The 85,281-nt window shown below is 71.9% G+C and carries 68 protein-coding genes, 2 tRNA genes and 1 pseudogene (1 of these 71 cut by a window edge); 28 read left to right on the top strand and 43 right to left on the bottom strand.

The window, feature by feature from the left end; all coding sequences use genetic code 11:
• Positions 1-194: 194 nt before the first annotated feature.
• Genes ACZ592_RS08065 through ACZ592_RS08055 form a run of 3 tightly spaced genes read left to right on the top strand, consistent with a single transcriptional unit; the run spans position 195 to position 3,048 of the window.
• Complete coding sequence (locus ACZ592_RS08065) at positions 195-971, top strand: ABC transporter ATP-binding protein (protein ID WP_471580639.1); 777 nt, start codon at positions 195-197, stop codon at positions 969-971.
• Positions 968-1,858 carry an ABC transporter permease gene (locus tag ACZ592_RS08060; RefSeq protein ID WP_471580638.1) on the top strand — a complete coding sequence of 297 codons (891 nt, stop codon included), beginning with the start codon at positions 968-970 and terminating at the stop codon, positions 1,856-1,858. Before ACZ592_RS08065 ends, ACZ592_RS08060 begins: the two co-directional genes overlap by 4 nt.
• Positions 1,859-1,896: 38 nt before the next feature.
• The gene (locus ACZ592_RS08055) at positions 1,897-3,048 is read left to right on the top strand and encodes an ABC transporter substrate-binding protein (RefSeq protein ID WP_471580747.1); all 1,152 of its coding nucleotides are present in this window, start codon (positions 1,897-1,899) and stop codon (positions 3,046-3,048) included.
• A gap of 71 nt (positions 3,049-3,119) precedes the next feature.
• Here the strand turns inward: ACZ592_RS08055 and ACZ592_RS08050 are convergent.
• From ACZ592_RS08050 to ACZ592_RS08035, 4 genes are all read right to left on the bottom strand, one after another.
• Positions 3,120-3,193 (bottom strand) — tRNA-Met (locus ACZ592_RS08050).
• A gap of 184 nt (positions 3,194-3,377) precedes the next feature.
• Positions 3,378-5,207, bottom strand: a complete 1,830-nt coding sequence (locus tag ACZ592_RS08045; protein ID WP_471580637.1) for a tetratricopeptide repeat protein — start codon at positions 5,205-5,207, stop codon at positions 3,378-3,380.
• A 226-nt stretch (positions 5,208-5,433) separates the two neighbouring features.
• A tRNA-Met gene (locus ACZ592_RS08040) sits at positions 5,434-5,507 on the bottom strand.
• Positions 5,508-5,557: 50 nt separating this feature from the next.
• Positions 5,558-8,533 carry a UPF0182 family membrane protein gene (locus ACZ592_RS08035; RefSeq protein ID WP_471580746.1) on the bottom strand — a complete coding sequence of 992 codons (2,976 nt, stop codon included), beginning with the start codon at positions 8,531-8,533 and terminating at the stop codon, positions 5,558-5,560.
• A 148-nt stretch (positions 8,534-8,681) separates the two neighbouring features.
• Between ACZ592_RS08035 and ACZ592_RS08030 the strand changes: the two genes are divergently transcribed.
• Positions 8,682-9,221: a PPA1309 family protein gene (locus ACZ592_RS08030; RefSeq protein ID WP_471580636.1), complete on the top strand. Its 540-nt coding sequence runs from the start codon at positions 8,682-8,684 to the stop codon at positions 9,219-9,221.
• A 74-nt stretch (positions 9,222-9,295) separates the two neighbouring features.
• On the opposite strand, the gene ACZ592_RS08025 is transcribed toward ACZ592_RS08030, so the two are convergent.
• The 4 genes from ACZ592_RS08025 to ACZ592_RS08010 all read right to left on the bottom strand — a co-directional run bounded on the left by ACZ592_RS08025 (position 9,296) and on the right by ACZ592_RS08010 (position 12,645).
• The gene (locus ACZ592_RS08025) at positions 9,296-10,387 is read right to left on the bottom strand and encodes a YlbL family protein (RefSeq protein ID WP_471580635.1); all 1,092 of its coding nucleotides are present in this window, start codon (positions 10,385-10,387) and stop codon (positions 9,296-9,298) included.
• A gap of 98 nt (positions 10,388-10,485) precedes the next feature.
• Positions 10,486-10,770 carry a hypothetical protein gene (locus ACZ592_RS08020; protein ID WP_471580634.1) on the bottom strand — a complete coding sequence of 95 codons (285 nt, stop codon included), beginning with the start codon at positions 10,768-10,770 and terminating at the stop codon, positions 10,486-10,488.
• 163 nt (positions 10,771-10,933) lie between these two features.
• Positions 10,934-11,398 carry a molybdenum cofactor biosynthesis protein MoaE gene (locus ACZ592_RS08015; protein ID WP_471580633.1) on the bottom strand — a complete coding sequence of 155 codons (465 nt, stop codon included), beginning with the start codon at positions 11,396-11,398 and terminating at the stop codon, positions 10,934-10,936.
• 134 nt (positions 11,399-11,532) lie between these two features.
• Positions 11,533-12,645: an SDR family oxidoreductase gene (locus tag ACZ592_RS08010; protein WP_471580632.1), complete on the bottom strand. Its 1,113-nt coding sequence runs from the start codon at positions 12,643-12,645 to the stop codon at positions 11,533-11,535.
• Between the two features lie 188 nt (positions 12,646-12,833).
• Between ACZ592_RS08010 and ACZ592_RS08005 the strand changes: the two genes are divergently transcribed.
• Together ACZ592_RS08005 and ACZ592_RS08000 are read left to right on the top strand one after the other, a co-directional pair.
• Positions 12,834-14,315, top strand: coding sequence for a zinc-dependent metalloprotease (locus ACZ592_RS08005; protein WP_471580631.1), 1,482 nt, complete (start codon positions 12,834-12,836; stop codon positions 14,313-14,315).
• A complete protein-coding gene (locus tag ACZ592_RS08000) occupies positions 14,312-14,836 on the top strand; it encodes an NUDIX hydrolase (RefSeq protein WP_471580630.1) in 525 nt (174 codons plus the stop codon). The genes ACZ592_RS08005 and ACZ592_RS08000 overlap by 4 nt, the downstream gene beginning before the upstream one ends.
• Before the next feature lie 89 nt (positions 14,837-14,925).
• Here ACZ592_RS08000 and ACZ592_RS07995 read toward each other — a convergent pair whose 3' ends face one another.
• The 4 genes from ACZ592_RS07995 to ACZ592_RS07980 all read right to left on the bottom strand — a co-directional run bounded on the left by ACZ592_RS07995 (position 14,926) and on the right by ACZ592_RS07980 (position 18,822).
• The gene (locus ACZ592_RS07995; RefSeq protein WP_471580629.1) at positions 14,926-15,681 is read right to left on the bottom strand and encodes an AIM24 family protein; all 756 of its coding nucleotides are present in this window, start codon (positions 15,679-15,681) and stop codon (positions 14,926-14,928) included.
• 16 nt (positions 15,682-15,697) lie between these two features.
• Positions 15,698-16,378: an AIM24 family protein gene (locus ACZ592_RS07990; RefSeq protein WP_471580628.1), complete on the bottom strand. Its 681-nt coding sequence runs from the start codon at positions 16,376-16,378 to the stop codon at positions 15,698-15,700.
• An 11-nt stretch (positions 16,379-16,389) separates the two neighbouring features.
• Positions 16,390-18,081: a TerD family protein gene (locus ACZ592_RS07985; protein ID WP_471580627.1), complete on the bottom strand. Its 1,692-nt coding sequence runs from the start codon at positions 18,079-18,081 to the stop codon at positions 16,390-16,392.
• Between the two features lie 117 nt (positions 18,082-18,198).
• Positions 18,199-18,822: a M48 metallopeptidase family protein gene (locus ACZ592_RS07980; protein WP_471580626.1), complete on the bottom strand. Its 624-nt coding sequence runs from the start codon at positions 18,820-18,822 to the stop codon at positions 18,199-18,201.
• 201 nt (positions 18,823-19,023) lie between these two features.
• Here ACZ592_RS07980 and ACZ592_RS07975 point away from each other — a divergent pair, with 201 nt between their 5' ends.
• Positions 19,024-20,157: a TOMM precursor leader peptide-binding protein gene (locus tag ACZ592_RS07975; RefSeq protein ID WP_471580625.1), complete on the top strand. Its 1,134-nt coding sequence runs from the start codon at positions 19,024-19,026 to the stop codon at positions 20,155-20,157.
• Positions 20,158-20,198: 41 nt separating this feature from the next.
• A complete protein-coding gene (locus ACZ592_RS07970; RefSeq protein ID WP_471580624.1) occupies positions 20,199-21,605 on the top strand; it encodes an ABC1 kinase family protein in 1,407 nt (468 codons plus the stop codon).
• Between the two features lie 12 nt (positions 21,606-21,617).
• On the opposite strand, the gene ACZ592_RS07965 is transcribed toward ACZ592_RS07970, so the two are convergent.
• The 5 genes from ACZ592_RS07965 to ACZ592_RS07945 all read right to left on the bottom strand — a co-directional run bounded on the left by ACZ592_RS07965 (position 21,618) and on the right by ACZ592_RS07945 (position 25,497).
• Entirely contained in the window at positions 21,618-21,809 is a 192-nt protein-coding gene (locus ACZ592_RS07965; RefSeq protein ID WP_471580623.1) for a hypothetical protein, read from the bottom strand.
• A 118-nt stretch (positions 21,810-21,927) separates the two neighbouring features.
• Complete coding sequence (locus ACZ592_RS07960; protein WP_471580622.1) at positions 21,928-22,251, bottom strand: hypothetical protein; 324 nt, start codon at positions 22,249-22,251, stop codon at positions 21,928-21,930.
• Complete coding sequence (locus tag ACZ592_RS07955) at positions 22,248-22,616, bottom strand: WhiB family transcriptional regulator (RefSeq protein WP_361180671.1); 369 nt, start codon at positions 22,614-22,616, stop codon at positions 22,248-22,250. Before ACZ592_RS07955 ends, ACZ592_RS07960 begins: the two co-directional genes overlap by 4 nt.
• A gap of 169 nt (positions 22,617-22,785) precedes the next feature.
• The gene (locus tag ACZ592_RS07950; protein ID WP_471580621.1) at positions 22,786-23,127 is read right to left on the bottom strand and encodes a hypothetical protein; all 342 of its coding nucleotides are present in this window, start codon (positions 23,125-23,127) and stop codon (positions 22,786-22,788) included.
• A gap of 162 nt (positions 23,128-23,289) precedes the next feature.
• The gene (locus ACZ592_RS07945) at positions 23,290-25,497 is read right to left on the bottom strand and encodes an ATP-dependent DNA helicase UvrD2 (RefSeq protein WP_471580620.1); all 2,208 of its coding nucleotides are present in this window, start codon (positions 25,495-25,497) and stop codon (positions 23,290-23,292) included.
• A gap of 151 nt (positions 25,498-25,648) precedes the next feature.
• Between ACZ592_RS07945 and ACZ592_RS07940 the strand changes: the two genes are divergently transcribed.
• Positions 25,649-25,903, top strand: a complete 255-nt coding sequence (locus ACZ592_RS07940; RefSeq protein ID WP_471580619.1) for a mycoredoxin — start codon at positions 25,649-25,651, stop codon at positions 25,901-25,903.
• Positions 25,904-26,011: 108 nt separating this feature from the next.
• On the opposite strand, the gene nudC is transcribed toward ACZ592_RS07940, so the two are convergent.
• The 6 genes from nudC to ACZ592_RS07910 all read right to left on the bottom strand — a co-directional run bounded on the left by nudC (position 26,012) and on the right by ACZ592_RS07910 (position 37,508).
• A complete protein-coding gene (gene nudC / locus ACZ592_RS07935; RefSeq protein ID WP_471580618.1) occupies positions 26,012-26,959 on the bottom strand; it encodes an NAD(+) diphosphatase in 948 nt (315 codons plus the stop codon).
• Positions 26,960-27,049: 90 nt separating this feature from the next.
• On the bottom strand, positions 27,050-28,453 hold the full coding sequence (locus ACZ592_RS07930; protein ID WP_471580617.1) for a dipeptidase: 1,404 nt from the start codon (positions 28,451-28,453) through the stop codon (positions 27,050-27,052).
• Between the two features lie 10 nt (positions 28,454-28,463).
• Positions 28,464-32,186 carry a UvrD-helicase domain-containing protein gene (locus ACZ592_RS07925; protein WP_471580616.1) on the bottom strand — a complete coding sequence of 1,241 codons (3,723 nt, stop codon included), beginning with the start codon at positions 32,184-32,186 and terminating at the stop codon, positions 28,464-28,466.
• An 84-nt stretch (positions 32,187-32,270) separates the two neighbouring features.
• Positions 32,271-32,966 carry a hypothetical protein gene (locus ACZ592_RS07920; RefSeq protein WP_471580615.1) on the bottom strand — a complete coding sequence of 232 codons (696 nt, stop codon included), beginning with the start codon at positions 32,964-32,966 and terminating at the stop codon, positions 32,271-32,273.
• A gap of 136 nt (positions 32,967-33,102) precedes the next feature.
• The gene (locus ACZ592_RS07915; RefSeq protein WP_471580614.1) at positions 33,103-36,771 is read right to left on the bottom strand and encodes an ATP-dependent helicase; all 3,669 of its coding nucleotides are present in this window, start codon (positions 36,769-36,771) and stop codon (positions 33,103-33,105) included.
• Between the two features lie 299 nt (positions 36,772-37,070).
• The gene (locus tag ACZ592_RS07910; RefSeq protein WP_471580613.1) at positions 37,071-37,508 is read right to left on the bottom strand and encodes an MGMT family protein; all 438 of its coding nucleotides are present in this window, start codon (positions 37,506-37,508) and stop codon (positions 37,071-37,073) included.
• Between the two features lie 212 nt (positions 37,509-37,720).
• On the opposite strand from ACZ592_RS07910, the gene ACZ592_RS07905 reads away from it, so the two are divergent.
• The gene (locus ACZ592_RS07905) at positions 37,721-40,564 is read left to right on the top strand and encodes a lysylphosphatidylglycerol synthase transmembrane domain-containing protein (RefSeq protein ID WP_471580612.1); all 2,844 of its coding nucleotides are present in this window, start codon (positions 37,721-37,723) and stop codon (positions 40,562-40,564) included.
• Between the two features lie 88 nt (positions 40,565-40,652).
• Here ACZ592_RS07905 and ACZ592_RS07900 read toward each other — a convergent pair whose 3' ends face one another.
• Positions 40,653-41,420, bottom strand: a complete 768-nt coding sequence (locus tag ACZ592_RS07900; protein ID WP_471580611.1) for a YwiC-like family protein — start codon at positions 41,418-41,420, stop codon at positions 40,653-40,655.
• Between the two features lie 193 nt (positions 41,421-41,613).
• On the opposite strand from ACZ592_RS07900, the gene ACZ592_RS07895 reads away from it, so the two are divergent.
• From ACZ592_RS07895 to ACZ592_RS07860, 8 genes are all read left to right on the top strand, one after another.
• Positions 41,614-45,315 carry a nitrate reductase subunit alpha gene (locus ACZ592_RS07895; protein WP_471580610.1) on the top strand — a complete coding sequence of 1,234 codons (3,702 nt, stop codon included), beginning with the start codon at positions 41,614-41,616 and terminating at the stop codon, positions 45,313-45,315.
• Positions 45,316-45,317: 2 nt separating this feature from the next.
• A complete protein-coding gene (gene narH, locus ACZ592_RS07890; RefSeq protein WP_471580609.1) occupies positions 45,318-46,853 on the top strand; it encodes a nitrate reductase subunit beta in 1,536 nt (511 codons plus the stop codon).
• Positions 46,850-47,503 carry a nitrate reductase molybdenum cofactor assembly chaperone gene (gene narJ / locus ACZ592_RS07885; protein WP_471580608.1) on the top strand — a complete coding sequence of 218 codons (654 nt, stop codon included), beginning with the start codon at positions 46,850-46,852 and terminating at the stop codon, positions 47,501-47,503. Before narH ends, narJ begins: the two co-directional genes overlap by 4 nt.
• Positions 47,503-48,225: a respiratory nitrate reductase subunit gamma gene (narI, locus tag ACZ592_RS07880; RefSeq protein WP_471580607.1), complete on the top strand. Its 723-nt coding sequence runs from the start codon at positions 47,503-47,505 to the stop codon at positions 48,223-48,225. The genes narJ and narI overlap by 1 nt, the downstream gene beginning before the upstream one ends.
• Positions 48,222-49,442 carry a TIGR04053 family radical SAM/SPASM domain-containing protein gene (locus ACZ592_RS07875; RefSeq protein ID WP_471580606.1) on the top strand — a complete coding sequence of 407 codons (1,221 nt, stop codon included), beginning with the start codon at positions 48,222-48,224 and terminating at the stop codon, positions 49,440-49,442. Before narI ends, ACZ592_RS07875 begins: the two co-directional genes overlap by 4 nt.
• On the top strand, positions 49,439-50,857 hold the full coding sequence (gene hemG, locus ACZ592_RS07870) for a protoporphyrinogen oxidase (protein ID WP_471580605.1): 1,419 nt from the start codon (positions 49,439-49,441) through the stop codon (positions 50,855-50,857). Before ACZ592_RS07875 ends, hemG begins: the two co-directional genes overlap by 4 nt.
• A gap of 58 nt (positions 50,858-50,915) precedes the next feature.
• Positions 50,916-52,472 carry an alpha/beta hydrolase gene (locus ACZ592_RS07865; protein ID WP_471580604.1) on the top strand — a complete coding sequence of 519 codons (1,557 nt, stop codon included), beginning with the start codon at positions 50,916-50,918 and terminating at the stop codon, positions 52,470-52,472.
• An 80-nt stretch (positions 52,473-52,552) separates the two neighbouring features.
• Positions 52,553-54,121, top strand: a complete 1,569-nt coding sequence (locus ACZ592_RS07860) for an alpha/beta hydrolase (RefSeq protein ID WP_471580603.1) — start codon at positions 52,553-52,555, stop codon at positions 54,119-54,121.
• A 121-nt stretch (positions 54,122-54,242) separates the two neighbouring features.
• Here ACZ592_RS07860 and moeZ read toward each other — a convergent pair whose 3' ends face one another.
• The 12 genes from moeZ to ACZ592_RS07800 all read right to left on the bottom strand — a co-directional run bounded on the left by moeZ (position 54,243) and on the right by ACZ592_RS07800 (position 69,335).
• Positions 54,243-55,421, bottom strand: a complete 1,179-nt coding sequence (moeZ, locus tag ACZ592_RS07855) for an adenylyltransferase/sulfurtransferase MoeZ (RefSeq protein ID WP_471580602.1) — start codon at positions 55,419-55,421, stop codon at positions 54,243-54,245.
• Positions 55,422-55,484: 63 nt separating this feature from the next.
• The gene (locus ACZ592_RS07850; RefSeq protein WP_471580601.1) at positions 55,485-56,234 is read right to left on the bottom strand and encodes a spherulation-specific family 4 protein; all 750 of its coding nucleotides are present in this window, start codon (positions 56,232-56,234) and stop codon (positions 55,485-55,487) included.
• Positions 56,222-57,178 carry an NAD-dependent epimerase/dehydratase family protein gene (locus ACZ592_RS07845; RefSeq protein WP_471580600.1) on the bottom strand — a complete coding sequence of 319 codons (957 nt, stop codon included), beginning with the start codon at positions 57,176-57,178 and terminating at the stop codon, positions 56,222-56,224. The genes ACZ592_RS07850 and ACZ592_RS07845 overlap by 13 nt, the downstream gene beginning before the upstream one ends.
• A gap of 151 nt (positions 57,179-57,329) precedes the next feature.
• Entirely contained in the window at positions 57,330-58,937 is a 1,608-nt protein-coding gene (locus ACZ592_RS07840; RefSeq protein WP_471580599.1) for a hypothetical protein, read from the bottom strand.
• Positions 58,934-60,841 (bottom strand): DUF3492 domain-containing protein, encoded by a 1,908-nt coding sequence (locus ACZ592_RS07835; RefSeq protein ID WP_471580598.1) that lies wholly within the window; start codon positions 60,839-60,841, stop codon positions 58,934-58,936. Before ACZ592_RS07835 ends, ACZ592_RS07840 begins: the two co-directional genes overlap by 4 nt.
• 301 nt (positions 60,842-61,142) lie before the next feature.
• Positions 61,143-62,759 (bottom strand): dipeptide ABC transporter ATP-binding protein, encoded by a 1,617-nt coding sequence (locus tag ACZ592_RS07830; RefSeq protein ID WP_471580597.1) that lies wholly within the window; start codon positions 62,757-62,759, stop codon positions 61,143-61,145.
• The gene (locus tag ACZ592_RS07825; protein ID WP_471580596.1) at positions 62,756-63,745 is read right to left on the bottom strand and encodes an ABC transporter permease; all 990 of its coding nucleotides are present in this window, start codon (positions 63,743-63,745) and stop codon (positions 62,756-62,758) included. The genes ACZ592_RS07830 and ACZ592_RS07825 overlap by 4 nt, the downstream gene beginning before the upstream one ends.
• The gene (locus ACZ592_RS07820) at positions 63,742-64,668 is read right to left on the bottom strand and encodes an ABC transporter permease (protein ID WP_471580595.1); all 927 of its coding nucleotides are present in this window, start codon (positions 64,666-64,668) and stop codon (positions 63,742-63,744) included. The genes ACZ592_RS07825 and ACZ592_RS07820 overlap by 4 nt, the downstream gene beginning before the upstream one ends.
• A 2-nt stretch (positions 64,669-64,670) precedes the next feature.
• Positions 64,671-66,395, bottom strand: a complete 1,725-nt coding sequence (locus tag ACZ592_RS07815; RefSeq protein ID WP_471580594.1) for an ABC transporter substrate-binding protein — start codon at positions 66,393-66,395, stop codon at positions 64,671-64,673.
• A 234-nt stretch (positions 66,396-66,629) separates the two neighbouring features.
• Positions 66,630-66,722 (bottom strand): Ms4533A family Cys-rich leader peptide, encoded by a 93-nt coding sequence (locus ACZ592_RS07810; RefSeq protein ID WP_324964634.1) that lies wholly within the window; start codon positions 66,720-66,722, stop codon positions 66,630-66,632.
• 67 nt (positions 66,723-66,789) lie between these two features.
• Positions 66,790-68,325 (bottom strand): DUF3152 domain-containing protein, encoded by a 1,536-nt coding sequence (locus ACZ592_RS07805; protein WP_471580593.1) that lies wholly within the window; start codon positions 68,323-68,325, stop codon positions 66,790-66,792.
• 8 nt (positions 68,326-68,333) lie between these two features.
• Entirely contained in the window at positions 68,334-69,335 is a 1,002-nt protein-coding gene (locus tag ACZ592_RS07800; RefSeq protein WP_471580592.1) for an alpha/beta fold hydrolase, read from the bottom strand.
• A 201-nt stretch (positions 69,336-69,536) separates the two neighbouring features.
• Here ACZ592_RS07800 and ACZ592_RS07795 point away from each other — a divergent pair, with 201 nt between their 5' ends.
• The 4 genes from ACZ592_RS07795 to ACZ592_RS07780 all read left to right on the top strand — a co-directional run bounded on the left by ACZ592_RS07795 (position 69,537) and on the right by ACZ592_RS07780 (position 71,431).
• Positions 69,537-69,758 (top strand): hypothetical protein, encoded by a 222-nt coding sequence (locus ACZ592_RS07795; RefSeq protein WP_471580591.1) that lies wholly within the window; start codon positions 69,537-69,539, stop codon positions 69,756-69,758.
• Positions 69,759-69,955: 197 nt separating this feature from the next.
• Positions 69,956-70,597, top strand: coding sequence for a TetR/AcrR family transcriptional regulator (locus ACZ592_RS07790; protein WP_471580590.1), 642 nt, complete (start codon positions 69,956-69,958; stop codon positions 70,595-70,597).
• 139 nt (positions 70,598-70,736) lie between these two features.
• The gene (locus ACZ592_RS07785) at positions 70,737-70,964 is read left to right on the top strand and encodes a DUF3107 domain-containing protein (RefSeq protein WP_358590202.1); all 228 of its coding nucleotides are present in this window, start codon (positions 70,737-70,739) and stop codon (positions 70,962-70,964) included.
• Between the two features lie 197 nt (positions 70,965-71,161).
• Positions 71,162-71,431 (top strand): hypothetical protein, encoded by a 270-nt coding sequence (locus tag ACZ592_RS07780; RefSeq protein ID WP_471580589.1) that lies wholly within the window; start codon positions 71,162-71,164, stop codon positions 71,429-71,431.
• A gap of 80 nt (positions 71,432-71,511) precedes the next feature.
• Here the strand turns inward: ACZ592_RS07780 and ACZ592_RS07775 are convergent, their stop codons facing one another.
• Entirely contained in the window at positions 71,512-72,258 is a 747-nt protein-coding gene (locus tag ACZ592_RS07775; protein ID WP_471580745.1) for a ferritin-like fold-containing protein, read from the bottom strand.
• A 138-nt stretch (positions 72,259-72,396) separates the two neighbouring features.
• Here ACZ592_RS07775 and ACZ592_RS07770 point away from each other — a divergent pair.
• Both ACZ592_RS07770 and ACZ592_RS07765 read left to right on the top strand, forming a co-directional pair.
• Positions 72,397-74,936, top strand: a pseudogene (locus tag ACZ592_RS07770) (DEAD/DEAH box helicase).
• A 678-nt stretch (positions 74,937-75,614) separates the two neighbouring features.
• On the top strand, positions 75,615-76,493 hold the full coding sequence (locus ACZ592_RS07765; RefSeq protein WP_471580588.1) for an alpha/beta fold hydrolase: 879 nt from the start codon (positions 75,615-75,617) through the stop codon (positions 76,491-76,493).
• 133 nt (positions 76,494-76,626) lie between these two features.
• Here the strand turns inward: ACZ592_RS07765 and ACZ592_RS07760 are convergent, their stop codons facing one another.
• Positions 76,627-77,577 (bottom strand): NYN domain-containing protein, encoded by a 951-nt coding sequence (locus ACZ592_RS07760; RefSeq protein WP_471580587.1) that lies wholly within the window; start codon positions 77,575-77,577, stop codon positions 76,627-76,629.
• A 182-nt stretch (positions 77,578-77,759) separates the two neighbouring features.
• Here ACZ592_RS07760 and ACZ592_RS07755 point away from each other — a divergent pair, with 182 nt between their 5' ends.
• A complete protein-coding gene (locus ACZ592_RS07755; RefSeq protein WP_165283191.1) occupies positions 77,760-77,912 on the top strand; it encodes a hypothetical protein in 153 nt (50 codons plus the stop codon).
• Between the two features lie 79 nt (positions 77,913-77,991).
• On the opposite strand, the gene ACZ592_RS07750 is transcribed toward ACZ592_RS07755, so the two are convergent.
• From ACZ592_RS07750 to ACZ592_RS07740, 3 genes are all read right to left on the bottom strand, one after another.
• Positions 77,992-78,597, bottom strand: a complete 606-nt coding sequence (locus tag ACZ592_RS07750) for a MarC family protein (RefSeq protein ID WP_471580586.1) — start codon at positions 78,595-78,597, stop codon at positions 77,992-77,994.
• 132 nt (positions 78,598-78,729) lie between these two features.
• Complete coding sequence (locus ACZ592_RS07745; protein WP_471580585.1) at positions 78,730-79,605, bottom strand: PHP domain-containing protein; 876 nt, start codon at positions 79,603-79,605, stop codon at positions 78,730-78,732.
• A gap of 122 nt (positions 79,606-79,727) precedes the next feature.
• Positions 79,728-80,369, bottom strand: coding sequence for a DUF6758 family protein (locus ACZ592_RS07740; protein ID WP_471580584.1), 642 nt, complete (start codon positions 80,367-80,369; stop codon positions 79,728-79,730).
• Positions 80,370-80,530: 161 nt separating this feature from the next.
• On the opposite strand from ACZ592_RS07740, the gene ACZ592_RS07735 reads away from it, so the two are divergent.
• The gene (locus ACZ592_RS07735) at positions 80,531-81,784 is read left to right on the top strand and encodes an MFS transporter (RefSeq protein WP_471580583.1); all 1,254 of its coding nucleotides are present in this window, start codon (positions 80,531-80,533) and stop codon (positions 81,782-81,784) included.
• Between the two features lie 18 nt (positions 81,785-81,802).
• Here the strand turns inward: ACZ592_RS07735 and ACZ592_RS07730 are convergent, their stop codons facing one another.
• Positions 81,803-82,387: a suppressor of fused domain protein gene (locus ACZ592_RS07730; protein ID WP_471580582.1), complete on the bottom strand. Its 585-nt coding sequence runs from the start codon at positions 82,385-82,387 to the stop codon at positions 81,803-81,805.
• A 499-nt stretch (positions 82,388-82,886) separates the two neighbouring features.
• On the opposite strand from ACZ592_RS07730, the gene ACZ592_RS07725 reads away from it, so the two are divergent.
• Positions 82,887-84,023 carry a magnesium and cobalt transport protein CorA gene (locus tag ACZ592_RS07725; RefSeq protein ID WP_471580581.1) on the top strand — a complete coding sequence of 379 codons (1,137 nt, stop codon included), beginning with the start codon at positions 82,887-82,889 and terminating at the stop codon, positions 84,021-84,023.
• 52 nt (positions 84,024-84,075) lie between these two features.
• On the top strand, positions 84,076-84,588 hold the full coding sequence (locus tag ACZ592_RS07720) for a hypothetical protein (protein WP_471580580.1): 513 nt from the start codon (positions 84,076-84,078) through the stop codon (positions 84,586-84,588).
• Positions 84,589-84,788: 200 nt separating this feature from the next.
• Here the strand turns inward: ACZ592_RS07720 and ACZ592_RS07715 are convergent, their stop codons facing one another.
• Positions 84,789-85,281 carry the 3' portion of a hypothetical protein gene (locus ACZ592_RS07715; RefSeq protein ID WP_471580579.1) on the bottom strand. The gene runs 278 nt beyond the window's last position, so only the last 493 of its 771 coding nucleotides appear in the window; its start codon lies beyond the right edge, outside the window; it ends in the stop codon at positions 84,789-84,791.

Here is an 85,281-nt window from a genome sequence, read left to right as displayed (position 1 = left end):
ACACTCATCACTCTCGTTCTCCTTTCGTCCCGCGCCTCCACCCCCCCCCCCCTTCCCCCCCCCCCCCCCCCCCCCCGCTGCGCGGACCACCGGCGACGGCGCATCCCGGCCACGGCGGACCCCTTCCAAGATCTGACGGGGCGTCATATTCTCTGCGGCGCCCGACACCGCCCCGCCCTCCGCGAGGAGTAGCCGTGGAAGATCCGCACCCCAAACTCCTAGCCCGCGCAGTGACCAGAACCTTCGGCCGCGCCGCCAAGGCGGTGCACGCCCTCGGCCCCGTCGACCTGGAGATCGCCCCCGGCGAGTTCACCTGCGTCGTCGGCCCCTCCGGCTGCGGGAAGTCGACGCTCCTGCGCATCGCCGCGGGCCTGCTGCGCCCGAGCGCCGGCGAGCTGAGCATCCGTACCGCCGCACAGCGCCCCGTCGCGATGATCTTCCAGGACTACGGCATCTACGACTGGAAGACCGTCCTGGCCAACGTCAGGTTCGGTCTGGACATCCAGCGCGTCCCCCGGAAGGAGGCCGACGCCCGCGCCCGGGACTGGCTGGCCCGCATGGGGCTCGCCGACTTCGCCGACGCCTACCCCGCCGCCCTCTCCGGCGGCATGCGCCAGCGCGTCGCGATCGCCCGCGCGCTGGCCGTGGAGCCCGAGATCCTGCTGATGGACGAGCCCTTCGCGGCCCTCGACGCCCAGCTCCGCACCATCCTGCAGGACGAACTCCTCGCGCTGACCCAGACCACCCGCACCACGACCCTGTTCATCACGCACAGCCTCGAAGAGGCGATCGTCCTCGGCGACCGCGTCCTGGTGATGTCGGCCCGACCCGGCCGCGTCATCGCCGAGCGCCGCCCGCCGTTCCCGCGCCCGCGCAGCGGCGAGGTCCGCGGCACGCCCGAATTCACCGCGCTGAAGAGCGAGTTGTGGGACCTGCTGCGCGTCGAGGTGGGCACGGAGGCCGCGGCATGACCATCACCGCGAAAAAGAGCCCCGCCAACCCGGCCGACCCGGCCCCGCCCGAGGACGTCCTGGTCAGAAGGCCGGGCCCGCAGGAACTGCACCCCGTCCGCACCCACCGACGCCGCCGCGCCCTGGAACTCTCGCTCGCCGTCGGCGTGCCGGTCGCCCTGGTCCTCCTCTGGCAACTGGCCGCCGTCCAGGGCTGGATCGACGACCGGGTCTACCCCGCGCCGCAGACCATCCTGGAGGACGGCTGGCACCGCGCCGCCGACGGCGAGCTGTGGCCCGACGTGTGGGCCACCCTGAAGCGGGTGCTCGCCGGGTACGCGATCGGCACGGTCGCCGGGTACGCGCTCGGCCTGCTCATGGGCTCCCTCTCCGTCGTACGCGCCGCGCTGGAACCCACCCTCGACGCGCTCTACGTCGTCCCCAAGCTGGCGCTGCTGCCGGTCTTCCTCAACATGTTCGGCCTCGGCGAGGGCCCGCAGATCGCGCTTGTCGCCGCCACCGTCTTCTTCTTCGTCTGGATCTCCACGATGGCGGCGGTCCTCGCCGTCCCGTCCGGACACCGCGACGCCGGCCAGGTCTTCGGCGCCTCGCCCTGGCAGATGTTCCGCCACGTCCTGCTGCCCGCCTCACTGCCCGCCGTCCTGGTCGGCGCGCGGATCGCCGCGGGCGTCGCGGTCCTGGTGATCGTCGCGTCGGAGCAGATCGCGGCGGCGGACGGCCTCGGTCATCTCATCTTCGACTCGCGCGCCCTCTTCCAGAACGACGTGATGTTCGTCGGCATCGTCTGTGTCGCCGTGCTCGGCGTCGTCTTCTCCGAACTGGTGCGGATCGCGGGCCGGTTGCTCACTCCGTGGGCCCCGCGCGACCGCGGCCGAAGCCAGTCATGACCACACCTTCCGTACGCGGCTCACTGTCCGGAGGCACCATGCGCATCCGCACCACCGCACTCTCGCTGCTCGTGGCGGGCTCCCTGCTCGCCGCCGCGGGCTGCGCGAAGAACGACGACGACCAGGACGGGGCCGCGCCCGCGAAACCGCGCACCGTCACCCCGGTCTCCGGCTGCGGCAAAGGCAGTTGGACCGACCCCGCCGACCTGGACCCCGACCGCGCCCCGGCCCGCTGCGCCCCGCGCACCCCCGCCCCCGATCCGCTGCCGAAGGAGCGCAGGCTGACCATCGCGACCGGCACCCTGAGCGCCGAGTACGTCGCTCCGCTCCACATGGCCGTGGAGAAGGGCGAGTTCAAGAAGGAGGGCCTCAACGTCGACCTGAAGGTACTGCCCACCCCCGACGCGCTCCCCCTGCTCGCCCAGGGCGACATCGACGCCCAGTGGGCGGCGCCGGAAGCCGCCGTGATGAACGGCATCGCCGGCGGGTTCGACATCCGGTGGACGGCCGGCAACTTCTCCCCGGGGCCCGGCTCCAAGAGCGGCCTGTGGGTGCGGCTGAAGAAGGGCGAGAGCGCGGCGCACGTCCCGATGGCGGGCCGCAAGCTCGGCACGATGATCGGCAAGGGGTCCGTCATCGCGTACCCCATGAACAAGGCCCTGAAGAAGCACGGCGGCGGCCTCGACGAGATCCGGTTCCAGCAGCTGGGCTCGGCGGACGTCCTCACCGCGCTCCAGAACGGCGGCACCGACTCGGCCTGGCTGCTCGATCCGGTCTGGCGCAAGGTCGACGGCGACGAGCGGTACGCGTTCCTGGGCGGCCAGCCCTCGGCGGAGCCCCTGGGCGGCCTCCTGTTCGGCCCGAACCTGCTCAAGAAGGACCCGGACGCGGGCGTCGCGCTGCTGCGCGCGTACATCCGGACGGTGAACACGTACTTCGCGGGCGACTACAAGGCCGACAAGGCCTTCGCGGCGGACCTCGCCAAGCTGCTCAAGACGGACGAGAAGGTCCTGCTCTCCACGCCGTCGCTCCGCATGGACTGGGAGATCCGCGCGGGCACGACGGACCGGCTGCAGGCGGCGTACCGCGCGGCGGGCGTCTCGGAGGGCGACAAGATCCCGGAGGCGAAGGCGGTGGACCGCGCGCTGTACGAGGAGGCCGTGGGGCACAAGCCGACGGGGCGCCAGTAGCCAGGCGCCGGCGCACCGTGGGCACATGCCGAAGGCCCGGATCCCATGAGGATCCGGGCCTTCGGTTTCAGTAGCGGGGACAGGATTTGAACCTGCGACCTCTGGGTTATGAGCCCAGCGAGCTACCGAGCTGCTCCACCCCGCGTCGGTAAACACGACTCTACGTCAACGCTACGACCAGCGCAAATCCGTTCCGCGGGGCTCTACGGCGGGCAGTTTCGCGGACTGTCGGCGAGGCGGTTCCGCGGGGCCGGGCGCCCGCCCGTGCGCCCGCGCGGTGGAACCTCTCCTGCGCGGGGGCGGACCTTCCCCTTGCCCGCCCCCGCGCGTCATGCGGAGAGTTCCTGCCGCAGGGCCTCGCGCAGGCGCCCGGCCCGCTCGGAGACCTCCGCGGGGCCGAGGTCGACCGCCCGCGAGGCCCACCGCTGGCCCTGCGCCAGCTGCCCGTGCCGGGCGTAGAGCAGGGCGAGCCGCAGCGCCGCCCGCCCGTGCCCCGCGTCGGCGGCCCGCGTCCACCACAGCGCGGCCTCCGGCTCGCTGCCCTCGCGGGCCAGGAGCAGCCCGAGGTTGAACGCGCCGTTGCGGCTGCCGGCCTCCGCGGCCTTGCGGTACCACCGTGCGGCCTCGACGACGTCGCCCCGGCCCGCGGCCAGCATGCCGACGCGGACCTGGGCCCTGCGGTGGCCCAGCTCGGCGGCGCGCTCGTACCACTCCTCGCACTCGGTCTTCTCGGCGGCGGACTCCCCGAGCGCCGGCGAGCCGGCCGGGGGGCGGCGCGCGTCGAGCACCGTGCCGAGCCGGTAGGCGGCCTCGGCGCTGCCGCCGCCCGCGGCACACCGCAGGTGCCGCTCGGCGTCCTGGTCGTCGCCCTGGCGCAGCCGCGCGGTGCCGACCTGGAGCGCGGCGTCGGTGTGGCCCGCGGCGGCCGCGCGCTCGTACCACCGCAGCGCGGAGGTGTCGTCGTCCCGGCTCGCGTAGAGGATCCCGAGGTTGAACGCGGCGTCGACGCTGCCCGCCTCCGCCGCCTTGGAGAACCACGGCTCGGCCCCCGCCGCGTCACCGCCCTGGAGCAGCAGCACGGCGAGCGCGTTGGCCGCCTCGCGGTGTCCGGCGTACGCGGCACGGCGGTACCACTGGTCGGCCTGCGCGGTGCGGCCCTGCTCGGCGCAGAGCAGGCCGAGGTTGTACGCGCCGTTCACGTCGCCCGCGTCCATGGCGGCGCGGTACCAGCGCTCCGCGGTCTGCGTCTCGCCCCGCTCGGCGTGGAGCGCGCCCAGCGCGTTCGCGGCGTTCCCGTCGCCGTCCTGGGCGGCCTTGAGCCACCAGACGGCGGCGCTCTCCTCGTCGCCCGCGTCCCGGAGCAGGAACCCCAGGGCGCAGGCCGCACGGGACTCGCCGTCCTTGGCGGAGTTGAGGTACCAGCGGCCGGCCTCTTTCAGCTCGCCGCGGCGCTCCAGGATCGCGCCGAGGTGCAGCGCGGCACGGCGGTGCCCGCGGGCGGCCGCCTGGCGGTACCACTGCTCGGCCTCGTCGGCGGGCGTGCGCGCGTCGTCGTCCGCCCGCTCGGCCCGCTCCCCGCGCGCGGAGCGCTCGGGGTACTCGTCGTCGGCCCGTCGGTCGAGCGCGCGGGCCAGGCGGTACGCGGCCTCGCGGTGGCCCCGCTCGGCGGCGGTCCGCATCCAGCGTTCGGCGCCGACGTCGCCGCGGTGCTCCAGGAGGTCGGCGAGCGCGTACGCCCCGAGGGTGTGGCCCTGCTCGGCGGCCTGGCGCAGCCAGTACTCGGCGGCGGGCTCGTCGCCGCGCTCGCGGTGGTGCCGGCCGAGCGCGTGCGCGGCCGGCGCGGAACCGGCCACGGCGGCGACCCGCCACCAGCCGGCCGCCTCGTCGGCGTATCCGCGCTGGTGGAGCAGGACACCGAGGTTGTTGGCGGCGGCGCGGTCGCCCTCGGCGGTCGCCGCGCGCAGCAGAGATTCGGCACCGTCGAGATCACCGCGGCGCAGCAGGAGACTTCCCAGAACACTCATCGCGTCCACGTCGCCGGCCTCGGCGGCCAGTCGATGACGCATCTCCTCGGCGGCCGCCCCGGGATCCTCCCGGTCGGCCGGCTGCACAAACCGCCCTGTCTCCAACAGAGTTGCCTTGTCCCCCATAACGTCCATCGTCGCACCACCTGCAACCTGGGTACACCTGGTATACCGCAGCCAGTGAGGTCACTTCAGCGTTTTGTCGACATGCCCACAGAGAGATAAGTCAAACACAGTTTTCCCAACTCTCCCCCGACCGAGCACCGTTCGCATTTCTTGGCATAGGACACCCGCACACGACAGGCACCGGCACACACGACGAAGGCCCGGATCCGTAAGGATCCGGGCCTTCACCTTGCAGTAGCGGGGACAGGATTTGAACCTGCGACCTCTGGGTTATGAGCCCAGCGAGCTACCGAGCTGCTCCACCCCGCGCCGTTGTGATCAAACCGTACCACGGCGCGGAGGTGGTGCTCGACCACCCGCTAGCCGGTGCTCCCCGCTCCGGCGTCGCCTTCCTTGTCCGCTTCCTTGTCCGTGGACTCCTTCTTGTCCGCGGCCTTGTCAGCGCTCTTGTCGGCGTTCTTGTCGGTGCCCTTGCTGCTCTTCTCGGCCGCCTTCGCCGAGGCCTCCTCGGCCCGCTCCAGAGCCGTCTGGAGGCGGTCCTGGGCCTCGCCGTACGCCTTCCAGTCGCCGTCCTTCATGGCCTTCTCGCCGTCCTCGAACGCCTCCTGGGCGTCGTCGAGCGCGGCCTGGACCGTCGGGTCGTTCGTCTTGGGCGGCTTGGTCGGCTCGTCCCCGTCACCCGGTGGCTTGGTGGTGCCCTCGGCGTTGAAGACCTGGTTGAGGCCGTCACTGAGGGAGTCCGCGAAGGCGGTCTCCGTGCCGTACGACACCGCGACCTTCTTCAGGAGGGGATACGCCGACTTGCGTCCCTGTACGTAGACGGGTTCGACGTACAGGAAGCCGTCGTCCAGTGGCACGGTCAGCAGATTGCCGTAGAGGACGTCGGAGTCGGCGCCCTTCATGTCCCGGACGAAGTTGCCGACCTCCGTCATGGAGTTCAGCTTGTTCTGCACCTGTTCGGGTCCGTCGACGTCGCCCTGGACTCTGAGCAGCTGCATCTGGCCGTAGTTCTTGCTTCTGGCGTCGGCGTCGACCGTCATGAACGCCCGTAGGTTGGGTCGCTCGCTGGGGGTGAACGTCGTCGTCAGGGAGAACTGCTGCTGCGTCTGGCCCGGCGACTTCATGGACAGGTAGTACGGCGGGACCGCGCTGTCGTCCTTCTTCGTCGGGTCGTTCGGCACCTGCCAGGCGTCACTCGCGTTGTAGAACTGGCCCGGGTCGGTGACGTGGTACTTGGTGAGCAGTTCGCGCTGGACCTTGAACATGTCCTGCGGATAGCGCAGGTGGTCCATCAGCTTCGGCGGGATCTCGCTCTTGTCCTTGACGGTGCCCGGGAACGCCTTCTTCCAGGTCTTCAGGACCGGGTCCTTCTCGTCCCAGGTGTAGAGCTTGACGTCACCGGTGTACGCGTCGACGGTCGCCTTCACCGAGTTCCGGATGTAGTTGACCTGGTTCTGCTGGGCGATCACCGTGCGCTGGCTGTCGGCCTGCGACAGCGAGTCGGCGGTGGTGTCGCCGAGCGTGGTCCGCGAGGCGTACGGATAGCCGTTGCTCGTCGTGTAGGCGTCGACGACCCACTGGATGCGGCCGTCGACCACCGTCGGATAGACGTCTCCGTCGATGGTCAGCCAGGGGGCCACCGCTTCGACGCGCTCCTTGGGCGTGCGGTTGTACAGGATCCGCGACCCGTCGCCGATGGCGCCGGAGTAGAGGATCTGCGGCTCTCCGAAGGACACCGCGTACGCGGCGCGGTTGATCGGGTTGGAGAGGTTGACGCCGCTGTCGCCCTTGTAGCTGTACGTCTTCTGTCCGCCGCCGTTCTCCTCGTAGTCGAGCTCCTTCTGGGGCCCGCCCACGATCGAGTACTGCGAGGTCTTCTCGCCGTAGTAGATCCGCTGCTCGTACTCACCGAACTCGCCGCTGGTGGGCAGGCCGGACTCGGTGAACGCCGGGGCGCCCTTGGAGCCGGGCTTCGTCTCCGTGCCCTTGGCGGCGACCATGCCGTACCCGTGGGTGTAGGCGAAGTGGTCGTTGATCCAGTTCCGCTTGTCGAGCTTGTTCACGTTCAGCTCGCGCAGGCCGACGATGGTGTCCTGGCCGTTGTAGCGGTCCACGTCCAGCGTCCTGGGGAACTGGTAGTAGCTGCGCTCCTGCTCCAGCTGCTGGAAGGTCGGCGAGACGATGTTCGGATCGTTCAGGCGGTAGTTGGCCGCCGTGTCCGCGTCCTCGCGCTTCTTCTTGGGGTCCTCCTCGACCTTGCCCGCGCCCTTGTACTCCTCGGGCTTCACGCCGTTGATGCCGTAGGCGTCGCGGGTGGCCTCGATGTTCTTCTCGATGTACGGCGCTTCCTTGGCCTGCTCGTTCGGCTGGACCTGGAACTTCTGGACGATCGCGGGGTAGAGCCCGCCGATGAGGATCGCCGAGAGCACCATCAGGCCGAAGCCGATCACGGGCAGCTGCCAGGTGCGCCGCCAGAGCGTCGCGAAGAAGAGGATCGCGCAGATGACGGCGATGCAGAACAGGATCGTCTTCGCCGGCAGGTACGCGTTCGCGTCGACGTACTTCAGGCCGGTCCAGTTGTCCGTCGCCTTGAAGTCACTGGACTTCACCGCCAGGCCGTACCGGTCGAGCCAGTACGCGATGGCCTTGAGCGACACGAAGACGCCGAGCAGCACCGAGAGGTGGCCGGTGGCCGCGGCGGTCGCGCGCGCGCCCGGGCTGGTGATCCGCAGCCCGCCGTACAGGTAGTGCGTCAGGGCGGCGGCGACCAGGGAGAGCACCGTCGCCGCGAAGCCGAAGCCGAGCAGGAAGCGGTACCAGGGCAGGTCGAACGCGAAGAAGGACACGTCCATGTGGAACTGGGGGTCCTTCTGGCCGAAGGACACGCCGTTGACCCACAGGAGCCAGGTGCGCCACTGCCCCGCGGCGGACGCTCCGGCGATCAGCCCCACCAGGGCGGTGATCCCGATGAGCAGCCACTTCTTGTACGGGGCGATGCCCATGCGGTACCGGTCGAGGCTCTGCTGCTCCATCGACATGGCGCTCAGCGGCGGGCGCAGCCGGTGCGCCAGCCAGATGTTCACGCCGACGGCGACGGCCATGAGCAGGCCGAAGACGAAGAACAGGCCGATCTTGGTCCACAGGGTGGTCGTGAAGACCGATGAGTACTTGACAGAGCGGTACCACAACCAGTCCGTCCAGAACCCGGAGAACATGACGAAGGCCATGGCCAGTACGGCGAGGACCCCCAGTGTCATGAGCAGGGTCCGGACGCGCCGGGAGGGTCGGCCCACTCTGATCCGTGGCCCCGTCGGGCCTCCGCCGCGGTCCGGCATCTGGAAAGCCAAGGTGCGCACCTCGAAGTTCGCTGTTGATTCTCTGTTGGTCCGTCAGGCCCCCGAGATCGCGGACCCACACCTATGCAACTTACCTACGCTTTACTCGGTTCCCGTTTCTCGGGACTAACGAGGCAGGATTGTGACCATGTCCAACACTCCCATGGCAGCGAGCCCCCTCACTCGGGCGGTGCTCGAGATCGACGAGTACGTCTCCGGCCTCGGCTGGGACCGGCCCGCCCGCCTCTTCGCGCTGGTCGACACGGCGCGACTGCGTACCCAAGAACCCGGCCTCGCCTCCCAGCTCGGCCTCGACGACGGCGTGGAGCACGCCGGCCTGACCCCCATCGAGCAGGAGGAGATTCCCGCCGACAAGCCGCTGGACGAGTTCCTCGGCACCATCGCCTGGCCGGACGCGGTGGCGGGCTGCGCCCTCACGGTGGAGCGCCTGATGCTGCCGCCGTCCGCGGAGACGTCCGTCCCGGAGGGGCTCGGCGAGGCGCAGCTGGCGAAGTGGGTGGCCGAGCACCCGGACCGCCAGGAGGTCCGCATGACGGTGGCGGTGCTCCGTGACGGCGCCCGCGACTCCGCGCTGCGGCTGCGCGAGAAGGACTCGCCGACCGAGGTCCTCACCGGCTCGGACCTGGTGCCGGGTCTGGCGGAGGCGCTGGCGGCGACGTTCGCGTAGCGGTACGTCCGTGTTCGTTCTGTGCGCGGGTGGGGCTCCCCCACCCGCGCACAGCTGTCTCGCGGGTGGGGCCGTCAGCCCGTGGTGCACTTCGGCAGGTCGGCGGTGTCGCCCTTGCGGAGCTTCTTCAGGGACTTCACGGCGTCGGCGATGGTGTCCACCTTGACCAGGGTGAGGCCGTCGGGGATGTCGCGGGCGGCGGCCGCGCAGTTGTCCTTCGGCGTGAGGAAGTACTCGGCGCCCTTGTCGCGCGCGCCGACCGTCTTCATCTCGATGCCGCCGATCGGGCCGACCTTGCCGTTGTCCTTGATGGTGCCGGTGCCGGCCACGAACTTGCCGCCGGTGAGGTCGTCCGGGGTCAGCTTGTCGACGATGCCGAGGGCGAACATCAGGCCGGCGCTGGGGCCGCCCACGTCGGCCAGCTTGATGTCGATCGTGAACGGGAAGGTGTGGTCGGTGCCCGCCTCGATGCCGACGACCGCGCGGCCCGGGTACTTCTCCGACTCCTTCGTCGTCATCTTGATGTCCTCGGTCTCGGTCGCTTCCTTGCCCGCCTTCTCGGCGGCGGCCGCGGCCTTGACCGGGACGATCGTGAACGTGACGGGATCGCCGGGCTTGCGCTCGGTGACGAGCTTGGAGACGTCGGCCATCTCCTTGACGGGCTTGCCGTCCACCTTGCGGATGACGTCGCCCGCGTGCAGCTTGCCCTCGGCCGGGTCGCCCTTGGAGACGGTCGAGACGATGACCTGGGACTCCACCGGGAGCTTCAGCTGCCGCAGCGCCGCGACCTTGGCGCTCTCCTGGGACTCGCTGAACTCCTCGGCGTTCTCCTGGGAGGACTGCTGCTCGGTCTTGCCGTCCGGGTAGAGCGTGTCGTGCGGCACCACGATGTTGTCGTGCGCCAGCCACCCGTAGACAGCCTCCGCGATGTTCATGTTGTAGTCCGCGCTGGTGACCCTGACCGTCGTCATGTTGAGGTTGCCGGTCGTCGGGTACGTCTTGTGCCCGGAGATCTGCAGCACCGGTTCGCCGTCGTGGTCGCCGAGGGTGTTCACCGTGGGGCCGGGGGACATCTCGGAGTACGGCACTTTGATGAGCACTCCGGCGCAGAGCAGCGCGATCAGCATCAGGGTGGAGGCGAGCATCGTCGCGGTGCGGCGTGGCATGGAACGACAGTACGGGACCTGCCTGTGAGAGCACCCCTGGGGCCGGTCCGTACGGGGAACTCCCGAGGTGCGGCCCGCACGGCGGGTGCGGGCGGGGGCTACGTCCTGGTGGGCGACTTCTCCATCGCGCCGGCCGTCGCGGGTGGCTCCGCGACCACTGCTGCCTCTGCCGAGCCGGCCGGCTCGGCGGTCGCGGGGTCCACGATCGTCGAGGATGCCGGGACGTAGGACTTCTCCATCGCCTCGCGGAAGGCGGCGTAGCCGTTGAGCTCGGTGACGTCACCCGTCCGCCCGGACTTGCGGTTGCGGGCGGCCCAGCTGCCCCACAACCCCGCACCGACGGCTGCCAGGACCGGAATCAGCAACCAGGCAAGTGATGCCATGTCGACCTCCCGACCCCATGAGCCACCGCAACTGACTGATCAGCAGATTAACCATCCGCATGGTCAACGCTCACGGCAGGGGTCGGGTTACGCAACCCGAGCCACACGGGCCAATCGCATCTCGGAGGCCCCCCGCGTCGCGGGGGTCACTCCCCCGCCCCGTTCAACAGGCGCCGACCCACTCTTCCTTGCCGTCGGAGAAGCGCTGGTGCTTCCAGATCGGCACCTCGTGCTTGAGGTCGTCGATCAGCTTGCGGCAGGCGTCGAAGGCCTCGGCACGGTGCGGGCAGGAGACGGCCACGACCACCGCGAGGTCGCCGACGGCGAGGTCCCCGACGCGGTGCACCGCGGCCAGGGCACGCACCGGGTACTCGGCGACGACCTTCTCGGCCACCCGGCGCATCTCGGCCTCGGCGGTGGGGTGCGTCGAGTACCCCAGCTCGTCGACGTCCGCACCGCCGTCGTGGTTGCGCACGGTCCCCACGAAGAGCGCCGTGCCGCCCGCCGCGTCGTCGCCGACCGCACGGAACACCTCGTCCAGGGAGAGCGGGGTGTCGCGGATCGCCAGGAGGCGGATCGGGTCGGGCGCGGCCTGCTCGCCGGGGTGGTCCATCGTGGTGCGTGCCATGCCGCCATGGTGCCGTACGGCACGGGCGTCACGGAATAGACCTTTCGACCTGCACGCGCGCGTGTCGCCTTGGAGCTCCCTACAGGAGGGGCTGCCCGCGGGGCGACGGCTCGGGACGACGGCGTGCGGGCCTCTCAGATCCTGCGCCGCGCCTTCCGCGCCCTGCGCACCACCGCAGCCGCGCCCAGCAGGGCGACCGTCGCACCCGCCGCGCCCGCGGCCGTGGCGTCCTTGCGGCCGAGCCGGCGACCGGCCACGGTGCGCCGTCCCGCGACCTCCTCCAGCAGCTCCGCGAGGACCTCCTCGTTGGTCCACTGCGGGCGCCACCCGGCGTCGTGCAGCCCGCTGACGCTGACCACCCAGGGGTACATCGTGTACGCGAGGTCACCGGCAGGGGACGGGGTGAGGCCGATGCGGTGCAGGCGCGCGGCGGCGCCGAGCGCGACCGCCGAGGGCAGCTCCATGCGCCGGATCCCGCTGAGCTCCTCGACCTCCTCCTGCTCCAGCCAGCCGTCGCAGCCGACGGCGAGCTCGCCGTCGACCTTCTCCAGGGCCGCGTACTCCAGCGCGCTGCACAGGTCCTCGACGTGACAGAACTGCCAGGCGGGCCGGGAGCCGGCCACGACCAGGAGGCGGGGCGACTCGAAGTAGCGGGTGAGGGCCGTGTCCGTGCCGCCGACCAGGGTCGCGGGGCGTACGACGGTGACGTTGAGGCCGGGGTGCGCGCGGGGCGCCCTGCGGGCGAGCCGCTCGACCTCCAGGAGGTCGCCGACGCCGGTGGCCTCGGCGGTGGCACGCAGCTCGGCGTCCTCGGAGAGGGGCAGCTCGTTGTCGGCCAGCGCTCCGTAGACCATCGCCGAGGTGCACAGGACGACGCGGTGGACGCCTGCCGCCGCCGCGGCGGTCAGGACGGTCTGGGTTCCGCGTACGTTGTACGCGGTACGGGCCGCGCCGTCGGTCTCCAGGTCGAGATCGAGCGCCAGGTGCACCACGACGTCCGCGCCGCGCAGCTTCTCCGCGATGGCCGGATCCCGTACGTCCAGGATGTGCCACTGGGCCTGGGTGCAGTCGCCCCGGCGCTCGTCGATGGCGATGACCTGCTTGATCTCCTCCGACGCGGCAAGGCGCTCGGTCAGCAGCGCGCCCACTCCGGAGGCGGCGCCGGTGACGGCGACCACCGGCCCGCGGACGGGGGCCTGGGTTGAGGGGTTTCGCGCTGCGCGAACCTGTGGATCTGGGGAACTCACCGGGCGTCTCCAGCGGTTGTCTTCAGTACGTACGCGAATGACGCGTACCTACCAGGTGGCATCCATCCTGCCGCAGGCCATGAGTCGGCGAAGCACCGAGGCCCGATCCCGTCACGGTGTCTACGCTGGGTGGTGTTGTAGCGCCGCCGCCGGAACGATACCGGCGGCCTGACGAGCCGAGGAATCCCGTGAGTGACACCCCATTCGGATTCGGCCTTCCGCCGGAGGAGCCGGACGACGGCGACGAGGGCAAGAAGAAGGACACCCCCGGAGGGGGCCAGGGAGCCGGTGGCCCCGCGAACCCGTTCGGTTTCGGAGCCCTGCCCGGAGCGGGCGGCGCCGGAGCCGGCGACAACCCGTTCGCAGCGATGTTCGGTTCGATGAACCCGAACGACCTGGGTGCGGCGTTCCAGCAGCTCGGCCAGATGCTCTCGTACGAGGGCGGCCCGGTGAACTGGGACATGGCCAAGGACATCGCCCGGCAGACCGTGTCCCAGGGCACGGCGGACGGCACCAAGGACGCGAGCGTCGGCCCCGCCGAGCGCTCCGCCGTCGAGGAGGCCGTGCGCCTGGCCGACCTGTGGCTGGACGACGCGACGTCGCTGCCCTCCGGGTCCGGCACGGCCGTGGCGTGGAGCCGCGCCGAGTGGGTCGAGGCGACCCTGCCGGTCTGGAAGGAGCTCGTCGACCCGGTCGCCGAGCGTGTCGGCCTGGCCATGGGCGATGTGCTGCCCGAGGAGATGCAGGCCATGGCGGGCCCGCTGATCGGCATGATGCGCTCCATGGGCGGCGCCATGTTCGGCCAGCAGATCGGGCAGGCCGTGGGCGTGCTCGCGGGCGAGGTCGTCGGCTCGACCGACATCGGCCTGCCGCTCGGCCCGTCCGGCAAGGCCGCGCTGCTCCCGGTGAACATCGAGGCCTTCGGCAAGGACCTGGGCATCGACAAGAACGAGGTGCGGCTCTACCTGGCGCTGCGCGAGGCCGCCCACCAGCGGCTCTTCGCCCACGTCCCGTGGCTGCGCTCGCACCTGTTCGGCGCCGTCGAGGGCTACGCCCGCGGGATCAAGGTCGACACGGCCAAGCTGGAGGACGTGGTCGGCCAGCTCGACCCGCAGAATCCGGAGCAGCTGCAGGAGGCGCTCCAGCAGGGCATGTTCCAGCCGGAGGACACCCCGGCCCAGAAGGCCGCTCTGGCCCGTCTGGAGACGGCTCTCGCGCTCGTCGAAGGCTGGGTGGACGCGGTGGTGCACGCCGCCGCCAAGCCGCGCCTGGCGTCCGCTGACGCCCTTCGGGAGACGCTGCGCCGCCGCCGCGCGACGGGCGGTCCCGCGGAGCAGACGTTCGCCACGCTGATCGGGCTCGAGCTGCGCCCGCGCCGGCTGCGGGACGCCTCGCGTCTGTGGGCCTCGCTCACGGACGCGCGTGGTGTCGACGGCCGTGACGGCCTGTGGGAGCACCCCGACATGCTGCCGACCGCCTCCGACCTGGACGACCCGGACGGCTTCGTCCACCACGAGCAGCTGGACTTCTCCGAGCTGGACAAGATGCTCGGCGAGGCGGCCGGTGGCTCCGCGAAGCCCGACCTCACCAAGGACGAGGGCGCCGAGAGCGACAGGACCAACCAGAACGACAAGGGCGACACGGGCGACAAGGACGAAGACGGCAAGTGAGTCTGTACGACGACACGGTCCTCGTGCTCAAGGGGTACGAGGACCAGCCCGAGCTGCGCCAGGTCTATCTGGACCACCTGTCCACGCACGGCGACGACGGCATGTGGAAGTCCTGCACGGACGGCCATGTGACGGCCAGCGCCCTGGTGATCGACCCCTCGCGCGGGCGCGTGCTGCTGACCCTGCACAAGAAGCTGCGGATGTGGCTCCAGATGGGCGGGCACTGCGAGCCGGGCGACGCGACACTGGCCGCGGCGGCGCTGCGTGAGGCCGCGGAGGAGTCCGGAGTGCCGGGCCTGACGCTCCTCGCGGGCGGTCCGGTCCGCCTCGACCGGCACCCGATCCCCGGCCCGTGCACACAGCACCTGGACGTGCAGTACGCGGCGCTGGCCCCCTCCGACGCGGTCGAGGCGATCAGCGACGAGTCACTGGATCTGCGCTGGTTCGCCTACGACGAGGTGGCGGGGGTGGCGGATGACTCCGTCGTGCGTCTCGTCGAGGCGACAAGAGCACGCCTGTAGCGGAGCGCGCTCATGAAAGGGGCGCGGGGACGGCGCGACCAGCCACATACGGCCCGCGGGTCCCCACGCCCCTTCCTCATACCGTGCGACTAGCTCCAGACGTTGCCCTGGTTCTGCCCCCGGGCGCCCTGCTGGCCCATCCCGAACTGCGCCCGGGCGCCCTGCCCGATGTTCGCGTTCTGCGGCGGCAGCATCTCGCTGGGCTGCACGAGCGCGTAGCCCTGGCCCATGAAGCTGAGCTCCCAGCCCTCACCGGTGTTGCCGCGGCGCCGCCAGACGCCCGAGGAGTGGGTCTGGGCCTGCATCTGGACGCGCAGGCCGTTGGACCACGCGACGATCGCGTCGGCGTCGGCGTTGACGTAGCGGTCCGGGGTGACCTGCAGCATCAGGGGCTGGCCCGACGTCATCAGGGCGACCTTGCCGCGTCCGGTGATGTTGAGTTGGTACTTGCCGGATCCCGAGATGCCGTACTGGCTGTCCACGGCGATGACCTGGTGGGTCAGCGACGAGTCCATCGCGAGGACGTAGCTGCTGTCCACGGTCAGGCCGTCCTGGTCGATGTCGACCACGTGGATGTACTGGGCGAGGTTGGCGAGGTAGAGCGTGCCCTGCCCGTGGCAGCGCATCAGGTCCAGGCCCTCGCCCGTGTGTGCCCGGGCCCGCTGGTTGCCCTGGCTCTGGTACTCGGCGTCGAACTCCATCAGTCCCTGGTAGGCGACCATGGCGCCCTTGCGGGCCAGGATGTCGTCGTGGCCCTCCAGGGAGACCCGCAGCAGCTGCGGGTTCTGTACGGAGTAGCGCTCCTGCGTCTGCTGCTCGGCATGCGCGAAAAGTGGGCTCTGCATGGTGTCCTGCTCCCCCTCAGCCCCGTGCTCGGAGACGGTCGGTGCTGTCCTCGCTGGGCTGTACGACGACGATGCCCTCTCCGGAGAAGCCCATCTGGTAGGCCTCACCGCTGCCGCGCCCGATCAGGGAGCCGGCCTTGAAGCTGCGCTTGCCCTTCACCTTCAGGTTCGGGGACCAGGCGATCAGGGCGTCCGGGTCGACGTACGTCTCGTCCTCGCCGCGGCCGCAGTCGACGACGATCGGGGTGCCGCGGGAGGTCAGTGCGACCCAGCCCTGGCCGGAGATCTTGACGTTCCACAGGCCCTGGCCGGCGAACTTGGCCATGCCCTTGACCCGCTCGACGCCCCACTGGAGGGACGCGTCGAAGGCGAGCAGGTTGGTGCCGTTCACCGAGAGGGCGTCGCCCGCCAGATTGATGACGACGACGTCCGCCCCGTAGTCGGCGAGGTAGAGAAGGCCGTCTCCGGAGCACTTCATCAGGGGCGCGCCCTCACCGGTCATCCACTCGCGCGCGACCTGACGGACGGCGGGCGGATTCGGCTCGTACTGCACGAACCCTTCGTAGGCGACCATCGATCCCACGCGCGCGAGGAGGTCGTTGCCCGTCTGCATGGCCACCTTGAGCATGTGGTGGCCGTGGTTCTCCATGCGGGCGGCGACGGGTGCGGGAGCAAAGCCCGCGAGCTGCTGATTCATGACGGGCTCCCTCAGACCTCGAACGGCTGGACGACGATGAAATTGCCGGGCGCGCCACGGAACTGGAGATTCACGCTCTCCCCCGTGGAGCCCGCGTACGCGTTGCTGCGCAGCCGTACCTGGCTGGAAACGATCGCCTGTGCGGCGGCCGACCAGGCGACGACCGCGTGGCAGTCGGCGAACGTCGTCGGCGTGACGGGCAGGACGACGGGCACGCCGTGGGTCTTGAGGATGACCGTGCCGGTGCCCTGGAACTGCATGACGAACAGCGCGCCGCCGGGGATCCCGTGGCCCTCGATCCTGCGCACCTCGTGCTGCAGCGACTCGTCGAAGGCGAGGACGTTCTCCGCGGAGACACAGATCGCGTCGCCCTGGAGCTCGATGGGGTGCAGGTGGGTGCCCTCCTCGGCGAGGAAGACCTGGCCGCGGCCGGAGCAGCGCATCAGCTGCATCTCCTGGCCGGTGGCGTTGCCCACGATGCGGCCCGCGAAGCCCGCGCCCTTGTAGCTGAACTCGACCTTGCCCTGGTAGAGCACCATGCTGCCCTGGCGGGCGAGGATCGGCTGGTCGGCGACGCCCAGGTCGACGCGGACCAGCTTCTCGTTCTGCTGCGTCCAGCGCTGGCCGGTGGGGGCCTCCCGGTACTTCTGGAGGGCCGCGGCGACACCGGCGGCCTGCGGGGCACCACCCTGCTGGCCGGGGAGCCGGCCGCTCTGGGGCTGCTGGCCGTAGCCGGGCGGCATCGGGGCGGCGGGCGGCTGGCCGTAGCCCGCGGGCGTGGGGGCCTGCGGCGGCTGGCCGTAGCCGGGGGGCAGCGGCGCGCTCTGGCCCGGCGCCTGCTGCTGGCCGGGCACCTGGCCGAACTGCGGCTGCTGCTGCGGGGGCTGCTGGCCGGGCTGGCCGTACGGAGCGGGCGGCGGCGGGGGCGGCACCGCTCCCCCGGGCGGCTGGTTCAGCGGCGCCACGACGGTCTGCGCGGCGTGCACCGACGGGTCGGCGGGGGCCGGGGGCGGGGTGGTGCCCTGCGGCGGCGCGACGTTCTGCGCGGGGGACGGGGCGGGTGCCTGAGCCGGCGCGGCTCCCGCGGGGGCGCCGAACGCGGGCGGCGTCGCGGCCTGCGCGGGCGGCGCGAAGGAGGGGGCCCCGGCCTGCGGCTGCGCGGCGGCGGGCGCCTCCTCGGCGACCTCGCCGCCGAAGTTCTTCAGGAGGGCGTCGAGCCCGCCGTCGAAGCCCTGGCCGATCGCGGCGAACCGCCAGACGTCCTTCAGGTAGAAGTCGCCCAGCATGACGGCGCGCTCCGTGGAGAACTCCGTACCGCTGAAGGCGTAGCGGGCCACTTCCTCGCCGCCCGCGACGATCCGGACGTACCCGGAGGCGACCTGCGACATCTGCCCGGCACCGTCGATCGTCGCCGTGAACGACAGCCGTTGGATCTGCTGCGGTATGCGGTCGAGCGTGACGCGGAAGGACTCGGAGTCGCCGGCCTGCGCGCCCAGGAGCTGGATCGACTCCTCGGGCGACTTCGGCTGGTTGAAGAAGATGAAGTAACGGTCGTCCGAGAGCCGTTCGCTCGCGTCCAGGCCGAAGCAGCTGATGTCGAAGGTCAGCCCGGGTGCCGAGATCTGTACGCCCACGTACAGATCGGTGCCCGCTGTGAGGTCACTGATCTTGGCCTTGTGGCCGCGTTGGAATTCCCTGGCCATACGTAACGACCGTCCCCCATCCCGAATGTGAATGCGTCGCGTCAGGCTAACCGCAAAGTCCGACGGCGAGCCAAGCCGGTACAGACCCGCTACACAACCGCGGGACCCGGCGGACGTTCACTCCTCGCGGGCGGCGGGCAAATGGGGCAGACGGTCGGCCGCGACCACACCTTCTAGGTATCCCCTGGCCCGCTCGGTACGGGGGTAGGCCTCCAACAGATGCCAGAAGCGCGGGCCGTGGCCGGGGACGAGCAGATGGGCGAGCTCATGGACGAGGACGTAGTCCACGACGTACTCGGGCATCCCCTGAAGCCGGTGCGAAAGACGGATGCTGCCCTCGGCGGGGGTGCACGAGCCCCAGCGGGTGTTCTGGTTCGTGACCCAGCGAACCGACGCGGGCCTCGCCCGACCGTCGAAGTACTGCGCGGACAGCTGCTGGGCACGCTCGGCGAGCTCCGAGTCGCCGAGGAGGCGCTTGCTCTCCTGCGCGGCGAGCTTGTCGAGCATCACGTTGACCCAGCGCTGCTCCTCCGCCTCGGACATGCGGGCGGGGATGAGGACGACGGTGCGATCGCCCTCCCGGTACGCGGAGACCGTTCTGCGACGGCGTGCGCTCCGTCTGACCTCGACCGCGCTCGCTCCCGCGCCGGACGGCGAGGGGCTGGTCGTGCTGCGCTGCGGAGTTCCGGCACGGCGCGCCGAGGTCTCCCCAGCGACGCGTGAGGACGAGTCGGCGGGCACGCCCCGACGTTACCCGCTGGGCATGGGGGAAGTCCCGCCTCCGGGGCGGTTCGGCGCTGTTCCGCTCCCCATGCGCTGGATTAGTACGACGAATATCCACCGCCTGTGGACAACGCGACGCAGGCGTCCGCTGAGGCGCGCATTCTGGCATTCGATCGACGCGACGGACGGGTTCGCGCCGACCGGCCGACGGGGGACGACATGCATCCGATCGTGAAGCCGGCGCTGCGGCGCGGCTGGCGGGATCTCCGCACCGTGCAGTTCGGCGTGGCGCCCGCGCACGCCCTGGTTCTGGGACCGATGGACACGGCGACGGGCAGCTTTCTGACCTTGCTGGACGGCACTCGCGGGCTGGATCTGCTGCGCGAGGAGGCGCGGCGGATGGGACTGCCGGACGGGCATGTCGACCGGCTGCTCGGCGAGCTCGCGCGGGCCGGCCTCCTCGACGACGCGACCGGCGGCGGACCCGCGGCCGAGTCCCTGCGCAGGCGCGGCGAGGTCATGGACCGGCTGCGGGCGGACCTGGCCTCGCTGTCGCTGCTGTCCCCGGAGCCGGGCAGTGCGATCGCGAAGATCGCGGCGCGCCGGACGATGCGTGTGCGGGTCCGGGGCGCCGGACGGGTGGGCAGCGTCGTGGCCTCGGTCCTGTCGGGCGCGGGGGTGGGCCGGGTCGACGTGCTGGACGGCGGACACGTGCAGCCGTGGGACGTCGCGCCGGGCGGCCTGCCCGCCGAGTCCGTCGGGGAGCGCAGGGACACGACCGCGCGCCGGATCGTGCGACAGTCCGCACCCGGTCGACCACCCCGGCAGACCGTCGAGCCGGAGCAGGCGGAGGGACTCTCCCTCGTGATCATCACCCCGCGCGACGGCCTGGACGCCTACGCTCCGCAGCCCGCCGCCGCCGAGGACCTGCTCGCGTCCGGTACGCCCCATCTGTACGCGGGAGTGATCGAGGGGACGGGCGTGGTGGGTCCCCTGGTCCTGCCGGGGGCGACCGCGTGCGCGGAGTGTCTGCTGCGGCAGCGCTCCGACCTCGATCCCACCTGGCCTCGGATGCTGGCCCAGTGGCGCTCGGGGCCCGCGCACCAGGTGCCCGCCTGCGACCTGGCCCTGTCGACCTCGGTCGCCGGACTGGTGGCGGGGCACGCCCTCGCCTTTCTGGACGGGGAGTCCTCCACGTGTGCGGGGGCGCGCTGGACGGCCTCCGTCCCTGGATTCGAGTGGCGCTCGAGCCCGATTTGGCCGCATCCATCATGCTCTTGTGGGGCGGGCTTGTCCGTTAAGGGGGATCGGCTCACCGACGGGGCGAAGCCGCACGCAACAATGGCCGGGTAACCGCCTGACAAGGCGCGGCTGTCTGGGACTTGGAGGGGCGCATGTCTGATCTTCCCCGGAAGGCGGTCACCCGTACCGCCAAACTGGCCGCGCTGCCACTCGGCTTCGCGGGGCGCGCGACCTGGGGGCTCGGCAAGCGGATCGGGGGCAAGTCCGCAGAGATCGTCGGGCGTGAGCTGCAACAGCGCACGGCCGATCAGCTGTTCAAGGTGCTCGGCGAGCTCAAGGGCGGCGCCATGAAGTTCGGGCAGGCGCTGTCCGTCTTCGAGTCGGCGCTGCCGGAGGAGGTCGCCGGGCCGTACCGCATGGCGCTGACGAAGCTGCAGGAAGCGGCGCCGCCGATGCCCACCCGCACCGTGCACGCCGTGCTCCGGGAGCGTCTGGGCGAGGACTGGCGCGAGCTGTTCCTGGAGTTCGAGGACAAGCCGTCGGCCGCCGCGTCCATCGGGCAGGTGCACCGGGCCGTCTGGGCGGACGGTCGCGAGGTCGCGGTCAAGGTCCAGTACCCGGGAGCGGGCGAGGCGCTGCTCTCCGACCTCACCCAGCTCAGCCGGTTCGCCCGGCTCCTCGGCCCGCTGATCCCGGGGATGGACATCAAGCCGCTCATCGCGGAGCTGCGCGACCGGGTCTCGGAGGAGCTCGACTACGACTTGGAGGCACAGGCCCAGCGCGCCCACGCCGAGGAGTTCGCGGACGACCCCGATGTGGTGGTGCCCCAGGTGGTGCACCAGAGCGATCAGGTCCTGGTGACCGAGTGGATGGACGGGACTCCCCTGTCGGAAGTGATCGCGGACGGCACGCAGGAGCAGCGCGACCGGGCGGGCCAGCTGCTGGCCCGCTTCCTCTTCTCCGGCCCGACGCGGACGGGGCTGCTGCACGCCGACCCGCACCCCGGCAACTTCCGGCTGCTGCCCGACGAGAAGGACGGCTACCGCCTCGGGGTCCTCGACTTCGGCACGGTGGACCGGCTGCCCGGCGGCCTGCCCCCGACCATCGGGAAATCCCTGCGGATGACGCAGGACAGCGAGGCCGAAGCGGTCTACGACATGCTGCGCGCGGAGGGCTTCATCAAGGAGTCCATCGAGCTGGACCCGGACGCGGTGCTCGACTACCTGCTGCCGATGATCGAGCCCATGCTGGTGGAGGAGTTCACGTTCACCCGCGGCTGGATGCGCACGCAGGCGGCCCGGGTCGCCGACCTGCGCTCCCCGGCCTACCAGCTGGGCAAGCACCTGAACCTGCCCCCGTCGTATCTGCTGATACACCGCGTGACGCTGAGCACGATCGGTGTGCTGTGCCAGCTGAACGCGACGGTGCGGATGCGGGACGAGCTGGAGGAGTGGCTGCCCGGCTTCGTCGACGACCTCGACGACACCACGGACGGCGCGGAGGAAGAGGGGCTCGAAGAAGCCGAGACCCGGGAGAGTGACGCGGCAGCGGGGGCCTGAGCCGCGGCGGGCTCACCACCAGGCGGAGTCGAGGCGCCCTTCGATGGCTCTGATGTTGTCCCGCGCGCAGGCGTCGCAGAAGTAGTGGCGTGTGCCGTTCTCGACGGAGCAGGTCCAGGTCGGTGGCGTGCCGTCGGCGACCGTGCCGCAGCGGGAGCACACGAGGTCCTCTGTCTTGGCCGGCCGGGGATTCTGCTGGTCCACCGGGCGACCTTATCGCCGTGCCGGGAGGATCGGTGCGTACAACGCACCGCGGGGGGCGGTCCGTTCGGACCGCCCCCCGCGGTGTGTCTTTCGTCGTGCCGAGCCGCCTCCGCGGCTCTTACTGCATGACCGCTATGGCGATCGCGCGCCGGGCACGCAGCGAGGCGCGCTCCGCGCGACGCTGCATGCGGCGAGCCGCGATCAGGCGCTCGGCCGGGCGCTGGGCCTCGGCCTCACGCAGGCGTTCGTGCATATGCGCACGAGCCATGGCTTCTGGGATGAGTTGCATCTCACGGGTCCTGTTCTGGCGCACGGTGTGCGCGCCGGTGGTGGTGAAGTCTGGGGTGGCGGAGCCGGCGGGCTCGCTGGTGGCTGCCTTCATCGGGGCCTGCTTCTTGGGGTCGTGCGTCAGGGGGCGGTCGATGGTTCCGGTGATACTCATGCGACGACCGGGTTCTTGCGCGGGCGGCCACGCGGCCGCTTGCGGGCAACGACGACCCCCTGGACGAACAGCTCGCCGCCCCAGACGCCCCAGGGCTCACGCCGCTCCTTGGCGCCGGCGAGGCAGGCCTCCATCAGCGGGCAGGTACGGCAGAGGGACTTGGCGTACTCGACATCGGCCGGCGACTCCGCGAAGAAGACCTCCGGGTCGTAGGCACGGCAGGGAACGGGTACGCCGAGGTTCTCGATGGCGTCGTCGAGCGCGGTGAGCGCGGTGAGGGGAGTCAAGGTCGGGTCCTCCGTGGGTGCGGGCGGGGGGAGCGTCTGTGAAGGCGGTACGGACGGGGCGTGCGTTTCGAGTTGCACGGTGGTGTTTTCCTCGTCTGGGTCGTGCCGGCCTGGGTCGGCCGGTTGGCGGCTGGTACCGGGTCTTGCTGTCGGCCCCTTCGCTCTGTCTCCCTGTTTTGGGGAAAACAGAAGGGCCGCGGATCCCGGGTGGGGTTCCGCGGCCCTGAAGGCGCCTGTCTGATCGAGATCAGACTGGATCACTCCAGGGTTCGAGCCCACGGAAGGCCCACATCGTGTGGTGCTGCGTCGTCTGCTTCCGGAATCCGGCACCGGCTGCCGCAAAGGCATAGGCCTGGGCCTGCGCCTCCGCTACTGCTGCTTCCGGTGCCTTGGTCGGTCGCTCATTGCCCCCATTGGCCTCACGGACGGGAAGACCGGCGAGAGGCAGGGAGGCGGGCATCGAACGGCCGGCGAGGATGCCGCCGGACAGACCGGTGCCCTGGTTCGAGAAGCCGAGCAGGCAGGAAGCGACGACCGAGCGATCGGTCATTTTCGCGGTGCTGATGAAGCTCTCGTTGATGCTGATCACTGGAATTCGCCTCCTCTCGGCGTCTAGGGGATCGGCCGGAACCGATCCGCGGACTGTCAAGTACAGCACGGAACCGGGGCTTCGGAGAAGCCGCCGTTTCCGTGTTAAGAACCTATGGGTCTTCCTTGCGCATGCGCAAACTATTTTTTCGACGAGTTTGAATCATTCTTCCTCGGCGCCCCTTACACACTCCTGACCTGCGCAGATGGCGAGCACGTCGGCGCCGAAGCGGTGAAACTTGCGGACGCCGACCCCGGGGATCCGGGCGAGCTCGCCCTCGTCCTCGGGCACGGCCTCCGCGATGGCGATCAAGGTTTTGTCCGTGAAGACGCAGTACGCGGGCTGTCCCAGCTGCCTCGCCTGGCCGGATCGCCACTCCCGCAACCGCTCGTAGAGTCCTTCGTCCATGTCGGACGGGCACTCCTCGCACCGCATGAGCTTCATCTCGCCCGCGTCGGTCAGGGTCCTGCCGCAGACCCGGCACCTGGCCGGCGTGCGGGTCTTGCGCTGGCGGCGGGTCGCCGCCGTGCCGGTCCCGCCGCCGCTGCCGCGCTCGACACCACCGGGACCGCCCCCCGCGGCACGGGCCGCCGAGCCCGCTCCGGAGCCCGGCCGCAGCCCGTCCAGGAAGCGGCTGGGGCGACGGCCCGCCCGCCCGCCCGGTGAGCGCGAGAGGGCCCAGGAGAGGGAGAGGTGGACGCGGGCACGCGTCACTCCCACGTAGAGGAGGCGGCGCTCCTCCTCGATCTGCTCGTCCGTCTTGGCGTAGGTGATCGGCATCATGCCTTCGGCGAGGCCCACCAGGAACACCGCGTCCCACTCCAGGCCCTTGGCCGCGTGCAGCGAGGCCAGCGTGACGCCCTCGACGGTGGGGGCGTGCTGGGCGTTCGCCCGCTCGTCGAGCTCGGTCACGAGGTCGGCGAGGGTCGCCTCCGGCTTGGCCCGCGCAAAGTCCTCCGCAAGCCGCACGAGCGCGGCCAGCGACTCCCAGCGGTCACGGACCGCTCCGGAGCCTGCGGGCGGCTCGGTCGTCCAGCCCTTCGTGGAGAGCACGGCTCGCACCTGGGACGGCAGGTCGACCACGTCGTCCAGGAGGGAGTCGTTGCCTCCGAAGCGGGCCGCGCCGCGCAGGGCTGCGCCCGCTTCGCGTACCTCGGTGCGCTCGAAGAACCGCTCGGCGCCGCGGAGCTGGTAGGGCACGCCCGCGTCGGCGAGCGCCTGCTCGTAGATCTCCGACTGGGAGTTCGTACGGAAGAGGACCGCGATCTCGCTGGCGGGGACACCGTCGGCGAGGAGCGCGCGGATGCGGCGGGCGGCGCCCTCGGCCTCGGCCGGCTCGTCCGCGTACTCGGTGTAGATCGGTTCGGTGCCGGGGTCGCGCTGGGAGATCAGCTCCAGGCGGTGGTCGGCGGCGCGGCCGCGGGCCTGGGAGAGCAGGCCGTTGGCGAGGTGGACGACCTGGGGGGTGGAGCGGTAGTCGCGGACCAGCTTGACCACCGTCGCGCCCGGGTGGCGGGTGCGGAAGTTCAGCAGGTGGTCGGGGGTCGCGCCGGTGAAGGAGTAGATCGTCTGGCTGGCGTCGCCGACGACACAGAGACTGTCCCGGTCCCCGAGCCACAGCTCCAGGAGGCGCTGCTGGAGCGGGCTCACGTCCTGGTACTCGTCGACCACGAAGTGCTGGTACTGCGAGCGGACCTGCTCGGCGATGTCGTGCCGGTCCTGGAGGATGCCGACGGCGAGCAGCAGCACGTCCTCGAAGTCGATGACCGCGCGGTCGCGCTTGAGGTCCTCGTACGCGGCGTAGAGCTGGGCGATCTCGGCGGGGTCGCGCGGTACGTCGCGGCCCGACTTGGCCGCGGCGGCCAGGTAGTCCGCGGGGACGGTCTGGGTGACCTTGGCCCACTCGATCTCACTGGTGAGGTCGCGGAGCTCGTTGCGGTCCAGGCGGATGCGGCAGGCGGCGGCCGCGTCCGCGACGAGCTTGATCTTGCGGTCGACGATCCGGGGCAGGGGGCCGCCGACCGCCTTGGGCCAGAAGAACTGGAGCTGGCGCAGGGCTGCGGAGTGGAAGGTACGGGCCTGGACGCCGGAGGCGCCGAGCTGGCGCAGGCGGCCGCGCATCTCGCCCGCGGCACGGTTGGTGAAGGTGACGGCGAGCACGCTCGCGGGCTGGAGCATCCCCGCGCGCACCCCGTAGGCGATCCGGTGGGTGATCGCCCGGGTCTTGCCGGTGCCTGCCCCGGCGAGGACGCACACCGGCCCGTGCAGGGCGGTGGCCACCTCGCGCTGCTCCGGGTCGAGCCCGTCGAGCACCGCGTCGGGAGAGTCCGGAACCTGCGGGAAGAGGGTGGAGTGCGTTGCTGATGTCACCCCGCCATGCTGCCAGGTCGCACGGGACGGGTGAGCCGGGTTGTCCACAGGCAGACGGAGGCGGTCGTACTAATGCGGGAATGGTGGCCGTCTCGCGTACGTTCGATCCATTGCGATGACGCACCCCGAGCAACGAAGGAGCACAAGAGACATGCCGGGCACTGTGACGATGTACAGCACCACGTGGTGCGGCTACTGCCGCCGCCTCAAGGGCCAGATGGACCGCGAGGGCATCGGGTACACCGAGATCAACATCGAGCAGGACCCGGACTCGGCGGCCTTCGTCGAGAAGGCGAACGGCGGCAACCAGACGGTTCCCACGGTCCTCGTCGTGTCCGACGCCGGCACGGAGTCCGTGATGACGAACCCTTCGTTGGCCCAGGTCAAGCAGGCGCTGGCCGTCTGAGCCGCCCCCCTGCACGCGGGCAGGTGTACGCGGAGAGGCCCCCGCCCACTTGATGGGTACGGGGGCCTTCTGCTGTCCGCGTTCGGCGCGGCGCGACTCGGCAAGGGCTCAGCCCACCGTCCCCGGCTTCGGGAGGGGCTTGCCGTACCAGAGTTCGATCAGGCGGGCCGCGATCGAGATCCCGTAGGGCGGCAGGACCTCGCCGGACTCGAACGCGGCTCGCAGGTCCTCCCGGGAGAACCAGCGGGCCTCCTGGATCTCCTCGCCGTCGACGTTGATCTCCGAGGAGGTCGCGTCGGCCATGAAGCCCAGCATCAGGCTGGAGGGGAACGGCCAGGGCTGGCTCGCGACGTACTCGACGTCGCCGACCGTGACGCCCGCCTCTTCGAAGACCTCGCGCCGCACCGACTGCTCGATGGACTCCCCCGGCTCGACGAAGCCGGCGAGCGTGGAGAAGCGTCCCTCGGGCCAGTGCACCTGGCGGCCGAGCAGGATGCGGTCCTCGCTGTCCCTGACCGCCATGATCACGGCGGGATCGGTGCGCGGGTAGTGCTCGGCTCCGCAGGCCTGGCAGCGGCGGATGTGGCCGGCCGCCGCGATGACGGTGCGCTCGCCGCAGCGCGAGCAGAAGCGGTGCAGCCGCTGCCAGTTCTCCAGGGCGACGGCGTGCACCATCAGGCCCGCGTCCCGGGGCGGGAGCAGGAGCCCCGCCTCGCGCAGGCCGGCCGGGCGTGCCGACTGGTCCATGCGACCGGGCAGGGAGTCCTTCTGGAGCGCGAAATAGCTGACGCCGTCGTCGTCCGTGCCCAGGAAGTAGCGGTGCTCCTCGGTGAGCGGTGCTTCGAAGGCCGGCGTCATCACCAGTTCGGTGCGGCCATCGGGCGTCTCGTCGATGAGCACCTGGCCACCGGAGACCACGAAGACCCGGGTCGTGGGGTGGCTCCAGGCGGCGGCCAGCCACGCCTCGTCCATGCGGTGGTGCGCGGCGCGGTCGATGCCGCTCGGCACGGTCAGCGAGACGGGCCGTTCTGCGGTGCGGTCGGTCCAGGTGGTCACAGGTGCTTCCAACTCCCCCGATGGAATGGGCGGTTCAGCAGGGCGTGCGGCGGGGCGTGCGGCAGGACACGCTCGGCGGTCAGGGGGCTCTCAGGGGGCATCGCGCCAGTTCTCCGCGAGGTCGCCCCACAGGTAGGCCGTCGTTTCGACGCCCTTGAGCAGCAGGTCGATCTCGACCTTCTCGTTCGGCGCGTGCCAGCCGTCGGAGGGGACGGATATGCCCAGGAAGAGCACGGGGGCGCCGAGGACGTCCTGGAGGTCGGCGGCCGGACCCGAGCCGCCCTCGCGCGTGAAGCGGATCTTCTGCTCGAAGGCGCGGCCCATCGCGCGTACGACCGACTGCAGGGCGGGGTGTTCGAGCGGGGTCAGGCACGGGCGCGTGGCGGCGCCGAACCTGACCGTGTGGCGGATGCCGGCGGGAACGCGCTCGTCGGCCCAGGCGCGCACCGCCTCTTCGATGCGGTCCCTGTCCTGGCCCGCGACGAGCCGGAAGGAGAGCTTCACTACGGCGGACGACGGGATGATCGTCTTGCTGCCCGCGCCCTGGTAGCCGCCGCCTATGCCGTTGACCTCGGCGGTGGGGCGGGCCCAGATGCGCTCCAGGGTGGTGTGCCCGGCCTCGCCGTGGGTGCCGTGCGACTTGGCGGTGCGCAGCCAGCTCTCCTCGTCGAAGGGCAGCTCGGCGAAGAGTTCCCGCTCGCGGTCGGTGAGCTCCGTGATGCCGTCGTAGAAGCCGGGGATCGCCACGCGCGCGTGCTCGTCGTGCAGGGCCGCAACGAGGCGGGCGGCCTCGGTGGCGGGGTTCGGCACGGCGCCGCCGAAGGAGCCGGAGTGGATGTCCTGGTCGGGGCCGTGCAGTTCGATCTCGCACTCGGCGAGGCCGCGCATGCCCGTGCAGACGGTCGGGGTGTCCTCCGACCACATGCCGGTGTCCGAGACGATCACCGCGTCGGCGGCGATGCGGTCCTTGCGGGCCTCGATGAGCGCGCGGAAGTGCGGGGAGCCGGACTCCTCCTCGCCCTCGACGAGCAGCTTCAGGTTGACCGCGGGTGAGGTGCGGCCGGTGGTGGCGAGGTGGGCGCGGACGCCGAGGGTGTGGAAGAAGACCTGGCCCTTGTCGTCGGCCGCCCCGCGCGCGTGGAGGCGGTTGCCGCGGACGACGGGCTCGAAGGGGTCGGTGTCCCAGCCGTCCTCCAGGGCGGCGGGCTGGACGTCGTGGTGGCCGTAGACGAGGACGGTCGGGGCCTCGGGGTCGTCGGAGGGCCACTCCGCGAACACGGCGGGTGCCCCGGGCGTCTCCCAGATCTCGGTGACCGGGAAGCCGGTCTCCTTGAGCCGGGCGGCGAGCCACTCGGCGCTGCGGCGCACGTCCCGCGCGTGGTCGGGCTGGGCCGACACGGACGGGATGCGCAGCCACTCGGCGAGGTCGTCGAGGAAGGCGGCACGGTGGTTGTCGATGTATGTGCGGACGGCGCTGTCCGGTGTCTCGCTCATGGTCACGAGCCTATCCGCCATCCGGGGTGGGCTCTCCCGGTGGCTCGTCCCCCGGGACGGCGGCCGGTTCCTCCAGGAGGAGGCGTTCCAGCCCGGCGCGGCCCGGGAGGTTCCTCGGGCGGGCCGTCTCGCCGCTGCGTACGTAGAGGAAGGCGGCCTTCACCGACTCCAGGGGGATGCCCTGCTGCTCGGCCCAGGCGAGGCGGTAGACGGCGAGCTGGAGGGGATCGGCGGTGCGGGTGCGGCTGGTCTTCCAGTCGACGATCTCGTACGTCGCGTCGTCCCCGTCGCCGTCCTTGTAGACGGCGTCGATGCGGCCCCGGATGACGCGGCCCGCGATCACGAACTGGAAGGGGACCTCCACGCGGTAGGGCGCGCGGTGGGCGTACTCGGTGCGTTCGAAGGCTTCCTTGAGGGCTTCCAGGTCGCGCTCGTCGGCGATCTCCGCCTCGTCGGGGCCGCCGCCCGGCAGGTCGTCCGGGGAGAGCATCGGCAGGGTGAGCTCTTCGAAGCGGGTCTCGATCCAGGCGTGGAAGCGGGTGCCGCGGCGGGCAGCGGGCTGTGGCGGGCGCGGCATGGGGCGGGCGAGGTCCCGCGCGAAGCCGTCGGGGTCGGCGGCCAGGCGCATCAGCTCGGACGCGGTGAGCGAGGGCGGCACGGGGATGTCCCTGACGGCTTCGCGGGCGCGCAGGAGCTCTCCGGTGAGGGCGTCCAGGTCGCGGTCCCAGGAGGCGAGGGTGCGGGCCTCCTCCGGGGTGAGCGGGGGAAGCCGGGTGCCGTCCTCGTCCGGGGCCGGAGCGGGCCGGCCGGGCGGGGTCGGGCGGCCGGGCGGGGCGTGGTCGGCGGGATGGGGGCGGGTGTCGGGCGGTGCCGCGGGGGGCGGCACGTGCGCGTGGCTGTCGTGCGGGGCGGGCTCGCCCTCGGCGGGGGGCGCGGCACGGGTCGGCTCGGGGGCGTCGGCCGGGTGCGGGACCGTCGGGCGTTCCGTCGTCAGGGCGTCCCAGTCCGCCGGGCCGGCGTCGGGGAAGCCGGCCTCTTCGTAGAGGGGCTCGTCGTGGGGAGGTTCTTCGTAGGGAGGCTCGTCGTCCTCCGGAGGGGGTGGCCATTCGGGGTCGTCGGCCGGGGGCGGGGCGTCGTGCGTCCAGGGGCGGGCCCCGTCGTGCGGGAGCGGTGCCGCTTCGGGGGAGCCGTCGGGGCGGGCGTGTTCCGGCAGGTCCTGTCCCGTGAGGCGGTCCAGGTGGGCGAGCACCGTCTGCGCGGCGGCACGGCGGCGGGCCAGGGACTCGTCGTCCAGCGGGAGGGGCCAGGCCTGGTCGGCGGTCGCCTCGTGCAGGGCCGGGTTCTCCTCGTCCTCGGCCGGCTCGTCCGCCCAGGCCTCGATCTCGCCGTGGCCCGCCGCACAGTGGTCGTGCAGGGCGTGGAGGAAGGCGGAGGGGCCGCGCGGCTTCTTCTGGGAGGGGCCCCACCAGTGGCCGGAGCCCAGGAGCAGGGAGCGGGGGCGGGTGAAGGTCACGTATCCGAGGCGGAGCTCCTCGGTGCGCTGGTGGTCCTTCATGGCTTCGTGGAAGGCCTTCATGCCCTTGGCGTCCCACGCGTCGACGTCGGGCAGCGTAGCGGTGTCGCCGCGCAGCTCGTGCGGGATCACCTTGGCCTGGGCGGTCCACTTCTCGCGGCCCTGTGCGCTCGGGAAGGTGCCCTCGACCAGGCCGGGGACGGCGACGACGTCCCACTCCAGGCCCTTGGACTTGTGAGCGGTGAGCACCTTGACGGTGTTCTCGCCGCCCGGCAGGGCGTTGTCCAGGCCCTTCTCGTACTGGGCGGCGGTGCGCAGGAAGCCGAGGAAGGCGAGGAGCGTCGCGGTGTTGTCGTGCGCGGCGAAGGAGGCGGCGACGTCCAGGAAGTTGGAGAGGGTCTCGCGGCGGCGGGCGGCCAGGGCGCCCGGTGACGCGGAGAGCTCCACCTCCAGGCCGGTCACGGCGAGCACACGGTGCAGCACGTCCATGAGCGGGTCGGCCAGGGAGCGGCGCAGCTCGCGCAGCTCGGCGGCGAGCCGGGCGAAGCGCACCCTGGCCTCCGCGGAGAAGGGCAGCCCGTCGTCGGCTCCGGAGGCGTCGTCCGGGTCGAGGGGGGACTCCAGGAAGGTGTCCAGGGCGTCCGCGAGCGATATCACCTCGGCCGGGTCGACCCCCTCGACGGCTTCGGCGAGGCGCCGGTCCGGGTCGTCGGGGGCGGTGTGCCCGGGGCGCACGAGGAGGCGGGCGCGGCGGCCCAGGAGGGTGAGGTCGCGGGGGCCGACGCGCCAGCGCGGGCCGGTCAACAGGCGCACCAGGGAGGCGTTCGCCCCGGGGTCCTGGAGGACTTCGCAGACGGCGACGAGATCGGCGACCTCGGGCAGGTGCAGGAGTCCGGAGAGGCCGACGACCTCCACGGGGATGTCGCGGGCGACGAGCGCGGCCTGGATCTCGGCGAAGTCCGTGGCCGTGCGGCACAGGACGGCGATCTCGCCCGGTGCCTTGCCGGTGCGCACGAGGTGGGCGATCGAGTCGCCGAGCCAGCCGATCTCCTCGGCGTGCGTGCGCAGCAGGGCGCAGCGCACCACGCCGTCCCGCTCGGCGCCCGGTGCGGGCCGCAGGGCCTCCACGCCCGCGTGCAGGGCGCGCAGGGGCTCTGCGAGGCCGTTGGCGAGGTCCAGGAGGCGGCCGCCGCTGCGGCGGTTCTCGCTGAGCGCGTGGCGTGTGGCGGGGCGGCCGTCCGCGTGCGCGAAGTGCTCGGGGAAGTCGTCGAGGTTGGCCACGGAGGCGCCGCGCCAGCCGTAGATCGCCTGGCAGGGGTCGCCGACCGCGGTCACCGGGTGGCCGGTGCCGCCGCCGAAGAGGCCGGACAGGAGGATGCGCTGGGCGACCGACGTGTCCTGGTACTCGTCGAGGAGGACGACGCGGAACTCGTCGCGGAGGATCTCGCCGACCTCCGCGCGGGTGCGGGCCAGCGTCGCCGAGAGGGCGATCTGGTCGCCGAAGTCGAGGAGGTCGCGGGAGCGCTTCGCCGCGCGGTACTGCCCGACGAGGTCGGCCAGTTCGAGCCGGGCCGCGGCCGTCTCGGGGACCTTGCGCAGGTCGGCGTTGGTGAGCTTGGCGCCTTCGAGGGCCCGCAGCAGTTCGGTGTCGTACGCGCGCAGCCGCTCGGGCCGTACGAGGTGCTCGGCGAGCTCGGCGTCGAGGGCGAGGAGGTCGCTGACGAGGTCAGGGAAGGACCGGGTCAGCGCGGGGTAGGGGCCGGGGGCCTCGCGCAGCACGCGCGCGGCGAGCTGGAAGCGGGTGGCGTCGGCGAGGAGGCGGGAGGTCGGCTCCAGGCCGATGCGCAGGCCGTGGTCGGCCAGGAGGCGGCCCGCGAAGGCGTGGTACGTGGAGATGACGGGCTCGCCGGGCGGGTTGTCCGGGTCGGCCGCGTCGGGGTCGGTGACGCCCGCCTTGATCAGGGCCTGGCGCACGCGCTCGGCGAGCTCCCCCGCCGCCTTGTTCGTGAACGTCAGGCCGAGGACCTGCTCGGGGGCGACCTGGCCGGTGCCGACCAGCCACACCACGCGGGCCGCCATCACCGTCGTCTTGCCCGAACCGGCGCCGGCCACGATCACCTGCGGGGCGGGCGGCGCGGTGATGCAGGCCGTCTGCTCCGGGGTGAACGGGATGCCGAGGAGCTCTTTGAGCTGCTCGGGGTCGGTGAGGCGAGGTGACACGTCAGAGAGGCTAGCGGTGGCCACTGACAACCGGGGTGAAACCGGACGTCGGCGGCCACCGCACGCTCATGGGGTGCGGGGAGGTCAGGAGCCGGCGGCGATCTTCGCCGCGTCCACGACTTCCTTGGCCGGCGGGGCCTTGACGTCGACGGGCTTGCCGTAGTCGCTGAAGGTCACCGTGCCCGGGCCCTCGCTGCTCTTGTTCACGACCTTGAGGAAGTAGGGCTTGCCCTCCATGGCGACGTAGAAGGTGGTCGTCTCGTCACCCTTCTTGCGGGTGAGGACGGCGGCCTTCTTGCCGGCGACCTCGGCGTCGTCTCCCCGCTTCAGCTTCTTGAGCTTGTCCGCCTTGAACATGTCGTCCGGGTTGCAGACGCTCCCGCCCTTGTCGGCGGACTTCACCCAACGCCCCTTGAGGAGCTCGGCCGTGGCGCCGCCGCCCTTGGCGTCCCAGAACTTGTCGTCGGCCTTGACGTACGAGTCCTTCCCGATGGCGAGGAAGTCGGCGGTGCCGCTCTTCGGGGAGCCCATCGTGCCCTTGCAGTCGCCGGACTCGGCCACGGCGAACTCGACGTTGCTCGTCTCGCCGCCCTGCTTCGTCTGACCCTTCATCGAGAAGGACCCGGCGTCCTTGGACGCCTTGGATGCCTTCTCGGCGATCTTGTCGGCGCTCATGCCGTCAAAGGGGTCCTTGTCGCCGTCGCTGCTGCAGCCGGTGACGCCGATGACGGCGGCGGCGCAGGCCACGGCCACTGCCAGGAGCTTCCGATTGGCTGCCATATCCGCACTTCTCCTCAAAAAGGTGCACCCTCAGCCGGTGCACAGCATGTCTTTACTGGGACTTTAATTCGCGCACGGCGGTGCTATGCGCGGGAAGGAGGCGACGTGACAATCGCCACGGCCGGTTCCTGCCGGGTCACTCCACGACATGGCGGCCCTCCGGACGCGCGCTGCACGAGGCCCGGAAGGCGCAGTGGGTGCAGTGCTGACCCGTGGTGGGCGTGAAGCGTTCGTCGAGGACCTTGCCCGCGGCCGTCGCCAGGAGGTCTCCGATCCACTCCCCGGAGAGGGGCTCCTGGGCCTGGACCTTGGGCAGGGCCTCACCGCCGTTCTTCTTGGCGGCACCCTGGCGCAGCTGCACCAGTTCGGCGCCGCCCGGCGGGGGCCGTACGCCTTCGAAGAGCTCGTCCGCGGCGCCCTCGCGGACCGCCAGCTGGTAGACGGCGAGCTGCGGATGGCGGGCCACCTCGGCGGAGCTCGGGGACTGTTTGCCGGTCTTGAAGTCCACTACGTAGGCACGGCCTTCCGCGTCCTGCTCGACGCGGTCCATGGAGCCGCGCACCCGCACTTCGTAGGAACCGGCTTCCAGGGTCACGTCGAAGCCGTGCTCGCTGGCGACGGGGGTGCGGCTCGCCCGGTCCATCACGTGCCACTGGAGGAAGCGCTCCAGCGCCACGCGCGCGTTCTCCTTCTCCTGCGCCGACTTCCAGGGGGCGTCGAACGCGAGCGCGTCCCACACCGAGTCCAGGCGCTCCATCAGGACGGCGAGGTCGGCGGGGGTACGTCCGGAGGCGACCTCGTCGGCCAGGACGTGCACCACGTTGCCGAAGCCCTGGGCGGTCGTCGCGGGGGCGTCCGCCTTCACCTCGCGGCCCAGGAACCACTGCAGGGAGCAGGTGTTGGCGAGCTGGTCGAGGGCGCTGCCGGAGAGCACGACGGGCTGGTCGCGGTCCCGCAGGGGCACCTCGCTCGCGGTGGGTTCGTACATGCCCCACCAGCGGTAGGGATGCGCGGTGGGGACGAGGGGGCGGCCGTCGGTGTCGCTGAGCGCGGCGAGGCGGGCCAGGCGCTGGGCGGCCGCCTCGCGCAGGGTGTCGGAGACGCGCGGGTCGACCGTGGTGGCGCGCAGCTCGGCGACGAGCGCGGCGACGGACAGCGGGCGGCGCGGGCGTCCCGTTATGTCCTTGGGTTCGACACCGAGTTCGCCGAGGAAGCGGGACGGCTGGTCGCCGTCGTCCGCCGGAGCCTTCACCGCGGTCACGACGAGGCGCTCTCGCGCGCGCGTCGCGGCCACGTAGAACAGGCGGCGTTCTTCGGAGAGGAGCGCTCCGGGAGTGAGCGGTTCGGCGAGGCCGTCGCGGCCGATGCGGTCGGCCTCCAGGAGGGAGCCGCGGCGGCGCAGGTCCGGCCAGAGACCTTCCTGGACGCCCGCGACCACGACGAGCCGCCACTCCAGCCCCTTGGAGCGGTGCGCCGTCATCAGGCGCACAGCGTCGGGGCGAGCCGCCCGGCGCGTGAGCGTGTCCGCGGCGATGTCCTGCGCCTCGGTCTCCTCAAGGAAGTTGAGGGCGCCTCGGCCGCCGGTGCGCTCTTCCGCGCGGGCCGCGGCGGCGAACAGCGCGCACACCGCGTCGAGGTCGCGGTCGGCGTTGCGGCCTGCCGCGCCGCCGCGCCGCGCGGTGCGTTCCAGACGCCTGGGCCAGGGCGTGCCGTCCCACAGCTCCCACAGCGCCTCCTCGGCGGTGCCGCCGCCCGCGAGGCGCTCACGGGCCTTGCGGAGCAGCGCGCCGAGCCGCTGGGCGCCACGGGCGTACGTCGGGTCGTGCGCGACGAGCCGCTCCGGTTCGGCGAGGGCGCGGGCCAGCAGCGCGTCGGAGGGCGGCGGCAGGTGGTTGCCCGCCGCGCGCTCCTCCTCGCGCAGGGCTCGGCCCAGCCGGCGCAGGTCGGCGGCGTCCATCCCGGCCAGCGGGGAGGTGAGGAGGGTCAGGGCCGTCTCGGTGTCGAGCCAGGAGGGGGCCGTGGTGTCCGCGCGGGGGGTGAGGTGGGGGGTGGACCGGCGCTGGGCGGCTACTTCGGGGACGTCGCCCCCGCTGTCACCGGCTTCCGATCCGTCACTCCCGGAGACGCCCTCCTCGGTGACGCGGGCTTCGGAGACGCCCTCCTCAGTGACGCGGGCTTCGGAGACGCGGGCTTCGGAGACCCTGGCTTCGGAGACGCCGCTCTCGGAGGCATCCCCTCCAGAGGTGCCGCCCTCGGACACGCCCACTTCGGAGGCACCCGCTTCGGAGGCGCCCCTTTCGGAGACGCCCGCTTCGGAGACATCCTTTGCAGGGGCGTCCGCTCCCGAGACGTCCCCCTCAGAGAGGCCCCCCTCCGAAGCCGTCTCGCCCGCCCCCTCCGCGTCGACCGCCGTCGCCACCACCCGCAGCGCCGTCAGCAGTGGTGTCACCGCCGGCTCGTGGCGCAGGGCGATGTCGTCGCCGTCGATGTCCAGGGGGACCCCCGCCGCGCTGAGGCTGCGGCGCACCGCGGGGATCGTGCGGGCGCCCGCACGGACCAGGACCGCCATGTCGCCCCAGGGAACGCCGTCCTCCAAGTGCGCGCGGCGCAGGATGTCCGCGATGTTGTCGAGCTCCGTACCGGCCGTCGGGTACGTGTACACCTCGACGCCGCCACCATCCCTGACGGGCGTCAGCTCCCGGTGGGCCCGCACCTTCTCCGCGGGCAGCCGGGTCAGCGGCATGCGCCGGGTCAGCAGCCGGGTGGCCCCGAGGAGCTCCGCGCCCGACCTGCGGGACGTCCTCAGGACCTCGACCGGCGCCGGCGTGCCGTCCACGCGCGGGAAGTCGTGGGGGAACTCCAGGATGCCGTTCACGTCGGCACCACGGAACGTGTAGATCGACTGGTCGGGGTCGCCGAACGCGACGAGCGTGCGGCCTCCCCCGGCGAGCGCGTGCAGCAGCCGCACCTGCGCCGGGTCGGTGTCCTGGTACTCGTCGACGAAGACGGCGTCGTACTGCGCGCCGAGCGCCCGTGTCACCTCGGGGCGGCGCGCGAGCAGCACCGCGCGGTGCACCAGTTCCGCGTAGTCGAGCACTCCTTGGAGGTCGAGCACGTCCAGGTACTCGGCGAGGAAGGCCGCCGCCGCGCTCCAGTCGGGCCGACCGCTGCTGCGGGCGAAGGCGGCCAGGGCGTCGGGGCCGAGGCCCAGCTCACGGCTGCGGGCGAGCACCGCGCGCACCTCGTCGGCGAAGCCGCGGGTGGTCAGGCAGGCGCGCAGGTCGTCCGGCCAGCGGATGTGCCCGCGCCCCTCCTGCGCGAGGTCGATCTGGCCGGCGAGGAGTTCGCGTACCGCCACGTCCTGTTCGGGACCGGAGAGCAGCCGCAGCGGCTCCACGAACAGGTCGGCGTCCTGATGGGCGCGGACCAGGGCGTAGCAGAAGGAGTGGAACGTGGTGGCCTGCGGGGCGCGCGCCTCCCCCAGGCGCAGCGCCATGCGGTCGCGCAGCTCCACCGCGGCCTTGCGGCTGAAGGTGAGCACCAGGGTCCGTGCGGGGTCCCCGCCCTGGGCGACGCGCGCGGCGACGGCTTCCACGAGGGTGGTGGTCTTGCCGGTTCCGGGTCCCGCGAGGACCAGCAGGGGCCCTTCCTTGTGGTCAACCACACGGCGCTGACCCGCGTCCAAGCGAGGGGGGTCCCCCGCGGTCGGCGGCGTACGCACCAGTCGGTAGCCATCGTGGGCCCCCTGTCGTACCTGGTGGTGCGACGGGTGCCGGATGTGCCGAGTGGAAGAGGGGGAACTCACGTGGGTCGCCGGTCCTGGTGGAAGTGCTGGTCAAAGAGCGGCCGCTGGGGGTGCTGGTCGAAGAGCGGCCGCGCGGTGGGCGCGAGGTGACGGGGATGCGTGCTGTCGACGCTACGCCAGTGGGCGCGCGGGACGCGTGGCTTCCCCCGTACGGGCCACCGGTCGCCCGTCGCGCCGCCGGATGCCGGAAGCTGTCAGGTGTGAGCCCCCGGAGCCTGCGGTCGAGCGTCGCCCGCGGCGTCGCCTTCCGCGCCGTCGCCCACCGGTCCATCGTCCGCGCCGTTCACGCCGCCCACCGATCACCCGAACATCTGTTCACTCTCGGCCGTCCGGCCACCCCCGGCCGCCCGGCCGCTCCCGTCCGCCGCCCCGGCCCCGTCCCACCGCGCCCGGCGCATGTCGACCTTCGGCACGTGCCCCTGGGCGGCGCGCGAGGCCTGCCGCAGCGGGGTGCCCTCCTCCCGGTACCGCTCCAGGGCGCGCAGTTCGTGGCCCGGCAGCAGTACGCCGTCCGAGCGCACGACACGCCACCACGGAACGCCTCCTCCGTAGAGGGCCATGACGCGTCCTACCTGGCGCGGGCCGCCCTCCTCCAGCCACTCGGCGACGTCTCCGTAGGTCATCACCTTCCCCGGAGGGATCTGTTCCGCGACGTCGAGGACCCGTTCCGCGTACTCCGGCAGCGCCGGTGCCACGTCGTCGGGCCGTGGCTTTCCCGTTCGGCTCTCCTCGCTCATCCGGACCATCCTGCCGCACGCCACCGACACGGTGACGGGTTCGGCACGGAGCGTGCCCCGGGCCGCCCGCCAGGGCGCAAAGTGTCGTTTCGTGACCACTTCGCATCCTTGCGTTGCCCCCTGCTGCCCCCCTCCCCGGGCTGGACATGCCACCATCGTGCGGGCGATGACTGGTGATACGAGATCAAGAAGAGACGACGGAGCAGCAGGGCGTGCATCCCGATGAGAAGGCGGGCACCTCTGCGTCCGAGTCGCACCTGGACACCGGTGAGCGCCCCCTGAAGCCCCAGAAGAACGAGACGGACCGGACGAACGAGACGGACGGCCGGGAGCACGAGGCGCACGAGCAGGAGGGTGCCGCCCCCGACGTCGAGCACGACTCCGGCTGCGCCGACGGCGACGAGGCGCACACCGACCGCGTCGCCCGCGACGAACCGCTCCTCTCCGCGCGCGTGCACCGCCCGTCCGACCTCATGCGGCTCCTCGTCGGCGTCCTCGCCATCGTGGTGCTCCTGTCCATCGCCGCGTTCGCGCACGGCACGACGTCCGGGCTCGAACAGGACATCGACAAGGGCACGGAGCAGGCGCCGGATCTGCTGATCAAGGTCGCGGGTCTGGTCGCCAGCATCGGGGTGCTGCTCGTTCCGGTGGCATTCGCGATCGAGCGGCTGATCAAACGGGACGGGCTGCGCATCGCCGACGGCGTCCTGGCCGCCGTCCTCGCGCACGGCGTGACGCTGGCCACCGACCTGTGGGTCGCGAAGGCCGCGCCGGGTTCCATCCAGGACGCGCTGACCAAGCCGTCCCCGGCCGACCTGCACGCGTTCACCGATCCGGTGCACGGCTATCTCGCGCCCGTCATCGCGTACATGACGGCCGTCGGCATGTCCCGCAGACCGCGCTGGCGCCTCGTGCTGTTCGTGGTGCTGCTGCTCGACGCGTTCACGATGCTGGTCACCGGCTACACGACACCGTTCTCGATCATCCTCACGGTGCTCATCGGCTGGGCGGTGGCCTACGGGACGCTCTACGCGGTCGGCTCGCCGAACGTACGGCCCACGGGGCAGACGCTCCTGGCGGGCCTGCGGCACGTCGGCTTCCACCCCGTGAGCGCCGCCCGCGAGGAGTCCCCGGACAGCGAGCACGGCGACCGCGGCCGTCGCTACTTCGTCACCCTGGAGGACGGGCCGCCCCTCGACGTCACGGTCATCGACCGCGAGCAGCAGGCGCAGGGCTTCTTCTACCGCGTCTGGCGCCGGCTCACCCTGCGCGGCATCACCCAGCGGCGCAGTCTGCAGTCGCTGCGGCAGGCCTTGGAGCAGGAGGCCCTGCTCGCGTACGCGGCCATCGCCGCCGGGGCCAACGCGCCCAAGCTGATCGCCACCTCCGAGCTCGGCCCGGACGCCGTGATGCTCGTTTACGAGCACACGGGCGGCCACTCCCTGGACTCGCTGCCCGACGACGCCATCAACGACGAGCTGCTGTGCGACACCTGGCGGCAGGTGCAGGCGCTGCAGTCCCGGCGGATCGCGCACCGCAGGCTCGCGGGCGACGCGGTTCTGGTGGATCGTTCCGGCACCGTGATCCTCACGGATCTGCGCGGCGGTGAGATCGCCGCGGGCGACCTGGTCCTGCGCATGGACATCGCCCAGCTCCTGACCGCCCTGGGCCTGCGCGTGGGCGCCGAGCGCGCGGTCGCCACCGCCGTCGAGATCCTCGGCCCGGACGCGGTGGCCGACTGCCTGCCGTTGCTGCAGCCCATCGCCCTGACCCGCTCCACCCGGTCCACCCTGCGCAAGCTGGCCCGGGAACGCTCCCAGCGCGAGCGCGAGGCGGTCCTCGATGCCTCCCGCAAGTCCCGCCAGAGCGTGCGCGGGGAGGTGTCCGAGGACGGCACGGACGGCTCGGCAGGCCGGGACGGGCCGGCGGACCAGCAGTCCCCGAAGCTGGGCAAGCAGGCCCAGAAGCAGGAGAAGCAAGCCGCCAAGCAGGAGCGGCAGGCCGAGAAGCAGGCCATAGACGACGCCCTGGAGCAGGCCCGCGAGGAGGATCTGCTCACACAGATCCGCCACCAGGTGCTGCTCATCCGCCCGACGGCGCCGGTCGAACCGGCGCAGCTCGAACGGATCAGGCCGCGCACGCTGATCAGCTTCATCGCCGGTGCCATCGGCGCGTACTTCCTGCTCTCCCAGCTCACACACGTCGAGTTCGGCACGCTCTTCCAGGAGGCGGAGTGGGGCTGGGTGGCCGCGGCGGTGGGCTTCTCCGCGCTGAGCTACTTCGCCGCCGCGATGAGCCTGCTCGGCTTCGTGCCGGAGCGGGTGCCGTTCCTGCGGGCGGTGGCGGCGCAGGTCGCCGGGTCGTTCGTGAAGATCGTGGCGCCCGCGGCGGTCGGCGGTGTCGCGCTGAACACCCGGTTCCTGCAGCGGTCCGGGGTGCGGTCGGGACTCGCGGTGGCGAGCGTCGGAGCCTCCCAGCTCTTCGGGCTCGGCTCGCACATCCTGCTGCTGCTGATCTTCGGCTATCTGACGGGAACGGAGAAGACGCCGTCGTTCACGCCGTCCCGCACCGTCATCGCCGGTCTGCTCTCCGTCGCGGTCCTGGTCCTCGTGGTGACCGCGATCCCCTTCCTGCGGAAATTCGTCGTCACGCGCGTGCGGTCGCTCTTCGCGGGTGTCGTGCCGCGCATGCTGGACGTGCTGCAGCGGCCGCAGAAGCTGCTCACCGGCATCGGCGGGATGCTGCTCCTGACCCTGATGTTCGTGCTCTGTCTGGACGCTTCGGTCCGGGCGTTCGGCAATGAACAGATGACGACGCTGAGCCTCGCGAGCGTCGCGGTGGTCTTTCTCGCGGGCAACGCGCTGGGCTCCGCGGCACCGACACCGGGCGGTGTGGGCGCGGTCGAGGCGACGCTGACCTTCGGTCTGATCGCGGTGGGCGTCCCCAAGGATGTGGCGGCGCCCGCGGTGCTGCTCTACCGGCTCCTGACGCTGTGGCTCCCGGTGCTGCCGGGGTGGCTGTTCTTCAACCACCTGACGCGGAAGGGGCTGCTCTGACCCCTCTGAGCGGTCAGCAGGGGCGCCCGGAGGCCCGGAGGCACCAGGAAGCCCCTGCGAAGACCAGAGGGCGAAGACCACAGGGCGCTCAGAACAGCAGCAGGAGCCCCGCCAGGAGCAGCACGGCGCCCATGACCTCCACCGCGCCGACCACCGCCACCTTCACGCCTCTGCCCGGCAGCAACGCCGCGCGGGCCAGGTACGCCGCGAACGGGACGGCGAGCCAGGGGCTCAGCGCGTACGCGGCGGGCAGCGCGAGCGCGTGGTACGTCACCGACGCCCGGTAGTACGCGCGTGAGTCGCGCTCGCGGATCATCGTCTTCACGTACGGCACCGTGCCCGCGAAGAACAGCAGGCAGGCGAGCGCGGGGCGCCAGCCGTCGGCGAGGGTCCCGCCGCCCATCCGCAGCGTGACGAGAAGCATGCCGCAGGCGGGGACCACGGCCACCAGGCCGTTCACCAGGGCGCGCTCCTTGTTCCGCCACGCGTACCAGGTGTTGACGGCGACGAAGGGCACGGCGCAGGCGGCCGCGAGCAGCAGCCAGGGGTGGGCGCACAGGAGCGGCACCCCGCAGACCGCGCTCACCGCCGCCGCGGCGAGGGCGGGGCGGACGTGGCGGCGCGGGGCCTTCGGGTTGCGGGAGAGGCGGCGCAGCCGGATCCACTGCTGGACGTGGAAGGCGGTGACGTATCCCGCCAACCAGGCGACGAACAGCGGCAGATGGGCCCACCGGGGGCCGGTCCCGGGTCCGTCGGCGAGGAACACGCCCGCCACGAAGGGCACCGCGAGCATCGCCCACGCGCCGTGCTGGTTCGGCAGCCACGCGCGGAGCGCGCCCCGCTTCTTCCTTCCCATGCGTGCACCTTCTCCGCGTCGGCGTACGAGGCCTGCCCGTGCCTCCAGCTTCTCAGCACAGGGCCCGAATAATTCCGGCAGGAGGTCACCGCCTCAGGGGACCTAAGTCCCCGTAATCCCAACCTCCGCCGGGCTTAGGGTCGTTGCAGGCAGCACGTGCCGTGCGGCCTTTTCTTCGGGACGGCCAGGAGATGTGACGTTGCAGCAGAGGAAAGAATTCGCTGAGACGCTCGTGAAGGCCGGGAGTTTCTTCACCCGGACCGCCGAGACATCCGAGGATCTGCACCGGGTGCGGCACGTCGGGGGCCGTGACGGAGAGGCCTTCTACCGCGACCGGTGGAGCCACGACAAAGTCGTGTATTCGACGCACGGCGTGAACTGCACCGGCTCGTGCCGCTGGAAGGTGTACGTCAAGGACGGCATCATCACGTGGGAGACGCAGGCCACGGACTATCCGAGCGTCGGCCCGGACCGACCCGAATACGAACCCCGCGGCTGTCCCCGGGGGGCCTCCTTCTCCTGGTACACGTATTCGCCCACGCGCGTCCGGTATCCGCATGTGCGCGGCACGCTTCTGGAGATGTACCGCGAGGCGAAGTCCCGGCTGAAGGACCCCGTCCTCGCCTGGGCCGACATCCAGAACGACCCCGAGCGGCGGCGCCGCTACCAGCAGGCCCGCGGCAAGGGCGGCCTGGTGCGGGCAAGCTGGGAGGAGGCCGTGGAGATCGTGGCGGCCGCGCACGTCCACACGATCAAGGAGCACGGACCCGACCGCGTCGCGGGCTTCTCCCCCATTCCCGCCATGTCGATGGCGTCGCACGCGGCGGGCGCCCGTTTCCATTCCCTCATCGGCGCCCCGATGCTCTCCTTCTACGACTGGTACGCGGATCTCCCTGTCGCCTCGCCGCAGGTCTTCGGCGACCAGACCGACGTGCCGGAGTCGGGCGACTGGTGGGACGCGGCATATTTGATGATGTGGGGTTCCAATGTGCCGGTGACGCGGACGCCGGACGCGCACTGGATGACAGAGGCGCGTTACCGCGGACAGAAAGTCGTCACCGTATCGCCGGATTTCGCGGACAACACCAAGTTCGCCGACGAGTGGATGCACCCGCATCCCGGCACGGACGGCGCGCTGGCCCTCGCGATGGGGCACGTCATTCTCCGCGAATTCTTCGTCGAACGGCAGACTCCGTTCTTCCAGGACTACGTGCGCCGCTACACCGATCTGCCTTTCCTGGTCACCCTCGACGAGACCGAAAAGGGCCTCGTACCGCACAAGTTCCTCACCGCGGCCGATCTCGGCGCAGAGGCGGGCGACACCGAGAACGCCCGGTGGAAGACCGTCCTGATCGACGACGCGACGGGCGAGCCGACCGTCCCGAACGGCACGCTCGGCCACCGCTGGGGCACGTCCGGGACCCCCGACTGGAACCTCGACCTCGGCGACACCGTGCCCCGCCTCACGCTCTACGGCGAGGACACCGCGGAGATCGTGCTGCCTCGCTTCGAAGACACCGCGGGCGGCGAGGCCAGTGAGGGCCCGGACGGCGGAGACGGTGACACCGGTGTCGTACGCCGTGGCGTCCCGGTCCGGCGCATGGGCGGCCGGCTCGTCACCACCGTCTACGACCTGATGCTGGCCCAGTACGGCGTCCCGCGCGCGGGGCTGCCCGGCGAGTGGCCCACTTCTTATGAAGACGCCTCCCAGCCCGGCACCCCCGCCTGGCAGGAGACCCTCACCTCCGTGCCGGCCGCGCAGGCCACGCGCGTGGCGAAGGAGTTCGGCGAGACGGCCGAGGCCTCACAAGGGCGCTGCATGATCCTCATGGGCGCGGGGACGAACCACTGGTTCCACGCGGAGACCACCTACCGCGCGTTCCTGGCGCTCCTCACCCTCACGGGCTGCCAGGGGCGCAACGGCGGCGGATGGGGTCACTACGTAGGGCAGGAGAAGTGCCGCCCGGTGACCGGCTGGGCGACGCTGGCGAGCGCGTCCGACTGGGGGCGGCCGCCCCGGCACATGATCGGCGCGGGCTGGTTCTATCTCCACACCGACCAGTGGCGTTACGACACCCTGCCCGCCGAGTCCCTCGCATCGCCGCTGGGAGAGGGCCGCTTCGAGGGGATGACGGGCGCCGACTGCCTGGCCGCGTCGGCGCGCATGGGCTGGATGCCGTCGTACCCCACCTTCGACCGCAACCCCCTGGAGCTGGGCGAGGCCGACGACCCGGTGGCGAGCACCGTGCGCGAGCTGAAGGAGGGCACGCTCGGCTTCGCGGGCGAGGATCCCGACGCGCCCGGCAACTGGCCGCGCGTGCTCAACGTCTGGCGCGCCAACCTCCTCGGCTCGTCCTCCAAGGGCAACGAGTACTTCCTGAAGCACCTGCTCGGCACGCACTCCAACCTGCCCGACGACGGGCCGCGTTGCGCTCCGCGCGACGTGAAGTGGCATGCCGAGGACGTCGAGGGGAAGCTCGACCTGCTGCTCTGCATGGACTTCCGGATGACGTCCACGACGCTGCTCTCCGACGTCGTCCTGCCGGCCGCGACCTGGTACGAGAAGCACGACCTGTCCTCCACGGACATGCATCCCTTCCTGCACGCCTTCACGCCGGCCGTGGACCCGCCCTGGCAGGCGCGCAGCGACTACGACGCGTTCCTGGCCGTCGCACGCCGGTTCGGCGAGCTGGCGGGCGAGCACCTGGGCGTGCGCCGCGACCTGGTGGCCACGGCGCTGCAGCACGACACCCCGGGCGGCGAGATGGCCCAGCCCGGCGGCGTCGCGCTCGACTGGTCCAAGGGCGAGTGCGAGCCCGTACCGGGGCGCACGATGTACAACCTGGCCGTCGTGGAGCGCGACTACGGAGCGGTCGGGGAGAAGTTCGCGGCGCTCGGCCCGCTGGTGGACCGGCTCGGGGTCACCACGAAGGCGGTCACGTTCGACGTCGCCGAGGAGATCGCGTACCTGAAGGAGAAGAACGGCACGGTCCGCGGCGGTGCCGCCGACGGCAGGCCCCGCCTGGACACCGCCCAACGGGCCTGCGAGGCGATCCTGTCGCTCTCCGGGACCTCCAACGGGCGCCTTGCCACCCAGGGCTTCAGGACGCTGGAGAAGCGCGTCGGCACGGAGCTCGCGCACCTGGCTGCGGAGGCCGAGGGAAAGCGGATCACGTTCGCGGACACCCAGGCCCGCCCGGTGCCGGTCATCACGTCTCCGGAGTGGTCGGGCAGCGAGTCCGGCGGGCGCCGCTACACCGCGTTCACGGTCAACACCGAGCACCTCAAGCCCTGGCACACGCTCACCGGGCGCCAGCACTTCTTCCTCGACCACGACTGGATCCACGAGGTCGGCGAGGCACTGCCCGTCTACAAGCCGCCGCTGAACATGCACCGCCTCTACGGAGAGCCCGAGTTGGGTTCCGTGAGGGACGGCAAGGAAGTGGCCGTGCGCTTCTTGACCCCGCACAACAAGTGGGCGATCCACTCCCAGTACCAGGACAACCTCTACATGATGACGCTCGGCCGCGGCGGGCAGACGGTGTGGATGTCCCCGCAGGACGCCGAGGCCATCGGCGTGCGCGACAACGAGTGGATCGAGGCCGTGAACCGCAACGGCGTCGTCACGGCCCGCGCGATCGTCTCCCACAAGATGCCCCCGGGGACGGTCTACATGAACCACGCCCAGGAGCGGACCGTCGGCGTCCCGAAGACGGAGAAGACCGGGCGGCGCGGCGGCATCCACAACTCCCTGACCCGGATCATGCTCAAGCCCACCCATCTGGTCGGCGGTTACGCCCAGTTGACCTGGGCCTTCAACTACCTGGGTCCCACCGGGAACCAGCGCGACGAGGTGACGGTCATCCGCCGCCGCTCGCAGGATGTGGAGTACTGATCATGCGCGTCATGGCCCAGATAGCCATGGTCATGAACCTCGACAAGTGCATCGGCTGCCACACCTGTTCGGTCACCTGCAAGCAGGCGTGGACGAACCGCAAGGGCACCGAGTACGTCTGGTTCAACAACGTCGAGACGCTCCCCGGACAGGGCTATCCGCGCCGCTGGGAGGACCAGGAGCGGTGGAAGGGCGGCTGGGAGCGGACCAGGTCCGGCCGGCTGCGGCTGCGGGCCGGAGGGCGCCTCAAGCGGCTCGGGCAGATCTTCGCCAACCCCGGGCTGCCGGAGCTCTCGGACTACTACCAGCCCTGGACGTACGAGTACAGGAACCTCACCGACGCCCCGGCGGGCGACGACATGCCGGTCGCCAAGCCGGTCTCGCAGGTCACCGGCGAGCCCATCGGCACCATCGAGTGGGGCCCGAACTGGGACGACAACCTCGGCGGCGCCCCGGAGCACGCGCCCAAGGACCCCCTGGTGGAGAAGATCCGCGACGAGGTCGGCGAGAAGATCCGCTTCGAGTTCGAGCAGAGCTTCATGTTCTACCTGCCGCGCATCTGCGAGCACTGCCTCAACCCCGCGTGCGTCTCCTCGTGCCCCTCCGGAGCGATGTACAAGCGCGAGGAGGACGGCATCGTCCTCGTCGACCAGGACCAGTGCCGCGGCTGGCGGATGTGCGTCACCGGCTGCCCCTACAAGAAGGTCTACTTCAACCACGCCACCGGCAAGGCGGAGAAGTGCACGTTCTGCTTCCCGCGCGTGGAGGCCGGGATGCCGACGATCTGCTCGGAGACCTGCGTCGGGCGCATGCGCTACCTGGGCGTGATGCTCTACGACGCCGACAAGGTCGCCGAGGCCGCCTCCGTGGAGGACGAACAGGACCTCTACCCCGCGCAGTTGGAGTGCTTCCTCGACCCGCACGACCCGGCGGTCGCGGCCGCCGCACGCGCGTCCGGCATCACCGAGGAGTGGCTCGACGCGGCCCGCCGCTCCCCCGTGTACGACCTGATCAGGACGTACCAGGTCGCCCTTCCGCTGCACCCGGAGTACCGCACCATGCCGATGGTCTGGTACGTGCCTCCGCTGTCCCCGGTGGTCGAGGCGGTCGCCGCCGCGGGCCGGGACGGGGAGGACGCGGGCAACCTCTTCGGAGCGATCGACTCCCTTCGGATCCCCGTCGAGTACCTGGCCGAACTGCTCACCGCGGGCGACGCGTTCGCGGTCGACGCGGTGCTGCGGCGGATGGCCGCGATGCGCTCCTACATGCGGGGCATCAACCTCGGCCAGGGCCCGGACGAGTCGGTCGCCCGGACGGTCGGACTGACCGGCGAGGAGCTCCACGACATGTTCCGGCTCCTCGCCATCGCCAAGTACGAGGACCGCTACGTGGTGCCGAGCGCCGCACGCGCGGACGCGGACGCCCTCTCCGACAGCCATCCCCTGGCGGACGCCCCCCTGACGGGCGACTGTCCGGTCGGGTACGTCACGGCCGGCTCCAAGCCCCTCCTCAACATCGGCCGGAGGAAGAGCGCATGACCCCCGAAGCTGTCGTACGCCTGGTCGCCGGGCGGCTCCTGCAGTACCCGGACGAGCGGCTGTACGCGGACCTCGACCGCCTCCACGAAGCGAGCGACCACCCGCTGCTGCGGGAGTTCATCGCCGACGCGCGCGTGCGGCGCCCCCTGGACCTCGCCGCGCACTACACGGACGTCTTCGACACCCGCAACCGCCGCTGCCTCTACCTGACGTGGTGGTCGGACGGCGACACCCGCAACCGGGGGCTCTCCCTGGTGCGCGTCAAGCGCGCGTACCGGGAGCACGGCCTGGAGTTCACCTCGCAGGAGCTGCCCGACTTCCTCCCGGTGCTGCTGGAGTTCGCCGCCCGCGAGGAGGAGGCGGGCACCGCCCTCCTTGAGGAGCACCGGGCCGGACTCGAACTGCTGCGGCTCGCCGTCACCGACGCGGACACCCCCTACGCGCGCGTGCTCGAAGCGGTCTGCGGAACGCTCCCCGGGCCTTCCCCGACGACCCGGGCCGAGGCGAAGGCGCTCGCCCGCAGCGGGCCGCCCCGCGAGACCGTCGGGCTCGAGCCCTTCGGCCCCGGCGTGGACCTGCCCTGGCCCGCCGTCCCCTCGCCCTCGGCCGCCTCGGCCACGCCCGCCGCTCAGGAAAGGACCCCCGCGTAATGGACCTCCTCCTGTGGGGCGTCATGCCCTACGTAGCCGTCACCCTCCTGATCGCGGGCCTGGTCTGGCGGGCCCGCCACGACCGGTTCGGTCTGACCACGCACTCCTCGCAGCTGAAGGAGTCCCGCCTGCTGCGCGTCGGCTCGCCGCTCTTCCACTTCGGGATGGCGTTCGTGGTGCTCGGCCACGTGGTGGGGCTGCTGATCCCGGACAGCTGGACCGACGCGGTGGGTGTCAGCGACCACACGTACCACCTGATGGCCATCTCCACGGGCGCGGTCGCGGGCCTCGCGGCGGCCGCCGGCATCGGCATCCTCGTGTACCGGCGCCTGACGGTGCCCGCCGTCCGCAAGGCCACGCTCCGCAGCGACCACCTGATGTACACCGTGCTGCTCGGCGCGCTGCTGCTCGGCCTGGTCGCGACGGTCCTCAACTCCTCCGGAGCGGTCGACTACAACTACCGCGAGGGCATCTCCGTCTGGTTCCGGAGCCTGTTCACGCTCCAGCCCGACTACCACCTGATGGCGGCCGCGCCCCTCGCCTTCAAGCTGCACATCGTCTTCGGCTTCGCGCTGTTCGCGCTGATCCCCTTCTCGCGGCTCGCGCACATCGCCAGCGCGCCCTTCAAGTACCTCTTCAGGCCCTACGTGGTCTACCGCCGCAGGGACCCGGGGCAGCTCGCGAACCGGGAGCCGAAGCGGGGCTGGGAGCGCGTGTCGTGAGCCGGATCGTGCGGCGCCCGCGGCACGACGTCGCCGAGCGCCCCTTCATCGTCATCTGGGAGGCCACACGCGCGTGCCCGCTGGCCTGTCTGCACTGCCGGGCCGAGGCACAGCCCGCGAGGGACCCGCGCGAGCTGGACGGCTCGGACGCCCGCCGCCTCATGGACCAGATCGCCGCATTCGGCAGGCCGAGCCCGCTCTTCGTCATCACCGGCGGCGACCCCTTCCAGCGGGCCGACCTCACCGACCTCGTCGCGTACGGCACGGCCCGCGGCCTGCGCGTCGCCGTCTCCCCCTCGGGCACGCCGACGCTGGACCGGGCGAACCTGACGGCGGTGCGCGACGCGGGCGCCATCGCCCTCTCGCTGAGCCTGGACGGGTCCACGGCCGAGCGGCACGACGCGTTCCGCGGCGTGGACGGCGTCTTCGAGTGGACCCTCGACGGCTGGCGCACGGCCCGTGAGCTGGGCCTGAAGGTGCAGGTCAACACCACCGTCACCCGTGACAGCCTGGAGGACCTCGCCGACATCGCGGCCCTGGTGCGGCGCGAGGGCGCCATGCTGTGGAGCGGCTTCGTGCTCGTGCCGACGGGCCGCGGCGAACAGCTCTCCGCGCTCACCGCCGACGAGGTCGAGGACGTCCTGCACTTCCTGTACGACACGGGCGCGGTCATGGCCACCAAGACCACCGAGGGCCACCACTTCCGCCGTGTCGCGCTCCAGCGGACCATCCTGGACCGGCACGGCGAGACGCCCGTGACGGGCCCCCTGTACGCGCGCCTGACGGCACGCGCGCGCGTGCTCGGGCTGCACGACGGGCAGCGGCGCGCGGTGCGCAGACCGCCCATGGACGTCGGCTCGGGGCGCGGCTTCGTCTTCGTCTCGCACACCGGAGAGGTCCACCCCAGCGGCTTCCTGCCGCTGTCGGCCGGCAATGTGAGGCACCACCCGCTGGTCGACATCTACCGGGGCTCCGCGCTCTTCACGACGCTGCGCGAACCGGCGCTGCTCGGCGGCGCGTGCGGGCGCTGCGAGTTCAACACCGTGTGCGGGGGTTCCCGTTCGCGCGCGTACGGGGCGACCGGCCGGGTCCTTGCCGCCGATCCCTGGTGCGCGTACGAGCCCGGGAGCTTCCCCCATCAGGACGAGTTGCGGGCGCTGCTCGTGGAGGCGGCAGTGCCGTCCCGCGCGGCTCGCGGAGAAGGGAGCGCGGCATGACGCGTTCAGTGATCGTCGTCGGCGGCGGCATCAGCGGCCTGACCGCCGCCTGGCGGCTGCGCGGCGACGCGGAGGTCACCGTCCTTGAGGGCGCGCCCCGCATCGGCGGCAAGCTGCGCACATCCACCCTCGCGGGCGTCCCGGTCGACGAGGGCGCCGAGTCCCTGATGGCGCTGCGCCCCGAGGCCGTCGACCTGGCACAGGAGGTCGGGCTCGGCGACGCGCTGTGCGACCCGGCGCCCGCGCCCACCACCCTGTGGTCGAACGGTGCGCTGCGCCCCCTGCCGCCCGGCCACGTCATGGGCATCCCCACGGACCCCGAAGCGCTGGCGGGCACCGGACTGCTGTCCGAGGAGGGTGCGGCCCGGCTGCGCCACGAGGAGGCCCTGCCCGCCGAGCCCCGGACCGAGGACGTGTCCGTGGCCGAGTACCTCGGCGGGCGGCTCGGTCAGGAGGCCGTGGACCGGCTCGTCGAGCCGCTGCTCGGCGGGGTCTACGCGGGCCGCCCCGACCGGCTCTCGCTGCGGGCCGCGCTGCCGCGCGTGGCGGCGGTCGCCGAGCGGGGCGAACCGCTGCTCGGGGCGCTGCGCGCGATGCGGGCGCCGCAGCGCACGCCCGGCGCGCGGACCGTCCCCGTCCAGGGCCTGCGCGGCGGCACCGGGCGCCTCCCGGTGGCCGTCGCCGAGGCGAGCGGCGCCCGGGTGCTGACCGGCACGCGCGCGCGTGAACTGCAGCGGACCGCCTCGGGCCGGTGGCGGGTCCTCGCGGTGACCAGTGACGGCCCGCTGCTCCTGGAGGCGGACGCGGTGGTCCTCGCCGTGCCCGCGTACGAGGCGGCCGAGCTGCTGCGGCCGCACGCGCCGCTCGCCGACGCGGACCTCGGGGCGATCCAGCACGCCAGCACCGCCGTGGTGACCATGGCGTTCCCGCGGACGAAGGCTCTCACCCGGGGCCAGGGGCTCGGGCACGACCACGGGGGCGAGCTGCCCACCGGCAACGGCTTCCTGGTGCCCGCCGTCGACGGGCACACCCTGAAGGCCGCGACGTTCCTCAGCAACAAGTGGCGCTGGCAGAGCGAGACCGCGCCCGACCTCTTCCTGCTGCGCACCTCGATCGGCCGTGTCGCCGAGGAGCACCGGCTCGCGGTCCCCGACCGTCATTTGGTCCGCGCCTCGGTCACCGAGCTGCACCAGGCGCTCGGCTCCATCGGCGAGCCCGTCGCGGCCCGCGTCACCCGTTGGGAGCGGGGCCTTCCGCAGTACGGCGTGGGTCACACCGACCGTGTCGCCCGCGTCCGCGAGGCCGTCGGGAAGCTGCCGGGGCTCGCACTGTGCGGTGCGGCGTACGAGGGCGTGGGCGTCGCCGCGTGTGTGGCGACCGGGACCGCCGCGGCCCGTCTGGTCGCCGAGGGATGACTCACCCACACGGACCGCGCCCCGAGCGCCCCGTCAGGACCCCCCGCAGGATGGGCACATGCCCACACAGTCCCCGCCGCGCGTCACCGCGCTGGCCGCCGCCACCCTGCTCCTGTCCGCCACGCTCACGGCGTGCGGAGGCAGCGACTCCAAGGACTCCGCGGACGCCGACCTGTCGGCTCAGAAGCTGAGCTGGGAGGAGTGCCCCGCGCCGGACGCCTCGGAGGGCGGCGGCAGCGCCCCGTCCCCGCTGCCGGGCGGCGGCGCGTGGCAGTGCGCCAGCATGAAGGCGCCCCTCGACTGGACGAAGCCGAAGGGCGACACGGTCGACATCGCGTTGATCAAGGCGGCCACGAGCGGCGACAAGGAGAAGCGCATCGGCTCCCTCGTCTTCAACTTCGGCGGCCCCGGCGGTTCGGGCGTCACCACGCTGCCCGCCTTCGGCGAGGACTACGCCACCCTGCGCACCCGCTACGACCTGGTGAGTTTCGACCCGCGCGGCGTCGGCCGGAGCGCCGGCATCACCTGCGAGGACGACGAGAAGCTCGACGAGTACTTCCAGCAGGACTCCACGCCCGACGACGACGCCGAGCAGAAGAAGCTCGTCGAGAACGTGACGTCGTTCAACAACGGCTGCGAGAAGAACGCGGGCAAGACCCTCCCGCACGTCCGCACCACCGACGCGGCCCGCGACATGGACCTGATGCGCCAGGTGCTCGGCGACGACAAGCTGCACTACTTCGGCATCTCGTACGGCACCGAACTCGGCGGCGTATACGCACACTTGTTCCCCAAGAAGGTGGGGCGGGCCGTCTTCGACGCGGTCGTCGATCCCACCGAGACCGCCGAACAGGGCTCGCTCGGCCAGGCGAAGGGCTTCCAGCTCGCCCTGGACAACTTCGCGAAGGACTGCACGTCCCAGGTGGAGGACTGCCCGGTCGGCGACACGGAGCAGGACGTCAAGGACCGGATCGCGAAGCTCCTGAAGGACCTGGACGCCAAGCCGATCCCCGGCCTCCCGCCGCGCGAGCTGACGCAGACCGCCGCCACCAACGGCATCGCGCAGTCCCTGTACTCCAAGGACTTCTGGCCGTACCTCACCCAGGGCCTGGAAGAGGCGTACGACGGCGACGGCAAGATCCTGATGTCGCTCTCCGACTCGATGAACGGGCGCAACGAGGACGGCGGGTACAGCAACATCCAGTCCGCCAACGTCTCGATCAACTGCGCCGACGACAAGGCGCGTTACACCCCCGAGTACGTCAAGGAGAAGCTGCCCGGCTTCCGCGAGGCCTCGCCGCTGTTCGGCGACTACCTCGCGTGGGGCATGGTCAGCTGCACCGACTGGGCGGTGGAGGGTCAGGCCGACCACCCGGACGTGGGCGCCGCGGGTGCGCCGCCCATCGTCGTCATCGGCAACACCGGTGACCCGGCCACCCCCTACGAGGGCGCCCGCAAGATGGCGCAGTCGCTCGGCAAGGGCGTCGGCGTCGAGCTGACCTACAAGGGCCAGGGCCACGGGGCGTACGACAGCAAGAACAAGTGCGTGCGCGAGAACGTGAACGGCTATCTGCTGGAGGGCACCGTCCCGAAGGCGGACACGGTCTGCTCCTGACCACCACGGGCGGCCCCGGCCGCTGTCAGTGGCCCCGCCTACTATGGCCTGACTGTCTTCCGAGGGGGGGAAGCGCCTCAATGCAGCGTTTTGTACGGTCCGTGGCCCTGGCCGCCGCGGGAGTGCTGGTGGCGGGCCTGGCGGCCGGCTGCGGCTCGTCCGGCGAGGGGGACGGGAGCGACGGCAAGAATCCTTCGGCGACCGGCTCCGGGCCGCGTCCGAAGCCGGACCCCTCCTCGACCCTGCCCGCCTCGCTGACCTCGCAGAAGCTGGACTGGGGCCGCTGCAAGGCCTCCGAGGGCGGCAGCACGCCGGGTGTTGAGTGGCAGTGCTCGACGCTCAAGGTCCCCCTGGACTACGCGAAACCGGACGGCGAGACGATCGGGGTCGCACTGATCCGCGCCAAGAGCACGGGCAAGGGCGACCGCATCGGCTCCCTCTTCTTCAACTTCGGCGGGCCCGGCGGCTCGGGCGTCTCCGGGCTCCCGTCCTTCGCCGACTCCTACGACACGCTCCGCGAGCGGTACGACCTGGTGAGCTTCGACCCGCGCGGGGTCGCGGCGAGCGGGGGCGTGCGCTGCCGGGACGACCGGGCGACGCAGGCCGCCGAGACGAAGGTCGACCTCACGCCGGACACCGCGGCCGAGGAGAAGGCGTACTTCAAGGACGCGGCGGAGTTCGGCGCGGGCTGCGCGCGGAACGCGAAGAAGCTCATCGGGCACATCTCGACGGTCGAGGCCGCCCGGGACATGGACGTCATGCGCCAGGTCCTCGGCGACGACAAGCTGCACTACTTCGGCGTCTCGTACGGCACCGAACTGGGCGGCACGTACGCCCACCTGTTCCCCCGGCGCGTCGGACGCCTCGTGTTCGACGCGGTCGTCGACCCGAGCGCGGACTCGATCGGCCACGCGGAGAACCAGGCGAGGGGCTTCCAGCGCGCCCTCGACAACTACTTCACGTCCCGCGGCCAGGACCCGAAGGCGGGCTCCGCGAACATAGTGAAGCTCTTCGAGCGCCTGGACTCCGCGCCGATGCGCACCTCGGGCGACCGGAAGCTGACCGAGTCCCTCGCGAGCACCGGCATCCTGGTCACCCTCTACAGCAAGCAGACCTGGCCCGCGCTGACCCGCGCCCTGCAGGCCGCGGAGAAGGGCGACGGCACGGCGCTGCTGCAGCTCGCCGACGCCTACAACGAACGCGACCCCTCCGGGCACTACAGCACGCAGAGCCACTCGCAGCGAGCCATCTCCTGCCTGGACACCACGGCGCGGACCTCTCCGGAGAGCGCGAAGAAGCGCCTGGACCGCTTCGGGGACATCTCGCCGGTCTTCGGGAAGTTCCTCGGCTGGGACACGGCGGGCTGGTGCCACCAGTGGCCGGTGCCGGGACTGCACGACTCCCCCGAGGTGAGCGCGCCCGGCGCCGCCCCGATCCTCGTCGTCGGCAACACCGGCGACCCGGCCACCCCCTACGAGGGCGCCCGCAAGATGGCGGACGAGCTCGGCAAGGACGTCGGCGTCCACCTGACCTGGAAGGGCGAGGGCCACGGCGCGTACGGCAACGGCAGCGACTGCGTGGACGGCGCCATCAACACGTACCTCCTGAAGGGCACACCCCCCAAGAACAACAAGGTCTGCGCCTCCTGAGCCACCCGGCCCGGACAAGCCGGCCTCAGCCCGTCCGGCGTTGAAGACGAGCCCTCAAGGCGAAAAGGGGGCCCGCACCGAAGAGGTGCGGGCCCCCTTTGGGACCGTTCAGGCCCTACGCCTAGTAGACCGGCTTGTCGGGCTCGATCTGGTTGACCCAGCCGATGACGCCGCCGCCCACGTGCACCGCGTCGGAGAAGCCCGCCGACTTGAGCACGGCGAGGACTTCCGCGGACCGGACACCCGTCTTGCAGTGCAGGACGATCTTCTTGTCCTGCGGGAGGTCCTGGAGGGCGTTGCCCATCAGGAACTCGTTCTTCGGGATCAGCTTGGCGCCGGGGATCGAGACGATCTCGTACTCGTTGATCTCACGGACGTCGATGATCTCGATCTTCTCGTCGGCGTCGATCCACTCCTTGAGCTGCTTGGGAGTGATCGTCGAGCCCGCCGCCGCTTCCTGGGCCTCCTCGGAGACGACGCCGCAGAAGGCCTCGTAGTCGATGAGCTCGGTGACGGTGGGGTTCTCGCCGCAGACCGCGCAGTCGGGGTCCTTGCGGACCTTGACCTGGCGGTACTGCATCTCCAGGGCGTCGTAGATCATCAGGCGGCCGACCAGCGGGTCGCCCGTGCCCGTGAGGACCTTGATCGCCTCGGTGACCTGGATGGAGCCGATCGACGCGCACAGCACGCCGAGCACGCCGCCCTCGGCGCAGGAGGGGACCATGCCGGGGGGCGGGGGCTCCGGGTAGAGGCAGCGGTAGCACGGGCCGTGCTCGCTCCAGAAGACGGATGCCTGGCCGTCGAAGCGGTAGATCGAACCCCACACGTACGGCTTGTTGAGCAGCACGCACGCGTCGTTGACCAGGTAGCGGGTCGCGAAGTTGTCCGTGCCGTCGACGATCAGGTCGTACTGGCTGAAGATGTCCATCACGTTCTCGGCCTCGAGCCGCTCTTCGTGGAGGATCACGTTCACGTACGGGTTGATGCCGAGGACCGAGTCCTTCGCGGACGCCGCCTTGGAGCGGCCGATGTCCGCCTGGCTGTGGATGATCTGGCGCTGCAGGTTGGACTCGTCGACCTCGTCGAACTCGACGATGCCGAGCGTGCCGACGCCGGCCGCGGCCAGGTACATGAGGGCCGGTGACCCGAGGCCGCCGGCGCCCACACAGAGCACCTTGGCGTTCTTCAGCCGCTTCTGCCCGTCCATCCCGACATCGGGGATGATCAGGTGGCGGGAGTACCTGCGGACCTCGTCGACGGTGAGCTCAGATGCGGGCTCGACCAGGGGTGGCAGCGACACGGGGACTCCGTTGGTCGGTTCCTACGTACGGTTGTTCTCCCCGTAACACTGCCACGCCCTTCTTCATTCCGAGACACCCGTTCCGATGCGCGAGACGATGTCGTCCCAGTAGCCGGGCAGGGCCTCCCAGGGGTCGCCGTGGCCGCCCCCGTCCACCCGGTCCGTGAAGTAGATCGTCGACGCGCCCTGCCAGCGGGCGATGCGCAGCGCCTCGTCCAGGTGCCCGCGCGGCATGCCGTGCACGAAGTGGCAGAAGCGCTCGGGCGGGTAGTCGGCGGTCCACTCGGCCACCTGCGACCAGCGGTAGTCGCTCCACGGTCCCGCGAAGGTCACCAACTGGTCGCCCGTCTCGGCGTATCCGGGGTACGGATGGGTGCCGTGACCGAGCACGATGTGGGCGTCGTCGACCAGCGCGCGCAGCGTCGTGACCGTCCTGCGGACCTCCGGGAGGGTGGCCCGCTCGGTCGGGCAGCGGTCCAGGGAGAACCCGTCGACCCGGTACCAGTCGAGGTAGCGGTGGGCGTCGGAGACCAGCTCCCCGAAGGAGCGGGCGCCGTACGTCGTGTCGAGGTGGCCGAGCACCCGGATGCCCGCGTTCCGCAGCCGGCCCGCCGCCTCCAGGCAGTGCGGGTCGGGCCGCTGCCCGGGGCCGTTCGCGACATTCAGGACAACCCAGTTCAAAGGGGTGCCCGGGCGGGTCAGTTCGGCCCATTCGACGGGGGCGACGAGGGGGTGGGCGAAGCCCGGGATGCCGAAGCCGACGCGTACCTCGGTGCTCGCGGAGCCCCTCGTGGTCCTGGTCAGATGCGGCATGCGGCCTCCATCCAGATGTCGGCGAGCGACTCTTCGAGGTTGATCCGGGGCCGCCAGCCGAGCCGGTCGCGCGCGGTGCGCACGTCGGCCTGCTGCCAGCTGCCGCATCCGTCCGGGTAGGGGTACGCGGCGGCCGGGACCCCGTGCTCGGATTCGCCGCGGGGGTGGCCGATGGATGCCCTTACGGGCACCTGGTCGAGTTCGTGCAGCGCGCCGCCGTACCCCGCGACGCGGGCCAGGACGGCGGCCGCGTCCCGCAGGCGTACGGCTCGCCCCGCACCGATGTTCACGACGCCCTGCGCCGCGGAGAGCGAGGCGGCGTGCACGGCACGCGCCACGTCGCGCACGTCGACGAAGTCCCGCTGCACACCGAGCCCGCCGAGCTTGAGCTCGCCGTCACCGGCCTGCATCGCGCGCCGCATGGCCTCCGCGAGCCGGCCGAGCGGCGACCCGGCGGGCGTGCCGGGCCCCGCGGGCGAGAAGACCCGCAGGACGACGGCGTCGAGCCCGGAGCCGAGCACCAGTTCGGTGGCGGCCAGCTTGCTGACGCCGTAGGGCCCGCCGGGGCGCGGCACCGCGTCCTCGGCCGTCGAGGAGCCGGGCTGGCTCGGCCCGTACTCGGCGCCGCAGCCCAGTTGCACCAGGCGCGCCCCGCAGCCGCTGCGGCGCAGGGCCTCGCAGATGGTGGCGACGGCGACGGTGTTGTGCCGGGTCAGCTCGCGGGCGCCGCCGCGGGTGGCGCCGGCGCAGTTGATGACGACGCCCGGGTGCACGGCGTCCAGGAAGCGGGTGAGCGCGCCGGGGCTGCCGCTCGCGAGGTCGAACCGTACGTCCGAGTCGTCGCCGCGGCCGAGCGCGGTGAGCTGCACGGCCGGGTCGGCGAGCAGCCGGTCGGCGACGAACCGGCCGAGGTATCCGTTTGCTCCGATCAGCAGCACCCTCATCGGGCGCCTCCCGGGGTGGCCGCTCGGCGGCGGAGACGGCTGCGGGTGGTCATCTGTCTTTCTCCTTCGGGAAGTTGCCGTGATTCACGGGATGAGGCCCGCGGTGTCGGCCCCGCGGGAGAGTGGTCGTGAGGGCCTTCGGACCCGCGGCTCACGGCGCATCACGGGAACCGGCGTGGGCCGAGGCCAGGGTCAGGGTCCTGGCCGCGTGGACCAGGAGGACGAGGGCGGCGGCGCCGCAGGCGGTGGCCGGCACGGCGCCGGGGCCCCAGCCGTCGACGGCGGCCGTGACGGGCGCGGCCAGTGCGTCGCAACCGGGCAGCCGGCCCGCGAACACCAGGGCCAGGGACACCGCTTGACCGGCACCGGCGACGCCGAGCACCAGGGCGGGGGCGCGGGTGAAGCCGTAGACGCCGAGCAGGCGCGCGAGCAGCAGCAGGACGCCGAGCCCGGCGGCCCCGACGAGCGTGGGCGCACCGCTGTCCGCACCGGCGGCCAGGTCACCGCCCGCCGCGCCGAGCAGCGCGTCCGATCCCACGAGCAGCGCCGCGAGCGCCGCGAGGAACAGAGCGCACACGCCGAGCAGCAACGGCCGTACCGAGGAGGCGAAGTCATCGAGTCCTCGGCTGGCGGCGAGCCGTCCACCGGCCCGTACGCCGAAGAGGCGGGCGCACCAGATCGCGGGCGCGACGGCGAGGGCGAGGCCGAGGACGGGCGCGAGGGCCGGGTCCCAGAGGTCGCCGGGCGTGTCGGGGCCGCCCGAGACGGCGCCGCTCAACAGGCCGTCGCCGAGGAGGGCGTAGGCGAGGAGCCAGCACGTCCACGCGCGTGTGGCGGGCATCGGGCGGGTGCCGGTGCGCAGCGGCCCGCGCTGCAGGGCGACGCGCAGCGCCATGCCCAGGGCGAGTACGCCGAGCGGCACGACCACGAGCCGTGCGCTGTCCGCGCCGATACCGAGACCGGCCACGGCCGCCGCGCACACGGCGCCGGGCAGCAGGGCGAGGAGGGACCAGCCTGGGGGCATGCGCGGTACGTCGGCTATGTCGCCGCCGGTGCGCCCGGCCTCGCGTATCCCGCAGGCCCCCGGAGTCCCGTCGGGCGGGACGGTGCGCCCGGTGTCGTCGCCGCCGCGCGGCACGCGCGCGTACATCTCCTCGGCCAGTGTGAACACGTCCCGGTGGCGGAAGCGTGCGGCGGTCCGGTCGGTGACGCCGTGCGCCTCCAGGCCCGCGGCGATCTCCAGGGGGTCCACGGCGCGCTCGCACAGGTCGCGGTGGCGGTGCACGAGGGCCTTCACGGGGTCCGCTGCGCCGCGGCGCGGGGGCCTGGTCCTGGCACGGGTGGCGGCGCGGGGCATCGGAGAGCGCGGGGCGGTGATCCTGTGGGCGGCCGCCCCGGCGTCCCTCTCCTTGCCGCGCGCGTCCCAGCCGCTGTCACCGTCTTCGTCGCCGCTCTCGTCCTCGGCCGGGACGTCGCCGAAGGCGGGGGCGGACCGGCCGAAAGCGGGGGCGGACTGCCCAGAGGCGGGGGCGGACTCGCCGAAGGCAGGCACGGACTCACCGCCGAGCGGTCCGGCGGCCACCCCGTTCCCCGGCAGGCCCGGCAGGCCCGGCAGACTCCGCGGACCCGGCAGCTCCGGCGGCGCGGGCGTCAGCGCCACGTCCGCGAGCAGTTCCTCGGACCGTGAGTCCCAGCCGCTCGCCGCCTGCGGAGTCTGTGGCGCGTCCACGGCACCGACTCCACCCTCGTGTCGTCTCATACGGCGGCCCCCTTCAACTGGTCCCGCACATCGCTCTCTTCGGGCGCGGAGCCCGCTGCGGGCTCCGCCCCCTCTTCCGGCACGGCCCAACTCGGCACCCCGGCGCCCTCGGCCCTCGGCTCGCCCGACGCGGGCCCCACCGCGACCGCCCACCGCCCCGGCACGGACGCCTCGGCCGGGTTCGCGAACGGCACCGGCTCGCCCGCCTCGTCCACCGCGTCCCTGCGGACGGGGCAGTGCGAGACGATCTCCAGGTAGAGGGACCGGAACGCGGCGGTGTTCTGCTCGACGGTGAAGAGTTCGAGGGCCCGCGCGCGGGCCGCCGCACCCAGGCGCGCGCAGCGCTCGGGGTCGCGCAGGAGGGCCACGCACGCCTCCGCGAGCGCCCGCGGATTGCGCGGCGGTACGACGAGCCCTGTGCCGCCGATGACCTCGACCACCGCGCCGACGTCTGTCGAGACGGTCGCGCGCCCGCAGAACATGGCCTCGACCAGACTGATCGGGAAGCCCTCGACGACGCTGGAGAGGACGACGACGCCCCCGGCCGCGTACGCGTCGGCGAGGTCGGGCACGTCGGGCCCGCCGATCTCCTCGAAGGAGACGGGGTTGTCGCCGACGGCGTGCACGCCGTCCGCCTCGTCGGGGAAGAGCTGCGCGGCCAGGGCCCGGCAGTGCGCGAGGTAGGCCAGGGCCTCGGAGCCGTCGGCCGGCGCCCCGACGATCCGCAGGCGCGCGCCCGGCACCTCCTTGCGGATCTCCGCGAAGGCGTGGAGCAGCGAGATCAGGTCCTTGGCGGGCGCGATGCGGCCCACCCACAGGAGCGTGCGCGGCCCGGCGGCGCGATCGCCGGAGCCGGCCGGGTCCGCGCCGTCGGCGAAGTGCTCATAGCCCCCCTCGCCGATCTCCGAGAAGCGGCCGGACTCCATGCCGGGGTAGACCGTGCGCAACTTGGCGCGGTCGGCTCCGCAGCGCTCCTGCCAGCGCCGTGCGTGGGTGTTGCCGGGGGTGATGAGCGCGGCCGCGCGGTAGACCTCGGCGGCGAGGAGGCCCTGGAAGGAGGCGAGCAGCGCACGCGCCGGCGCACTCAGGTCCAGGTCGCCCGCGGCGAGGTAGTGCGCCCGCAGCTGCACGCCGTACTCGGTGACGAGCAGCGGCACCCCGGCGAAGTGCTTGGCCAGCAGCCCGGGCAGTGCCGCGGGGCCGCCGGAGGTGGCGTGGCACAGGTCGACGGCGCCGAGGCCGTCGGCGCCGTACCAGTCGAGGGAGAGCGGGCGCAGGGCGCGCTCCATCAGGCCGACGACGGCGAGCAGGTCGGGCACCCGCGCGGTGCGGGCGGCGCGCAGTGCGCCGGGCGCGCGGCAGGCGCTCTCCAGTGCGCGGACGGCGGACTCGGAGCGCAGTGCGCCGACCAGCCCGCCCTCGTCGCGGGCGAGGTCGGCGAGCCCGTACAGAGCGTTGCTGAAACGGTCCGCCACCTCGGCGTGAGGCTCCGCCGGAGCTCCCTCCACACCGTCCGAGGCACCGGAACCGGCAGGACCGGCCGCACCCCCGAAGCCGGCCGCACCCCCGAAGCCGCCCGCGCCACCGGAGCCGCCCCGGCACACCGCCTCCGCCAGCTCCCCCAGGCACTCGCCGAACCGTCGCCGCGCCCGCCGCCCGCGCCCGCCGCGGGGCCCCGCGGCGCTGAGCGCCTCGTCGTCGACGGTCCACAGCGGCGCCGTGCGCACCCGGCCGACCTGGGGCGGCAGTTCGACCCAGCCCTGGGCCTCCTGCCGCTCGCTGCGGCTGAGGGCGTAGACGTCGAACTCGTGCTGCCCGAGCCCGCGCACGAGCCGGTCGCACCAGAGCCTGGCCTCACCGCTCACATACGGATAGCCACCCTCCGTAAGCAGTCCGACGCGCACGGGCGCACCCCCGATCTCCCGCTAGGGGAGCCGCCGTTGGGCCGGCGGCTCGCAGCGGGACGAACGTATGCGGTCATGCCGGTGGGGGGGGGGGGGGGGGGGGGGGGGGGGGGGGGGGGGGGGGGAGGGGGGGGGGTGGGGGGGGGGGGGGGGGGGGGGGTGTTTTCCCCCCCCCCCACCAAAAGGGGTGAACGGCAGTAACTTTCCCGCGTCGGTAGCGTTCTGTCGCGCTATAGCGCCCCGGAACCCCCGTTTCGCTACGGAGAGTCAGGCTGCGGCCAGGCGTGGGATCCTGTCGGCCTCAGGCCGCCGCCAGCTCCCGGCGGGCCTCCCTGCGCCGTCGCGCCACCTCCGGGTCGAGCGCGGGCACGGCCGCGAGCAGCCGCTTCGTGTACGGGTCCCGGGGCGCGCCGTAGACCTCGGCGACGGAGCCCTGCTCGACGATCCGCCCCTGCCGCATCACCGCGACGCGGTCGCTGACCTGGCGCACCACCGCGAGGTCGTGCGCGACGAACACGAGCGCGAGCCCCAATTCCCGCTGCAGCTCTGCGAGGAGCGCGGTCACCTGTGCCTGCGTCGTCACGTCGAGCGCCGAGACCGGTTCGTCGCACACGATGAGCCGCGGCTCGGCGGCGAGCGCCCGCGCGATGCCGACGCGCTGGCGCTGTCCGCCGCTGAACTCGTGCGGGTAGCGGTCGTAGTGCTCAGGGAGGAGGCCGACACGCTCAAGGAGTTCGTGCACACGCCCTCGTACGAAGGAGTCGCTCTCGCCCCGCGCGCGCAGCGGGTCGGCGACGGACTCGCCGACGGAGCGCCGCGGATTGAGGGAGGAGACGGGGTCCTGGAACACCATCTGCACCCCGGGGACGACCCGGCCGCCGGGCTGCTCCGCACCCCCGTGACGGAGTTGCCCGGCGGTCGGCTCCAGGAGGCCCACCAGCATGCGCCCGAGCGTCGTCTTGCCGCTGCCGCTCTCGCCCACGACGCCGAGGGTCTCCCCTCGGCGGACGGTGAGGGAGACGTCGTCGACGGCGGTGACCGCGCGCTTGCCCCGCCCGAACTCCCTGCGCAGCCCGACGGCTTCGAGCACGACCTCGCCTGCCTCGCCGTCGGCCGCCTCTCCCCCGGCCCGCGCCGGCGGCGAGTCGACGCGCGGCACGGCCCCCAGGAGTTCCTTCGTGTACGCCTCCCGGGGCGCCCCGAGGACTTCGCGCACCGGACCGCGCTCCACCGCCCGCCCGTCCCGCATGACCAGGACCTCCTCGACGCTCTCCGCGGCGACACCCACGTCGTGGGTGACCAGGAGCAGTCCCATGCCGGTCTCGGCCCGCAGCGCGTGCAGCAGGTCGAGGATCTGGGCCTGGACGGTGACGTCGAGCGCGGTGGTCGGCTCGTCGGCGACGAGGAGCGCGGGTTCGCACGCCAACGCCATGGCGATGAGGGTGCGCTGGCGCATGCCGCCGCTGAACTCGTGCGGGCGCGAGCGCGAGCGCCGTACGGCGTCGGGAATGCCGACCCGGTCCAGGACCTCCACGGCACGCGCGCGTGCCGCCCGGCGGGAGGCGCCGGTGTGCACGCGGTACACCTCGGCGATCTGGTCGCCCACCGCGTAGTAGGGGTCGAGGGAGGAGAGCGGGTCCTGGAAGACCATCGCGGCCTTCCCGCCGCGCAGCAGCCGCAGTTCGGCGTCGGACGCCTGCTGCACGTCGACGCCGTCGACCAGCACGGACCCTTCGACCCGCGCGCCGGTGCCCCGGTGGAGCCCGAGCAGCGCGGAGGCCACGGTGGACTTCCCGGACCCCGACTCGCCGACCAGGGCGAGCGCGCCGCCCGCCTCCAGCGTGAAGGAGAGCCCGTCGACGGCGTGCACCCCGGAGCCGAACTCCACCGAGAGGTCGGTGACTTGCACGAGACTCATGTGAGGACCACCCGTCGGTCGGCCACCGCGTACAGCACGTCCGCGACGGCATTGGCGAGCACCACGAAGAAGCCGGTGACCAGGACGAGGCCGACCACCACCGGCAGATCCACGACCTTCACCGCGTGCACGAGTTCCCGTCCGATGCCGGGCAGGCCGAACAGGGTCTCGCTGAGCACGGCGCCCCCGAACATCGACCCGAAGTCGTTGGCGGTGAGCGCGATGACGGGCGCGACGGCGCCCCGCAGGGCGTGCTTCCCGATGATCGACCGCTCCCCCACGCCGTACGCGCGGAAGGTCCGCACGTGGTCGTCGGCGAGCGTCTCCAGCATCGAGGAGCGGGTGAGGCGCGCGTACTTGGCGGCCTCGATCAGCGCGAGCGAGAGCCACGGCAGGAGCAGGTTCCACGCCCACTGCGTCGGGTCGTCGGCGAAGGGGACGTACTGCGGGAAGGGCAGCCACTGCAGCTGACCGCAGACGACGATCATCAGCAGCAGACCGATCACGAAGACGGGCGTGGCGGTGCCCGCGAGCGTGACGGCGGTCAGCACGCGCTCGCTGAGCCGGCCGCGCCGCCAGGCGGAGAGCACGCCGGTGCCGACGCCCAGGAGCAGCCACAGCACCATGGCGCCGAGCGCCAGCGACCCCGTGACCGGCAGCTTCGCCACGATCAGCGCGGTGACCTGCTGGTCGCTCTGGTAGGAGATCCCGAGGCAGGGCGCGTCACAGTGCTCGGTGCCCGTTCCGGTCGAGTAGTCCTGGCCGACGACGATGCCCTGCAGGAAGTCCCAGTAGCGGGCGTACAGCGGATCGTCCAGGCGCAGTTGTTCGGTGACCTGCTGGACCTGCGCGGGCGAGCAGCGCGGGCCGCAGGTGATCTGGGCGACGTTGCCCGGCGCCGCGTAGAACACCACGTAGATGATCACGGAGATGGCGAAGAGCGTCGCGAGGGCGCCGAGCAGGCGCCGCAGGAGGAAGCCGGTCATGCCCTGGCCTCCCGCTTGTGGCCGGTGCCGATCCGCAGCCGGGACGCGGCCCGCGGGTCGAGCGCGGTGCGCACCCCGTCGCCGAGGACGGTGAGCGCGAGCACGGTGACGAACAGGGCGCCCGCGGGCAGCAGTAGGTACTGCGGCGCGGCCTGGTACCAGACGTCGGCGGCGGTGAGCATCTGTCCCCAGGAGGCGGTGGGCGGCTTCACGCCCACGCCGAGGAACGACAGCGCGGCCTCCACCGTGATGTTCACGGGGACGAGCAGCGCGGCGTAGGTGATGACGGGTGCGGCGAGCGCGGGCAGCAGTTCGCGCCGGGCGATCCGCAGCGGTCCCCAGCCGCTGAGCCGGGCGGCCGCCACGTGGTCGAGCTCCTTGAGCGTGACGGTCTGCGCCCGCACGATCTTGGCCATGTTGGCCCAGGCCACGAACCCGATGACCAGGGCGACGAGTACCGGACGCGGGAAGCCGCTGGGCACGACCGCCATCAGGGCGAGCGCGAAGACCATCAGCGGCAGCGCCACGATCACGTCGGTGGCCCTGCTGAGCACCTGGTCGAGCCAGCGGTTGCCGAACCCGGCGGCGATGCCGACCGCGACCCCGATGACCAGCTGCACGAGGGTCGCGGCGAGCGCGACGCCGAGCGAGACGCGCGCGCCGTAGACGAGGCGGGCGAAGAGGTCGCGCCCGGTCTGCGGTTCGACGCCGAGCCAGTGCTCGCCGCTGATCCCGCCGAGGGAGCCGACCGGCACGCCGCCGCGCGCCGAGTCGATGAGGTCCGGGTGGTACGTGGTGGGGTCCTGCCCCTCCAGGGCGGTGAGCAGCGGAGCGGCGAGCGCCACGAGGACGAGCAGCGCGACGACGCCCGCCGCGACGAGGGCGGCGCGCTGCTCGCGCAGCCGCCGCCAGAAGATCGTCACGACTACTTCACCGCGACCTGGGAGATGTCGAGGACGCCGGTCCAGTCGCTGATGACGACGTTCTTGATGTCCTTGCCGTACAGGCGCTTGTAGACCGGGTGGAAGAGCGGCACGGTCAGCGCCTGCTCGCCGATCTTCTTGTCGAGGGCGCCCCAGCGCTTGGCGGCGGCATCGAGGTCGGTGAGCTTGTTGATCTCGTCGATCTCGTCGTTGACCGACTCGTCGTCCAGGAAGCCGGAGTTGAAGTTGGCGCCGTCCTTGACGATCTGCCGGCCGTCGAAGATCGGGGCGAGGAAGGGGCCGCCGGAGGGCCAGTCGGCACCCCAGTGCGCGAGGAAGAGGCCGGGCTCGTCCTTGGCGCTGTGCACCTTGTCCGAGTAGTCGTTCTCCTCCAGGCCCTGGAGCTTGACGGTGATGCCTGCCTTCTTGAGCGCGTCCTGGACGGCGGTCGCGATCTCGGGGCTGGTCTCGAAGTCCTTGGCGTTGGAGTGGGTGAGCGTGATGGTGAGGCCGTTCTTGTGGCCGGCCTCCTTCAGGAGCTCCTTGGCCTTCTTCGCGTTGCCGGACGCGCCCGCCGGGAAGTGGTCGTACTTCGTGTATCCGAAGGACTTCTGGTTCGGCAGGTAGGTGGTGGCGGGCTCGGCGAGCGAGGAGCCGCCCGCGGCGTTGACGACGGAGGAGCGGTCCACGGCGTAGGAGATCGCCTGGCGCACCTTCGGGTCGTCGAAGGGCTTCACCTTCGGGTTGAAGGCGAGGTAGTTCGTGTACCCGAAGTGGCCGGTGCCGACGTGCGAGGCCAGTTCCTTGTCGCCGCTGACCTTGGCGAGTTCGGCCGGACCGAGGTTGGTGTCGGTGGTGACGGCGGCGGCGTCCGCGCCCTGGCTCGCGGAGAGCCGCTGGTTGATGACGGAGGAGTCGAGGCCGGAGCGCACGTCGATGGTGTCCGGGTACGCCTTGCGTTCGGCGTCGGTCTTCGCGGACCAGTGCGGGTTGCGCGCCAGGCGCAGCCGCTCGCCGTCGTTCTCGTTCTTGACGACCTTGTAGGGGCCGGACGAGACCGGGTGCTCCTCGTACTTGGTGCCCTTGTCCTTGGCCTTGGGGACCGGCGTGAACTGCGTCTGGGTCGCCAGGTAGGGGAACTCGCCCTCGGGCTTGTTCAGATGGAAGACGATGGTCCGCTCGTCGGGCGTCCCGATGGACTCCAGGCCCTTGCCGCTCTTGTCCTTGTACGGTCCCTGGTACTTGGCGCCGCCGATCAGCCAGTCCCTCAAGTACGGCGCGCCACCGCTGAGTTCGGCGGCGAAGGACCGCTCGATGCCGTACTTCACGTCCGCCGAGGTGATCGGCGTGCCGTCCTCGAACTTGACGCCCTTCTTCAGGGTGTACGTCCACACCGTGGCGTTCTTGCTCGGCTTGCCGAGGTCCGTGGCCAGGTCCGGCACGACCTCGGCGCCCTTGGCGCCGTCCTCGCGGTTGCGGGTGGTCAGGGTGCGGAAGACGAGGCTCGGCACGTTGCCGCCGCCGGAGGTGTAGAGCCGCGCCGGGTCGAAGTCGGTCTGCGGGTCGCGGTTGAGGACGGTGAGCGTGCCGCCCTTCGCGGGCTTTCCTTCGCCGCCGCTCCCGGCGTCGTTGTCCTTCGGACCCGCGCAGGCGACGACGCCCGAGGCCAGGACCAGGCTGACGGATGCCGCTGCCACGCGGCGGGCTATGACGGACGATTGACGCATCGCAAGAAGACCTCTCGGGGGTCGCCGCGGAAAGGCGGCGGATCAGCGGGAATCGAGCAGAGCTCGGACGGAGCCCATCCCGGAGAAGGTGCGAAGACGCGGCAGAAAAGCAGCGGTGAGCAGCCATGCGCGGTCTGCGGAGTCACGAGCGGCCGAAAGCGACCACAGGAAGAGACCGGGCGTCGGCCGAAGCCGGCACAGCTGGGAAAAGCGACGCACTCGCCGGGGCGGGCGTCAGCAACAGTGAATGTCGGCCACGCAGAGCGCGGTCACGCCGAACAGCGCCAGCTCAATGGCGGCGCTCGACGGGGCGTGACGGTTCGACATGCGGAGAAATATGAACGAACTTCCGACAAATGTCAAAGCGGAAGCCCGGCCGCGCGGCCGGCCCGCATCAACTCTTCGGGTAGACCCAGGGGTTGGCCTTGCACTTGATCCCGTCGTGATCAAGGAATTTCGTCTGCTGCTGCATGACGGGCGCGAGGGCCCCGTCCTTGGTGCAGTCCACGTGGTTGTGGCCGAGCCGGTGGCCGACCTCGTGATTGATGAGCATCTGGCGGTACGGGTGAATGGCGTCGCCGTACGTCTTCGCGCCCTGCGCCCAACGATAGGCATTGATCATCACGCGTTCCGTCGCCGCGGAGTCGCACGACACATTGTCCTGGGTCGTGTCGAGACCGGATTTGGCACACCACTTTCCCGTGGTCCCGGGACTCGCGAGGGTAATGACGAAATCGGGCTTCCCCGACGATATCCGCTCGAAGGTGCGGCCCCCGTCATGGGCCCAGCTCCGGTCGTCGTTGAGGGTCTTCTGGACGGCCTGCGCGAACAGTGCGCCGTCGAGACCGAGCCCCTTCTCGACGTCGACGCGATAGCGGAACTTCTGCCCCTTGCCCGGCGCCTTCTCGAATCCGGATATCGCCTCGAAGTCGCCCTTCGCCTGCCCCTTCGGGTCCAGCGGGTATTTCTTGCCCATCTTCTGGTCGTACGTCAGCGGGGCGGCCTTCGGCCCGTCGGCCGGCGTGGGACGGCGGTCCGAGCGCGACGCGGGGTCCTCGGTGTCGCGCGCGTCGCCCGGGGCGGCCTTGGCCCGCGCGCCCGAGTCGTTCCCGCCGTCGGTGACCTGCCCCGCCACGACGATCGCGAGCACGGTGGTCACGGCGGCGGCCGCGATACCGGCGAAGGTGCGGCCGCGGCCGCCCTTCTTGCCGCCGCCGTCGGTGCCGTCCTCGGCGTCGGGGCCCTCGCGGTGGGGCTCCTCGGCGTCGCCCCAGTCGGTGACGGAGGCGTACGGGTCGTCGGGGGGCGGGGCCTGCGCGCCGGGCTTCGGCGCACTCTGGGCGGAGCGGGCTCCGTCCTCGCCGTCTCCGCCGTCCCCGCCGTCGGGGAAGGCGGCCACGTAGTCCCTGCGGGGACCCGGGTCGCCCTGCCGGGGCCCGGGGATGCGCAGCCCCTGCCCGGTCCGCGGACCGCTGCCGGCGTCCGTGGCGGTGCCACTGCCGGTGTCGGCACCACCGCCGGTGTCGGCACCACTGCCTGTGTCGGCACCACTGCCTGTGTCGGCACCACTGCCTGTGTCGGCACCACTGCCGGTGCCTGTATCGGAAAGGTCGCCCCAGCCGCCGCCGGACTCCCGCTGCTCGGGGTGCCCGCCGCGGACGCGGGGGACGCCGTGCGTGGGGGTGCCGTGCGTGGGGGTGCCGTGCGCGGAAGTGCCGTCCGCACCCCGCCCGTTCGGCGCGGAGGTCCCGCGTGTGGGAGTGCCGTGCGCGGGCGTGCCCTGCGGCGGCGTATCGTCCGCCCCCGGGGCCCTCCTGCGGCGCCCCGTGCCCGGACCGGCCTGTGGCCCCACGCCGTGCGGCGTCGGTATGCCCGTGGTGCTGGTGTTGTCAGTCGTGTCTGCCGGACCGCGTCGGCTGTGACGTCCCACGCGCCGCCTCAGCTCCCCGATCCCAGGTGCGAGCCCTCGCGGGCAGGAATGGTCAACTCGCCCGTATCGGCGAGCAGTTCACGGAATGCGGTGGCCACGCTCTCGGGGTACTCCATCATCGCGACGTGTCCCGCGTCGGGCAGCGTGAGCAGCCGCGAGTCGCGGAACGCGGCGGCCGCCTTGCGCGCCATCCGACAGGAGACGAGCAGGTCACGGCCGCCGTAGACGAGCAGGGTCGGCGCCAGCACTCGCTCGGCCTGCCGCCACAGGCCGTGCTGGCCGCCCAGGGTGTACGCGTTCACGATGCCACGCGCCGAGCGGGCCATCGCGTCCCAGAAATAAGGGAGTTGGAGCCTGCGCTCCATCTCCCTGACCGCCGCGGCGAACCCTTCCGGAGTCACCTTGCCCGGATCGCCGTAACAGAGGCCCATGACGCCGCGGACCCGCTGCTCGGGCGTCCACTCCTTGGTGAGCCGGGTGAAGAGGCCGGCGACGCCCGGGACCGCGAGCAGTCCGGTGGGCACCGCAGTGCGCTGCACGCGCAGCTCCGGCAGGGCGGGCGAGACCAGCGTCAGGGTGCGGACCAGGTCGGGGCGGACCGCCGCGACGCGCGTGGTGACGGCGCCGCCCAGCGAGTTCCCGAAGAGGTGGACGGGGCCCCGGTCGCGCGCGTCCAGGTAGCGGATGACCGCGCGGGCGTGCCCGGTGATGGAGTAGTCCCCGTCGTCCGGTGGCGGTGAGTCGCCGAATCCCGGCAGGTCCAGCGCCTCGCAGTCGACGGTGTCGACCAGCTGCGGCATCAGGGCCGACCAGTTCTGCGAGGATCCGCCGAGCCCGTGCACGTACAGCGCGAGGGGCAGTCCGGAGCGGGCCGGGGGCCGGGAGCGCACGGTCAACGACAGTCCGGGCAGCCCGACCGAGTCCAGCCGCTCCCCCTCCGCGACCGCCACGGCACCCGGCCTGGGTGCGGCGGCGGAGGCCAGCAGGTTCGGCAGCTCGGTCGAAGACATGCGGCAATGTTACGAGACGATCACGCGGTAGTTCACGTGTTCGCCGTCACAGATGACGCACAGACCGCGTAGCGCCCCGTGCGGGTCTCTCCTACGCTCGAAGAAGTTCGGGGAATCAGCCCGAAAGAGTCATGGAAAGAGGGCGCAGCGGGCACTCGCACCACTCGGTCCACCCAGCACCGCAAGGGAAGAGAGCCACACATGAGTGTCGACCCGACCGATCCCGACACCTTCGTCACGGAGGCGGCCGACCCGGCCGAGGCCGATGTCGAGGCCCCGGAGGCGGACACGGCGGAGCAGCGCACCGACCTCACGCCCGTCCAGGACGACCCCCTGTCGGTCGCCGACCAGGACTCCGCCGACGAGGCCGACCTCGCGGAACAGGCCCGTGTCGTCAGCCTCGACGAGGACGACTACCGCTGAGAAGGACGGACGACGGCCGCGGCGGGCAGCGCCCGGCTGGCCGAGTTGATCGCGTTTGCCCTGCTACGCACAGCCGGCGAGGCCTTCTGCGGTCGTCCAGTCCGTGAAATTCTGCGCTCGCACCGCGCACATCACAGTTACCGAAAAGTACGATGGCGGCGCGGCGCTCACCGCACATCGGACGATTGGGAGGCGGCGTGACAGCCATCGAGCAGACAGAGGCGGCACGCCCGCGGGGCACACGGCTGCCGCGCCGTGCCCGACGCAACCAGCTCCTGGGCGCGGCCCAGGAAGTGTTCGTGGCGCAGGGTTACCACGCCGCCGCGATGGACGACATCGCCGAGCGGGCCGGCGTCAGCAAGCCGGTGCTCTACCAGCACTTCCCCGGCAAGCTCGACCTGTACCTCGCCCTGCTCGACCAGCACTGCGAGTCACTCCTGCACTCCGTGCGCACGGCGCTGGCGTCCACTTCGGACAACAAGCTCCGCGTCGCCGCGACGATGGACGCCTACTTCGCGTACGTCGAGGACGAGGGCGGCGCGTTCCGCCTGGTCTTCGAGTCCGACCTGACGAACGAGTCGGCGGTGCGGGAGCGCGTGGACCGCGTCACCCTGCAGTGCGCCGAGGCGATCTGCGAGGTCATCGCCGAGGACACCGGCCTGCCCAGGGACGAGGCGATGCTCCTCGCCGTCGGCCTCGGCGGGTACTCACAGGTCGTCGCCCGGTACTGGCTCGCCAGCGGCAGCACGGTGCCGCGCGCGAAGGCGGTCGAGCTGATCACGTCGCTCGCCTGGCGCGGTATCGCTGGGTTCCCGCTGCACGGCACGGAAGGCCACTGAGCCTTCGCGTCTTTGTTCCCGTCCCGTGTTCGCTGACGGCGTGCACGGCCGCGGCCGTCCCTGTCCCCTCACCGGGCTAATGTGTGCTGGGTACGGCGCGGACGGCCGCGCACAGACTGACCGTCGGAGGGACAAAGCCGTGGAGGTCAAGATCGGCGTGCAGTACGCGCCCCGCGAGATCGTGCTGGAGAGCGGCCAGAGTGCCGAGGAAGTCGAGACCGCGGTGTCCGAGGCGCTGACCGGCAAGTCGCCGCTGCTGAGCCTCGTGGACGACCACGGCCGCAAGGTCCTGGTTCCGGCCGACCGCCTCGCGTACGTCGAGCTCGGCGAGCCGACCGCACGCAAGGTGGGCTTCAGCGCCCTGTAGAACCCTCCTGGGCGTCCGCACGGACGCTCTTGGTGGATCTTGAATGAACGGCCCGGTGGTTCTCAACCACCGGGCCGTTCCTGTGTGTTGTACGAGGGCGCGAGGGCGTCACCCGATCATGGAGGGTTGCGTTCCGGCGGCCTGGGGTAGACCGGCTACGACCGATTTGCACCTGGCCGCGAAGGAGGGCACACACCGTGATTCTGGAAGCGCTCGGCTCCACATTGCTCGGCCTGGCCCTGGCCTGGGCCACGGCACATCGCCTGGGGCACCGGCTGCCCGCCCGCAGCCTCGTCCTCTCCACGGGCCCCGCGGGCGCCCTCGTCGGCGCCTTCATCACACACATGGCGCTCGGCTCCGGCCACACCGCCGCGACGCTCACGGGAGCGGTGGCCGTCTCGGTGGCCCTGCTGTCCCTGCTGATCCGCCCGACGGGCACCAGAATGCACCACTCCGCAACGGCGTAGCCCGGGGCTCTCAGGGGCGCGGGGAACCGCACGCCGAGCCACAGCGCGTCCGCGGATCCCCCCGCGCCCCCACCGCCCGGCTAGGCCGCGAGGCCGAGCGCCGCCATCCGCTTCGTGTGCGCCTCGGTGATCCGCGAGAACATCCGCCCGACCTCGGCGAGGTCGAAGCCGTCCGCCACGCCCCCGACCAGCATGGTCGACAGGGCGTCGCGGTCGGCGACCACCCGCTGGGACTGCGAGAGGGCCTCGCCCATCAGGCGCCGGGCCCAGAGCGCGAGCCGCCCGCCCACGCGCGGGTCCGCATCGATCGCGGCGCGCACCTTCTCCACGGCGAAGCTGGCGTGCCCCGTGTCGTCGAGCACACCGAGCACCAGGGCGCGGGTGTCGCCGTCGAGGCGGGCCGCGACCTCACGGTAGAAGTCACTGGCGATCGAGTCGCCGACATACGCCTTGACCAGGCCCTCGAGCCAGTCGGACGGCGCGGTCTGACGGTGGAAGCCGTCGAGCGCGGCGACGAACGGCTCCATCGCGTCGGTCGGCTCCGCGCCGATCGCCGAGAGCCGGTCCCTGAGCTGCTCGAAGTGGTGGAACTCCGCCGACGCCATCTTCGCGAGCTCCGCCTTGTCGCCGAGCGTGGGCGCCAGCTTCGCGTCCTCCGCGAGGCGCTCGAACGCCGCGAGCTCCCCGTAGGCGAGCGCGCCGAGGAGGTCCACGACGGCGGCGCGGTAGTGGGGCTCGACAGAGGCTTTCGCCCAGTCCTGGGCGGCTACTCCGGTGGGTTCGGGGGCGGATTCGGCAGGGGTGTCAGGCGTCTCCATGAAGCGCACAATAGCCCGCTTGCAGGAGGGCGTAAGGGCCTGGTCAGTGACTGTGACCACGACCATGTGACGAATTCGCCGGACACACATGCGAGATTCCGGGGTACAGTGGTAATGCGCCTGCCGAATATTTGGCGGGCCGTACGAATGAGGATGCCCGGTCGGTGGCCCGATCGGCTCCGACCCGACAGCCCTCCGGGCGGTGCGCACAGGCTGCGTACGGCACGAGGAGGGAACCTCAGCGGTACGAGCGCTCGAGCGCCGGCAGTGGTCCCGCGCCCCCGGCCCACAACGCGGCCGGCGGTTACCGGCACGGTCACGACCCCCAGCGTTCGCCTCGCACCGCGTCTCACAGAAGAGGCACTGCCCTGACTACGACTTTCCGAGAGCTCGGGATCCTTTCCGAGACGGCCGAGGCCCTTGAGGCCGTCGGCATCATCAATCCCTTTCCCATCCAGGAGATGACGCTCCCCGTCGCCCTTTCCGGCTCGGACGTCATCGGCCAGGCCAAGACCGGCACCGGCAAGACGCTCGGCTTCGGACTCCCGATCCTCGAGCGCGTCACCGTCCCGGCGGACGTCGAGGCGGGCCGCGCCAAGCCCGAGCAGCTGACCGAGGCGCCGCAGGCCCTCGTCGTCGTGCCCACGCGCGAGCTGTGCCAGCAGGTGACGAACGACCTGCTGACCGCCGGCAAGGCTCGCAACGTCCGCGTCCTCGCCATATACGGCGGCCGTGCCTACGAGCCGCAGGTGGAGGCCCTGAAGAAGGGCATCGACGTCGTCGTCGGCACGCCGGGCCGCCTGCTCGACCTCGCGGGTCAGCGCAAGCTCGACCTCAAGCACGTCAAGTGCCTGGTCCTCGACGAGGCCGACGAAATGCTCGACCTGGGCTTCCTGCCCGACGTCGAGAAGATCATCAACATGCTTCCCGCGAAGCGCCAGACGATGCTGTTCTCGGCCACCATGCCGGGCGCCGTCATCGGCCTGGCCCGGCGGTACATGTCGCAGCCCACGCACATCCGTGCCACCGCGCCGGACGACGTGGGCCACACCGTCGCCAACACGAAGCAGTTCGTGTACCGCGCGCACAACATGGACAAGCCCGAGATGGTCTCGCGCATCCTGCAGGCCGACGGCCGCGGACTCGCGATGATCTTCTGCCGTACGAAGCGGACCGCCGCGGACATCGCCGAGCAGCTCGAGAAGCGCGGCTTCGCCTCGGGCGCGGTCCACGGCGACCTCGGCCAGGGCGCGCGCGAGCAGGCCCTGCGCGCGTTCCGCAACGGCAAGGTGGACGTGCTCGTCTGCACCGACGTCGCCGCGCGCGGCATCGACGTCGGCGGTGTGACGCACGTCATCAACTACCAGTCCCCCGAGGACGAGAAGACGTACCTGCACCGCATCGGCCGCACCGGCCGCGCGGGCGCTTCCGGTACGGCGATCACGCTGGTCGACTGGGACGACATCCCGCGCTGGCAGCTGATCAACAAGGCGCTCGACCTCGGGTTCAGCGACCCGGTCGAGACGTACTCCAGCTCGCCGCACCTCTTCGAGGAGCTCGGCATCCCGGCGGGCACCAAGGGTGTCCTGCCGCGCGCCGAGCGGACCCGTGCGGGTCTGCGCGCGGAGGAGCTCGAGGACCTCGGCGAGACCGGCGGCCGTGGCCGCGGTGGCCGATCCGGCGGTCGCGGGCAGGACAGGGACCGTTCCGGCGGCCGCGGCGAGGACCGGGACCGTTCCGGCGGCTCCCGCCAGGCCTCCGACACGGCCGAGCGCGAGCGTCCGGCGCGCACCCCGCGCCGTCGCCGCCGCACCCGTGGCGGCACCCCGCTCGACGCGACCGCGTCGGCTCCGACCGCCGTGGTGACCGAGAGCGCCGCTCCGGTGGCCGAGGCCGCTCCGGCCGTCGCCGAGGCGACCGAGCCGCGCACCCCGCGCCGTCGCCGGCGCACGCGTGCCGGTGGCGCGTCGGAGGCGCCGGCCACGGCCGAGGGCACGACCGTCGAGACGGTGGCCCCCGAGGTGGTGGCCCCCGAGGCGGAGGCTCCGGCCACCAAGCCGCGCCGCCGCACCCGCAAGCCCGCCGAGCAGGTCGCGGAGCAGGTCGCCGAGGCTGCCGCTCCCGAGGTCACCGTGACCGAGGCCGCTCCGGTGGCCGAGGCGGAAGCCCCGGCCGTCAAGCCGCGCCGCCGCACTCGCAAGACCGCCGCGCAGGTCGCGGAGACCTCGGTCGCCACGGCCGAGGGCACCCCCGAGGTGGCCACGGCCGACGAGGCGCCCGCCGAGAAGCCGAAGCGCCGTACGCGCAAGACGGCTGCGGAGAAGGTCGCCGAGGCCGCCGTGCCGGAGGTCGAGGCGGAAGCCCCGGCCACCAAGCCGCGCCGCCGCACCCGCAAGACCGCGGAACCGGCCACCGAGACGGCCACCGCCGAGGTCACCGCGCCCGACGCCGAGGCCGAGAAGCCCAAGCGCCGCACCCGCAAGACCGCCGCGCAGAAGGCCGCCGAGGCCGCCGACACCGTCGAGGCCGGGATCCCGGCGCAGGCGACGGAGGAGTCCAAGCCCCGTCGTCGTACGCGCAAGGCCGCTGCCGCCCCGGCGGAGGCGACCGAGGCCGAGGCGCCCGCCGCGGCGCCGCGGCGCCGCACGCGCAAGAAGGCCGAGCCCGTGAAGACCCCGGAGAGCTGATTCTCCGGCCCCCACAGGCCCACCGCACCGAAGGCCCGCCCCACTCCGGGGCGGGCCTTCGCGCGTCGCGTCCGCTTACGGGTCCGGACCTGCGCGCCGGGCCCGAAGACCGAGATGCCCCGGCACCGACGCCGAGCACCTGGTCCCCGCGCCACCCGGCCCACCGGACCACCACCGGAACGGCCGAACCGACGCCCCCGGCCCACGGCCGACCGCCCCGCGGCCCGGCACCAGGCCCGGCACCAGGCCCGGCACCACCGCCGAGCACCTCACCGCCGCATCGAACCGCCCCAGGAACGGCCGAACCAACGCCCACGGCCCACGGCCGACCGCCCCAGGGCCCGGCACCGGACCCGGCACCACCGCCGAGCACCTCACCGCCGCATCGAACCGCCCCAGGAACGGCCGAACCAACGCCCACGGCCCACGGCCGACCGCCCCGCGGCCCGGCACCAGGCCCAGCACCACCGCCGAGCACCTCACCGCCGCATCGAACCGCCCCAGGAACGGCCGAACCAACGCCCCACGCCCGCTGCCGCACCCCAGCGCCGCGCCGCCCGGCCTGAACACCGGCACCGGGGCGTGGTCCGACCCTTGGGACCGCCGCTCATCGGCGCAGCCGAACCAGCTCCCCGCACCCGCTGCCGCAGCCCACCGCCGACCGGTTAGCCTCGGCTCATGAGCAGGCCCCCTACCTTTGTCCCGCCCGCGTGTGCGAGCGCGCGCACCCTGCGTACCGCGCGCGGTGACTTCGCCGTTCTCGACGCGGTCCCGGCCGGCGGAGTCCGGCGCAGGGGCACCGTGCTCCTGCTTCCCGGCTTCACCGGCAGCAAGGAGGACTTCGTCGCCCTCCTGGAGCCGCTGGCCGCCGCGGGCTACCGTGCGGTGTCCGTGGACGGCCGGGGGCAGTACGAGACTCCGGGGCCGGACGACGAATCGGCTTACGCGCAGGCGGAGTTGGCCCGTGACGTGCTGGCCCAGGCGGCGGCCCTGACCGAGGCGTCGGACGCCGCGCCCCTTCACCTCCTGGGCCACTCCCTCGGCGGCCAGATCGCCCGCGCCGCCGTGCTCGTCGACCCCGGCGCCTTCGCCACGCTCACCCTCATGTCGTCGGGCCCCGCCGCGATCACGCCCGCCCAGCAGACCCGCGCCAAGATGCTGGGGGACGCCCTCGCCACGCTGTCCATGGACGAGGTGTGGCAGGCGATGCGGGCCATGGAGCCGCCGCCCCCTCAGGAGGCGGAGACCGGCGCCGACGGGGACGACGGCGGGGCCCTGCGCGCCCGCTGGCTGCTGCACAGCCCGGCCCAGCTCATCGCCACCGGCAGGCAGCTCTCCACGGAGCCGGACCGGGTGGCCGAGCTCGCCGCGCTCGCGCTGCCCTTCCACGTGGTCTCGGGCGAGCGTGACGACACCTGGCCCGTGCCGCTCCTGGACGACATGGCGGAGCGCCTGCGCGCCCGCCGCACGGTGGTCCGGGGTGCCGAGCACTCCCCCAACACCGACCGCCCCGAGGAGACGGCGGCGGCCTTGATCGCGTTCTGGAACGGGAACTGACCCTCAGGCACCCGCACCGAAGATGCACCCCTACCGAAGATGCACCCGTACCGAAGATGCACCCCTACCGAAGGTGCACCCGTTCTGAAGGTGCACCCGTACCGCGGGATACCAGTACCGAAGCGCCGCCCCCTCAGTACTGCGCCTGCAAGTGGTCCCAGAACCCGTCCCGCAGCGCCCTGCGCAGATCGGACTGCCCGCGCAGCGAGTACTGCAGCAGCCGCTCCGCCTCCACGAGGAGGTCCTGGTCCACGGATCCGGGCAGGTACGGGTGTCCGGGCAGCAGCCCGACCAGCGCCTCGCGCCCCCGCGCCGCGAGCCACTTCGCGGCGATCTGCGCGCCGACGAAGCGGACGTCCTCGCGGGAGGGCCGGTTCGCCGTGGCGCCCGCCTCGTAGGTGGTCACGGCACGGCGGGTGACGTACGGCTTGCAGAAGTCGAGGTCGAACGTGCGCTGGCTGTCGACCTCCCACAGCAGCGGCTCGGCCTGGTTGCGCCCGTCGGGCGCCTCGATGCCCCACAGGTGGACACGTGCGCCGTACCCCTGTGCCGCCTCGACCGCGGAGACCAGGTCCTCGTCGCCGCCGATGAGCGCCGCGTCGCTGATGGCGCGGTGCCTGGCCAGGGACTCCAGGTCGCTGCGGATCAGGGAGTCGACGCCCTTCTGCTGGTTGTTGGCGTTGAGGTTGCCGAGCCTGACCTTGACGTCGGGCAGCTCCGCGATCGACTGCTGCTCGGTCGTGTGGATGCGGCGCCTGGCGCCGTCGTACCAGTAGACGCGCAGCAGGCGGCTGTCCGCGAAGATCGTGCGGGCCTTGTCGATGAGCGCCTCGATGAGGCCCTCCGCGTCGAGGTCGAAGGCGCGCCGGTCCTCGGTCCCCGCGGCGAGCCGTCCCGCGGCGGCGTACAGGTACCCGGCGTCGACGAAGATCGCGTGGGTGGACGGGGTCTTCGCCACCTCGGCGAGCATGCGTTCGAGCAGGGCGTTGGTGCGCTCCAGCTGAGCGCTGATGTCAGCGGTACCGGGGGCGGCACCGGGGTCGACGGCGTCGGGGTCGACTGCGCTGGGGTCGGCGTCGTTCATATCGGACCCAGTCTCCCGCCCGTCACACAGCGAACACAACTGGTCTCGCTACTCACAAGTAATTAGGTTCTCGAAAATTTTCTTTAGCGTAGGGAATGTTTGCAGGGGGCAACTCGTTGTACCCATCAGAATCACCCAGCAGTTCTCCTTCAGGAGGATGACCAGACGAAGGGAGAAGCCCTATGCGCTTCGAAATCATGCGACTCGACGATGTCGACGGCTCCGCCGTGGACAGCACCGTCGTGGACGCCGCCTCCGTCAACCGGATCGTGCAGCAGGCCGCAGCGATCGGCCAGCGCATCTACATCCGCCCGGCCGACACCACGGCCTCGTAACGCAGACATCGAGGGGCCCCCGTACGGAATCCGTACGGGGGCCCTTCGTCGTGACGAGCCGGGCCGCCGCGAGCGGCACTCACCCGCCCTTGATCACCTGCGTCACACCGTTGATGATCTGCTGCACCGCGATGGCGGACAGCATCATGCCCGCGAGCCGGGTCACGAGCACCACACCGCCGTCCTTGATGACGCGGATGATCAGCAGCGAGTACCGCATCACGAGCCACAGCACCACGTGCATGGCGACGATCGCCGCCCAGACGGAGATCTGCGTGCCGACGCTGTCGGCGTCCTGGACGGCCAGGATGACCGAGACGATCGCGCCGGGTCCCGCGAGCAGCGGCATGCCGAGCGGCACCAGCGCGACGTTGACGTCCTTGGTCTGCTTCGGCTCGTCCGTCTTGCCGGTGAGCAGGTCGAGCGCGATGAGTAGCAGCAGGAGGCCGCCCGCGATCATCAGCGCGGGGACGGAGACATGCAGGTAGTTGAGGATCTGGTGGCCCACGAGGCCGAAGACCGAGATGACGCCGAAGGCGACGCACACGGCCTGGAAGGCCATCCGCTGCTGCACCTTGGCGGGGCGGCCGGCGGTCAGGCCGAGGAAGATCGGGGTGATCCCAGGGGGGTCCATAATCACGAAAAGCGTGAGAAAGAGGGATCCGAAGACGGCGACGTCGAACACAGTGATGGCCTTGCAGAGAGTCGAGAGACGTACGAAGGAGCCGCGACCGGCCGGCGCCGGGCACGGGGCACGACGGCCGCGCCGGGGCAGCGGTGAGGCGAAGGTGAGGGAGTGCGAGGGTGTCGCGAGGTGTTACGCGGCGGAGGTTCCGCCGGCACCCGGCACGGGGAACGCCCCCGTCGCCCGGCGCGTGATCTCGCCGTAGATCTCGGGGTCGGTGGTGAACTCCCCGAGCACACACGTCTTGCGGCTGCCGTGGTAGTCGCTGGACCCGGTGACCAGCAGGCCCAGGTCCGCCGCGAGTCCGCGCAGCCGCGTCCGGGTCTCGGGCGTGTGGTCCATGTGGTCGACCTCGATGCCGTCGAGGCCCGCCGCCGCCAGCTCCGCCATGGCCGCCTCGGGCATGACCCTGCCGCGCTTGGCGGCGCCGGGGTGGGCGAGGACGCTGACGCCGCCGGCCGCCTTGACCAGGCGTATCGCGTCGAAGGGGTCGAGCTCGTGCTTGTCGGCGAACGCGCGTCCGCCGTCGGCGAGCCACTCGGGCGTGAAGGCGTCGGAGACGGTGGGCACGACGCCGAGCTCGACGAGCGCCTCGGCGACGTGCGGGCGGCCGACCGAGCCGTCGCCGGCGATCCGCGCGACCTGTTCCCAGGTCACCGGGACTCCCAGCGCCTGCAGCTTGCCGATCATCTCCTTGGCGCGCGGCACCCGGTCGTCGCGGACCAGCTCGCACTCGCGGGCGAGCTCGGGCTCCGTGGGGTCGAAGAGGTAGGCCAGCATGTGCAGGCCCACGCCGTCGAGGCTGAAGGAGAGCTCGGCGCCGGTGACGAGGGTCAGGTCCGTGGGCAGCTCGCGCAGGGCCGCGACGGCCTCCGCGTGGCCCCGGGTGGTGTCGTGGTCGGTCAGCGCGACGACGTCGAGACCGGCGGCGGCCGCGTTGCGGACCAGCTCGGCCGGGGTGTCCGTGCCGTCGGACGCGGTGGAGTGGGTGTGCAGATCGATGCGCACGACGCTGACTCCAGGCTCTGGCGGGCTGACGGCTCACGGCCGACCGGCGGCGGCTGACGAGGGGGACGCTCAAGGATAACGGGAATCACGCACGTCACCGCCCGCCCCGGAAGAGGCGTCGCTCACGGTGAGAGCAGCCGCGGCGACAGCGCCCCGCACGGCAGCAGGTCCACCTCGGCGCCCGCGTCCCGCAGGTCGGTGAGGACCAGCTCGTCGTACATCAGCAGGCCCGACTGCTCCGGCCACGCGATGGCCCACAGCCACAGTCCGCGTGCCTCGCCCGCGAAGACCGCGCGGTCGTCGGGCGTCCCGGAGACGTGCCACATGGGGGTCGGCCGGCCGGCGGCGAGGAGCTTGGCCTGGGGCGGCTTCTCGACGCTCATGTGCGGGCCGGGGTCGGGGCCGTCGATGCCCGCGTACCGCGCGCCGAGGCCGACGCCCAGCTCCTCGGCGACCAGCACCAGCTCGCCGACGCCACCGAGCGGCGCGGGACCCGAGCAGGCCACGGCCGTCGCCCGGCCGCCGCTGCGGTCGTCGCCCGCGCAGGCCACGCCCGTGAACAGCCAGCCGACGGGCAGGGGCCACGGCATCCACACCGGCACCTGCGTGCGGTGCACCACGACCTGGAGGGCCTCGACGCTGGGCGGGATCACGGGCTGCAGCGGATGCACGGTGCCGTGCGCGTCACACTGCCAGGAGTCGGCAAAGAGACCGGGAGCCCTGACCCGGCCACCACACTTCGGGCAACTGGGTTCGCCCCTCATAGCGCCCCACGGTCCTCCCCGGTCGCCGCTCCGTCAAGGACGATCACCCGTCCGGTGGCGCCGTCATCAGGCGAAATTACGTGTAGCTTGCATCCTTTAGTCTTCCTAACTTAACATGTGTATACATCAACGACCCAGTGGAGCAGTGAAGGAGCGGCTGTATGAACAGCAGCACAGGGGGCCCCGCCGAAGGGGACCCATTCGACGCCGGGGCCGGTGGCCTCCTGCGGCAGCCGAAGGCCGTGTGGGCCACGGCGGGCGCTTCCGTGGTGGCCTTCATGGGCATCGGCCTCGTCGACCCGATCCTGCCCTCCATCGCCAAGGGCCTGGACGCGAGCGCCAGTCAGGTCTCCCTCCTGTTCACCTCGTACTTCCTGATCACGGCCGTCGCGATGCTGGTCACCGGCTTCGTCTCCAGCCGCATCGGCGGCAAGAAGACCCTGCTGCTCGGCCTCGCGCTCGTCGTGGTCTTCGCGGCCCTGTCCGGCACGTCGGGCTCGGTCGGCGAGCTCGTCGGGTTCCGTGCGGGCTGGGGTCTTGGCAACGCGCTCTTCGTCTCGACCGCACTCGCCGTCATCGTCGGCGCCGCGGCCGGCGGCAGCGCCGCCGCGATCCTGCTGTACGAGTCGGCGCTCGGCCTCGGCATGGCGTGCGGACCCCTGGTCGGCGCGCTGCTCGGCGACGCCAGCTGGCGTTACCCCTTCTTCGGCACCGCGGCCCTGATGGCGATCGGCTTCCTCTGCATCACGGCGTTCCTCAAGGAACAGCCCAAGCCCGCGCGAAAGACGTCCTTGCTGGACCCGATCAAGGCGCTCGGGCACGGCGGTCTCGCCTCGGCGGCGGCCTCCGCGTTCTTCTACAACTACACGTTCTTCACCGTGCTGGCCTTCACGCCGTTCGTGCTGAACATGACCCCGTACAAGTCGGGTGCCGTCTTCTTCGCCTGGGGCGTGCTGCTCGCGGTCTTCTCGGTGCTGGTCGCCCCTCGGCTGCAGGCCAGGTTCGGCTCGCTGAAGGTGCTCGGCGGCTCGCTCGTGCTGCTCGCCGCGGACGTGCTGGTCCTCGGCTACGGCAGCCACACCGTCGCCATCGTCTGCACGATCCTGTCCGGTGCCTTCATCGGCGTGAACAACACCGTCTACACCGAGCTCGCCCTCGGCGTCTCCGACGCGCCGCGCCCGGTGGCCAGCGCCGGCTACAACTTCGTCCGGTGGTTCGCGGCCGCCGCCGCGCCGTTCTTCGCGCCGAAGATCGAGGAGTGGAGCAACATCCACATCCCGTTCGTGGTCGCGGCCGTCACGGCCGTGCTCGGCGCGGTCGTGGTCTGGGTGCGCAAGGACTCCCTGACCCACGAGGCCGAGGAGCTCGAGCCCCGGCACGCCACCGAGGACAGCGTCAGCGTCTTTGCCAACTGAGCGCTTCGGTCACGGAGTTCAGTCCAAGGACACGGACTTGCGCAGCGGGTCGCGCAGGTCCGTTCCGCTGCTCAGCCAGCGCTCCTGGAGGGCCGCCGCGCCGTGCACCCGCTTCCACGCCGCCTCGTTCGGCGTCATGGGGAGCAGTGGCAGAAAACGTACGGGTTCCATCGGCTCGTCGAGGTCCAGGTCCTCGACGAGACCGCCGGACTCGGCGACGAGCACCGAGGTGAACGGCGCGGACGGCCACAGCGGTTCACCCACGTCCAGCGAGGCCCCCGGCGCCACGACCAACCCCTCGACCTGCGGCGACGCGGCGAGGACGGCGAGCGGGCGCAGCACCTTGTCCGTCTCGGCGACGCCCGCGCGCACCGACAGCACCAGCTCCGCGCGCGGACCCCTGACCGGGTCGGCCAGCGCGGCGGTGGGATCGGCCATCGGCTGGACCGACATACCGAGGGTGGCGTAGCGCACCAGGTCGCCGTCCGCGAACCGCAGGACCTCGACGCGGTCGGTGCCGAGGAAGGTCACCGCGGCGCGCGCGTCAGGTTCCCCCAGGCCAGTACGGAGACGGGCCTCGACCAGCGCAAGAACATCAGCCATGACGCGAGCATAGAACTCGTCAGGGAAGCGCAAAGCGGGGGCTTGACACTTCTGTCGGCTGATAGTGTTGGCCGCTGGCTCAGGGCAGCACGCAGAAGCGTCGCTTTCAAGCCCTGCAGACAGACACTGACTTTGCGCCACTGGCGTGAAGGGCGCATGGGACTTCCCTTACGGGGGACCGGCCGGAGGAGGTGGGGCTGCAATGGACCGAAGTCGACCGTGCAGTACCACCCGCTCTTCCGCCCGGTGATTCACGCAGCTCGGTAGCTGCGCAAGCACACGCACGCACCGCGAGCACTGTTCGTGCCGTGTGCGACGGAAGAGCACTTCGTTCCCACCTGATCTGTCTGAGTTCCCTGATCTGTGTCAGTAGCGAAGCTGCCACCGCAACGGTGCGGTGCTCCCCGCTTTGTGGACGTGCCAAACATCCCGCAGTAGGACGTCCCCATTCCGGGCAGTTCCAACCGTCGCAGGCGGCCTCCGTCGAAGGAGCCTGCCCATGTCGATGATCCGCGACCTCCGTGCCGCCGTCCGCCCCTCGCTGCGCAAGGACGGCACCGGTTTCCCCTCCTCCCCGGCCTCGTACGACACCTACGACGCGACCCGCGACGCCGCGTCCGCCGTCGTCGACTGCGCCGTCTACCGGGACGGGCGCCGCCTGCAGTGCGCCGACGCCCTGAGCCCGCACGAGGCGATGCTGGAGGTGCGCCGCAGGGGCGGCTTCGCCTGGATCGGCCTGCACGAGCCGACCGAGGCCGAATTCGCCGGTATCGCCGCCGAGTTCGGGCTGCACCCGCTCGCCGTCGAGGACGCGGTCCACGCCCACCAGCGCCCCAAGCTGGAGCGCTACGACGACACGCTGTTCACCGTCTTCAAGACCATCCACTACGTCGAGCACGCCGAACTCACCGCCACCAGCGAGGTCGTGGAGACCGGCGAGGTGATGTGCTTCACCGGCCGGGACTTCTTCATCACCGTGCGGCACGGCGGGCACGGCTCGCTGCGCGCCCTGCGCCGCCGCCTCCAGGAGGACCCCGAGCTGCTCGAGAAGGGCCCCTCGGCGGTGCTGCACACCATCGCCGACCACGTCGTCGACGGGTACATCGCGGTCGCCGACGCCATGCAGGACGACATCGACGACGTGGAGAGCGAGGTCTTCTCCGCGCCGAGCAAGGGCAAGGGCACCTCGCGCGGCGTCGACGCCGGGCGGATCTACCAGCTCAAGCGCGAGGTCCTGGAGTTCAAGCGGGCCGTATCGCCGCTGCTCCGCCCGATGCTGCTGCTCAGCGAGCGGCCCATGCGCCTGATCGACCCCGACATCCAGAAGTACTTCCGGGACGTCGCCGACCACCTCACGCGCGTCCAGGAGCAGGTCATCGGCTTCGACGAGCTGCTCAACTCGATCCTGCAGGCCAATCTCGCCCAGGCCGCCGTCGCGCAGAACGAGGACATGCGCAAGATCACCTCGTGGGCGGCGATCATCGCCGTGCCGACGGCGGTCTGCGGGGTCTACGGCATGAACTTCGACCACATGCCCGAGCTGCACTGGCGGTTCGGCTACCCGATGGTGCTCGGCCTCATCGCCGGTGCCTGCTACGCGATCCACCGGACCCTGAAGCGCAACGGCTGGCTCTGACTGCCGCTCGGTACCCCCTCAGTGGGCTGCGGCCACTCGGTAGGCTGCCGCCATGACTGCTGACCCGCTGCTCGACCGCGCCCTCGTCGAGGAGGCCACCAAGAAGTCCGGCCTCATCTGGGTCCGGGGCGAGGGTTCGCCCGACCGGGCGCTGTGGCACGTCTGGCTGGACGGGGCCGCGCTGCTGGTCGGCGACGGGCCCGGCGAGCAGCCGCTGCCGGGGCTCGTCGACGGGGGGTCCGCCGAGGTGACCGTGCGCAGCAAGGACAAGGGCGGGCGGATCGTCGCCTGGACGGCGCTGGTCACCGAGCTCGCGCCGGGCTCCGAGGAGTGGGACGTGGCGGTCGCCGAGCTCAAGGGCAAGCGGTTGAACGCGCCGGACGCCGAGCGGGTCACCGTGCGGTGGGCCGAGCAGTGCCGGGTCGTACGGCTGACTCCGCGTGAGGCGGTGACGTCGATGCCGTCGGGGTCGCTCGCCGCGGTGCCGTTGGGCTCTGCGGCCACCACTCGGGAGCCGGTACCCGCGGCGCTGCCCCGAATGCTCTTCCGGCGCAAGCGCCGCTGAGGCCCGGGGCCCCTTTTTCCGGTGCGGGTGCGGCTTTCCGGTGCGGGGCCCCTTTCCCGGTGCGGGTGCGGCCTTCCGGTGCGGGTCCCTTTTCCCGGTGCGGGTGCGTCGTGGATGCTCGCGCCGTTCCCCGCGCCCCTGGGAGGGCCTTCGCCCTCCCCCCTCTGCGGGTGCGTCGTGGTTGCCCGCGCCCCTTGCGGCTACGACGTCGGTAGTTGTTTGCCGTAGTCGACCATTTCTTCCTTGGTCGGCTCCTGCAAGGTGAAGTCCTTGTTCCAGTCGGTGAGTTTGAGGGTGCCCGCGTGGCCGCCGCGCTCCAGGCGCAGGGGGTAGGGCTTGCCGTCCAGGGAGACGGAGAGCGTGCCGCCCGCGCCCTCGTCGCCGGTGATCTTTATCGTGCGCAGCGAGCCCGACTTGCCTCGGTCGCCCTTGGCGAGGCCTCCGTGCAGCGTGAGCATGCCGCCCAAGAGCTTGTCCTTGTCCGTGAAGCCGCTCAGCTGCTGATAGGCGGGGTCGCCCTGGGGGATCTTGACGTACTTGCCGTCCAGCTTGGCCGCGGCCGCCTCGTCCCCCTTCTGGGCCCCGTCGCCCGACGTACCGCTGTCGTGCGTCCAGAAGTCCGTGTCGGCCTTCAGATAGAGCTGCTCGCCGACACGCAGCAGCTGGAAGGTCTGCCCCTTGGAGGTGACCGAG

The sequence above is a fragment of the Streptomyces sp. NPDC040622 genome (assembly GCF_055593965.1).
This window is presented reverse-complemented; position numbering and strand designations above follow the sequence as displayed.

Coding starts and splice junctions, on each gene's coding strand:
- ACZ592_RS07800 (WP_471580592.1), bottom strand. CDS start 69,335: ATGTCTTCGACCGAGCTGCCGAACCTGCTGGCCTCCGCCGCCGCACCC.
- ACZ592_RS07735 (WP_471580583.1), top strand. CDS start 80,531: ATGAACAGCAGCACAGGGGGCCCCGCCGAAGGGGACCCATTCGACGCC.
- ACZ592_RS07725 (WP_471580581.1), top strand. CDS start 82,887: ATGTCGATGATCCGCGACCTCCGTGCCGCCGTCCGCCCCTCGCTGCGC.
- ACZ592_RS07765 (WP_471580588.1), top strand. CDS start 75,615: ATGAGCAGGCCCCCTACCTTTGTCCCGCCCGCGTGTGCGAGCGCGCGC.
- ACZ592_RS07845 (WP_471580600.1), bottom strand. CDS start 57,178: ATGAGGGTGCTGCTGATCGGAGCAAACGGATACCTCGGCCGGTTCGTC.
- ACZ592_RS07825 (WP_471580596.1), bottom strand. CDS start 63,745: ATGACCGGCTTCCTCCTGCGGCGCCTGCTCGGCGCCCTCGCGACGCTC.
- ACZ592_RS07830 (WP_471580597.1), bottom strand. CDS start 62,759: ATGAGTCTCGTGCAAGTCACCGACCTCTCGGTGGAGTTCGGCTCCGGG.
- ACZ592_RS07865 (WP_471580604.1), top strand. CDS start 50,916: ATGCCCACACAGTCCCCGCCGCGCGTCACCGCGCTGGCCGCCGCCACC.
- ACZ592_RS07900 (WP_471580611.1), bottom strand. CDS start 41,420: ATGGGAAGGAAGAAGCGGGGCGCGCTCCGCGCGTGGCTGCCGAACCAG.
- ACZ592_RS08020 (WP_471580634.1), bottom strand. CDS start 10,770: ATGGCATCACTTGCCTGGTTGCTGATTCCGGTCCTGGCAGCCGTCGGT.
- ACZ592_RS07795 (WP_471580591.1), top strand. CDS start 69,537: ATGAGTGTCGACCCGACCGATCCCGACACCTTCGTCACGGAGGCGGCC.
- narJ (WP_471580608.1), top strand. CDS start 46,850: ATGACCCCCGAAGCTGTCGTACGCCTGGTCGCCGGGCGGCTCCTGCAG.
- ACZ592_RS07730 (WP_471580582.1), bottom strand. CDS start 82,387: ATGGCTGATGTTCTTGCGCTGGTCGAGGCCCGTCTCCGTACTGGCCTG.
- ACZ592_RS07815 (WP_471580594.1), bottom strand. CDS start 66,395: ATGCGTCAATCGTCCGTCATAGCCCGCCGCGTGGCAGCGGCATCCGTC.
- ACZ592_RS07930 (WP_471580617.1), bottom strand. CDS start 28,453: ATGAGCGAGACACCGGACAGCGCCGTCCGCACATACATCGACAACCAC.
- ACZ592_RS08055 (WP_471580747.1), top strand. CDS start 1,897: ATGCGCATCCGCACCACCGCACTCTCGCTGCTCGTGGCGGGCTCCCTG.
- ACZ592_RS08045 (WP_471580637.1), bottom strand. CDS start 5,207: ATGGACGTTATGGGGGACAAGGCAACTCTGTTGGAGACAGGGCGGTTT.
- ACZ592_RS08060 (WP_471580638.1), top strand. CDS start 968: ATGACCATCACCGCGAAAAAGAGCCCCGCCAACCCGGCCGACCCGGCC.
- ACZ592_RS07720 (WP_471580580.1), top strand. CDS start 84,076: ATGACTGCTGACCCGCTGCTCGACCGCGCCCTCGTCGAGGAGGCCACC.
- ACZ592_RS08035 (WP_471580746.1), bottom strand. CDS start 8,533: ATGCCGGACCGCGGCGGAGGCCCGACGGGGCCACGGATCAGAGTGGGC.
- narH (WP_471580609.1), top strand. CDS start 45,318: ATGCGCGTCATGGCCCAGATAGCCATGGTCATGAACCTCGACAAGTGC.
- ACZ592_RS07990 (WP_471580628.1), bottom strand. CDS start 16,378: ATGAATCAGCAGCTCGCGGGCTTTGCTCCCGCACCCGTCGCCGCCCGC.
- hemG (WP_471580605.1), top strand. CDS start 49,439: ATGACGCGTTCAGTGATCGTCGTCGGCGGCGGCATCAGCGGCCTGACC.
- ACZ592_RS07995 (WP_471580629.1), bottom strand. CDS start 15,681: ATGCAGAGCCCACTTTTCGCGCATGCCGAGCAGCAGACGCAGGAGCGC.
- ACZ592_RS07940 (WP_471580619.1), top strand. CDS start 25,649: ATGCCGGGCACTGTGACGATGTACAGCACCACGTGGTGCGGCTACTGC.
- ACZ592_RS07755 (WP_165283191.1), top strand. CDS start 77,760: ATGCGCTTCGAAATCATGCGACTCGACGATGTCGACGGCTCCGCCGTG.
- ACZ592_RS07860 (WP_471580603.1), top strand. CDS start 52,553: ATGCAGCGTTTTGTACGGTCCGTGGCCCTGGCCGCCGCGGGAGTGCTG.
- ACZ592_RS08030 (WP_471580636.1), top strand. CDS start 8,682: ATGTCCAACACTCCCATGGCAGCGAGCCCCCTCACTCGGGCGGTGCTC.
- ACZ592_RS07810 (WP_324964634.1), bottom strand. CDS start 66,722: ATGTCGAACCGTCACGCCCCGTCGAGCGCCGCCATTGAGCTGGCGCTG.
- ACZ592_RS07850 (WP_471580601.1), bottom strand. CDS start 56,234: ATGCCGCATCTGACCAGGACCACGAGGGGCTCCGCGAGCACCGAGGTA.
- ACZ592_RS07760 (WP_471580587.1), bottom strand. CDS start 77,577: ATGAACGACGCCGACCCCAGCGCAGTCGACCCCGACGCCGTCGACCCC.
- ACZ592_RS07740 (WP_471580584.1), bottom strand. CDS start 80,369: ATGAGGGGCGAACCCAGTTGCCCGAAGTGTGGTGGCCGGGTCAGGGCT.
- ACZ592_RS08025 (WP_471580635.1), bottom strand. CDS start 10,387: ATGCCACGCCGCACCGCGACGATGCTCGCCTCCACCCTGATGCTGATC.
- ACZ592_RS07975 (WP_471580625.1), top strand. CDS start 19,024: ATGCATCCGATCGTGAAGCCGGCGCTGCGGCGCGGCTGGCGGGATCTC.
- ACZ592_RS07920 (WP_471580615.1), bottom strand. CDS start 32,966: ATGGCAGCCAATCGGAAGCTCCTGGCAGTGGCCGTGGCCTGCGCCGCC.
- ACZ592_RS07970 (WP_471580624.1), top strand. CDS start 20,199: ATGTCTGATCTTCCCCGGAAGGCGGTCACCCGTACCGCCAAACTGGCC.
- ACZ592_RS07840 (WP_471580599.1), bottom strand. CDS start 58,937: ATGAGACGACACGAGGGTGGAGTCGGTGCCGTGGACGCGCCACAGACT.
- ACZ592_RS07910 (WP_471580613.1), bottom strand. CDS start 37,508: ATGAGCGAGGAGAGCCGAACGGGAAAGCCACGGCCCGACGACGTGGCA.
- ACZ592_RS07985 (WP_471580627.1), bottom strand. CDS start 18,081: ATGGCCAGGGAATTCCAACGCGGCCACAAGGCCAAGATCAGTGACCTC.
- ACZ592_RS07960 (WP_471580622.1), bottom strand. CDS start 22,251: ATGAGTATCACCGGAACCATCGACCGCCCCCTGACGCACGACCCCAAG.
- ACZ592_RS08015 (WP_471580633.1), bottom strand. CDS start 11,398: ATGGCACGCACCACGATGGACCACCCCGGCGAGCAGGCCGCGCCCGAC.
- narI (WP_471580607.1), top strand. CDS start 47,503: ATGGACCTCCTCCTGTGGGGCGTCATGCCCTACGTAGCCGTCACCCTC.